The organism is Verrucosispora sp. WMMC514 (genome assembly GCF_027497295.1).
GTDB lineage: Bacteria > Actinomycetota > Actinomycetes > Mycobacteriales > Micromonosporaceae > Micromonospora > Micromonospora palythoicola.
Genome location: NZ_CP114906.1, coordinates 2,578,532 through 2,693,874, shown reverse-complemented (window position 1 = coordinate 2,693,874; position 115,343 = coordinate 2,578,532). Strand labels below are relative to the sequence as shown.

The window sequence follows — 115,343 nt, the reverse complement described above, 5'->3', positions numbered from 1 at the left end:
GCCGGCACGGCAGTCGGCGGAACGCGCACCCGGTCAGGGTGACTGGTCCGGTGAGGGCCCGACCGCACTGATACCGAAGGTCGGCGACGTCGCCGGCTCGGCTGATGGCGGCCGGGGGACGGAGTCGACCAGGGCGACTCGGGCGACGAACGGCCATCCCGGCACCGCGGCCGTGCCGGGCAGCCCGGCGGCCACGGACCGTCCGATCAACCCCACCTCGGGTCAGCAGGCCCGCCCGGCGGCATCCGGCCAGCCGACGGCACCAGGGCAAGCTGCCGCACCCGGCCAACCCTCCGCGTCGGGCCAGCCGTCCGCGCCGGGCCGGTCGGCCGACCCGGCGGCGACCGCTCTCATCCCGGCGGTTACCGGAGCCAGGCCGAGCGCTCCGCCGGTACTGGACTCGACCGCCCTGATGGGTGCCGTACCTCGACCGCCCAGGAGCGAAGAACCATCGGACGGTGCCGACCAGCCCGCCGAGGCACCGAAGCCGCGGCGCGGCGACCGGGTGGTGCAACTGCGCCCCCACCAGACGGGTGAGGGCTACAAGAGCGTCTACTCGGAGCTGACCCGGCCGTCGCTGTGGTCCCGGGTACGCACCGGTCTCCGGTTCAGCGGCGAACTGCTGATCACCTTCGGCCTGGTGGTGCTGCTCTTCGCCGGCTACGAGATCTGGGGCAAGTCGGCGATCGTCGACGCCCACCAGGGCGAGCTGAGCGAGCAGTTGGCCCAGGCGTGGGCACCCGAGCCGGTGACGGACCCGACGGTGTCCGCGTCGGCCAGCCCGTCCGCCAAGCCGAAACCGGCGGTGCAGGGCACCCCGATCGCCGGCCTCTACATTCCGAAGTTCGACAAGGAATGGATCGTGGTCGAGGGGGTCGGTCAGCAGGACATCCGGTACGCGCCGGGGCACTACCCGGACAGCGCCATGCCGGGCCAGGTCGGCAACTTCTCCGTGGCCGGGCACCGGAACCGGGCCACCTTCTGGCGACTGGACGAGTTGCGCGAGGGCGATCCGATCCTGGTCGAGGGCCGCAACGAGTGGTACGTCTACCAGGTGACCGAGAGCCTGGTCGTCAAGCCGACCCAGGTCGAGGTGGTGGCTCCGGTGCCGGGTCGGCCGGGAGAGAAGCCGACCAAACGGATGCTGACCCTGACCACCTGCAACCCGAAGTTCGACAATTACGAGCGGTTGATCATTCACGCCGAGTTGACGCGTACCCAGCCGAAGGCCGAGGGACGCCCGGCGGAGCTGGGGACCTGACGATGTACGCCTGGATCTGGCGCAAGCTGCCCTTCGGGCTGCCCGGCAAGCTCGTCGGCAGCCTACTGCTCGCCACCACCATGGTGGCGTTGCTGTGGTACGTGGTGTTTCCCTGGGCGGAACCGCTGCTGCCCTTCGACGACGTGCAGGTCACCCAGGAGGACTCCGGCGTACCGGGCGCACCGGACGGCGACGTCGGGCCCGGTGACGACGGCGCGGTCGACGACGCCCCACCGGGCGACGAGCACGACCTGCCGTACGACACCGACCGGAACAACACGCCGCCGCCGGACGAGGACGAGTGAGCCCGATGCGCGTCCTGGTGATCGACAACTACGACTCGTTCGTCTTCAACCTCGTGCAGTACCTCGGCCAACTCGGCGTGGAGTGTGAGGTGCGCCGCAACGACGAGATCGAGGTGACCGAGGTCGGCCGGGTCGGCGCGGCCGGTGTCCTGCTCTCCCCGGGTCCGGGCACGCCCGACCGGGCCGGCATCTGCCTCGACGTGATCCGCCAGTACGCCGGCGAGCTGCCGATCTTCGGGGTGTGCCTGGGTCACCAGGCCATCGGCGAGGCGTTCGGGGCGACCGTCACCCGCGCCCCGGAGCTGCTGCACGGCAAGACATCGGAGGTCCGGCACGACGACACCGGCGTACTGGCCGGGCTGCCCGATCCGTTCACGGCGACCCGCTACCACTCGCTCGCCGTGCTGCGGGAGACGCTGCCGGCCGAGCTGGAGGTGACCGGCTGGACGGCCTCCGGGATCGTGATGGCGATGCGGCACCGCACGCTGCCGATCGAGGGCGTCCAGTTCCATCCCGAGTCGGTGCTGACCGAGGGCGGGCACCTGATGCTGGCCAACTGGCTCGCCGCCTGCGGGCACCCGGAAGCGCTGGAACGCGCCCCGGAGCTTGCCGCCGAGGTCGACGCCCGTCGCCGGGCCGCCTTCGCCACCACCTGAGGATCAGGTCTCGCGGTCGGCCCGCCGGTCCTGGTGATCAGGAGCGAACCGCCAGCCAGATCACGCCCACAGCCTCCCGGATCCCGCATTCCGCCAGGGACGCATCGACCGCCGTGGGCGCTCCGGCAGCGTCACGACCGGAGACCGTAACCGGTGTCATCGGGCGGAGCCGCAGGGCGGTCAGCGGGTCAGGGCGTCGGAAATGGCGGGGCCGGCGGGTGAGCTGACGGCCGGTGGCCGGTCGCGGACCGCGTCCCAGGCCGCCTTCCCGCTGGCGAGGTAGTCCCGGGCCGCCTTGCGCACCAGCAGGCCGGTGCCGCAGCCCGAGCAGCGGGCGGTCACCCCGTCGGCGTCGATGCCGACGTGCCGGCACAGCGTCACCGCCCGGGACAGGTGGTAGGACTGGGTGACGATCAGCGCACGCTCGATCCCGTAAACCTGACGGGCCCGCAGGCAGCTGTCGTACGTGTCCAGGCCGTGCGGGTCGGCGACGACGCGCTGCGGGTCCACGCCGAGCCGTTCGGTCAGGTGGGCGGCCATGATCGCCGGTTCGTCGCCGGACTCGCCCGCGCCGTCGCCGGAGACGAGCACCACCCGGGCCTTACCGCTGCCTACCAGCTCGGCGGCGATCTCCAGCCGACCGGCGAGCCGGACGCCCGGTTGCCGGCCGTCCTCCGTCACGGCGGTACCCAGCACGATCACCACGTCGGCGGCCGGTGCCTCGGCGGCAGCGTGGACGTGGCCGCGCGCACCGGCGGTCGTCCAGAGCCAGGGCAGGCTGGCGACCAGCAGCGCGGCCAGCGCCGGCACGGCCAGCAGGAGCAGGCGGCGTCGCCGACGTCTCACCCGGTCGACCGGCGGGGTTGCCCCCGTCACTCCTGACCGAGGCGGAACGGGGCGAAGGACGGCAGGATCCCGCCACCGCCACCGCCACCGTCGTCGTCATCGTCCGGCGGCGGCGTGGTGGGGGCACCGGTGGTCGGCGGGGTCTGGGTCGCCGGGTCCGGATCCTCCTCCGGCTCCGGCACCGACACGACGATCTTCACCGTGCTGCCCTTGGTGCGCTCGGTGTTGCCGTTCGGGCTCTGGTCGACCACCCGCCCGGCCTCATCCGCAGGGCGCTCCGGACCCAGCTCGGTCTCGACGTCGAAGCCGGCGCGTTCCAGGGTCCGTTTCGCCTCCGCCTGAGGCAGGCCGATCACCGACGGCACCGTGGCCACGTTGCCCTTCGAGACGGTCAAGGTGACCTCGGTGTCTTCGGCGACCTTTTCGCCCGACGGCGGGTCGACCTCCAACACCTGGCCCTTGGTGGCCGCGTTGTCGTCCTCCTCGACTTTCACCCTGAGGTTGAGATTCTCAAGCTGCGTCTGCGCGGCCTCCCGCGTGCTGCCGACGAGGCCGCGCGGGATTTCCACCTCGGGCTTGCCGCCGCAGATGCGTACGGTCACCGTGCTGTTCCGTTCCGCCCGCTCGCCGGGGGGCGGGGACTGGGTGGTGACCGTCCCCTCCTTGCAGTCGGAGGTGAACTCCGGCTCGCCCCGTGCCGGCACGAAACCGTCCCGCTCGATCTGGGCGAACGCGTCGGCCTGGCTCAGCCCGGTGACCGTCGGCACCGCGATGTCCTGCGGCTCGTCGTCGCGCTGGTTCAGCAGCAGGGCGGCGACCAGGGCGATCACCGCGAGCACGCCGAGCGCGGCGAACGTGGCAATCAGCCAGGACGACGCCTTGCGCTGACGCGGATCACCCACCCGGGCGGGGATCTGTCGGGTCTGCGTCGCGCCCCCCGTCGGGTAGCCCGGGTGGCCGGCCGCGGCCATCGCCACGGTCTCGTCCTCGCGCATCACCGGGGTCGCCATCACCGGCCGGCCGGCTGCCGCCCGGAGCAGGTCAGCGCGCATCTCCCCGGCGCTCTGGTAGCGGTTGAACGGGTTCTTCGACAGCGCCTTCAGCACGATCGAGTCGACCGCCGGGTTGACGTCCGGGTTGAGGTCGCTCGGGGTCGGCGGAGCCTCCCGCACGTGTTGGTACGCCACGCTGACCGGGCTGTCGCCGACGAACGGCGGATGCCCGCAGAGCAGTTCGAAGAGCACGCAGCCGGCGGCGTACACATCGGAGCGGGCGTCGACCGCCTCGCCGCGCGCCTGTTCCGGGGAGAGGTACTGCGCGGTGCCGATGACCGCGCTGGTCTGCGTCATCGTGGTGGCGCCGCTGGCCAGCGCGCGGGCGATGCCGAAGTCCATCACCTTGACCTGGCCGGTCTGGGTGAGCATCACGTTGCCCGGCTTGATGTCGCGGTGGATGATGCCGTGCCGGTGGCTGAAGTCCAGCGCGGCGCAGATGTCGGCCGAGATCTCCAGCGCCCGCCGGGGCTGCAACCGGCCCTCGGCGCCGAGCACCTCCTTCAGGGTGCGCCCGTTCACGAACTCCATCACGATGAACGGCAGCGTCTCGCCGGTCGGCGCCTGCTCCTCACCGGTGTCGTAGACGGCGACGATGGCCGGGTGGTTGAGCGAGGCGGCGTTCTGCGCCTCCCGCCGGAAACGCATCTGGAAGGTGGCGTCCCGGGCCAGGTCGGCGCGGAGCATCTTGATCGCGACGTCCCGACCGAGCCGCAGGTCACGGCCGCGATGCACCTCGGCCATGCCGCCGTACCCGAGCAGCTCGCCGACCTGGTACCTGCCACCGAGCAGGCGGGCCTGCGCTGTCATCGCGTCTGTCGTCCTTCGCTCGTCGTCGTCACGTCGCCGCCCGGTCGGGGCTGATCCAGTCGACGGTACGCCGTATCGACCAGATCGTCTCGCCCGTCAGGCCGCAGCGCGTCGGACGTCACCGTTGGTACGGAAGCTCCCCCCGGCGTTCCCACGCCGAGGTTGTTCCGCAGTTGGTAGGAAATCACGCCGGAGCAGATGAGGACCAGTGCGCCCAGCATGATGGCCAGGAAGACCATCCCGGATCGTGACCGTCGAGGTACCGGGCGTGACGGTCCGGGCTGCGCAGCGTACCCAGGCGGGACGGTGGCCGCCCCGCGCGGGTAGCCGCCGACGGCCGGTGCCACCGAGGTGGGACGGTGCGGGGCAGCCGGTTGGTGGCTCGGCGGCGGTCGGTGTCCCATGACCGGCGGGTGCGCGGGGGCCGGGGAGTGCGGGGCCGCCACCGGACGCGGTGCCTGCGGCGGCGGAACCTGTGCGCGCCCCGGTGCCGGTGAGGCCGGCGCGGCGGAGATCGGTGCGGCCTGCCCACCGGCCCGGGCCTGCCGGGACAGCGCGGTCTTCAACTGCCGCGCCGCTCCGGCCAGCGTCGCGGCGCTCGGCCAACGGTCCTTCGGGTCCTTCGCCAACGCCCGCTCCACCAGCGCGCGGACCTGGGGCGGAATGTCGGCGGGCAGCGGTCGGGGCGTCTCCCGGACGTGCCGCATCGCGATGTCGAGGGGGTTGTCACCCTCGAAGGGCCGGCGGCCGGCGAGGCACTGGTAGGCGACCACGCCGAGCGCGTAGACGTCGGAGGCGGGGGTGGCGACCTGGCCGGTGGCCTGCTCCGGGGAGATGTACGACGCGGTGCCGAGCACCGAGCCGGCCGCGGTGAGCTGCCCGACCAGATCCGACCGGGCGATGCCGAAGTCGGTGAGCACCAGCGTGCCGTTGGGGCGGACCAGCAGGTTGCCGGGCTTCACGTCCCGGTGCACGATGCCCTTCACGTGCGCGGCGTGCAGCGCGTCCGCGGCCTGGGCGACGAGCGCCATGGTCCGCGCCGGGGTGAGCCGGCCGACCCGACTCAGCGTCGCCGAGAGGGGATCGCCCTCGACGTACTCCATCACCAGGAAGGCGATGTGCTGGTCGTTGCCGAAGTCGTAGACGTCGACCACGCCGGGGTGGTTGATCGTGGCCATGGTGCGGGCCTCGCCACGGAACCGCTCGGCGAAGCCGGGCTCGTCCAGCAACGCCGGGAGCAGGCTCTTGACCGCCACCGTACGACCGAGCACCTGGTCGGTGCCGCGCCAGACGTCACCCATGCCGCCGCTGGCGATCCGCTCGTCGAGGCGGTACCGGTTGCCGAGTTGGACCCCCGGACTGAGCATGTCAGCGCCCCCCGGGCTCGGCGATGGCGGCCCGCATGATCTGACCGGCGATCCGGGCGGCCTCGGCGCTGCCGCCGCTGCCGGCCTCCTCCAGGACGACGCAGACCGCGGAGACCGGCTTGCCGTCGGAGTCGAGGGCGAAGCCGATGAACCAACCGTGGTCGGGGCGGTCCGGCGCCGACTGCGCGGTGCCGGTCTTGCCACCGACGGTGTAGCCGTTGATCCGGGCGTTGCGGCCGGTGCCGTTCTCCACCGCGCTGACCATCATGTCCCGCAGGTCGGCGGCGACCTGGCTGCTCACCGGCCGGCGCAGCTCGCGCGGGTTGGCGGTGTCGTAGACGGTGGTGCGGTCCGGTGCCAGCAGCTGACGCACCAGGTACGGCCGCATCTGGCTGCCGCCGTTGGCCACCGCCGCGGCGATCATGGCACCCTGCAACGGGGTCATCCGCACGTCCCGCTGCCCGATGGAGGACTGCGCCAGCGCCGCCGGGTCGGGACTGCCGTCCGGGTTCTCCATGCTGCCGGTCCGGCTGGCGGCCACGCTCAGGCCGCCCTCGCCGAGCCGGCCGACGGTCAGGTCCTCCTGCTCGAACCCGAACTGTCGGGCCTTCTCCTTGAGCACGTCGGGACCGAGCTGGCCACCGAGCTTGGCGAAGCCGGTGTTGCAGGATTCGGTGACCGCGTTCATCAGGGTCACCTGCGACTCCGGGCAGATCGACGGATCGGCGTTGCGGATCGGCTCGCTTGAGGTGGGCGGGGTGTAGCTCGGCCCGGCCGGGATCTCGGTCTCCTTGGTGATCCCGTTCTCCAGCGCGGCCGCGGCCACGACGATCTTGAAGGTGGAGCCCGGCGGCAGCACCTCGCCGAGCGCCCGGTTCCGCAGCGGCCGTCCCGCCTCCTGTTCGAGCCGGTTGTACGCGGCGGTCGCCTCGTCGGTGTCGTGGCTCGCCAGCGGGTTCGGGTCGAAGCTGGGAATGGAGACCAGTGCCTGCACCGCCCCGGTGACCGGGTCGAGGGCGATCGCCGCGCCCTTGGTCGCGCCCTTGTTGTTGCCGCGCAGCTCGTCGTACGCGGTGTCCTGCGCCCGCTTCGACAGGGTCAGCAGCACGTTGCCGCCGGCGGTGGTGTCGCCGGTGACCATGTCCCGCAGCCGGTTGACGATGAGCTGGTCGCTGGTGCCGGCGAGGAAGTCGTTCTCGGCGCGCTCCAGCCCGGTGGCGGCGCCGTTGACCGGCTCGTACCCGAGCACGTGGGCGTACTTCGCGCCGCCCGGGTAGGTGCGCAGGTACTTCAGCTCGCCGTCGGTCTCCTTGCTGACCGCCAGCGCGGTGCCACCGGCCTCGATGTTGCCGCGCTTGCGGTCGTACTTGGCGACCTGGACCCGACCGTTGTAGTCGCTGGTGCGGTACTCGTCGGCCTTGTACGCCTGGATCCAGTTCAGGTTGGCGAAGAGCAGCCCGAACAGGACGATGACGACGACGCCGACCCGACGCAGCGGTGCGTTCACGGCTTGATCACCTCCGTGGGGGCACCGTGCAGCTGCTCGGGCGGCCCGGAGGGGCGGGTCACCTTGCCGCCAGCACCGTCGACCGGCCGGCGGCCGGCGTCGGAGACGCGCAGCAGCACCGCGATGAGCAGCCAGTTCGCCATCAGCGAGGAGCCGCCGGCGGAGAGAAACGGGGTGGTCTGACCGGTCAGCGGGATGAGCTTGCTGATCCCGCCGACGATCACGAAGACCTGGAGCGCGAGGGTGAAGGCCAGGCCACCGGCGAGCAGCTTGCCGAACGAGTCCCGAACCGCCAGGGCGGCCCGCAGACCCCGCTCGACGATGAGCAGGTAGATCACCAGTAGCGCGGAGAGACCGAAGAGGCCGATCTCCTCACCGATGCCGGCGAAGATGAAGTCGTTCTGCACCTCCGGCAGCAGCAGCGGCTGACCGCCACCCGGCCCGGCACCGAACAACCCGCCGGAGCCGAGCGCGAGCAGCCCCTGCACCAGTTGGTAGCCGTCGTCGTAGGGCTGGGCGAACGGGTCGAGCCAGATCTGCGCCCGTAGGTAGAAGTTCGCGAACGGACCGCCCACCGCCTCGCCGAGCACGTACGCGAGGTAGGCGCCGCCGAAGAAGAGGACCAGGCCGATGAGCAGCCAACTGACCCGCTCGGTGGCGATGTAGACCGTGGCCACGAACATGCCGAAGTAGAGCAGTGAGGTGCCCAGGTCCTTCTCGAAGACGAGGACCAGCAGGCTGATCACCCAGACCACGAGCACCGGGCCGAGGTCGCGCCCGCGCGGGAAGTCGATGCCGAGGAACCGGTGGCTCGCCAGCGACAGCACCTCGCGCTTGCGCACCAGGTAGTAGGCGAAGAAGACGAGCAGGGCGAGCTTGGCGAACTCGCCGGGCTGGATCGAGAAGCTGCCGATGCGTACCCAGAGCTTCGCGCCGTTGATCTCGGAGATGCTGGCCGGCAGCACCGCCGGCAGCATGACCAGCACGATGCCCGCCAGCCCCAGGGTGTACGCGTACCGGGAGATCGACCGATGGTCGCGCATCAGCGCCAGCAGGCCGGCGGCGAGGACCACCGAGATCAGCGTCCAGGCGAGCTGGCGACCGCCGGTCCCGGCGAAGATGGCCAGGTCCGCCCGCTCCTCGGGGGCCGCCTTGGCGAGGTCGAGCCGGCGCAGGAAACCGACGCCCAGCCCGTTGAGCAGGGCCACCGCCGGCAGCAGCGCCGGATCGGCGAAGGGCGCGAGGAACCGGATCACCAGGTGCATGCCGAGGAACACCGCGGTGAGCGTGGCGGCCGGCACCCAGAAGCCCGGAGTGACCGTGTCGAGCACCTTCGCCTCGACCATCGCACCGTACGCGGCCACCAGCGCCATCGCCAGCAGCAGCAGCGACAACTCGGCGTTGCGGCGGGAGCGGGCCATGCGTACGCCGGGTCGCTCGCCCGCGGTGGCGGGCGAGGATGCCGGGGTGGCCGCTGCGGTCACGATCGTCCTCGGGTGGGAGCCGGTGCCTACTCGGGCGACCGGCAGGCCGCCGGGTCGACCGTGGGCGTGAAGGTGTCGACGGGGGGCGCGTCGGGGGTGCTGTCCGGTGCGGCGGCGGAGGCACCGCTCGGGGTGCCCGTCGCCGCGCCGCTCGGTGTCGACGAGACGCCACCCACCTGGCTCGGCGAGCCGGCCGGAGCGCTCGGCGATCCCGTCGGCGCGCTCGGCGTCGGGGACGGCGAACCCACGAGCGAGGGCGTGGGGCTCGGTGTCGGCGGACAGATCGGCTTGAGGTTCACGTTCGTCGGGCTGTCCATCGTCAGCTCCGCCAGCCGCCGTTCCGCGTCCGGCTCGCTCTTGGCCGGGATGCCCTGCTTCACCTGCTCCTGCGCGGCCAGGGTGAGGTCGTCCAGCTGGGCCTCGCTCTCGGAGTGCACGCTGGAGAGGTCCATCCCGGCGATCTGACCCTGGATGCCACGGAACACGGCCACCTGGCCGTCCTCGGTCGCGCCCACGTAGTACTGGCGCTGCGTGTAGCTCCACCCGGCGAACACCCCGCCGCCGACGATCACCAGCAGGGCGGTCGTCATGGCGAGCGCACGCAGCGGACGCCGACGCGCCTCGGGCTCGTCGTCGGCGTTCGCGGCGTCGTCGGGCGTCGGCGGCCGGGGCGCGGAGAGCGCCGAGGCACGGGCCGCCGGGGTGGAGACGTCGGCCGAGGTGGCCATCCCCCGGTCCCGGGCCGCCGCACCGCCGACGATCGGGGCCGCCTCGACGATGTCCCGGTCGGTGGCGTCGGCGATGATCACGGTGATGTTGTCCGGGCCGCCACCGCGCAGGGCGAGCTGGACGAGCCGCTCGACACACTGCTGCGGGTCCGCGTACTCCCGCATGGTCTCGGCGATGGTCTCCGCGCTGACCACGCCGGAGAGCCCGTCGGAGCAGATCAGGTACCGGTCGCCGGGCAGCACCTGCCGGACCGAGTACTCCGGGTCGATGTCACGGCCGTCCAGGGCCCGGGTGAGCAACGAGCGCTGGGGGTGGCTGCTCGCCTCCTCCGGGCTGATCCGGCCCTCGTCGACGAGCATCTGGACGTAGGTGTCGTCCTTGGTTATCTGCGCGAACTCTCCGTCGCGCAGCAGGTAGGCCCGCGAGTCGCCGATGTGGACCATGCCCAGCTTGCTGCCGGAGAACAGGGTCGCGGTGAGCGTGGTGCCCATCCCCTCCAACTGGGGGTTGGCCTCCACCGTCTCGCGGAGTTGTTGGTTGGCGGTGCCCACGGCGGAGCGGAGCGCGTCGACCAGGGCATCGCCTGGGACGTCCTCGTCCAGTGGCGCCATGGCACCGATGACAATGTTGCTGGCGACGTCACCGGCGGCCATACCGCCCATGCCGTCGGCAACGGCGAGTAGCCGCGGCCCGGCGTAGACGGAGTCCTGATTACCGTCTCGGATCAGACCGCGGTCGCTGTGGGCCGCATAGCGCAGGGTCAGAGTCATGGCCGTAATTCGAGAGAGGTGCGGCCGATCCGGATCGGCACGCCGAGGGGGACGGGGGTCGGTCCGGTGACCTTAGCGCGATCCAGGTACGTCCCGTTAGTCGAACCCAGGTCCTCGACGAACCACTGCCCATCACGCGGCACCAGCCGGGCGTGTCGCGCGGACGCGTAGTCGTCGGTGATGACGAGGGTGGAGTCCTCGGCACGACCGATCGTTATCTGCGCCTCACCCAACGTGATCCGCGTGCCGGCCAACTGACCCGCGGTCACCACCAACTGGTGCGCCGCCCGCCCCCGCTTCACCTTCGCCGGCTTCGCCGTCGCCTGACCTGTCGACGCGCCCACCGCCCGGGGCGCGGCCACCAGCCGACCCGAGCGGGCCCCCGCGAAGAGGTCCCGCCGGATGACGCCGACCACCGTGAACACGAAGATCCACAGCAGTACGAGGAATCCGAACCGGGCAACGGTGATAACGAGTTCCGGCAAGGCGGATCAGCCGTCCACGCGGAAGGTCAGAGTGGTCGTACCGAGCTGGATCATGTCACCGGGGTTCAACGCCACGGCGGAGACCCGCTGGCCGTTGACCATGGTGCCGTTCGTCGAGCCGAGATCGGTGAGCACGACCTGCCCGCCGTCGAAGTCCAGCCGGGCGTGTCGGCGGGAGATGCCGACGTCCGGCAGACGCAGGTTGGCCTGGTCGCCTCGACCGATCACGGTCGAACCCATCTGCAGCGGGTAGGTGCGGCCGTCACCGGAGACCAGCCGGATGTTGCGCCCACCACCGTGCCCCGGCGGCGGACCGTAGCCACCACCCTGGTCGTAGGACGGGTAGCCGGGCGGGCCGGCGTCGTATCCGGGCGGACCGGCGTCGTAACCGGGCGCCGAGACCGGGGCGACCTCGCCACCGGTGTAGACCTCCGCGGTGACCCGGAACATTCCGGTGTCCAGTCCTTCACCGCGCTCGATCTCGACGATCACGTCCCCGTAGACCGTCCAGGCCTGCTCACCGATGAACTCCGCCTGCGACTGGGCCAGCTCCTGGGCCAGCGCGGCGGCGTACGGCGCCAGCCGACTGTGGTCGTACGGGGAGAGATCGATCACGTAGCGATTGGGCACCAACGTGCGCCCACCAGCGAGGATGGCCTTGTGTGCCTCGGCCTCCCGCTGCATGGCGTTGAGGATCTCCACGGGGTGGACCACCCCTTTGAAGACCTTGGCGAAAGCCCCTTCGACCAGGCCTTCCAGACGCTTCTCGAAGCGTTGCAGCACGCTCACCGGCTCCTCCTCGGGTCCCGAGGACATGATGGTATCCGTCCAGAGCGCACGCAGCTCACACGCCGCTCGGCCGGCAGGCCACGGCCCGTTCGGACGGCTTCTGATTGTCGTGCTACTCTTTCGTCCGCCACGAACGGTAACCGCTGCGAGCAGCGAAAGCCATTCGCGGCGACAGACCAAGGTCACGTAGCATGGCCGAGGCTCGCCGGTGACCGGCGAGGCCCGGTACAGGCCACGTTCATCGAGGTCGAGCCACGGGGAAGTGGCGGAATGGCAGACGCGCACGGTTCAGGTCCGTGTGTCCGAAAGGACGTGGGGGTTCAACTCCCCCCTTCCCCACCACAGCCGAGGGCTCCGCGGAATGCGGGGCCCTCGCTCCGTATCGGGGCGTGCCGGACGTCACGCTATGCTCCGATGGTTTCTGCCTCCGACGCACCAGGAGTGGCATGTGAGTGTCGCATTCGTGACCGGTTCGGGCGGGCTGATCGGCTCCGAGGCGGTCCGGCACTTCGCCGGCCTCGGTCTCGACGTCGTCGGCATCGACAACGACATGCGGCAGGAGTTCTTCGGCGAGGAGGCGTCCACCGCCTGGAACGTCCGCCGGCTGACCGACGAGCTGGGTGAGGCGTACTCCCACCACAGCATCGACATCCGGGACCGGGCGGCGCTCGGCGCGCTGTTCGGCCGGTACGGCCGGGACGTGGCTGTGGTGATCCACACTGCCGCGCAGCCCTCGCACGACTGGGCGGTGCGCGATCCGTTCACCGACTTCGACGTCAACGCCGCCGGCACCCTCAACGTGTTGCAGAGCGTCCGGGAACACTGCGTCGACGCCCCGGTCATCCACTGCTCCACGAACAAGGTCTACGGCGACCGACCGAACAGCCTGCCCCTGGTGGAGCTGGCGACCCGGTGGGAGATCGAGCCGGGCCACCCGTACGAGCAGGGCATCCGGGAGGACATGTCGATCGACGCCTGCCTGCACTCGATCTTCGGCGCCTCGAAGGTCGCGGCGGACGTGATGGTGCAGGAGTACGGCCGCTACTTCGGCATGAAGACGGCCTGCTTCCGGGGCGGGACGCTGACCGGGCCGGCGCACTCGGCGACCGAGCTGCACGGCTTCCTCGGCTACGTGATGCGGGCGAACATGGAGCGCCGCACCTACAAGATCTTCGGTTACCAGGGCAAGCAGGTCCGGGACGCCATCCACAGCTCGGACGTGGTCTCCGCGTTCGAGGCGTTCTTCCGCAACCCCCGCTCCGCCGCCGTCTACAACCTCGGCGGCGGCCGGCACTCGAACACCTCCAACCGGGAGGCGTTCACGCTGGCCGAGCAGATCACCGGCCAGGAGATGATCACCGAGTACGTCGAGGCCAACCGGATCGGCGACCACAAGTGGTGGATCGGCTCCAACGAGGCGTTCCAGGCGGACTATCCGGACTGGAAGCAGGTGTACGACGTACCAATGATCATGCGAGAGATCTACGAGGCCAACGTGGACAAGTGGGTGCCGGGGGCATGACCAAGAAGAACGTGCTCGGTGTCCTGGTCGACGCCACCGACTACGCCGAGGCCACCGAACGGGTGGTGGCCGCCGCACAGGAACGCCAGCCGTTGGCGCTCACCGCGCTGGCCGTGCACGGCGTGATGACCGGCGTGCTGGACCGGGCGCACAACGCGCGACTCAACTCCTTCGACGTGGTGACCCCGGACGGCCAGCCGGTGCGCTGGGCGTTGAACCTGCTGCACGGCGCCGGCCTCACCGACCGGGTCTACGGGCCGACGCTCACCCTGCACGTGCTCTCCCGCTTCGCCGACGAGGGGCTGCCGGTCTACCTGTACGGCTCGACCGAGGAGACCCTCACCCGGTTGATCCCGGCGCTGGAGCGGATGTTCCCGGCCCTGAAGATCGCCGGGGTGGAGGCGTCCAAGTTCCGCGGTGTGCAGCCGGGCGAGGACGTCGAGATCGCCGATCGGATCAAGGGCAGCGGCGCCCGGCTGGTCCTGGTCGGGCTCGGTTGCCCCCGGCAGGAGATCTTCACGTACGCGATGCGCCCGCTGCTGGACATGCCGATGATGGCGGTCGGCGCGGCCTTCGACTACCACGCCGGGCTGCTGCGCCAACCGCCGCCGTGGATGCAGCGCGCCGGGTTGGAGTGGTTCTGGCGTCTCGGCCTGGAGCCCAAGCGCCTGTGGCGGCGTTACGTGATCCTCAATCCCGCGTACCTGGGTCGTCTGGTCGCGCAGAAGACCGGGCTGTGGAAGGCCCGGCCACCCGCGCCGGCCACCGAACGTCCGACCGAGTTCGCGGTCTGACCCGAATCGACGAACGGGCCCCGGCGCTACGCCGGGGCCCGTTCGCCGTACCGGACGTCAGAGGGTGAGCGTCCAGGTGTTGATGTACCCGGTGTCACCGCCGTAGACGTCGCGGACCTGGAGGCGCCAGGTGCCGTTCGCCGCCTCGCTGGACAGGTTCACCGTGTAGGTGGCGTTCACGTTGTCCGTGCCGTCGAAGATGCTGCTGTTCTTCAGCCGGTAGGACGAGCCGTCCGGAGCGAGCAGGTCGATGACCAGGTCGCCGCGGTAGGTGTGCACGATGTTCACCGCGACGGTCGAGCTCGACGAGGCGTTCCGGTTGCAGCCGGAGATGGTGATCGAGCTGGTCACCGCCGAGCCCGAGTCCGGGATCGACACGTCCGTGCCGTTGGTCCCGGAGCAGCCACCGCCGCTGCCGCCGGTCACCGTGAGCGAGTACGTCGCACTCCTGGTGCCGGAGGCCGCGGTGCCGGTGACGGTCACGGTGTACGTGCCGGCCGGCGTGCTGGCCGAGGTGCTGATGGTCAGCGTGGACGATCCGCCGGAGGTGACGGTGGCCGGGCTGAACGAGGCGGTCGCCCCGGACGGCAGGCCGCTGGCCGCGAGGCTCACCGACTGGGCGGAGCCGTTGGTGGTGGCGGTGGCCACGGTGGCGCTCGCCGAGCTGCCCGCCGTGACCGAGCCGGCGGTCGGCGACACCGAGACCGAGAAGTCGTTGGTCGGCGGCGGGGTGCTGCCGTTGACCACGTAGAGCAGCTGGTTCGGGGTTCCCGTGCCGACGTTCGAGATCACGTTCGGGGTGGAGTTGCTGACCAGGTAGTCCCGGACCTGCTGGGGCGTCCACGACGGGTTGGCCGAGAGCACCAGCGCCGCCACCCCGGCCACGTGCGGCGAGGCCATCGAGGTGCCGCTGATGGTGTTCGTCGCGGTGTTGCTGGTGTGCCAGGCGGAGGTGATGCTCACCCCGGGGGCGAGGATGTCCACACAGGTGCCGTAGTTGGAGAAGCTGGCGGCGGCGTCGTTGCTCTGGGTGGCACCGACGGTGATCGCCGGTGCGGCCCGGGCCGGCGAGTAGTTGCAGGCGTTCTGCCGCTGACCGAGGGCGTTGCCGTTTCCGGCGGCCACCGCGTACGTGACGCCGGAGTTGACGGAGTTGACGACCGCGTTGTCGACCGCGGTGTTCGCCCCGCCGCCGAGGCTCATGTTGGCCACGGCCGGCTTCACCGCGTTGGCGGTGACCCAGTCGATGCCGGCGATCACCCCGGCGTTGGTGCCGCTGCCGGAGCAGTTGAGCACCTTGACCGCCACCAGGCGGGTCGCCTTGGCCACGCCGTACGCCGAGCCGCCGACCGTGCCCGCCACGTGCGTGCCGTGGCCGTTGCAGTCGGTGTTGTTGGAGTCGACCGTGTTGGTGCCCCAGGTCGCCCGACCGCCGAAGTCCGAGTGGGTGGTCCGGATGCCGGTGTCGATGACGTACGAGGTCACGTTCGTGGCCGTGTTCGGGTACGTGTACGAACTGTTGAGCGGCAGGTTCCGCTGGTCGATCCGGTCCAGGCCCCAGGACGGGGGGTTCGTCTGGGTGCCCGCGATGGAGACGACGTGGTTCTGTTCGACGTACGCGACGGCCGGGTCCGCGGCGATCCGCGCCGCGGCCCGTGCGCTGACCCGCAGTTCGGCACCACGGACGGCGGCGCTGTAGGTCCGGGCCGTGGCACCGCCGTGCCGGCGCAGCAGCCGGTCCACCGACGAGCCGACGGACGTCCGGCTGACCTCGCTGTCCTTGAACACCACGATGTAGCTGTCCTTGACGGCGGTCGCGCCACCGGCGCTTCGGACGGTGCCGACCGGCTCGGCCGCCATGGCCGGCGTGGCCGCCGCCACCATGGCCAGTGTGGCCAGACCGACGAGCACGGATCTCTGTGGAAGAGCCATCTTCCTACCTCCCTCGGGTCGGCACCGAACGTCCACCTGCTCGTGACAGGTTGATCGATGAACGCCGATCACGGTGAGGGTAGTTGGATGTGTGCGGACAGTTAAACATGTCGGATCCCTCATAACACTGGCGAGATGGTTCCCCTACGGGGACGGGTACGGGAGGAACGGGGGACGGACCCGGATTCGGCGGGCCGGAAATCGGGCAAGGCTGATGGACATGCAGAGCCATCTCGCCCTCCTGCTTCCGGTCGCCGCCGTCTGGTGGGCCGCCGGCTATCTCGCGGACGGGCTACCCCGCCTGCGCCATGCACGCGAGCTGCGTCAGCAAGCCGGCCGGCTGCTCGCGCTGACGTTGACCGGGCTCGGTCTGACGCTGGCTCTGCCGATCGCCGGGCTGGTCACCGTCGGGCCGACGGTGGCGGATCGAGCCGCCGACGGGCTGACGCTCGCCGCCGTGCCCGCCCTGCTGGTGGCCGGCTGCACGGTGCGCCGGTTGCGCCGGTTGTGGGCGGGAGCCGGCGCACTTGCCGTCGCCGCCGGAACACCGGCCCCGCACGGGCTGCGGGCCGCCGCCGCCCACCCGCTGATCGGCCTGCCGTTGCAGGTGACCGGTCTGGCGCTGCTGCCGGCGATGATCACCGCGAGCGGTGCCGGCCAGTACCTCGGCCCCTCGGCGACCGGGCCGGCGATCACCATCGCGGCGCTGGCCGTCGCGGCCATCGGCGTACGCCACGCGTTGCGGCACAACCGGTTCGCCGAGCGGGCCATGCCCGAACGGGTGGCGTCACCGCGCCCGGCCGCCGGCGCCCTGCACGTATAGCAGTTCCAGGATCGCCCTGGTCGCCTCGAACCAGCGGTCGAGCCACCCGGGTGGCGGCACGCTGCCCTTCGGCGGCAACTCCATCAACAACCCACGCAGCAGCGGATGGTCCACGAGGGAGCCGTCGTCCGCCGTCGACCAGCCGGCGGCCGGGAAGGACGGCTCGGTGAGTGGATTCGGGTCCAGTGACGGCAGGGTGAGCGGCGACGGCGGCTCCGCGATCGCCGGGGTCTCCCGGCCCGCGTGCTCGGTCTCCGCCGACACCACCTCGGTCAGCACGGTGTCCCGCCGGGCCCCGCGATACTTGCCGCCGAACCGTTCCGGCTTTCCCGGCCCGTTGGTGAGGTTCTCCGACCCGATACTCGTCATCCGTCTCGCCTGCCTCGCTCGGTTACCCGCCCTGCCGGGGGGATGTCGACCAGCGCGTACCGAGAAGTACAACGACACGGGCCCGATGTGGCGACGGCAGCCGGCGCCAGCACGCGGTGCTCTGGGCCGCCGTACGCGCCCGTTCGGCTCTGCTGCCCGTCACCAAAGTCGGGTGACGGCAGCGGATCCCCGCCCGGCCGGTGGCCGGGCGGGGATCCGTCGTCACCGTCCCCGGGGCACGTCAGGCCCGGGGGAACGCGCCGTCCCTGGTGCTGGCGACGAAAGCGTGCCAGTCGCCCGGCGCGAAGACCAGGGCCGGTCCGGCCTTGTCCTTCGAGTCACGGACGCCGACCGCCCCGGTCACGTACGCCACCTCGACGCAGTTGTCGCAGTTCGGCCCGCTCTTCGAGCTCTTGAACCACGTCGCCTGCGCCAGGTTCACGGAGAATCCTTGCGTCGCCACTTCCACAACGGCTCCTCTGCCAGTCTCGCGATGTACTCCACGGACTCCTCCGGACGTTCGGCCGCTGCTCGAATGTGATCGAAGATGAAGCTGTACTTCTGTAGTTCGTCGCTCTTCTCCAGGAAGAGCCCACCCGTGGCGTTCTCCGCGTACACGACATCCGGATCACCGGGTTCGGGGAAGCTGAGGATCGTGAAGGTGCCGTCCATGCCGGCGTGCGCTCCCACCTCGAACGGCAGGACCTGAAGCGTCACGTTCGGCAGCTGTGCCACCTGCACCAACCGTTTGAGCTGGTCACGCATGACCGTGTCCCCGCCCACCGGACGGCTCAACACCGCCTCATCGAGCACCACCCACAGATCGACCGGATCATCCTGGGTCAACAACGACTGACGGCCGAGTCGGACACGCACCCGTTGCTGTACCTGTTCCGGACTGAAATCGGGGCGGGCCGCGCGGATCATCGCGCTCGCGTACTCCTCGGTCTCCAGCAGCCCCGGCACCACCTGCTGCTCGTAGGCGCGAATCGAGCTGGCCGCCGCCTCCAGGCCCACGTACGCCCCGACCAGCACCGTGCTGTACGGATGCCACCAGCCCTTCTGCCGCGCCTCACGGGCGATCTGCACCAGCTCGTCGCTCTCGGCGCCCACCACCCCGTAGATCCGGAGCATGTCGCGCACGTCGCGGGGCGTAGCGGTGGTGTGGCCGGTCTCGATCCGCGAGACCTTGGACGCCGAGCACTCCAACTGCTCCGCCACTGACTCGATGGTGATGCCGGCTGCCTCGCGCTGGCGGCGCAGTTCCGCGCCGAGCCGGCGCCGCCGGATGGTCGGGCTGCGCCGCTCGCTCACCGTGTCACCTCTCCGCCTCGACGCGCCGCGCTGACCGCCCGCCCACGGCGCGATCCTCCCGGCGAGCGTTCGCGGCGTGGGGTGGTTCCGGTCCTCGGCCGGCCGCGGCGGGCGAAACCGGCTCTCAGTGTGCCGCCCGGGTGGCGGCCCGTTCAAGCGCCGTTTCGCGCGAGCCGCTCACGTATCGGCAAAAGTCGACGTGCAACTTGCATGAAGCACACTCCTGATGCACTCTGTCCGTATGACCCGGGTTACTGACCGTCTCCGATCCGTCTCCACGCGTGATCAACGTCGTGGGGCGACGGGTCCGGAGTCCTTCCGGTCGACACCCGCCAGCCCGGCCCACGGGATCGGGAGCCGCTCGCCCACGTGCGACGACGACACCTCCTGATCAACCGACCGATCGCGCAGGAGCCCGCCATCAGCGGCTCCACACTGACGGACCGGCCACCCACTCCGGCCCCCGAGACACGACCTCGTCGCCGGAGCCGCACAACCCCCATCATTCCCAGCCGGCCCTTCCCCGCCGGCCGACCCTTCCAGGAGCCCATGTGCTTCCCCGCTCCGGTGACGTACTGCACGTGACACGCGCGGCGAGTGTCCAGTTCCGCAGGCCCATTCTGTTCCGGGTGATCCGGGTACTCGACCGGCCGACCTACGACGGTTGGCTCTGGCTCGAAGGCTACGAGTTGAACGCGGCGGGGGACGCGGTCAACCGTCGATCGATCTTCGTCCAGCGGGCCGGGCTGCGGCAGGTCCAGGCCGCACCACAGCCGCGTCCGCACACCGTACGGTCGGCCCGCCGGCCGGTCGTACGGACGCCGGTTCGGGTGCACTGAGCATCACGAACCTCAGGTGAAAAGGATTCGAGGGGCATGCCGCCGACATAGAATCGGTATGCCCACCCCGGCATGTCCGCACCCCGCGCCTCCCGGACCCCGAACCTGGGATGGCCATGGTCAATATGTCCGCGCGGGAGCCACGCCGGCCCCGCATCGCCTACACCTTCGGGCTCCTGGCGCTTCTCGGTGCCGTCACCACCCTGGTGGTGCTGGGCCGCGATCCAGCCCTGTCGTCCACCCGGCTGGCCGAGCCCGTACCGGCTCCGGAGATCACAGTCGTGGAGAGCGAACCGGTAGAGCCGGACACCGCGACCGACGGTGTCTGGGACGCCTTCGCCTACGACGGCTTCTTCGGCCAGCCAGCCGACCGACCGACCGAGTCCGTCGACTCCCCGCAGCCCGCGGACCCGACCGACGAGGACGCGCCGGCCCGGGCCACGGGTGACCACAGCCGGGAGGAACTCAGCCGCTCGCTGTTCTGGTCCGGGGTCTTCGGGCTGGCGATCTCCCTTGCCGGCTTGGGGCTGGTCGGTACCAGACGCCGCATGTGGTGACCCGCCGATCAACCCGTGGGGCTAGCCGTCGCGGTCGGTTCGGTGGTCGGCTCGCCCGTCGTCGGCGGCGGACTCGGACTGGCCTCGGCGACCACCAGCCGAACCTCGTCGCCGGCCGCCACGAGCTCGCCGGCCTCCGGGTCGGTGGCGATGACCGTCCCCTCCGGCTGGTCCGACGGGCGGTACTCCACCTCGTAGTCGAGGTCGAGCCCGTCCAGCGCCGCCCGTGCCGCGGCCTCCGGCAGACCCACCAGCGGCGGTACCGGCACCTGGGCCGGCGCGGCGCTCGTCGTCGGTGCCGCTGACGGAGACGCGGTGGTCGGCGACGGCGACGCCGTGGTGGGTGGAGCCTGGGTCGTCGGCGAGGGCGACTCCGAGCCCGGCCCCTCGTCGTCGAGCCCCTGGCTGGCCAACCAGAACCCGCCCCCGATCAGGGCGAGCAGGAGCAGCAGCAGGACGCCCCAGAGGATCGGCAGCCACCACGGTCGGCCCGGCTGATCGTCGGCATACCAGTCGCCGCCGGCCGGCTCCCGGTCCACACCCGGCCGCAGCGAGGGCACCTCGGCACGCCCGGACCACGCCGCCGGACCGGAACGCTGGGTCGGCGGCAGCTGCGCGGTGGCGTCGGCCGGAACCGGCGGTTCTCCCGCCGCCCGGTCCATCGGCGCGGTCTCGTCCGGCGTACGCCCGAGCGGCGCGGTCTCGTCCGGGTTGTTGTCGCCGGACGGCGAGATCGGACGGGTCCGGTCGTCCGGTTGCCCGTCGGTCGGCTCCTGGCGCTCGTCGCTCACGGCACGTCCTTTCCGCCGACCGGGCGGGCACCAGGCCCCTCGACGGTCAACCTAGCGGTTCTGCCGGCCACCGGTCGGCATCAGCGTGTCGGGTGCGCGTCACGGCGCCGGCGCGCTCGCGTCCGCACTCGGCGGCGTGCCGCACCGGAGCTGGACCACGTCGTTCCACCTGCCGACCGTGCCGCCCACCGGTTGTTGTGCGGTGACGGTGCCGGAACGCCCGGCCGGATAGCGTGGGGAGAAGCCGTCGTCGACGAGTTCGGCACCGGCCTCGTTGCACTTCTCGCCGATCAGATCCGGCACCTCGTTCGGCGGCGCGGCCCCGGCAACGTTGATCTTTACGGTGACGCCACGCCGCACCGGCGTGCCCGGCGCCGGGTCGGTGCTGCGCACGCTGGAGCCGTCGCCGCTGCCGAAGACGAGTTGCCAGCCCAGGCCCAGGTCGCGCAGCTCCTCCCGGGCCTCCTCGAAGTCCAGGCCGACCAGGTCCGGAACGGTGAGCCCGGTCGGCCGCGACGGGCTGGGGCTGCTGCTCGGTCGGGTCGGGGTGGTCGACGTCGGCGGTTTCCGAGGTGGCGAGGTCCGGACGGCGGGCGTCGGGGTGGCGGTGCCGGTCGCGCCGGAGGACACCGGGTCCGGTCCCACCTGGTCGCCGGCGAGCACCCAGCCCCCGGCGGCACCGATGACCGCGAGCAGTACGGCGGCGAGCCCACCACCGACGACCATTCTCGTCCGGTCCGGGGCGGTGCCGCCGCCCCCCGGCCGCCCATCCGTGGTCCCGTCCGTCATTCCGCCCACCGCCTCATTCCCCCGCGACCGTACCGACCGGGGCCAAGCACTCTCCGTGACCATTGCCGGTCGATGCCGCGCACGACTCGCCGCACCGACCACAGGACGTTACGCTGCCCGGCATGGCCAGACAGGGCTGGGGAGGATTGATCGCCACCGCGGCCGGCGTGGCAGCCGGTGCCGGTGCCGCCCAACTGGGTTTCGGGTACGGCCTGGGCATCCTCAACTGGGCACCCCCTGAGGCGACCGCCGGCACGGCGGCCTGGGTGGCGAGCCTGATCTGGGCCACCTGGATCGCCGCCACGTCGACGATCTTCGGCGCGGTCTGCGCGCAACGGCTGCACGACCGCCGGCGGGCCGCATCACCGTCCGACAGCTCGACGCCGGTCGGAGCGCCCACCTCCGACGCCCCACCGCCGCCGTCCGGCACCGCAGCGCTGTCCGGTTCGGCAGCGGCGGCCGACGGGCCGGCGACGTCCGACCGCCCGGTTCCGCCCTCTGCCGACCGTCCGTCCGCCACCGCCGGGCACACGGGAGGCGGGCTGCGGGGAATCGCGCTGGCCGTGGCCGCCGGCCTGGGTGCGCTGATCACGGTGCTGCTGGTCGCCGTGCCGGCCCGGGTGGCCGTGGTGCCGGACACCCCGTCTCCGCGGGACATGGCCGCCGGGTACGCAGCGGTCGGCGTCCTGATCGGGACACTCGTGGCGATCTGGGCGCTGCGTTGCCGCGCCGCCGCCACGAACGTCATCGCCACCGCCGGTTGGCTCTGGCTGCTCGCGGTCATCGCCGTGGTCGACTCGGTGCTCGCCGGTCGCGGGCTGACCACCGCGCAGCTCGGCATCTGGCAACTGAGCTCGGACAGCGAGCAGTTCTGGGTCCGGGACTACTTCTACTGGCCCGGTGCGGCCCTGTCGCTCGGTTCGGCACTGGTGATCGGTGCGCTGGCGGCCCGCGGCGGAGTCCGGGCGACCGACCGACGGGTCGGTGCCACCGCCTCGGGTGCCGCCGGTCCGCTGCTGGTGGCCATCGCGTACTTCCTCGCCGTGCCGAGGCTCACCGCGATCAGCCCGGAACAGGTGTCCGCCCATCTCACCGCCCCGTACGCGGTGATCGTCGGCATCGGCGGCTCGGTCCTGGTGGCGGCGCTGGCCCAGCGGTCGGCCCGACTGGCGGCCCGACTGGCGGCCCGCCGGTCGAGTGGCCCCGACGCGGCCCCGACGGTGCCCCGACAGCGGGTCGGCGACTCGGACCGGCACACGCCCGGGTCCGAACTGGATGCCGACCGGCCCGCGCCGGACGCCGAGCCGTCCGCGCCGGACGCCGAGTGGTCCGGGGCGGGTGCCCCGCTGTCCTCGGCGGGTGCCCCGCGATCCTCGGCGAGTGCCACGCGGTCCGCCGACCGGCTCGACCAGACGGTGACCGGCGAGGTGCCGGCGGCCCGGAAGGAAACCGCATCGGCGGGAACCACGTCGCGACCGGCAGCGGTCAAGCCAGCGGTGGTCAAGCCGGCAGCACCGAAACCGGCCGCACCGCCCTCGGCGGTGCAGCCGGAAGGGCCGGCGGAGGTGGGTGGGAAATCCGGGTCCTCGCCGTCCGAGGCGTCGTCCGGCAGCGACGAGACACCCGAGGGCGGGAATCGCCGCGGTCGTCCCCGGCAGCGAGGTCGCTAGTCTGGATCTTGGCACGAAACGGCCCACCGAGGGGCGATCCCGCACCAAGATCTGGCGAGACGGCCGGGCCGCTCAGTCGAGCGGCCAGGTGTGCACCGGCTCGTTCGTGTACTGCAACTGCGCGTAGCGCTGGAGCATGTGGTGCAGCGCGGCCCGACGATCCAGGCCCAGGTGCCGCTCGGCGGCCCACACGGTGGCGGTCTGCCAGGCCGCCCCGTTGCGTCCGGTACGACAGCGTTGCTCGATGATGCCGAGTAGCCGGTCCCGCTCGGTGGCCTCGACACCGAAGCCGTCGAGGCCGGCGGCGGCGAGCGGCAACAACGTGTCGAGCACCAGCGTGGCCACCGGCACGTCGCCCAACTGCGGCCAGTGCAGGATCGCGTCCATGCCTCGGCGGGCGGCAGCGTGGAAGTTCTCCTCGGCCGAGCTGAAGGTGAGTTGGCTCCAGATCGGCCGGTCGGCCTCGGCCATGCCCCGGACCAGCCCGAAGTAGAAGGCGGCGTTGGCCAGCATGTCCACCACGGTCGGGCCGGCCGGTAGCACCCGGTTCTCCACCCGCAGATGGGGACGGCCGTTCATGATGTCGTACACGGGCCGGTTCCACCGGTAGACGGTGCCGTTGTGCAGCCGCAGTTCGGCCAGCTCGGGAACGCCGCCGGCGTGCAGGACCTCGACCGGGTCCTCGCTCTCGCAGATCGGCAGCAGCGGCGGAAAGTAGCGGACGTTCTCCTCGAACAGGTCGAAGATCGAGGTGATCCACCGCTCACCGAACCAGACCCGGGGCCGTACGCCCTGGGCCTTCAGCTCGTCCGGCCGGGTGTCGGTGGCCTGCTCGAACAGGGCGATGCGGGTCTCCGCCCAGAGCTGCCGATCGTAGAGAAACGGTGAGTTGGCGCCCACGGCCACCTGGGCGGCGGCGATCGCCTGTGAGGCGTTCCAGTAGTCGGCGAAGCTGTCCGGCGCCACCTGGAGGTGGAACTGGAGGCTGGTGCAGGCCGCCTCCGGCGCGATCGAGTCGTTGTGCGTACGCAGTCGCTCGACGCCGCGGATGTCCAGCTCGATGTCCTCGCCCCGGGCTCCCACGATCTGGTCGTTGAGCACCCGGTACCGCTCGTTCGTGGAGAGGTTGTCGGCCACCAGGTGCCGCTCGTTCAACGTGGGCAGGATGCCGACCAGAACGATCCGGGTGTCCGAGCGTGCCGCGCGCTCGTTGGCCCGGTCGAGGCTGGCGCAGAGGTCGCGTTCGTAGTCCGCGAACCCGTTGCCGGAGATCATTCGGGGGTTCGCGTTCAGTTCCAGGTTGAACTGTCCGAGCTCGGTCTGGAACAACGGGTCGGCGATCGCGGCCAGGATCTCCTCGTTGCGCATGGCCGGTTCGGCCGCCTGGTCGACCAGGTTGAGCTCGATCTCCAGCCCGGTCATCGGGCGGTCGGCGTCGAAGCCGAAGTCGTCGAGCATCAGCGCGAACACGTCCAGGCAGCGACGGACCTTCTGCCGGTACCGGACCCGATCCTCACGGGAGAAGGAGGCTCGATCGACGTCCCTGCCCATGCTTCCTCCCGGCGCGCGACGCCACGGAACGGTGCCGCTCCGCAGCGCACTGTGAACCATACTCGTTGGAGGCGTCGAGCCCGGCCACCCCGAAGATCGGTCCATTGCCGCAGTCCGCCCGGCAGCGGCGATCGATCACGTCGCCCCGACCAGCTCGGTCGCCTCCGCCGGAGTACCTACCCCGCCACGCTGCGGAACCCCCGGCGACCAGCGACGAACAAGTTGTGACAATTCGCACCGATACCCGGGGACGGACCTGACCCGGGACAGCCGACAGGCCCGCGCGGTGCGGGCGCGGGCCTGTCGGGGCGTACGCATCAGGACTGCCGGATGGCCTCGCCCTCGATCTCGATCTTGACCTTCTTGCCGACCAGTACGCCGCCGGACTCCAGGGCCACGTTCCAGGTCAGGCCGAAGTCCTCGCGGTCGATCTCGGTGCTCGCCGAGAAACCGAAGATGTCCTGGCCGAAGGGGCTACGGCCGACACCCTCGAACTCGACCTTGAGGTCGACCGGACGGGTCACGTCCTTGATGGTCAACTCGCCGGTCAGGACGAACTCGTTGCCCTCGTGGGACTTCACGCCGGTGCTGCGGTACTCGAGCGTGGGGAACTTCTCGGCGTCGAGGAACTCGGGGCTGCGCAGGTGCGCGTCCCGGTCCGCCTGGGCGGTGTTGATGCTGGCGGCCTGGATGGTGGCGGAGACCGTGGACTCCAGAGGCTCCTCGGCGATCGTGATGGTGGCGCTCGCGTCCCCGAACTCGCCGCGAACCTTGCTCACCATCATGTGCCGGGCGACGAAGCCGACCCGCTTGTGCGCCGCATCCAGCAGGTAGGTACCGGCCGCCGGGATGGTGAGGCCGTTCCACTCGCGGGTAACCGGCTCGGTGCTGCTGGTCATGAGAGACTGCCCTCCAGAAGATATCGTTTAGTAGCCCAACGGCTGCGTCAGCAACTATAGCCTCGGCAATATTCCTGGTGTCAAGTATTGGTACGATGGACGGGTGGAAGCGAACACGTTCGACGACCCTCGGATCACGGCTGTCGGCCTGCTCTTCGAGGTGCACGCCGGGCTGGCCGCCCGATTCGCCGCCCAGCTGGAGGAACACGGCCTGTCATCGGTCGAGTTCGAGGTGCTGACCAGGCTCACCCGGTCACCCGACAATCAACTGCGGATGACCGACCTTGCCGCCCAGACCTCGTTGTCCACCAGCGGCGTCACCCGGGTGGTGGACCGGATGGAACGCGACGGGCTGATCACCCGTCGTGCCTGCCCCTCCGACCGGCGCAGTTCGTACGCGGTGGTGACGCCCGCCGGCCTGCGCCGGCTCGACGAGAGCCTGCCCGGGCATCTGCAACTCATCGAGGACTGGTTCACCGGGCAACTCGACCCGGCCGCGCTTGACGCACTCCTCGACGGCCTGCGCCGGATCCGCGACGCCGTGCACCCCTGCGCGACCGCCGGGAGTCGATCCGTCGCGCCCGGGGAGACACCTGCCGAGTGCGCCGAGGACGCGGTGGCACCGCCCACGACGGGCGGCCAGCCGCGCCGCTGAGAGACCCCTCGCATCGTCCGCGCCAGCGGTTCCCGGCGTCCTCGACGAGGTGTGGACCCTGGGTGCACAGGGCACCAGCCGAGCGTCACCTCACCGGCAGAAAGACCGGCAGAACCACCGGATCAACCGGCGATAGCCCACCAAACCCGACAGACGGGCCGGCTGGCCCTCGCTAGTCTCGCAGCGGCGGGGGCAGCGGGGGGCACCGGCGCGGGCGATGAGCGAGGGGTGGCAACAGGGGGCTTCCTCGCCCGCGCCGTCCCCGTCCCCGCCACCCGCGGTCCCTTCGTGGCGCTCACCGCCCGTCCACCGGGGGGCCGTTCCGGGTCACCGACAGCACGTAGAGCAGTTCCTCCTCGTGTGCGAGCAGCCGGACACCGCTCTCCCGGCAGGCCACCTCCAGCCGGTCGAGCACGCCCGCGTCGGAGGTGCTCGCCGCCAGCCCCACCAGAGCCTCCACCACCGTGCGTCGGTCCCGTCCGGCCTCGTCCGGCTCCGCTGCGGCGGCGAACCACTCCGCCGCGACCTCCCGATCGCCCCGGTGCAGCGCCAGGTGGCCCTCGATCAGCGCGCCGGTGCCGTCGAGCGGGCGCAACTCGGCGAGCACCTCGGCGGCCTCGACCGCCCGACCGTCCTGAGCGAGCGCCAGACCCAATGTCCCCAGCACCTCGCGCCGACCGCGCGGGGTGCCCAGGTCGCTGAACGCGGCCAACACCCGGCGAGCCTCGTCGACAGCGTCGGCGTACCGGCCCTCCAGGCGGAACACCTCCGCGACCGTGCCCCGGGCCAGCAGCCGCAGCCGCTGCTCCGCGCACTGCCCACCGAGCCGGTCCACCACGGCCAGGCGGCGACGTGCCGTGGCCAGGTCACCGATTCTCATCTCGTGCCACGCCAGCTGATGCTGCGCGACCGCCATCTGGCGGGTCAGGCCATGCTCGGTGGCCAGGGCCAGTACCGCCACCGCCTGCTCCCGCGCCTGGTCCGGCCGTCCGGTCGCGGCCAGCAGGACGCCGAGTACCGTGCGCGCCTCCAACTCACCCGGCACGTCACCGAGTCGACGAAACTCCGCCAGCGCCGCGCGGGCCGTCGGCAGCTCCGTCGCGGCCGCACCGTGCTCCCCGGCGAGCATCGCCACACCCACCGAGGCCCACGCGCGCAGGGCTGGATCGGCGTCGGCGGTGCGCGGGTCGGCCAGCAGCCGCAGCAGCCACTGCCGACCGACCACGTCCCGCCCGCGTAGCCGCCACCACCGGGGCAGGCTCACCGCCAGGCGTAACGCGGTCAAGGGGTCGTCGACCGCCGCGTACGCCAGGGCCGAGCTGATGTCGCCGGTGACCTCGTCGAGGCGGTGCGCGGCGGCACTGGCACCGGCGCCCGTCAACCCCGGCGCGGTCCGCTCCACCAGCCGGGTCACCACCCGCGCGTGGCGACGTCGGATCACCGTCGACTCGCCGGTGCCGGACGCCTGCTCGACGGCGTAGTCCCGGACGGCGTCGACGAGTCGGAACCGGTACGAGCCGCCACCCCGTACGCTCAGCAGACCGAGATCGAGGAAGCGGTTCAACAGCGGCACCGGATCGACGCCGGTGCCGGCGAGCATCTCCTCGGCCAGTTCCACCGACCATCGGTTGCCGAAGGCAGCGAGCTGGCGCAGCACCGCCCGGTCCTCGACGGCGAGCAGGCGGTAGCTGGTGGCCACCGCGTCGCGCAGGGTCTCGGCCACCGCCGTGCGAGCATCGTCGCCCCGGGGCCGTGGCACCCAACCGCTGTGCGTGACGGCCGAGGTGTCCAGATCCAGCACCCGGTCGCCGTACCGGTCGAGCAGTTCGGTGAGGTCGAGCAGCCGCCCGCGCGCCGCCATCAGTTCGATGGCCAGTGGCAGCCCACCCAGCCGTCGCACCAGGGCGGCCAGCGCCGGCAGCTCGGCGTCGTCCGGCGGTTCCCGCCGGACCTGGGCCAGGCGCGAGGTGAACAGGGTCACCGCCGGATAACCGGCGAGCGTGGCCGGATCGGTGTCGCCCGGTGACGGAACCTCCAACGGCGACACGGGGCGCACCCACTCACCCGGCAGCCCGACGGGATGCCGACCGGTGACCACCACCCGCAGCGACGGCACCACGCCGACGAGCCGCCGCAGGGTGCCGGCCACCGGGTCGGGTGCCCGCTCCACGGCGTCCACCAGCAGCAGCGCCCGACGGTCGCCGAGCCGAGCGGCCAGCTCGGCGTCCCGGGCGACACCGAAGACGGTCATCACCGCGGCGTGCACGTCGGCCGCGTCCGACCCGGCACCGATCAGGACGCCGGCGACACCGCCGGGGTGGGCGGGCGCGGCGGCGTGCACCGCCGCCAACGCCAGTGCCGTCTTGCCGACGCCGGCCAACCCCACCAGGCTCACCACCCGGGGACCACGCGGATCGTTCAGCAGCGTGGCCAGTTCGGTGACGTCGTGCTCCCGGCCGATCAGTTCCGGTGGTGGCGGCAGCCCCAGCGGAGTACCGACCTCGGGTTGGGCGGTCGCCGGCCCGGCGCCCCGGGCGGCGGCCAGGAATGCCGCGCGGGTGGGACCGGTCAGTCCGAGCGCCCCGGCGAGCAGTTCGACGGTGGTGCGCTGTGGCCGGGTGGACCGGCCGCGTTCCAGATCACGGACCGTTCGCACCCCGACACCGGCGCGGGCGGCCAGCTCAGCCTGGGTGGTGCCGGCAGCCAGCCGATGCGCCCGCAGCAGCTCCGGAAGACCGGCGTGCGGCGGGCCGGATTGACGATCATGACCGGGAGCCATGGGCACGGACAATACGGGCCAGGCCCGACATCGGACACGGGATCGTCGGCCACCCGACGATGCCGTGCCGAAAGCCGACAACGACCGGGGGGCCACGGACAGCCGTCGATGCTGGCGGTGGGGCCTCCCGGGCCCACCCCGGACGGGACCGGCCACCGACCAGGCTGGCTCACATCCCCAGGTCGCGAGCGATGATCATGCGCTGTACCTCGGAGGTGCCCTCGCCGATCTCCAGGATCTTGGAGTCCCGCCAGAACCGGGCCACCGGGTACTCGTTCATGAAGCCGTACCCGCCGTGGATCTGCGTCGCCTCCCGGGCGTTGTCCACCGCGATCGTGCTCGCGTGCAGCTTGGCGATCGCCGCCTGCCGCTTGAACGGCTCGCCGGCCAGCATCCGGGCGGCGGCGTCGTAGTAGGCGAGCCGGGCGGTGTAGGCCTTCGCCTCCATATCGGCGATCTTGAACTGGATCGCCTGGTAGTTGCCGATCGGCTGACCGAAGGCGTGCCGCTCCTTCGCGTACTTGATCGACTCATCGACGCAACCCTGGGCCAGGCCGACGGCCAGCGCGGCGATGGCGATCCGGCCCTCGTCGAGGATGCGCAGGAACTGGGCGAAGCCGCGACCGCGCTCGCCGAGCAGGTTCTCCGCCGGCACCCGGCAGTCGTCGAAGGTCAGCTCGTGGGTGTCCGAGGCGGTCCAGCCGACCTTGGAGTAGCCGGGCGCGACGGTGAAGCCGGGGGTCCCGCTCGGCACGATGATCGAGGACAGCTCCTTCGTACCGTCCGGCCGGGTGCCGGTGACGGCGGTGACGGTGACCAGGGTGGTGATGTCCGTGCCGGAGTTGGTGATGAACGCCTTCGAGCCGTTGATGACCCATTCGCCGGTCGCCTCGTCCAGCACCGCCCGGGTCTCGGTGCCCCCCGCGTCCGAGCCGAAGCCCGGCTCGGTCAGCCCGAACCCGGCCAGCGCCTCGCCGCTGAGCAACCGGGGCAGCCACCGTGCCTTCTGCTCGTCGGTGCCGAACCGGTAGATCGGCATCGCGCCCAACGAGACCGCCGCCTCCAGGGTGATGGCCACGCTGGAGTCGACCCGGGCCAGTTCCTCCAGGGCCAGGCAGAGGGCGAAGTAGTCGCCGCCCATGCCGCCGTGCTCCTCGGCGAAGGGCAGGCCGAACAGGCCCATCTTGCCCATCTGGCGGATGATCTCGTACGGGAAGGTGTGCTGCTCGTAGTGCTCGGCGATGACCGGCGCGACCAACTCGCGGGCGAAGTCCCGCACGCTGTCCCGCAGCGCCTCGTGCTCCTCGGAGAGCCGGAAGTCCATCGGGTTTCCTCCTGTGTGGACGGCCCGCCGGGCGCTCGTGACGCCGGGACGGGAACGTGCTGGGTACCGGACGACTCAGACCGGGGTGACGCCGTGCCGTCGCCGGGAGAAGTGCCGTTGCTTGCCACGGGCGGCGGCGAACCGGCGCACCAGTTCGGCGCGCAGTTGCCGCGGCTCGACGATCGCGTCGACCACCAGCTCACTGGCGAGCCGTACGACGTCGATGTCCCGCTCGTACTCCTCGCGCCGGGCGGCGACGAACGCGGCCCGCTCGGCCTCGTCCTCGATCGCGGCGATCTTGTTCGCGTACACGGCGTTCACCGCGGCCTCCGCACCCATCACGGCGATCTTGGCGGTGGGCAGGGCGATGGTGGCGTCCGGCTCGAAGCCCGGCCCGGCCATGGCGTAGAGGCCGGCGCCGTACGCCTTGCGCACCACCACGCAGATCTTCGGTACGGTCGCCTCGGAGATCGCGGTGATCATCTTCGCGCCGTGCCGGATGATGCCCTGCTTCTCCACCGCGCTGCCGACCATGAAGCCGGGCACGTCGCTCAGGAACAGCAGCGGCACGTTGAACGCGTCGCAGAGCTGCACGAACCGGGTCGCCTTGTCCGCCGAGTCGACGAAGAGCACCCCGCCCTTGAACATCGAGTTGTTGCCGACCACGCCGACGACCTCGCCGTCCAGCCGGCCGAACCCGATCGTCAACTCCTTGGCCCAGAGGGCCTGGATCTCGAAGAAGGAGTCCTCGTCGAGCAGGCCCTTGACGTACCGCCGCATGTCGAACGCCTGCCGCTCGCTCGCCGGCACCAGCGCGGCGAGGTCGGCCTTCGCCGGTGCCTCGACGGCGGGGGCGGCCGGCGGCTGCTGCGTCCAGTTCGCCGGCAGGTACGACAGGTAGCGCTTCACCACGTCGAGCGCCTCGGCCTCGGTCTTGCAGAGGAAGTGCCCGACACCGGACTCGGCGCAGTGCACCCGCGCCCCGCCCATCGCTTCGAGCGTGGTCTTCTCACCGGTGACCATCTCGACCATCCGGTCCGAGCCGAGGTACATGCTGGCGTTGCCCTCGACCATGGCCACCACGTCGCAGAACGCCGGAATGTACGCCCCACCGGCCGCGCTCGGCCCGAACAGCGCGCAGACCTGGGGGATCGAGCCGGAGGCGCGGACCTGGTTCCAGAAGATCTTCCCGGCGCCACGCCGCCCGGGAAACAGCTCGACCTGGTCGGTGATCCGGGCACCCGCCGAGTCGACCAGGTAGACCATCGGGACGCCGGTGTCGTACGCCCGCTCGATGATCCGGATGATCTTCTCGACGGTACGGGCACCCCAGCTGCCGGCCTTGACGGTGGAGTCGTTGGCCATCAGGCAGACCTGGCGACCGTCGACGGTGGCGGTGCCGGTGACCACGCCGTCCGCCGGCAGCCCCTCGGCCAGCGCGTTGGCGTAGAGCCCGTCCTCGACGAAGGAGCCCTCGTCGACCAGGAGCGCGACCCGCTCCCGCGCGAACAGCTTGCCCTTCGCGGCGTTGGCCGCGTGGTACTTCTCCGCACCACCGCCCCGGACCCGCTTGCGCAGCTGCTCCAGCGCCTCACCGTCAACCGTCACGCGGACTCCCTCACCGTTCCCACCTGAACGATCGTTAGGTTACCCCACCCCACCCACCCCCCGCACCACCCTGGAATCCCCAGTGTTGATCATGAGGTTAGCGGCAGTTTATAGATCAACTTCGCCGCCAACCTCATGATCAACGGGCTCTGGGTGGGGGTGGGGGTGGGTGGATCAGGCGGGCAGCGGGGTGAGGCGGGTGCGGGGGCCGGCGCGGAGGATGGCGGAGGGGAGGGTGCGGGCGGTGAGGGTCTCGGCCAGTTCGGCGACCTCGATCAGGGCGGCCAGGTCGATGCCGGTGTCGATGCCCATGTCGTGCAGCATGTGCACCGCCTCCTCGGTGGCCAGGTTGCCGCTGGCACCGGGCGCGTACGGGCAGCCGCCCAGCCCGCCGACACTGGCGTCGAACTCGGTGACCCCGAGTTCCAGGGCGGTCAGCATGTTCGCCAGCGCCGTGCCTCTGGTGTTGTGGAAGTGCAGCAGCACCGGAACGTCGGCGTTGCGGTCGCGTACGGCGGTGAGCAGGTCACGGACCCGCCGGGGCGTACCCATGCCGGTGGTGTCGCCGAACGCGACGCGGTCGGCGCCGTCGCGGACCACCCGGTCCACGATGGCGGCCACCCGCACCGGGTCGATGTCCCCCTCGTAGGGGCAGCCGAAGCTGGTCGCGACGATCACCTCGGCGCGGGCACCGGCACCGTGCAGCAGGTCGATCAGTTCCGCGATGTCGTCGAGCGACTCGTCGGTGGACCGGTTGACGTTGCGCCGGTTGTGCGTGTCGCTGGCCGAGACGACCACCTCGATCTCGGTGAAGCCGGCGGCCAGGGCACGCTGCGCGCCGCGCGTGTTCGGCACCAGCGCCGAGTAACGCACCCCGTCCACCCGCTGCGCCCGTCGCCACACCTCGTCGGCGTCGGCCATCTGCGGGATCGCCCGGGGGTGCACGAACGACACCGCCTCGATCCGACGCACCCCGGTGCCCGAGAGCGCGTCGAGCAGCCGCACCTTGGCGTCGGTCGGGATCGGCGCCTCGTTCTGCAACCCGTCGCGCGGCCCGACCTCACGAATGGACACGTACTCCGGCATCTCCGCCATCCCGCCACCTCACTGTGACAAGCCCTGTCTCCAAACACCCCCAGCATGTCACGCCCCACCTCACCTCACCCCCACCCCTTTCCCCCGGGCGATCATGAAGTTGTTGCCCACGACACGCCGGGCGAGGCACAACAACTTCATGATCAACCCGACGAGGGGGTGGGGAGGGGGGCGGTCAGCGGAGGCGGGAGACGATTCCGGTGTCGTAGTTGCCGGAGAGGAATTCGGGGTTCTCCAGCAGGTCGGTGAAGAAGGGGAGGTTGTGTTTGGGGCCGGCCAGGTCGAAGGCGGCAACCGCGGCGCGGGCGCGGGCGATGGCCTCGGTCCGGTCCTGGCCGTGCACGATGAGCTTCGCCATCAGGCTGTCGTAGAAGGGGGTGACGGTGTTCCCTTCGGCGTAGCCGGAGTCGACGCGGATGCCCTCGCCGGTCGGCTCCACCCAGATGCTGATCGTGCCGGGGCCGGGCAGGAACCGCTTCGGGTCCTCGGCGTTGATCCGCAACTCGATGGCGTGACCATGCACGGTCAGCGCGTCCGGGTCGAAGGTCGGCGGCAGGCCGGCGGCCACCCGCAGCTGCTCCTCCACCAGGTCGATGCCGTGCACCAGCTCGGTCACCGGGTGCTCCACCTGGAGCCGGGTGTTCATCTCCAGGAAGAAGAACTCCCCGGTCGTCGGATCGAGCAGGCACTCGACCGTGCCGGCGTTGCGGTAGTCGACCGCCTCGCCCGCTCGCACGGCCGCAGCCAGCAGGCGGGTACGTAGTTCCGGGGACACCGCCGGGGAGGGCGACTCCTCCACCAGCTTCTGGTTACGCCGCTGCACCGAGCACTCCCGCTCACCCAACGCCAGCACCCGACCGTCGGCCAGGCCGAGGATCTGCACCTCGACGTGCCGCACCCGGGGGAAGTACCGCTCCAGCAGCACCGAGCCGTCGCCGAACATCCGCTCCGCGAAGGCGCGCACCTTGTCGTACTCGGTCCGCAGCGCGGCCTCGTCGGCGGCCACGCCCATGCCCATGCCCCCGCCACCGGCGGCGGCCTTGACCATCACCGGGTAGCCGATCTCCGCCGCCCCCGCGACCGCCGCCGTCAGGTCGGCCGCCGGCTCGGTGGTCCCGGCGGCCACCGGCACGCCGGCCGCCGCCATCAGGTTCCGCGCATTGATCTTGTCGCCCATCGCGCTTATCGCGTCCGCGCCGGGTCCGACCCAGATCAGCCCGCTGGCCTCGACGGTACGGGCGAAGTCGGCGTTCTCCGACAGGAAGCCGTACCCGGGGTGGATCGCCTGCGCGCCGGTCGACCGGGCGGCGGCGATGATCGCCTCGGTGTTCCGGTAGCTCTGTGCCGGGTTGGCCGGCCCGACGCAGACGGCCTCGTCGGCCTCGGCGACGAACGGCAGATCGGCGTCGGCCTCCGAGTGCACCGCGATCGCACGTACCCCGAGCCGCCGGGCGGTGCGGATGATCCGACGGGCGATCTCACCCCGGTTGGCGACCAGCAGCGACTCGATCATGGCTCCTCCGAGCGTTCCATTGTGTGGGACGCGGGCTAGCCAATCACGTCGCGGCGGACCCGTGAAGGGCCCCCTGCCGACGCCTCGGCTCGACGGTGGGACGAGCCGGACGCTGACCGCGACGGTCAGGCGGGCTCGGTGGGGGCGAGCAGCGCGGCCAGCGTGGCGGCCCGCAGCAGCTCGGCCCGCCGCCGGTGGTCGACCTCGCCGCCGAGGAACGGGGTGGAGTTCATCAGGCCGAACGCGGCGTGTGCCAGCACCCGCGCCTCACCGTCGGGCAGCCCTGGATGCAGGGCGGTCAGCACGGTGACCCACTCTTCGACGTAGAGCCGCTGGAGTCGGCGGATGCGCCGCCGGGGCTCCTCCGGCAGCCGGTCCAGCTCGTGCAGGTGCAGCGCGATGACGGCCGGGTTGGCGAGCGCGAAGTCGACGTGGAAATCGATGAGCGACTCCAGCGCGGCGCGCGGGTCGTCGGGATGGGCGGCGCGGCGCTGCCGCCCGCCGTCGAGCAGTCCCTCACTCACCGGCGTCAGCGCGGCGACGAGCATCGCCTCCTTGCCGGCGAAGTGGTGGTAGAGCGCCGGGCCGGTCACCCCGGCAGCCGCACCGATGTCGTCCATCGACACGCCGTGGTAGCCGCGGGCGGCAAAGAGACCCACGGCGATCTCAAGAATCTCGTCCTTGCGGGATCGGCGTCGTCCCGCCCCCGTGGCCCCGCCGGACGCGCCCCGGGCCTGCTGCTCCACCGTCACCGGGCCAGCCTAGACCCGTCCGTCGACCGCGTGCGGCCGTGGTTACCCGCCGGTCCGACTGCCGGGAACGGTGCCTCAGGTCGGGCGTTGGTCGAGGCCGGAGAGCCGCACCGCGATCCGGTGCCGCACCGGCGGGAGCATCGAGACCAGGCGGAGCAACAGGTCCCGAGCCGGCCGAACCGGCGACGGCACGGTGGCCAGTCGGGTCAGCCGGTCGGCGAAGCTGGCCACCTCGTGGGCGAGCGGGCGACGTCTGGCCGCGTACTCGTCCAGCCGGGTCTCGGCGGCACCGGCGAGCACGTCCGCCAGGGTCTCGCCGAGGTCGACCGCGTCGCTGATGCCGAGGTTCATACCCTGCCCGCCGGCCGGGCTGTGCACGTGTCCGGCATCGCCGGCCAGCAGCACCGGCCCGGAGCGGAACGTCCCGGCGACCCGTCGGTGCAGCCGGAAGCGGGAGGACCAGAGCACCTCGCGCACCTGGTCCGGCCGTTGCCGGGGGCCGCGCTCGTCGAGCAGGCGTTGCAGGTAGGCCGCGTCCGGCTCGGCGGGTGGATCGGTGACGGTGGCGACCAGGCGTACCCGCCCGTCGGGCAGCGGCGCCCAGACCAGCGGCCCGCCCCGGGCGAGGAAGATCGACGCGCCGTCGCGGGGCAGGCCGCTGTCGACGCGTACGTCGGCCAGCACGAACGACTCCTCGGAACCGGCCGGCCCGGTGAAGCTGATGCCGGACAGCTCACGGACGGTGCTGTTGATGCCGTCGGCACCGACCACCCATCGGGCGCGCACGTTCGTGCCGTCGAGGTCGGCCACCACGCCGTCACCGTCGGGGTGCAGACCGGTGAGCCGGTACGGACGCAGCACCGGCACGCCGGCCTCGGCCAGCCGATCGGTGAGCACCTCCTCGGTCACCGACTGGGAGACCATCAGCGCGTACCGGTGGCGGCTGGGTAACCCGCCGAACGGCACGGTGACCAGCACCCGGTCCCGGTCGCGGACACTGAATCGGGCCGACCGCAGCCCCCGGGCCACCAGTGCCCCGCCGGCTCCGATCCGGTCGAGCACCTCCAGGGTGTACGCGTGCACCACGGCGGCCCGCGAGGTCACCGCCGGCTGCTCCCGCTTGTCGACCACGGTCACCTCGACCCCCCGCCGGGCCAGGGTGAGTGCGGCGGTGAGCCCGGTCGGGCCCGCGCCGACGACCAGGACGTCCGTTCGTTGGGGCAGCATGACGACCTCCTCGGCGAATTGCCAACGCCTGTTGGCCAACGCTTGTTGGCAACAGTAGGCCGCCCCGGATTGTGAAGTCAACAGGCGTTGGCATACCGTCGGTCACATGACGGAGGGCGTACCGGAACAGGCTCGGCAACCGCTCGCGGAGCCGGCGGCCGACGGCGGACGCCGCACCTCCGGCCCCGCGACGGCGGGTGGCGGGCGACGTAGCGCGGAGGCGACCCGCGCGGCCATCCTGCGGGCCGCCCGGGACCGCTTCGCCGCCGACGGGTACGACCGGGCGACGATCCGGGCCATCGCCGCGGACGCCCGGATCGACCCGTCGATGGTGATGCGGTACTACGGCAGCAAGGAGAACCTGTTCGCCACGGCGGCCGAGTTCGACCTGCGCCTGCCCGACTTCAGCGGCGTGCCGGTCGATCGCCTCGGCACGGAGCTGGTCGGCTACTTCTTCACCCGCTGGGAGGGCGACGCCACTCTGCCGGCGCTGCTGCGCACGGCGAGCACCAACCCGGGCGCGGCCGAGCGGGTACGCGCCATCTTCACCACCCAGCTCAGCGTGGCGGTCGGCCGGGTGGTCGCCGACCCCGCCGAGGCCCCACGCCGCGCCGGCCTGGTCGCCAGCCAACTGCTCGGCGTCGCCCTGACCCGCTACGTCCTGCGCCTACCCCCGATGGTCGACATCTCCCCCGCCGACCTGATCACCTGGCTATCCCCCACCATCCACCGCTACCTGACCGACCCCGACCCGACCCCGCGCCGACCCCCACTGCGTTGATCATGAGGTTAGCGGCGAAGTCGATCACAAATTCCGCCGCCAACCTCATGGTCAACATGGCGTCACCTCGGGTCGGGGCCCTTGACGACGGGGGCGCGGACGAGGTTGCCCCACTCGGTCCAGGAGCCGTCGTAGTTGCGCACCTTCGGGTAGCCGAGCAGGTGCCGGAGTACGAACCAGGTGTGGCTGGAGCGTTCGCCGATGCGGCAGTAGGCGACGATGTCGTCATCCGGCGCCAGGCCGAGCTGGTCGGCGTAGATGGCCCGTAGCTCGTCGGCCGACTTGAAGGTGCCGTCGTCGTTGGCGGCGGACTTCCACGGCTTGCTCACCGCGCCCGGGATGTGACCGCCGCGCAGCGCGCCCTCCTGCGGGTAGTCCGGCATGTGCAGCATCTCGCCGGTGTACTCGCCCGGCGACCGCACGTCGACGAGCGGCCGGCCGGCGTCGACGTGCGCCGACACCTCATCGCGGAACGCCCGCACCGGCGCGTCGTCGCGCTGCGGCACCGGATAATCCGCCCGGGGCCGGTTCGGCTTGTCGCGGGTCAGCTCCCGCCCCTCGGCGATCCACTTCTGCCGGCCGCCGTCGAGCAGCCGCACGTCCTGGTGACCGAAGAGGGTGAAGACCCAGAGGGCGTACGCCGCCCACCAGTTGAAGTTGTCGCCGTAGAAGACGACCGTGTCGGCACGGCCGATGCCCTTGGCGGCGCAGAGTTCGGCGAACCGTTCGGCGTCCAGGTAGTCCCGGGTCACCTGGTCGTTCAGCTCCAGATGCCAGTCGACCTTGACGGCACCGGGGATGTGACCGCTGTCGTAGAGCAGCACGTCCTCGTCGGACTCGACGACCACGAGACCGTCGTCGCCCAGATGCTCGGCCAGCCAGTCGGTGGTGACCAGTCGCTGCGGGTCCGCGTACGACTGGAGTCGGGGATCGGGATCGTTCGGCACAGACATGGTCCCCAAAGTACGCCGCGCTCCGCTCGGCCATCGGATTTCGGGTGCAGCGAATGTGGTCCGCCAGGCGTGACACTCCTGACTGCCGCCGAACACCGAGGACCGCCATGACCGCAGCGCCACCAGGGGCCGATCCACCGCCGGTGGACTTCAGCGAGTTCTACCAGGCGCACTTCCAGCGGGTGGCGGTGCAGCTCTACGCGTACCTCGGTGACCACGCCGAGGCGCAGGACCTCACCCAGGAGGCGTTCTGCCGGACACTTGAGCGCTGGGAGCGGATCAGCGCCTACGACGATCCGTCGGCGTTCGTCCGCCGAGTGGCCTGGAACCTGGCCACCAGCCGGCTGCGTCGGGTCCGTACCGCCGTCCGTCACCTGGCCCGGCAACGGGAGGAGCACGTACCCGGTCCGGGCCCGGACCGGGTGGTGCTGCTGGAGGCCCTCACCATCCTGCCCACCACCCAACGCCGGGCGATCGTGCTGCACCACCTGGCCCAGCTCACCGTCGCGGAGATCGCCGACCAACTCGGCGTACCGGAGGGGACGGTCAAGTCCTGGCTGTCGCGGGCCCGCACGGCCCTGGCCCGCCACCTCACCGAGCGGCAGGAGGCCGGCCGTGCGTGAGATCAACCTGGACCAGCTGTTCGCCGACTTCGAAGCGACCTCCGCACCGACCTTCCGCCCGCCCGACATCTCGGACCTCCAACGCCGGATGCGCCGCCGCCGGAGTTGGCGGAGCCTGCTGACCGGGCTGGTCGTGCTGCTGCTGACCGGGCCGGGCGTGTACGCCACCGCCGGTCTGGACGCCGACCGCGACCCACCCGACCCGACCCCGTCACCGCCGCCGGACGGTCAGGTGATCGAGCGGAAGGTAGACCCGGTGGGGGTCGCCGGCAGCCTCAGTGAGCTGCGGTTCGTCGACGCGCGGCACGGTTGGGCGCTCTTCGACACCTGCGAAAGGACTGACGATTCGAGCGACTGCCGCCGCGACCTGGCGCGGACCGTCGACGGGGGCGAGACCTGGCAGCGCATCCCGGTGCCGGACGCGGTGAACCGCCCCCGGCAGGAATGGCCGGTCCACCTGCTCGCCGTCGACGAGCGGATTGTCACCATAAGTATCGGCGGCGGTTACCTGGTCTCCACCGACGGCGGTGCTACCTTCACCGAGCACCCGCAGGAAGCTCCACCGGAGGCGACGCTGCTCAGCTGGGCCACCCGCAGCGGGTATCTGCTCCGATGCCCGGGAAGCGACCCCCTGACCCGTGTCGACTGCCCCGAGTTGGCACTCGCTCGGATCGGCGCGGCGACACCACCCACCCAACCCCCGGTGGCTCTGTCCCGCGATGCCAATCTCGGGCTGGTCGAGGACGGCGACGGCCGACTCTGGGTGACCGTTCTGCAGGACGACCGGCTCCGTACGGCGGTAGGCGCCGACGGGGCGGCCAGTTGGCGGCAGTTGCCCGCCGTGTCAGGCGCCGACAAGCTGCTCGTCTCCCCCGACGGCCGCGACGCCTGGCTGCTCGGCCGTCGGAAGGGCAGCAACGACCTCTCCGACCTGAAGCGGATCTGGCGACTGGTCGACGACCGGTGGCGCGAGCAGACCGAGTTGCCGTCCGACACCAACTCGGTGACCGCCGTCAACGACGGCATGCTCGTCGTGACCAAGGTCGGTGGCAACTTGGGTTACTGGACCGGCGAACGCTACATCGACGTACCCGAGGTCCGTGGGCCGCGCTTCGAGGGCGAGGAACTTCCGAGCATCGAGGTGCTTCCCGACGACACCATCGTCATCTACACCAGAAACACCACCACCACCCTGGGCGTCGGCACCGGCCAGTCCCGCGCCTGGATCCGCCTGAACCACTGACCTCCCGGCAACCGTCCGCGTTGATCAAGAAGGTTAGGTCTCGATCAACGCGGCGGAGCGGGGGTTGACGGGGGGAACGGGGTGAGGGTGGGGCGTTTGGCGGTGCGGGTGTCGCCGGAGGAACGGCCGGTGAGGCGGCGTTTGATCCAGGGGGCCAGGTGTCGGCCGGCCCAGCGCAAATCGGCGGTGCGGGCGGACAGCCAGGGGGTGGGCTCCGGGTTCGGGGGAACCAGCAGCCACTCCTCGTCGCAGCCGACGCCGAGGGCGGCCAGCACCTGACCGGCCACGCGGCGGTGCCCGGCGGGGGACAGGTGCAGCCGGTCGGTGCTCCAGAGCAACGGGTTCAGGTACGTGTCGTCGGCGTACAGGTCGACCAGGATGGCGCCGTGCCGCTCGGCGGTCTCACCCACCGCCCGGTTGAGCAGGGCGACCCGGGGCGCGATCAACCGTTGGCCGGGCAGCCGCGCCATCACGTCGGCGAACCGGAACAGCAGCACGTCGGCACCACGGCTGCGCAGCCGGCCGACCACCTCGTCGAAGCGGGTCACCAGGGTGTCCGGGTCGAAGTTGCGCCGCAGCACGTCGTTGCCGCCCGCCGCGAAGCTGATCAGGTCGGGCTTCATCGCCAGCGCCGCCGGCACCTGCTCGGCCACCACGCTCGGGAAGGTCCGCCCCCGGATGGCCAGGTTGGCGTACGAGAAGTGGGGGCCGGCCTCGGCGGCGAGCCGGGTGGCCACCAGATCCGCCCAGCCCCGGAAGCTGCCGTCCGGGTAGGCGTCGTCCAGGCCCTCGGTGAAGCTGTCCCCGACCGCGACGTAACTGCGCCAGCGCACTGCTCACTCCTCCGACGTGCGAGTAGGGAAGGAACTCCTGCCTACCACCGGAAGCTTTGCACCGGTCGTCCGCGTGGCGGTGCCCCGCGCGGGTGAACGTGGCGGACATCATCGAGGTGAGTGGGGTCCACGCGCCGGCTCCATCGCGAGTAGTGTCCCGAACCACACGCTTCGTTCATGCTTCGTTCACCCGAAGGATTCTGCTGTGGCCGTTGGTCGTCGCTGGCTGTCACGCACAGCCGCTGCCGCACTGCTTCTCGTCGGCGGGATCGCCGTCCCCGCCGCTCCCGCCTCGGCGGTCGCCCCGGAGCCGAAGTTCACCTTCGAGCTGACCGGCACGACGATTCCGGTCGGGTTCACCAGCAAGACGCTCCATCTGAAGGTGACCAACCTGACCGACGAGACCCCGAGTGTGATCCAGTACGACGTCCAGCCCGACGACGTGGCTTGGCAGGACAGAGCCTGGTTCCTCTGGGGGGAGGGCGGTGGTTCCGGCGAGTGTGACGGCGACTCTGCGGGTTGGTACTGCCGTGCCGGCGCCGGCACGTCCACGGTTCCGGAGCTGCTGCCGGCGCCCGGCGGCACGGTGGACTACCCCATCTCCATCAGTACCGGATGGGTAAAGGAACCCTTCGAGGGCAAGATCCAGATCGAGGTCTACATGATCTGGGGCGAGGACGGGGAGCGGGTCACCGAGACCAGGGAGTTCACCGTCAGACTCGTCGACGATGCCGAAGCCGACCTGTCGGTGGTGGCGCCGGACGTCAGGCAGTCGGTGCGCGTCGGTGCCGGCGGCCGGCTGGAGTCCACCGGGACGTTGAATCCGGGTGAGACGGGTGCGGTGCGGTACCGGATCGTCAACCACGGCCGTAAGGCGGTGAGCGGCGTCTCCGTCGACCTGCGCCTGCCCGAGGGCGTGACCTTTACCCGACCGCCGCAGGAGTGCGCGGTCGACGACGATGGGCGGTCGGCGGTCTGCACCTACGATTCGCTCGCGCTCGTGCCCATCGGCGAGGACACCGAGCCGAACGACGACGTCCACTCCGCTGTCGAGCTGTACAACCTGGTGACGGTGCCGGCCGACGTCGAGGCGCCGGTCACCCTGGCGGGCGGGACCGTGCAGGTCGAGGGTCTGACCGAGGACGTCAGCGCCCGCTCCGCCCCGCAGCCGGCCGTGCTGCCGGCGAACGCCGTCGCCGTACCGGCGGCCGACGTCGACGCCAGCGACAACCAGGACGGGTACGCCGTCGTGGTCGCCGCGAAGAAGGACGACGACAACGGCGGCGGGGGTGGCCTGCCGGTCACCGGGCCGCAGGCCGGGCTGATCGCCGGAGCCGGTCTCGCCATGGTCGCGGCGGGCATCGTGCTGCTGCTCGCCCGACGCCGCCGCTCGGTCGCGTTCGTCTCCGGGGACGACACCACCGCTTCCTGAGCTGTCCGATCCCAGCCGACGCCGGGCCGGCCGACCTGAGGTCGGCCGGCCCGGTCGTTGACGCCGTCATGACGCGGTGGCTGGTTCGGGTCGGGCATCTGCACCTCCTGGGGCTGAGGGAAGGGCCGCCCCGCCACGGGGGAAGGCGGGGCGGCCCCGGTGCAGCCCCACCCCGTCCCCGATGGATGGGAGCAGGACCGCCGAGTGACAGTGTGGTGATCGGACGACTACTGTCGGAAGGCATCGACGCTGGCCGTGGCGCGACCGACGGCCGGCCGGGAAGCCCATTCGAGCAGCCGATCGATCGTGGAGGCAGTGTGGAATCCGAGCCGACCGCCGAGCTGATCCGGGCCCAGTTGCGTCGGCTGCGGCTGGCCGCCAACCTGACCCAGGAGGATTTCGGCAAGCAGGTGCACTTCTCCGGCTCCCAGATCTCGGCGATCGAGCTGGGGCAGCGCCCGTTCGACCGGCTCTTCCTCAAGCGGGCCGACGAGGTGCTGAACAGCGACGGCCTGCTGCTGGGGCTGCTGCGCATCGCCGAGTTGCACGGCCAGCCACACTTCCTGCGCCCATGGCTGGACGCCGAGCGCGTCGCCACCCAGTTGCGCTGCTACCACCCGACGCTGGTCCCCGGGCTGCTCCAGACCGAGCACTACGCCCGTGCGGTGATCCGGTCCGACGACATGCTCACCGACGACGAGGTGGAGCGGCGAGTGGCGGTACGGATGGACCGGCAGGCAATCCTGACCCGACCGGACCCACCGATCCTGATCGCGGTGATCGAGGAGACGGCCCTGCGCCGGGTCGACGAGAGCTTCCGGGGCATCATGACGCAGCAGATCGGGCACCTGCTCGACTGTGTGAAGCGCGGCGGCGTGCTGATCCACGTCATCTCGGCCGACGTCAGCGTGCACGTCGGCCACGCCGGCCCGCTGACCCTGGCTCGGGGAGCCGACGGCGACTGGGTCGGCTACCTGGAGAACCAGGTCGGCGGCGCGACCATCGACAGGGCCGAGGAACTCGCTACCCTGCACGCTGTGTGGGAGGGAATTCGCAGCGTGGCCCTCCCCAAGGGACAGTCCGAGCTGCTGATGAAGGAAGTGATGGAGTCGTGGTCCACGATCTGACCGGCGCGGCCTGGCGCAAGTCCACCCGCAGCGCCAGCAGCGAGTGTGTCGAGGTGGCCGACAACCTGCCCGGCGTGGTCGGCGTACGCGACAGCAAGGACGCCACCGGCCCGGTGCTCACCTTCGCCCCGGCCGCCTGGCGTCGCTTCGTCGCCCACGCCAAGCTCGGCTGACCGCTGACCCGTCGGTTCAGCGGGCGGCGACCGTCAGCACGGCGTCGGCGAACGCCTGCGGTGCCTCCTGCGGAAAGTTGTGCCCCACCCCGCCGCCGACCGTGCGGTGCTCGTACGGGCCGGTGAACTGCTTGGCGTACGCCTCCGGTTCCGGGTGGGGTGAACCGTTGGCGTCCCCTTCCAGGCTGATCGTCGGCACGGTGATCGGCGGCCGGTCGGCCAGCCGCTTCGCCACGTCCGCGTACTGCGGCTCCCCGTCGGCGAGGCCCAGCCGCCACCGGTAGTTGTGGATGACGACGTCGACGTGGTCCGGGTTGTCGAGCGCCGCCGCGCTGCGGTCGAAGGTGGCGTCGTCGAAGTCCCATCTCGGCGAGGCCGTCTGCCAGATCAGCCTGGCGAAGTCGCGGGTGTTGCGCGCGTAGCCCTCCCGGCCGCGTTCGGTGGCGAAGTAGTACTGGTACCACCAGGCGTACTCGGCCGCCGGGGACAGCGGCACCCGACCCGACGCCTGACCGTCGATCAGGTAGCCGCTCACCGCGACCAGGCCATGGCAGCGTTCCGGCCAGAGCGCGGCCACGATGCCGGCGCTGCGGCCACCCCAGTCGAACCCGGCCAGGGTCGCCCGCTCGACCTCCAGCGCGTCGAGGAACGCCACGGTGTCGACCGCGAGGGCGGCCGGCTCGCCGTTCCGCATCGTGTCGGCGGACCGGAACCGGGTGCTGCCGTAGCCACGCGCGTAGGGCACCAGCACCCGGTGACCGGCGCTGGTCAGCAGGGGAACGACCTCGGCGTAGCTGTGGATGTCGTACGGCCAGCCGTGCAGCAGGAGCACCACCGGACCGTCCGGCGGACCGGCGTCGACATAACCGACGTCGAGCACACCGACCTCGACCTTCCGCACGTCAGTGAACAACGCTCCCACCCCCACCCCGGTCAATCCGCCCACCCCCATACCCGAACCTAGAACGTCGAATTCGTCACCGACCCAACTTCCACAGATCTTGGTGCGGGGATGCCCCGTCGAGGGCGCCGCCGTGCCAAGATCCGCATCAGGGACGCGCGCGGGAGAGGGCCCAGGCGATCACGCCCGTGACGACGCCGACGATGACGCCGGTGAACAGGCTGCTGATCGCGGCGAAGAACCGCACGATGACGGCCTGCGTACCCGGCGCGAGATCGGTCAGGTTGCCGCCGAGGGTCGGCGGGGCGTCGAAGGCCACGTGCCAGAGCAGTTGATGGGTCAGGGCCAGCAGGACGCCGTACAACACGCCGACGGCCAGCAGGGTCAGGAACGGGTTGGGCACCCGCTTCACCAGGGCCACGGTGATCCACACGATCGGCGGTACCACCACCAGCAGCAGGTTGACGAAGGTGCGCTCGTGCACCAGATCCAGGTCGTGCAGCACCACCCGGGGCAGGCCGAGCAGCGCCAACCCGAACAGCGCGGGCAACGGAAGCCCGAGAGCCGGGCGAGGTGACATGGTCATGCCGGCAACGCTAGGAACGATCGGTGGCCGCGCCATCGGCCCGGGATCGCGGTCACGGTACGTCGGTGAGCGATCCCCGGTGTCGCCTTCCGACGACTCCAGCGGCCCCGACCTCGCCGTACGCTGATTTCGTGGCCGGCCAGTCGACGCAGCGGAGGGTACGTCCGTGGGTCACCGACGCGCTCCTCGGCGCGGGCGTGGCCGGCACCGTGTCGGTCGTCATCACCGCGAACGAGGGTGGCCGGCACGGGCCGGACCAGCTCGCGTACCTGTGGGCCGTCGGTCTGGGCGCGCTGATGCTGGTCCGGCGGCGCTACCCGGTGCTGGTGCTGGCCGTCAGCGTGCTCGGTCTGTTCGCCTACTACGCCGCCGGCTACCCGGCCATCGGGCTGGCCGTGCCGGTCGCCGCCGCCCTGTTCTCCGCCGCCGAGCACGGCCGGATCGCCGCCTCGATCGTCGCCGCCGTGCTGGTGGTCGTGGTGTCGGTGGTCTTCCGGCTGGCCGAGGGACAGGACTTCTCCTTCGTCGTCGGCTACGAGCTGGCTGGGCACGTCCTGCTGATGGGTGCGGCGATCGCCCTCGGCGACAGCCTGCGCTCCCGCCGCGCCGCCCAGGCGGACGCCCGCCGGATCGCCGAACTGACCGAGGCCCGGTACCGGCAGGAGGCACAGGCCCGCCTCCGGGACGAGCGGATGGCGATCGCCCGTGACCTGCACGACTCCCTCGGCCACACCACCTCGGTGATCGCCCTGCACGCCGACGTCGCCCGGGAGGCGCTGGGCCGGGACGAGACCGCCGCCCGGTCGGCGCTGGAGCTGATCCGGTCCACCGCCCGCCGCAGCATGGACGACCTGCGGCGGACGGTGACCCTGCTGCGATCACCGGGTGACCCGCCACGCACGGTGGTCTCGCTGGCCAACTTCGACGCGGTGACGTTGGCCGCCTCGGCCGCCGGCTTCGACGTCGACGTGCGGGTGGCCGTCGACGCGCCGCTGCCGGCGCCGGTGGAGGCCGCCGCCTTCCGGATCGCGCAGGAGGCGGTCACCAACGTGGTCCGGCACTCCGCCGGCAGCCGCGTCCAGATCCGTGCCGAGCAGCACGGCGACCAGCTCACCGTCACCGTGACCGACACTGGCTCCGACCCGGCACCCGGCACAGAACCGACGGGCGACGCAGACCCGACGGGCGGCGCAGAGCCGACGGGCGGCGCAGAGCCGGCCGGAGCGCCGATCTACCCCGAAGCCGCGAACGGCCGGTCCGAGCCGCCGACGGTGGCTCGAACCGGGCACGGCATCGCCGGGATGCGGGAACGGGCCGAGAGTCTCGGCGGCACGCTGACCGCCGGGCACCGGCAGACGGGATTCGAGGTACGCGCGGTGCTGCCCCTGCGGGAGCCGACGTGACGAGCGTGCTGGTGGTCGACGACCAGGATCTCGTGCGCGCGGGGATACGCACCCTGCTGGCGGCCGACCCTCAGCTCACCGTGGTTGGGGAGGCCGCCGACGGCCGTTCCGCGCTGCGCCTGGCCCGTCAGTTGCGGCCGGACGTCGTACTCATGGACATCCGGATGCCGGTGATGGACGGCCTGGCCGCCACCGCGGCGATCCGCGCCGACGACGCCCTGGCGGCCACCCGGGTGCTGATCCTCACCACCTTCGACGACGACGAGGACATCGTCGAGGCGGTCGGTCTCGGTGCCGCCGGTTACCTGCTGAAGGACACGCCCTCGGACGACCTGCGACGGGCGGTGCACACGGCCGCCGCCGGTGGGAACCTGCTCTCGCCGACGGTCGCCCGCCGGGTCATGGAACGGCTCGCCGCGACACCGAAGCAACCGCCGCCCGATCCCCGGCTCTCCGTGCTCACCGACCGGGAGCGTGCCGTGCTGGCCCGGGTCGGGCTGGGCGAGACCAACGACGAGATCGGCCGTGCCCTCTTCATCAGCCCGGCGACCGCCCGCACCTACGTCAGCCGCCTGCTCACCAAACTGAACGCCCGCGACCGCACCGCCCTAGCCGTGATAGCCCACCGCGCCGGCCTGACCACCCCCCACCCGTAACCCACCACCCGCCCGCGTCCCCCACCGCGCCCCGCCCTTTCCCCACCGCGCCCCGCCCTTTCCGGGCCCGCCCTTCCACGTTGATCAAGAAGTTCTGGTCATGGATCGGCCGTTTCCCGACCAAAACTTCTTGATCAACGCGCCGAGAGCCTGGGGGCCTGGGGGGCCGGGGCGCGAGGGGGGGGGTGGAAATGGGTCGGTGGGGTGGGGGGTGGGGTTCTAGGGTGCGGGGGTGATGCTGCGTATGTCGACGTCGCTGATTCGGACCCTGCGGGAGGATCCGGCGGACGCGGAGGTGCCGAGCCACCGGTTGCTGCTGCGGGCCGGGTACATCCGCAGGGCGGCACCGGGCGGCTACACCTGGCTGCCGCTGGGCCGGCTCGTGCTGGAGCGGGTCACCGAGATCGTGCGGGCCGAGATGACCGCGATCGGCGACCAGGAGGTGCACTTTCCGGCGCTGCTGCCCGCCGAGCCGTACCGCACCAGCGGGCGGTGGACCGAGTACGGCGACGACATCTTCACCCTGGCCGACCGGCGCGGTGCCGAGCACCTGCTGGCACCGACCCACGAGGAGTTGGCCGCGCTGCTGGTCAAGGACCTGCTCACCTCGTACCGCGATCTGCCGGTGACGCTGTTCCAGATCCAGACCAAGTTCCGCGACGAGGCCCGTCCCCGCGCCGGTCTGCTGCGCGGACGCGAGTTCCTGATGAAGGACGCGTACTCCTTCGACCTGGACGACGAGGGCCTGCGGGCCGCGTACGGCCGGCACCGTGCGGCGTACCAGCGGATCTTCGACCGGCTCGGCCTCGACTACACGGTGGTGCACGCGATGTCGGGCGCGATGGGTGGCTCCGCGTCCGAGGAGTTCCTGGCCGCCACGCCGGTCGGCGAGGACACCTACGTCGGCTGCACCGACTGCCACTACGCGGCGAACACCGAGGCGGTGACCACACCCGCACCGGCGTCCGGCGACCTGCGGGCGCACCCGGCGACCGAGGTGCACGACACGCCGGAGACGCCGACCATCGCCAGCCTGGTCGCGCTGGCCAACGACCGCCGCCTGGCCGGTCGGGACGACTGGTCGGCCGCCGACACCCTGAAGAACGTCGTGCTGACGGTACGCCGACCGGGCGCCGAAGCGCCGGAACTGCTGGTGGTCGGGTTGCCCGGTGATCGGGAGGTCGACCTGAAACGGCTGGCCGCCACGCTGGCACCGGCCACGGTGGACGTCTTCGAGGCCTGGGACGAGCATCCCGAGCTGGTGCGGGGCTATCTCGGGCCGCAGATCCTCGGCAAACTCGGCGTCCGCTACCTGGTCGATCCCCGGGTCGTGCCGGGCACCGCCTGGCTGACCGGGGCGAACGAGCCGGGCCGGCACGCCACGAACGTGGTGTGTGGCCGGGACTTCACCCCCGACGGCACGGTCGAGGCCGCCGAGGTACGTCCCGGTGACCCCTGCCCGGCCTGTGCCACCGGCCGGTTGACCATGCGCCGGGGCATCGAGATCGGCCACATCTTCCAGCTCGGTCGCCGCTACACCGACGCCTTCGCGGTGGACGTGCTCGGTCCACAGGGCAAGCCGGTCCGGCCCACCATGGGCTGCTACGGCATCGGGGTGTCCCGGGCGGTGACGGCGATCGCCGAGCAGCACCACGACGCTCGGGGACTGGTGTGGCCGGCCTCGGTCGCGCCGTGCGACGTGCATCTGGTGGCCGCCGGCAAGGGCCCGCAGCTCGACGCGGCGCTCGACCTCGGCGCCCGGCTCGCCGACGCGGGCCTGCGGGTGCTCGTCGACGACCGGACCGCCGTCTCCGCCGGGGTGAAGTTCACCGACGCCGAGTTGATCGGCATCCCGCGCACCGTCGTGGTCGGACGCCGCCTGGCCGACGGGTACGTCGAGTTGCGCGACCGGGCGACCGGGGAGCGCACCGAGCTACCCGTGGCGGACGTGCTGGAGAAACTGTTGCACGGGTAGGCGGAAAACATGGTGTAGCCGTCAGGTGACGGGGTACCGCATTCCGATCGGCTCGACGTTGCTCTGGAGGGGCTCTCATGACCGGTTACCGGGTCGCTGACGTGATGACCAGGCAGGTGATCTACCTGCCGGCGGAGACCACCCTCGACGAGGCGGCCAGGGTGATGAAGGAGGCCGACATCGGCGACGTCGTCGTCACCGACGGCGCGAACCTGGCCGGCATCCTGACCGACCGCGACATCGTGGTACGCGCGGTGGCGGAGAACGCCAACGCCAGCACCACCACCATCGGTTCGATCGTCACCCGCGAGGTCGTCATGATCGAGCAGTTCTGCACCGCGGGTGAGGCCGCGTCGCTGATGCGTGAGCGCGGCATTCGACGCGTGCTCGTCTGCGACAACGAACGCAAGCTGGTCGGCATCGTCTCCCTCGGCGACCTCGCCATGCAGCTCGACCCCACCTCAGCGCTCAGCGAGATCAGCGAGCAGTCGCCCACGGTCTGAGGACGGCCGCCGGTAGCCTGGCGGGATGCCCGAGATGCCGAGCAAGCTGGCCGAGATCGTCGACGAGTTCGCCGCCGCGCCACGCGACGTGGTGCTGGAGATGCTGCTGGAGTACTCCGACGCCGTGCCGCCGCTGCCCGCCGGGCATCCCGGGCACGAGGGCATGGAGCAGGTCGTGGAGTGCCAGACCCCGTTCTTCCTGCGCGCCGAGGTGACCTCCGAGGGCACCGTCGACACCCTGTTCGACTGCCCGCCGGAGGCACCCACCACCCGGGCGTTCGCCGGCATCCTCGCCGAAGGGCTGGCGGGCGCCACCCCGGAACAGGTCCTCGCCGTGCCGGACGACCTGTACCAGCGGATGGGTCTGGCGCAGGCGATCAGCCCGCTGCGGGTACGCGGCGGCACCGCCATCCTCGCCCGGCTCAAGCGGCAGGTCCGCGAACAGACGGCGTGACCCCGGCGGCAGTCGGGAACAGACCTGCCGGTCAGCGGGTTGTCTCCGGTCATGGAGATCGACATCTACGCCGACGTGGTCTGCCCCTGGTGCTGGATCGGCCGCCGCCGACTGGCGCAGGCGCTCGCGTCGTACGACGGCGCGGTGACCGTCCGGCATCGGCCGTTCCAGCTGGACCCGTCGCCGGTGCCGACGCCGCGTCCGACCCTCGACGTGCTGGCCGAGAAGTTCGGTGGCCCGGAGCAGGCCCGGCAGCTGGTCGCCCGGGTCGCCGAGGTGGGCGCGAGCGTCGGTCTGGAGCTGCGCTTCGACCGGGCGATCGCGGCGAACACCTTCGACGCGCACCGGCTGACCAACTGGGCCGGCCAGCGGGACCGGGACGGTGAGTTGGTCGAGGCTCTGCACCGGGCCCACTTCGTCGACGGCGTGGACGTGGGCTCACGGGAGGCGCTGGCCGGGGTGGCCGCGACCGTCGGGCTGGACGGCGACGAGGCCCGTCGCTTCCTCGAATCCGACGAAGGGGTCGCCGAGCTGCGGGCCGAGTTGGCCGCCGCCCGGCAGCTCGGGGTCACGAGCGTGCCCACCTTCGTGCTCGCCGGCAGGTACGGGGTCACCGGGGCGCAGGAACCGGAAACCCTGCTCGCCGCCCTTGCCGAGGTGGCGCAGCGCGAGGCCGCCGCACCCTGACAGCCATCGACGTCGTTGATGTTTCACGTGCAACGACATCGACTTCGGTCGACGGTCAGGCCGGCCTGGCCAGGTCCTCCACCACGCGCGCGCCGGGCAGCGCGGCCAGCGCCGGGCCCGGCAGCGCGATCTTGCTGTGTCGTACGCCCGAACCGATCACCACGTACGGCGTGGCCACCACCCGCGAGTCGACCAGGATCGGCCACTGCAACGGCAACCCGATCGGCGTGATCCCGCCGTACTCCATACCGGTCAGCTCCACCGCGTCGGCCATCGGGGCGAAGCTCGCCTTGCGGACGTCCAGCGCCCGGCGGGCCACCCCGTTCACGTCCGCCCGGGTGGTGGCGAGCACCAGGCAGGCCGCGTACCGGGTCACCCCCTCGCGCTTACCGGCCACGACGACGCAGTTGGCCGACTCGTCCAGCCCGACGTCGTACGCGGCGCAGAACGCCGCGGTGTCGGCGAGGTCGGCGTCGATCGGCGCGACAAGCACCGTGTCGACGTCCACCGGCGCGTCGGCCGGCCACCGGTCCAGCGCGGCGGCGACCGGCGCGGCCAACAGGTCGGCGCGGGTGCGGGCGGGCTCGGTCTTCAGCGTTCCCATCACGCCTGTGATCGTCGCATCCGCAGCCCGCGACGCGGACCGGGGACCGGAGGTTGGCAACTCAGCCCTCGTTGGTCAGGAAGCCGTGCCGCTCCAACATCGCCCGGTCCCGGGAGGCGGCCATCTCCTCCGCCCGCGCGGCCTGGACGCGGCGCACCTCGATGTCCTCCATCGCGTGCCGCACCGCGAGTCGGATCACGCCGTAGAGGAAGACGAACCCGCAGACGTACAGGAGGCTGGTGATGACGAACGTGAGCATGGCTCGACGGTAGGACGAACGTGAACCCGAGCAGGTGTCATCGCGCCGTTGTTCGCCCGTACGTGTCGGACAGGTAGTCGGCCCAGGTCCGCCGGCCAGCCGGTCGGGCGTCGGTGACCAGGCCACCCCCGCGCAGTTCCCGGCCGAGGCGGCCGGGAAAGCGGATCGGCAGCAGCGGGCGGCGGGAGCCGCGTGCCTGCCGCCAGGCCCGCACCGCCGCGTCGAAGCGTTGCACCTCGGGGCCGCCGTACTCGACGATGCCGCCGCGTGCTCCGGCCCGGAGCAGCTCGACCAGCTTGTCCGCCACCTCGCCGGCGTCGACCGGCTGGGCCAACACCGCCCGGTCACCGACGACCGGGCCGAGCTTGCTGGACAGCCGCAGCAGTTCGTCGATGAACGGGAAGAACTGGGTGGCCCGCAGCACCGTCCACGGCACCGACCCGTCGGCGACGACCTGCTCGGCGGCCAGCTTGTGCCGGTAGTACGAGTAGGGCACCCGGTCCACGCCGACGATCGAGACGTACACCAGGTGCGTCACCCCGGCGTCGGCGGCAGCACTGACCAGGCGGCGGGTGCCGAGCACATCGATCTGGTGGGTTCGCCGGGTCGGCGAGGACGCCAGGTGCAGCACCGCGTCCACCTCGGTCACCGCCGCGGCGATCCCTTCGCCGGTGGCCAGGTCGGCCACCACCCACCGCACCCCCGATCCGGTACGCGGCCGGCGGCTGGTGGCCCGCACCTCGAAGCCCGCGTCGACCAGCCGGGGCAGCACCTCCCGGCCCAGCGTGCCACCCGCACCGGTGACCAGTACGCGCATGTCAACCTCCCTCGTCGCCTGCCCGCTCGACGGAACGAGCCGTACTCGACGTGACCGGCTGTGAGCGGACTCACTTCGCCAGGTCGAGCACCGTGATCACCACGAAGAGCCCGATGACCGCCTCGCTGACCAGCCAGGAGTGGTTGTTCGCCCAGTCCCGGATACGCGGCAGCAGCACCGCCGCCCGACGGCCGAGCAGCAGCAGCGCCAGCAGTGGCAGGGCGAGCAGGGCCAACGTGAGCAGTACGAAGGGCAGCAGGTGCCACCACGGCAGGTCGTGCCGGGCGGCGCTGGCTCCGACGGTCGCCATGGTCAGGTCGTCGGAGGGCATCCCCAGGAACAGCAGCAGGCCCACCTTCGCCGCGTACCCGGGGCTGGCGTGCTGGAGCTGACCCATCCACCGGGGCGGCCCCGCGTGCCGGCGGAGGAACACCACCACCGCCAGCACCGCCAGCAGCACCAGCACGAACCAGTCGATCCACCGCTCGACGGTGCCCCGGCCCGCACCGGTGAAATTGATCTTGAATTGATGGACCGCCAGCCAGGCCAGCGTCGTGCCACCGAGGACGACGAGCGCCGCACCCGCCAGATAGCCCAGCGAGGCGGCCCGTGGCCGGTCGGACGAGGCGAAGAAGACCGCCGCCACCAGTTGCGTGCCGGCGACCATCACCACGGCCAACGGCAGCAGCGTCAGGAAGGTCATCGCCAGCCCATCCTGCCGGCTGCCCCGACCGCGCACCGCCACTTCCGCGATCCACCCGCCACCCGCCCCGGTCAGCAGGCACCGGACCGGTCAGACCGACACCGCTCCCAGCAGGCACCCGGCCCGGTCGGACCGACACCGATCGGCAGGCACCCGGCCGTCAGACCGAGACCGGACGCGGCGTCGGCACGACCCGACCGGCCAGCAGGGCACCGACCAGGGCGAGTCCGGCCGCCACGGCGAGAGTCAGCCCGTAGGCGAAGCGGCCCGGTGCCGCCCCGGCGGCGAGCACCGCACCGGTCAGCGCCAGCACCGTCGCCGACGCGAGCGAGTCGCACAGTTGCAGCGACGAGCTGTTACGCCCCTGCTCGCCGGGCGCCGACAACTCCAGGGTGAGCGCCGACAGCGACGGAAAGAGCAGGCCCATGCCGAGCCCGGCGACCGCCCAGCCGAGAACGCCCACCCACACCGGTACCGCCGGGACGACGCAGCCGCCCACCACCGCGGTGCCGGCCGTGATGCAGGTCAGACCGGCCCTCGGCAGCGTGCCCCGGGACCGGGGCGACCGGATCCGCGCCTGCAACCACGAGCCGAGCGACCAGGACAGCGCCCCGGTGGTGAGCACCAGCCCCGCCGCCGTCGGCGTGAATCCCCGCTCCCGCGACAGCATCAACGGGATCACCACCTCGGCACCGACGAACGCGGCCGAGGCCAGCCCCCGCAGCCCGACCACGGTGGGCAGGCCGCGACCGGCGCGCAGGAACCCGGCCGGCAGCAGTCGCGGAACGCAGCTCAGCATGCCGACCAGGGCGAGCCCGACCAGCGACGCGGCGGCGACGCCACGCTGCTGACCCCCGATGTGCAACAGTGCGGCGCTCACCCCCGCCCCGCAGGCCCAGCCGATCCGCGCCAGCGCCCCGACGGAGCGGCGGACCGGACCGGCCACCCCGATCGACCGCAGCCCCGGATGGATCAACAGCACCGCCGGCACCGCCACCACCGGCACCGCCAGGAACACCCACCGCCAGCCGACGTACTCCACGACCAACCCCGCCACCACCGGACCGACAAGCGACGGGACCACCCAGGCCGCGGCGAACGCGGCGAAGATGCGGCGGTGCAACCGCTCCGGGTACGCCTGCGCGACGATCACGTACAGCGCCACCGACAGCAGGCCCGAACCGAAGCCCTGCACGATCCGACCCACCACCAGCGTCGCCATGTCGGTGGCCGCGCCGGCGAGCAGCAACCCAGCGACGAACCCGGCGAGACCTGCCCACATCGGCGCACTCGGACCCCGCCGGTCACACCAGATTCCGGAGAGCACCATCGCCACCACGCCGGCCGCGAACGGGCCACCGAAGGCGATCCCGTACAACGCGAGACCGTCCAGGGCCCGGGCGACCGTGGGCATGGCGGTGCCGACCGCCAACGCCTCGAACGCCAGCAACGAGACAAGCGCCACGCTGCCCACCGTCATGGCCCGCAGTCGAGGGGCGAACAGCGACTCGGCGGGTAGCGGGGACGGGGCGATCAGCATGGGGCAATCCTCGGACCTCAACCCACCTTCAGGTCAAGGGTGACGCGGCTTACCTCAGGCCGACTCCAGCGCCTCGCCCAGCCCTTTGGCCAGCCCGGACAGGTGCTGGTCGGCCAGCAGGTGCCCGGCCGTGATCACCAGCGCCAACGGCCACTCGATCACCTGGAGCGCGGTCAGCACCCCGATGCCGGCGTAGTAGGTCAGCTTGTCGGGTGGCGGCACCGCTACCTCCCCCAGCAACGGCACATTCACCCGGCGGGTGAACATCTGCAACGACTCCCGGGTGCCACTGAGTTGTCGTGTCAGCGCACTCATCTCGCCTCCCCCTACCGTCGACGCCCACCTCGGATTCCTCCGCCGCAGCCGTCCATGCCCGGCCGAGCAGGAAACTTTTCCCAGCTCCGAGGGGCATAAGGGACGTCCTGCCGGGAAGCCAGGCCGCCGGGCACGAACGGTGGGAGGCGAGATGCGGTTTGGCGCCGTCGGAGTACCTCCGGTGGTGGAAGCCGCCTCCCGCCGCGTGGGTGCCACCGCGACCCGGCTCGCCCGGGCGGCCGGGCTGAGCAGCCGGCGGGTCTGGTCCCGCCCCGGCCGGCACCACATCGAGGTCCACGGCGTCTGCCAGGACGGCGGCGACACCCTCGCCCGCCAGGTCGAGACGGCGTTGGAACGAATGCCGGGAGTCACCTGGGCGCGGGTGAACGCCCCCTCCGGCCGCGTGGTCGTCGCCGTCGACACACCGGGACCGAAGGTACGCGAACTGGTCGCCACCATCTCCCGCGTCGAACGGACCTGCCCACACGAACCGGATCCGGAGATCCCACCGCCGCACCCACCCGAGGAGGGTCCGCGGACCCCGCGGACCCTCGGCGCCCTCGCCTCCGACGCGCTCGGCCTGACCATCTCCGCGGCCACCCGGATCCTGCCCGTCACCCCGGTCCCCGGCGAGGTATCCGGACTGCTCACCGCCATCGACCTGCACCCGAAGCTGCACGCCCTCGCCGGTCTGGGACTACGCCGCGACCCCCGCGCCGACGTCCTCTTCCCCCTCGCCGAGGCGGTGGTGCAGGGCCTCACCGGCGGCTGGACCGGAATAGTGCTCGACGGCGCACAGCGGATCGTGCAGTGGGGTGAAGGGCTGGCCCAGCTACGTGCCTGGGAGAAGGCCGAACCCCGGCTCACCGGCGACCCGGACCGCGCCGTCGCGCGTACCCCCGACTTCGAGCGGCCCTGCCCGAAGCCCGACGGCTCCGTCGAGCGGTACATCAACCGGATGCTCGCCGGCGGCGCCGCCACCTTCGCCGCCGCGACGCCCGTGGTCGGCCCGAAACGAGCCGCCGCCCTGGGCCTGTCCGCGCTGCCCAAGGCACCCGGCAGCGGGCGCGAGGGGTACGCGGCCCAACTCGGCCGGATCCTCGCCCGACGCGGCGTCATCGCGATGGACCGCAGCGTGCTGCGCGAACTCGACCGCATCGACACGCTGGTGCTCGACGCCCGGATCCTCGGCTCCGACCGGGGTGTCCTGGCCGACCTGGCCCCGCTGCCCGGCGTCGACACGTCCCAGGTCGCCGCCCAGGCGTTCACCCTCTTCGAACCGACCGCACCGCACGACGTACACCAGCTCGACGGTTGGCGGCTCGGCCCGCTGGACCGGCTCGACGTGCCCGACCCCGGCGACACCGACGACAGCCGACGGCTCCGCGCACGCGGCGGCACCCTGCTCGGCCTGGCCCGGGCCGACGCCCTCAGGGCCGTGCTGCGCGTCGAACCGGAGCCGGCACCCGGTGTCGAAGCCCTGCCGGCCGTCGCCCGGCAGGCCGGCCTGCGACTCGTCGTGGCCGGCGGCGACCCGCAGCGGTACGCCTCCGCCGACGCGCTGATGCCCGGCGACGACCAGCTCACCGAGTCGGTACGCGCCCTGCAACGAGAGGGCGCCGTGGTGATGCTGGTCTCCGGCGACCGCTCGGCGCTGGCCGCCGCGGACTGCGGCCTGGGCCTCGCCGACCCCGACGATCCCCCGCCCTGGGGGGCACACCTGCTGGTCGGCACCGACCTGCGGATCGTCGCCCTGCTCATCGAAGCGGCCGGCGTGGCCCGGCGGATGACCGCACAGAACCTGCGCATCGGATTGGCCGGCACCGGCCTCGGCGCCCTCGGCGCCTTCACCGCCGACCCGGCCCTGCTGCCCGGCCGTACGCTCGCCTCGGTCAACGGCGCGGCGGCGCTGGCCTTCGCCCACGGTGTGTGGCGGGCCGGTCGGTTGACCGAGGTGACCGCCGCCCCCGCACCCGCGATCACCGCCTGGCATCTGATGCCGGTACCCACCGTCATCGACCAGCTCGGCACCGGCCGCGACGGGTTGACCGAGACCGAGGCCCAGCGGCGACACTCCGCTCGCCCGGGTGAGGCCGCCGGCCCCGGCGGGCTGCTCCGCGCCTTCGTCGACGAACTCGCCAACCCGCTCACCCCGGTGCTCGCCGCCGGAGCGGTGCTCTCCGCCAGCTTCGGCTCCCTCGTCGACGCCGCCCTGGTCGGCGGGGTCGTCGGAGCGTCCGCACTGGTCGGCGCGGTACACCAGCGCAACACGGAGAAGTCGCTGGCCGAGCTGCTGTCCCGCTCGGCGGTGACCGCCCGGGTCCGCCGCGACGGCGTCGAACGGGTGGTACCCGCCGACGACCTCGTCCCCGGCGACGTGATCGTGCTCGAGTCCGGCGACGCCGTACCCGCCGACTGCCGGGTGTTGACCTCCGTCGGATTGGAAGCCGACGAGTCCTCCCTGACCGGCGAGTCGCTGCCGGTCGCCAAGACCGACCAACCGGTGGTCGCCGCCGCCGTGGCCGAGCGCTCCTCGATGGTCTACGAAGGCACCAGCATCGCCGCCGGCCGGGGCGACGCCGTGGTCGTCGCCACCGGCGCGGACACCGAGGCCGGACGCAGCCTTGCCCTGGCCGGGCAGGCACCACCGGTCAGCGGGGTCGAGGCCCGCCTGGGCAAGCTGACCCGAACCGCCATCCCACTGGCCGCCGGGTCGGCGGTCGCGGTGGCCGGCGCCGGGCTGCTGCGGGGCGTACCGCTGGCCCAGACGGCCGCGACCGCCGCGAACCTGGCCGTCGCCTCGGTGCCCGAGGGACTGCCGTTCCTGGTCAGCGCCGCCCAACTGGCCGCCGCCCGGCGGCTCGCCGAGCACGGTGCGCTGGTCCGCAACCCGCGCACCATCGAGGCACTGGGCCGGGTCGACGTGCTCTGCTTCGACAAGACCGGCACCCTCACCGAGGGGCACCTGATGCTGGCCGGGGTGGGTGACGCCGACTCGTACTCCCCGCCGGAACACCTCGACGACCGGCTGCGACGCACCCTGGCGGCGGCATTGCGGGCCACCCCGGCCGCCGACGACCCCGAGGAACTCTCCATGCAGACCGACCGGGCGGTGCTGCGGGGCGCCCGCGCCGCCGGCGTCGGGGAACACGACGGGGCGGCCGGCTGGCGGGCCGTCGGTGGTCTGCCGTTCGAACCGTCGCGCGGCTACCACGCCAGCGTCGGCGAGACCGACAACGGGCTGCTGCTCAGCGTGAAGGGCGCACCGGAGGCCGTGATACCCCGCTGCTCCGCGAACCGCGTCGACGGACGCGACGAGCCGCTCGACGACGCCGGCCGCGCCGAACTGCACCGGCTGCTCGGCGAACGGGCCGGCGCGGGACACCGCATCCTCGCCGTCGCCGAGTGCACCGTCGCCGCCCCCGACGTCACCGACGACGGCGTACGCGGCCTGGTCTTCACCGGGTTCCTGGCCATCGCCGACGGGGTACGCGCCAGCGCCGCGCCGGCCGTCCGCCGGATCCGCCAGGCGGGCGTGCACACCATCATGATCACCGGCGACCATCCGGCAACCGCCGAGGCGATCGCCGCCACCATCAGCGACGGCGACGCCCAACGGGTGGTCACCGCCACCGAACTCGACGAACTCGACGACGTCGCCCTCGCCGAGCGGCTGGCCGGCACCGACGTGGTCGCCCGCTGCACCCCGGCCCACAAGGTCCGCATCATCCAGGCGTTGCAGAAGTGCGGTCGTACCGTCGCGATGACCGGCGACGGCGCCAACGACGCCCCCGCCATCCGGCTGGCCGACGTGGGCATCGCCCTCGGTCAACGCGGCACCCCGGCGGCGCGTGCCGCAGCCGACCTGGTGGTCACCGACGACCGGCTGGAGACCATCATCGCCACCCTCGTCGAAGGCCGGGCGATGTGGTCCTCGGTCCGCCACGCGCTGAGCATCCTCGTCGGCGGCAACCTCGGCGAGATCGCCTTCAGCGTGCTGACCGCCGCCGCCACCGGCCGGGCCGCACTCAACGGACGCCAACTGCTGCTGGTCAACCTGCTCACCGACATGGCACCCGCGCTGGCCATCGCCGTACGGCCACCCGGCGGCGACCACGCCGACGGGTTGCTCCGCGAAGGCCCGGACAGCTCACTCGGCCAGACCATGACCCGGGAGATCGGGTTGCGCGCCGCCGCCACCACCCTCGGTGCGACCACCGGCTGGACACTCGCCCGCTACACCGGCACCCGCCGACGCGCCGGCACCGTCGCCCTGGTCTCCCTGGTCGGCACCCAGCTCGGCCAGACCGTGCTGGCCGGCGGCACCAGCCCGACCGTGCTCGCCTCCACCGCCGCGTCCTTCGGCGTGCTGGCCGCGGTGGTGCAGACCCCCGGGCTGAGCCAGTTCTTCGGCTGCACCCCGCTGGGGCCGGTCGGCTGGACCATCGCCACCGGATCCGCGCTCGGCGCCACCCTCGCCAACGGCGCCCTCACCCGCCTCGTCGCGCGCTTCCCGCAATCCGAAGACGAGCAGGCCGAAGGCGAGCAGGCCGGCAACCGGCGGGACGACGGCGATGGGGTCGACGGCGGGCCAGCGGACGACCGGCCCCACGTCGGCCGGCCGACCGACAGCGGACGGGAAGCCGCTGCGCACCACGGGTGACCGGCGTCAGACCTGTTGCTCGTGGGCGGCGGGATCCCAGGTGGCGGCGGCACGGCGCAGCCGGTCGTTGACGGCCCGCCCCAGACCGATGTCCGGTACCGGCTCCACGACGATCTCGGTCACCTTGGCGGCGTCCAGTCGGTGCAACGCGTCGAAAAGGCGGGCCGCCGCCTCGGTCAGGTCACCGGAGACGGAGAGCACCTCCACCGCCGCCCAGTCGCCCGCCGGCCCGTCCCGGAACGCCAGATACCCACGATCCGCACCCGCCGGCTCCGCGCCGGACACCAGCCGCAACCGCGTACGCGGCGCGTAGTGCGCGGCCAAGGTGCCCGGCGCGACCGGCTGCCCCGAGCTACCCGGCCGCACCGTCACCGGCCCGGTGACCTTCTCCAATTCCTCCACCGGCAACGCACCGAGCCGCAGCACCACCGGACGGTCCCCCCGGGCGTCCACGATCGTCGACTCGATCCCACAGCGGGTCGGCCCGCCATCGAGCACCAGGTCCACGGCCGCACCCAGCCCACGCACCACGTGCTCCGCACGGGTGGGACTGAGCTGACCGAACCGGTTCGCGCTAGGCGCGGCCACCGGCACCCCGGCGGCGGCGATCAGCCGCCGAGCGTGCTCGTGATCCGGTACCCGCACCGCCATGCTGTCCAGCCCGGACGTCACGATCGGCGGAATCTCGGCCGGTCGATCCACGATCAGGGTCAACGGCCCCGGCCAGAACCGGGCGGCCAGCGCCGCCACGGCCGGCGACACCGGACCCACCAGCGGCTCCAGATCCGCCGCGTCGGCCAGATGGGTGATCAGCGGATCGAAACTCGGCCGCTGCTTGGCCTCGAAGATCCGAGCCGCCGCCCGCGCGTCCAACGCGTTCGCCCCGAGCCCGTAGACGGTCTCCGTCGGAAACGCCACCAACCCACCCGTACGCAACACGGCAGCCGCCTCGCCGAGGTCACCGTCGGCAGGCAGGACACGGGGAGATCCGATGCTCACCCCTCCGACGCTAGCCTGCCGCCGACAACCTGCCGTGCGTCACCCCGGGGACGGCGATCGTTCGACCGGCGGACCCTGGCTACCGGCGAGGATCGGCCAGCCCCGAAGGTCAACTAGCTTTGACCGCGTCCACCCCACCAGGACAGGTTCGTCCTCGTCTCGGCAGGGTGTGGCAGCTCAGGCGGCCGGCCAGCAGACCGCAGGATATCGAGGAGAGCGACACCCAGCAGGACGACTGCGGCGGTGATTCCCGCCGCCAATGGCGGGACGGTCAGTAGCGGCACGCCGGTGGCGAGGAGCAGTGCGATTCCCACCCAACGGCGCGGAGAGATGCGGTCGAAGACCGCCCGTTCAAGAGCGGCCCTACCGAGCAGGTAGCAGACAGGACCGCCGATGATCATGACAAGCCAGGCGGGGTAGGTGGGTCCCATCGGGTGCAGCTGAATCAGTTCGTGCCCGACCGCGACGAACACGATTCCGAGGATCACCACCACGTGAGCGGCGCCGATGAAGCGGCCCAGAGCGGCCGGGTCGCTGGCATTGGCGACCGTCTCCTTCAGTACCTGCCCCACACGGTGGAAGTAGATCCGCCACAGCAGCACCGCGAGAACGAATGCCACAACCAGCCCGATGCTCTCGTAGCCGCCCGGTTGGCGCTGCCCGCTGGCGTAGCTGATGCCCGCCGCGAGGATCGTCTCGCCGAGGGCGATCAGGACCAATTGCTGAAAGCGGTCAGCGAGGTGATGGGGCGACAGCGCCCACGCCGATTCCCGCCCACGTCCCAAGCGGGGTAACGGCCAGCCCGACCGCGTCCCGCAATAGTCGACCACCACAGCCAAGGTCCAGAACATCACCCGCGCCGACCCGGAGTTCAGTGCTCCGACGGTCCACAGCAGTGCCACCGGAACGGACCAGAGCAGCGGCCGAAGGAGCATCCGAGCGAGCGGATGCCCACGGACGAAATAGCCGGTAACCAGCACGCGCCCGACGTGGGTGACGGCGAACGCCAGCGCGAAGGCAAGGCCGGCACCTTCGAAGGCGTACGGCACGCTCGCGCCCATGACCAGCAGCGCGAACGCCGTACCCAGGACCACCCACTGTGTCTGCGGAACTCGCGGATTGAACCGCGCGGTGACATAGGCGGTGATCATCCAAGTCCAGATGAGCGGTGCGAACAGCAGCATCATCTGCCCTATCGCGGTCCATCGCCTGGCGATGTCGGAGCCTTCCAGGCACGGTCCCTGAAGGCCGGACGCAGCCCGGGCCACCAACCGGTTGAGCGCGAACACCATCACCAGGTCGAAGAAGAGCTCCACATACGTGGCCTGCTGCGTGCTCTCCGGACCACGCAGCAACTCGGGCCCAGATCCCCGATTCGAACGCCGCCGGCCGCTAGCCACGCTCCCATCGCAGCCTATGCGGAGCGCCTTAGGGGCAGCTTCCAGCATCTGCGTGCGCACCATCCGAACCCGCGCCAACCTGGTCTCGGAAGACGGACAACCCGCGTTGTCTCTGCCCCGCCTGCCGATCAATCTCTGCCGAGGAAGCCGACCGATGGGTCGTGCGGTAGCCGCGCTCCCGCAGACGATGAGCGATGCGAACACCACAACGGTCACAGGGCGGCCGGAGCAGGGGACAGCGTGAACGGCTTGGCTGTACCGATGGCTGTACTCGGACCGAGATCAACCGAGGAAAGTGCTGGTGGAGCCCAGGGGACTCGAACCCCTAACCCCTGCCTTGCAAAGGCAGTGCTCTGCCAGTTGAGCTAGGGCCCCGTCGCGGCGCTGGTGCCGCAGGTCGGAGCGGACGGTGTCAGCGCAGGTCCGGTGAGGTGGTCGCCTCGTGCCAGAGGGCGCGCTCGTCGTTGGCTTCCTTGACCTTCTTGGCCACCACCGCGGCCACGCCGACGACACCGACCAGGATCAACAGCTTCTTGAACATCGGGGCTGCCCCTCACGCTCGACGTGCCGTCGGACCATGTGCGGTGGGGCTAGCTGGAATCGAACCAGCGACCTCAGAGTTATCAGCTCTGCGCTCTAACCGACTGAGCTATAGCCCCGCGTAGCGACGAGCAAGGTTAACCCATCCGCCCAGCGCCCCCCAAATCGGGGCCACGCCTGCCAGCCACCCCACGCCGCCCCCTGAACCTACCCGAGCAGCAGGACCCGGTACACCGGGTTAACGGTGCGCACGACCCCCGGCGGACCCCTCCCGCCGATGCGGCATCCCGCGCGATCCCGGCCGCCGCGCACCCCGCATGCGGCATCTCGCGTCGGACCCCGCCACCGACCCCGTGCGGACCTGGCCGCCGGAGACGTCGGTACGCGGCGTCCGCACCGGCAGAGCCGGCGCCACGGGTACGGAAGCGCCGGCCCGCACCGCCGTCGAGGGCGGTGCGGGCCGGCGTCGACGATCGTGTCAGTCCCGCTCGGCGAGGGTCAGCTCGATGCCGCCGACCAGGTCGGCGCAGACGTTGTAGACGAACGCGCCGAGGGTGGCCAGCGCGGTGAAAAGCACGACGTTCACCAGGCCGATCAACGCCGAACTGAAGATCACACCACGCGCGGTGATCTGGAAGCCCTCCGTGCTCTGCCCACCACCCGCGTTGACCAGGTCACCGAGGCTGTCGTTCACGCTGCTGAACACGCCCATCGCGTCCAACGCCAGGTACAGCACCGAGGTCGCCACGACGATGACGATGAACAGCACCACCGACACCGCGAAGGCGAACTTCATCACCGACCACGGGTCGATCCGCTTGAGGTTCAGCCGGGCCCGGCGCGGCCCGCGCGAGGCGGCCGAGCTGACCGAGGTACGCGCCGCGCGTACCGCCTCACCGACCCGCGCGGCACCCACCGCGGAGCTGACCCCCGGCGGCAGTCCACCACCGTTGGTTGGTCGGCCGAGCCCGAACGGCCGGGTGGCGTCCGGCTTCGGACCGACCCCGGTCACCCGGGGTTGGGTGCCGGTCGTGCCGGTGCTGGCCGCCGGCAGCACCCCGGTGGTGCCCACGGCGGGCTTGCCCGCCGAGGCGGTCGCCGACGGGGTGGGGGAAGGCTTACCGACGGATGTCGTGGTGGCCTCCGTGGCGCTACCCCCCTCGGCCGACTTCGCCTCGGTGGCGTCGCCCTCCGACGCGTCTGTCGGCTTGTCGGGCGGTGGGGCCATACCGGGAGCCCGGGTGAATTTCGGGGCAGGCGCGTCGGCAGGGACGGTGGCCCGGCCCACGGCCGCGCGGCCGGTCGTTGGCGTGCCGCTCTTCGCGGCCTCCTCGTCGACCGGGTTGGCCGAGGTCCCCGCGTTCCCCGACTTCGCCTGTGTCTCCGTCATTCAACTAGTCCTGTTCGTCAGGCTCGTCGGCATTTCGAGCAATCGCCACGATAGTCACGCCGTCCGGAAGGTCCATCAGCTTGACCCCCATTGTGTTCCGGTCACGCGTACGGCGTACAGGCTTCACCGGAGTCCGGATGACGCCACCGTTGCTGGTGATAGCGAACAGCTCATCGTCCGGGTCGATCACGACAGCGCCGACCAGACCACCGCGTCGCTCGGTGATCTTCGCAGTCAGCACACCCTTACCTCCCCGGCCCTGCACCGGGTATTCCTCGATCGGGGTACGTTTCGCGTACCCGCCGTTCGTGGCCACGAGAACGTCCAGACCCTCCCGGACGACCTCCATGGCCAACAGTTCATCTTCCTCGCTGAAGCGCATGCCGATCACGCCGGAGGTGGCCCGACCCATCGGGCGTAGTGCCTCGTCCGTGGCGTTGAACCGGATCGCCTGGGCGTTCTTGGAGACCAGCAGCAGGTCGTCGGCGGGGCCGACGAGCGCAGCACCGACCAGCTCGTCCTCATCGCGCAGGTTGATCGCGATGATGCCGCCGGACCGGTTGGAGTCGAACTCCTCAAGCCGCGTCTTCTTCACCAGGCCGTTCTTCGTCGCCAGGACCAGGTAGGGAGCCACCTGGTAATTCGGGATCTCGATGATCTGTGCGATCTGCTCGTCCGGTTGGAAGGCGAGCAGGTTGGCCACGTGCTGCCCCTTGGCCACCCTACTGGCCTCCGGAAGCTCGTACGCCTTGGCCCGGTACACCCGCCCCTTGTTCGTGAAGAACAGCATCCAGTCGTGCGTCGAGCAGACGAAGAAGTGGCTGACGATGTCGTCCTGCCGCAGCGAGGCACCACTGACCCCCTTGCCACCCCGCCGCTGCGAGCGGTAAAGATCAACCTTGGTTCGCTTGGCGTACCCGGTCCGGGTGATCGTGACGACCACGTCCTCCCGCGCGATGAGGTCCTCCATCGAGACCTCGCCGTCGAACGGAATGATCTTGGTGCGTCGCTCGTCGCCCCACTTGGCGACGATCTCCCCCAGCTCCTCCGAGACGATCCGACGCTGCCGCTCCGGCTTGGCCAGAATGTCCTTGAGGTCGGCGATCTCGACCTCCAGCTTGGCCAACTCGTCGAGGAGCTTCTGCCGCTCCAGCGCGGCGAGCCGGCGCAGCTGCATGTCCAGGATCGCGGTGGCCTGGATCTCGTCGATCTCCAGCAGCCGGATCAGACCCTGCCGGGCGTCCTCCACCGTCGGCGAGCGCCGGATCAGGGCGATCACCTCGTCGAGCGCGTCCAGCGCCTTGGCCAGACCGCGCAGGATGTGCGCCCGCTCCTCCGCCTTACGCAGCCGGAACGCCGTCCGCCGCCGGATCACCTCGATCTGGTGCTCGACGTAGTAGCGGATGAACTTCGCCAGGTTCAGCGTGCGCGGCACCCCGTCGACAAGCGCCAGCATGTTGGCGCCGAAGGTTTCCTGCAGCTGGGTGTGCTTGTAGAGGTTGTTCAGCACCACCTTGGCGACCGCGTCGCGCTTGAGCACCAGGACGATCCGCATGCCGGTACGCCCCGAGGACTCGTCGCGGATGTCGGCGATCCCGCCGAGCTTGCCCTCCTTGATCAGCTCCGCCATCCGCTCGGCCAGGTTGTCCGGGTTCACCTGGTACGGCAGCTCGCTGACCACGAGCGCCGGCCGACCCCGCTTGTCCTCCTCAACCTCGACCACGGCCCGCATCCGGATCGAACCACGACCCGTGCGGTACGCGTCCTGGATCCCCGACTGCCCGACGATCAGACCGTGGGTGGGGAAGTCCGGGCCCTTGACGATCTCCAGCAGGGCTTCGAGGGTGGTGGCCTCGTCGGCCTCCGGGTTCTCCAGGCACCACTGCACCGCCGCGCCGATCTCGCGCAGATTGTGCGGCGGAATCTTGGTGGCCATGCCGACCGCGATGCCCTCGGAACCGTTGACCAGCAGGTTCGGGATCCGCGACGGCAGGATGGTGGGCTCCTTGGCCCGGCCGTCGTAGTTGTCCTGCAGGTCGACGGTGTCCTCGTCGATGTCCCGCAGCATCTCCATCGCCAGCGGGTCGAGCTTGCACTCGGTGTTGTGGCTGACGAACCCGTCGGAGACGAACGAGTGATCGTCGGTGTCGACCCGGATGCTGTAGACCGGCTGCACACCGGCGTCCGCTACCTCGGCCACCTCGGCGTAGTAGAAACGCCCGTCGACAAGCGGCTCGACCACGTCGAGCACCTCGACGTTGGTGATCCGCGCGGCGATCTCGTCGCGGTCCCGCTCCCACCGCTCGACCCGGTCCACGTTGTGCCGGCGCAGCCAGTCCCGCTCGGTCCACCGGCTGGCGCCGTGCTCACGGATGAAGTCGCCGACCAACGGCACGTGGTCGCTGGAGAGGGCGGTGCTGCTCGCCGGCACCGAGGCCAGTTCGGACTCCAGCTTGGCCTGCTTGCGACCCAGGAAGCCGACCTGGGCGGCGAAGATCCGTGCGTCCCGGCGGTTGGTGACGACGACCTTGATCTCGCCGCTGTCGTACCGGCACTGCCGGCTGATCACGCCGAACTCCAGCAGCAACTGCTGCACCTCGCGGGCGAGCCGCTCGCTGCGGGTGGAGTACGAGATCTGGATGGTGTGGCGCGGCAGCAGCGAGGACGAGCCGTCGCCCTCGAAGATCGCCTGGAGGAAGGCCCGCTTGATGGCCGCCGGCCCCTGCCAGACGAACTCCGGCACGAACTTGTCAGCGCTGCGCGCGCCAACCAACTCACCGAGGATCGATCCCGAAAAGTCGGAAATCCAGCCGCGTAGCTTGTGCAGCGTCTTGCCGGTGATGGTCGTTTCGGTTCCGACCCAACGTCGATTACCCACGGCGAGGTCGTAAGCCGCCAGGACGCGGACAAAGAACTCCCGATCGCAGTTGTCGAAGCCGACGCGATCAGCAGATGTCCAGCCCTCACTGACATAAGCACCCGCGAGGACGGCGGCCTCGACGTGTTCCAGCATCGGGTAGCCGATCTCGTCCGGCACGCTGCGCTGAAGCACCACCCGATCACCGGGGGCGATCTCGGCGAGCAGCTTCCAGAGCAGGGTCGGCACGCCGGCCACGTCCACCAGGCAGAGCACCGGGTGGTTGTGGGTGCCGGTCAGCTCGTACCCCTCGCGGGTGCGCAGCCGCAGCGTCGGGTGCTCGCCGGAGTGGAAGAACTTCGAGGCGTGGACCAGGTCGCCGTTGCGGTCGCGGACCTTGAGCTCGATGTCGGTCTCGCTGCTCGACGCGGCGCCCGGCACCACGTCCCCGATCCGCACGCTTCCCATTGCGGTACGAATACGGGAATCTGCCGTAACGCAATACCTCATGGCCGCGGCCGGATCATTTCCGGGCGAGCCGAAGTTGCCGTTGCCGTCGACCAGGGGGTAGCGCAGCGACCAGGGCTGAGCCATCCGGACCAGCGCGTCGTAGATGGGTGAGTCGCCGTGCGGGTGGAACTGGCCCATCACGTCGCCGACGACCCGGGAGCACTTCACGTAGCCCCGGTCCGGCCGGTAGCCGGAGTCGAACATGGCGTACAGGATCTTGCGGTGGACCGGCTTGAGCCCGTCCCGGACGTCCGGCAGCGCCCGCCCGACGATGACGCTCATCGCGTAGTCGAGGTACGAGCGCTGCATCTCCACCTCGAGCCCGACCGGCTCGATCCGGTCGCGCGAGACGACGGCGGCCAGCGGCTCGGGGACCTCGGGCGTGTCAGGTGTGGACTCGGGGGAATCGGTCACTGTTAACCCTTATCAGACTGAGTGTCGCTTTTGCGCTGTGGATAACGGCTGTGGATACCGGCCAAGCTGTGGATAACTCTGTGGACCCGTACCGGGCCGGAACGCTCCGGCCCGGTGCGGCGTCCGTCAGATGTCCAGGAAGCGCACGTCCTTGGCGTTGCGCTGGATGAACGAGCGGCGCGCCTCCACGTCCTCGCCCATCAGCACGCTGAACAGCTCGTCGGCGGTTGCCGCGTCGTCCAGGGTGACCTGGCGCAGCGTACGGGTGGCCGGGTTCATCGTGGTCTCCCACAGCTCCGGGTAGTTCATCTCGCCGAGACCCTTGAACCGCTGGATGTCGTCCGGCTTGGCGCTCGCCTTCTTCTGTTGGCGCAGCGCGATCAGCCCGTCGCGTTCCCGGTCGGAGTACGCGTACTGCGCGTCGTCGCCCTTCCGGTTCCACTTGATCTTGTAGAGCGGCGGGGCGGCCAGGTAGACGTGGCCCAGTTCCACAAGTGGGCGCATGAAGCGGAACAGCAGGGTGAGCAGCAGCGTCTGGATGTGCTGGCCGTCGACGTCGGCGTCGGCCATCAGCACGATCTTGTGGTACCGCAGCTTCTCGATGTCGAAGTCGTCGTGGATGCCGGTGCCGAGCGCGGTGATCAGCGCCTGCACCTCGTTGTTCTTCAGCACCCGGTCGATCCGGGCCTTCTCCACGTTCAGGATCTTGCCGCGGATCGGCAGGATCGCCTGGGTGCGGGGGTCGCGTCCCTGCTTGGCCGAGCCGCCGGCCGAGTCACCCTCGACGATGAACACCTCGGACTCGCGCGGGTCGGTGGACTGGCAGTCGGCCAGCTTGCCCGGCATCGAGCCGGATTCCAGCAGCGACTTGCGTCGGGCCAGCTTGCGGGCCTGTTGGGCGGCGATCCGGGCGCGGGCGGCCTGGGAGGCCTTGGTGATTATGATCTTCGCTTCGGCGGGGTTGCGGTCCAGCCAGTCGACCAGCCGGTCGTTGCAGACCCGCTGGACAAAGCTCTTGACCGGCGTGTTGCCGAGCTTGGTCTTGGTCTGGCCCTCGAACTGCGGGTTGGTCAGCTTGACCGAGATGATCGCGGCGAGGCCCTCACGGATGTCCTCGCCGGAGAGCTTCTCGTCGCCCTTGAGCAGCTTCTTGTCCGCACCGTAGCGGTTGACGACGCTTGTCAACGCGGCCCGGAAGCCCTCCTCGTGGGTGCCGCCCTCGTGGGTGTTGATGTTGTTGGCGAAGGTGTAGACCGACTCGCCGTACGACTCGTTCCACTGCATGGCGATCTCGAGCGACATGCCCTCTTCCTCGGCACCGTACTCGATCACCGTCTTGTGGATCGGGGTCTTCGAGGCGTTGAGGTGCCGGACGAAGTCGGCGATGCCGCCGTCGTACTTGAAGGTGACCTCGCGGAGCTTGCCCTCCTCGCCCTCCGCGACCCGCTCGTCCAGCAGGTGGATGGTGAGGCCACGGGTCAGGAACGCCATCTCCTGGAGCCGGCGGTAGATCGTCTGGAGATCGAAGTCGACGGTCTCGAAGACGTCCGGGTCGGGCCAGAACGAGACCGCCGAGCCGGTGCGGTCGGTCGACTCGCCCTTCTCCAGGGCGGTCGGCTTGGAGTGGTGGTACTGCTGCCGCCACACGAAGCCGTCCTTGTGGATCTCCACCGCCATTCTGGTGGAGAGGGCGTTGACCACGCTGACGCCGACGCCGTGCAGGCCGCCGGAGACCGCGTACGCCTTGCCGTCGAACTTGCCGCCCGCGTGCAGGACGGTCAGGGCCACCTCGACACCCGGCTTCTTGAGCTTGGGGTGCAGGTCGACCGGGAAGCCCCGGCCGTTGTCGGTGACCCGGACGCCGCCGTCGGCGAGCAGCACCACGTCGATGGTGTCGCAGTAGCCGGCCAGCGCCTCGTCCACCGCGTTGTCGACGACCTCCCACACGAGGTGGTGCAGACCGCGTTCGCCGGTGGACCCGATGTACATACCGGGCCGCTTGCGGACCGCCTCCAGCCCTTCGAGAACGGTGATCGACTCGGCGCCGTACTGCTGATTTTCCTGCGCTGCCACCCTCGGCCACTTTCTCGCGCCCGGCGCGCCACGGGGCACGTCGAACGCGGGTTCGGCGGACGGACACGACGGCGGCACGCGGACCGGCACCGGGGACATCCGGGGTACGGGCCGAACGCGCCGGTCGCCGCGGTCGCCCGCGGATCGCGATCGGCTCGACCCGAGTCGGACGGATGATCGCGGGCCCGCACCGGACCCGTGACCCGTCACTCCGCACCGGGTCTTCGTCTCACGCCAATCTTACTGTGCGCGGGCGATAGAACCACTACTCGGCACCCCTTCGCAGCGGCTCAGATCTCCGTAGCGGGCCGAATCGCGCTGTCCGCGACTCCCCCTACACGCCATGGCATGATCAACGGATCTGTCGCGTGACGGCGCTGCCGGGTGCGACGGTGAGCGGTGGGCGGTAATGCGCGGTACGACCCGGGACGGGCGATCCTCGGCCCTCGGGTTGCCGGAGCGGCCTTGATCTTTCACCGTTGGAACCGGACGATCGACCCGATCCACTCGCCCGTGCCTTGAGAGGTGACACCAGATGGGGCTGGACAACGTCGCGGTTCAGTGGCCGCGGACCGGCCGCTTCTACGACCCGGTCGCACCGGCCGAGTTCGTCGACTTCGGCGACATCGTCGAGGTGCCGGGAATCTCGGCGCCGACCGCCGCGCTCGCCGAGCTGATCGCGAAGACAGGCACGGTCCGGGCCACCGCGTACACCGAGGTGGTGGATCTGATCCTCGGACTCGATGGTGTGCTGTACGCCACAGACGCCGCCGCCGAGGACGAGGATCCGGTGATCGACCCGGACGGGTGCGGTTGGATCGCGGGCGGCATCGAACGCTTCGTCGCCGCGCACCGTCCGCACGGTGAGGCGGTCACCTTCGAGTCGGTGGGTACGGTGCTGCGGTCGCTGCTGGCCGACGGTCGCCTGGCCGAGCAGCAGCTGCGGTGGCTGGACAGCCGGTTGGACGCGCTGCGCGACGACAGTGGTGCCGCGCCCCAGTGGACCTTCACCTGCGCGGAGCTGAGCGTGCTCGCCGCCTTCTACCGACGCTGCGCCGACAACGGCTTCGCCATCTACGCCGAGTCGGCGGCACCTCGCCGGGCGGCGCAGTCGTAGCGGTCGCCCGTACCGGGTGGGGCGGCCGTCAGCCGTAGGTGTCGCGGGGGCCCCGGCCGCGTACCCGGCGCGGGCCACGTGACCATGAGGGGGCTGCCGGGCCGTGGATGTGCAGTTTGCGAACCACGTTGTGGCCGACCTCGCGGGCGATCTGCTGCAACAGCGAGCCGGCGAGCAGCCGTAGCTGCGTCGCCCAGGCCGTGGAGCGGGCCTCGACGGTCAGTTCGCCGTTCTCCAGCTTCACCGGCCGGCTGTGTTGGGCGACCTCCGCGCCGACCACCCGTTCCCAGGCACCGAAGACGGTGGCTTCGGCGGCCGGCTGTTGCCAGCCCCGGGCCTTCACCAGCCGGTTGAGCACGGCACCGAGGGGTTGCGGATCGCGGGGGTCCGGGCCGGGGCCGGAGTAGCCGCGCAGCCGGCGCTCACCGTCGCCGGCGCCGGTCGCGCCGCGCCGCCGGGGACGGCCGGCGGCTTCGCGCCGCGCCTTCGCCGCGTCCAGCACCGCGCGGGCCAGTTGCGGTCCGGTGACACCCTCGCCGCCGTCGGTCGCCGGCACGGTGTCGCCGGACGCCGCCGTGGGCGCTGCGGCTGCCGGCTCCGTCGGGCGGCCGGCGGGCTTGTCGGTTCGGCCGCCGTCGCCGGTGCCGCCCTTGCCCGCGGTACGCGCACCGCGTCGTGCGGCCGACCCACGCGGCTGCCCCTGGGGCGCGCTGTCCGGCTGCGGTGGTTCAGTCGGCACGGCGTATCGCCCCCTCCGTCACCTCGTACCGGGCGCCCCGCAGGGCGGCTGGCACGTCGTCGGCGACCGCGCAGGTCACCAGCAGTTGACTGGCGCCGCCGACGAGTTCGGCGAGCCGGTCCCGCCGGCCGGCGTCCAGTTCGGCGAAGACGTCGTCGAGTACCAGGACCGGCTCGATGCCGTCGTCGCGCAGCAGGTCGTAGCCGGCCAGCCGCAGCGCGAGCGCGTACGACCAGGATTCGCCGTGGCTGGCGTAGCCCTTGGCCGGCAGCGGGCCGAGGGTGAGGGTGAGGTCGTCGCGGTGCGGGCCGACCAGGGTGGTGCCACGTTCGATCTCGGCGGGACGGGACTCCGCCAACGCGCTGGTGAGCACCGCTGCGAGGGCGTCCCGGTCGGTGGTGGGTTCGACGAGGTCGACCGAGGGCCGGTAGCTGATTCCCGCCGCGCCCCGGCCGGCGGCCACCGCGTCGTACGCCTTGGTCACGTGGGGCGCGAGGGCGGCGACCAGTTCCAGCCGCCCGGCGAGCAGCTCGGCGCCGTGCCGGGCCAGGTGGGTGTCCCAGACGGCGAGGGTGGACAGGTCGCCGCCCCGCGTTCCGCCGGTCTTGCGGGCGAGGTACGCGGTACGCAGCAGCGCGTTGCGTTGTTTGACCACCCGTTCGTAGTCGGCGCGCACCCCGGCGTAGCGGGGTTGGCGCAGCACCAGCAGGTCGTCGAGGTAGCGGCGGCGTTCCGCCGGGTCGCCCCGGACCAGTTCGAGGTCCTCCGGGGCGAAGAGGACCAGCCGTAGCGCGCCCAGCACGTCGCGGGCCCGACGGGCCGGGGAGCGGCCGAGGCGGGCCCGGTTGGCCTTGCCCGGGACGATCTCCAGCTCCACCAGGAGTTCGCGGCCGTCGTGCACCACCGCGCAGCGGATCACCGCGGCGGCGGCGCCCATCCGCACCAGCGGGGCGTCGGTGGCGACGCGGTGGGAGTCGAGGGTCGCGACGTAGCCGAGCGCCTCGACCAGGTTCGTCTTGCCGACGCCGTTGGCGCCGATCAGGACGTTCGGGCCCGGTTCGAGGTCGACGTCGATCCGCTCGTAGGAGCGGAAGTCGACGAGTTCGAGCCGGCGGACGTACACGGGGCCGCGGTGCCGGTCAGGGCTTGCGTACGGCGTGCCCACCGAACTGCTGCCGCAGCGCGGAGACGGCCTTGAGCGCTGGAGAGTCCTCCTGCCGGGAGGAGAAGCGGGCGAACAGCGAGGCGGTGATGACGTTCAGCGGCACGGCGAGCCGGACCGCCTCGTCCACCGTCCAGCGCCCCTCGCCGGTGTCCTCGGTGTAGTCGCTGAGCTGGGTCAGCTCGGGGTCCTCGTCGAGGGCCCGGTCGAGCAGGTCCAGCAGCCAGGAGCGGACGACGGTGCCCTCGCGCCAGGACTTGATCACACCGGGCACGTTCGTGACCAGCTCGGAGGCGGCCATCAGCTCGTAGCCCTCGGCGTAGGCGTGCATCAGGCCGTACTCGATGCCGTTGTGCACCATCTTGGCGTAGTGACCGGCGCCGACCGGACCGGCGTGCACGAAGCCGTACTCGCCGTCGGGCTTGAGCGCGTCGAAGATCGGCATTAGCCGGTCGACGTGGTCCTGCGCGCCGCCGACCATCAGGCCGTAGCCGTTCTGCCGGCCCCACACCCCGCCGGAGACGCCCACGTCGACGTAGCCGATGCCGCGTTCGTGCAGCCGCTCCGCCCGGGGTGCGTCCTCGCTGAACCGCGAGTTGCCGCCGTCGATGATGAGGTCGCCCTCGTCCAGCACGGCGGCCACCTCGTCGATGGTGGCGTCGGTGACGGCGGCGGGCACCATCACCCACACCGCGCGGGGTGCGTCCAGCTTCTCGGCCAGTTCAGCCATGCTGGCGACATCGCTGCGCTCCAGGTTGTGGTCGAGACCGACCACCTCGTGACCGGCGGTGCGCAGCCGTTCGCGCATGTTGCCGCCCATCCGGCCGAGTCCTACCAGGCCGAGCTGCATCTCTGGTGACCTTTCGTGGGTGCGGTTGACTCTGCCGGTCAGCGGGACACGCGGATCGGCATGATGAGGTACCGGTACCCACCGATGAGCTCGCCATCCTCACCGGCGGGGGAAATCACCGCGGGCTTGAAGGCGTCGACGAAGTGCAGCACGGCGAACTGGGTGCCGAGGTTGGACAACCCGTCGATGAGGTACTGCGGGTTGAACCCGATGGTCAACGGTTCGCCGGTGAAGCTGGCCTCCATGGCCTCGCTGGCCCGGGCCTCCTCGGTGCCGCCGGCCTCCACCACCAGCCCGTCGGCGCTGAAGCTGAGCAGCACGGGGGTGGCGCGTTCGGCGACCAGGGCGACCCGCTTGACCACCTCGATGAGGGTGCTGACCGGCACCTGGGCGGCGGCGTTGTGGCTGGCCGGGAAGAGCGAGCGGACCGGCGGGTAGTTGGCGCCGTCGAGCAGCCGGCTGGTGGTCCGTCGGGTGCCACCGGAGAAACCGATCATGCCTTCGCCGGCGGCGCCCTGGGACAGGGCCAGGACTACCTGGCCGCCGAGGGGGCCGAGGGTCTTGGCGGTGTCGTTGAGCGTCCGGGCGGGGACCAACGCGTTGAGGCTGATCTCCGGGTCGTCGGGGTTCCACTCCATCTCGCGCAGCGCCAGCCGGTACCGGTCGGTGGCGAGCATGGCCAGATTGCCGCCGGACAGTTCGATGCGTACGCCGGTCATCATCGGCAGCGTCTCGTCGCGGCTCGCGGCGACCGCCACCTGTGCCACCGCGGCGGCGAACGCCGCCGCGTCGATGGTGCCGGCGCTGGCGGGCATCTCGGGCAGGGTGGGGTAGTCCTCCACCGGCATGGTGGGCAGGGTGAACCGGGCGCTGCCACAGACCAGTTCGAGATGCGCGCCGACGGCGGCGATGTCGACGGGCTTGGCGGGTAGCGCCTTGGTGATCTCGGCGAGCAGCCGCCCGGAGACCAGCGCGGCGCCGTCGGCGTCGCCCTGCACCTCCACGGTCACCTGGCTACTGACCTCGTAGTCGAAGCCGGAGACCTGCAGGCTGCCCTCGGTGACCCGCAGCAACACCCCGGCCAGCACCGGTACGGACGGCCGGTTGGGCAGGCTCTTGGCGGTCCAGGCCACGGCTTCGGCGAGCGCGTCGCGCTCCACTCGGAACTTCATCAATGCCTCCGCGTCGACGTCGACGTCGTCAACTCTCTCATGCCGGACGCTGCCCACCGACCCGCCTGGCGTGCGGGTACCCCTCGCACCTTAGGGCGCGAGGGTATCGGCTGTGTGCCCGACCCCGTGGATCGTGTCGCTGCCGACGGGTCTGTCCGGCAGCTGTCGACCGATCCACAGGAAGTCCAACGGTGATGATTGGTTTTTGTTCTTTCAGAAGAGATAACTCATCGTCTTCATCGCACCTGTGCAAACTGTGGAGAACCCGAGTATGGGCAGGTCAGGTGCGTTCTCCACAGGTGGGTTCGCTGTGGATGAGCGGGGGTGAAACCCGCCTGGCGATCCACAGGCGGCCCTCGTGCACACGGTTGTCCACCGTCGTCCACCGGTTGTCCACCGGTAATCCACCGACTTTCTCCCCAGACCTGTGGATCGCCGCGCGCGTCTCGTCCGCCGTCATCCCCAGAACCTTCAACAGCTTCCCCACAGGCGGTGGGCCGGTGGTGGACAACGGCGGTCGTTGTCCCCAGGCGTCCACAGCGGTCCACAGCGTTGTCCCCAGGGTTTCTCCACAGGCTGTGGGTAACTGGTTGTTGACGGGGTGTGTTCATCCACCGGCGGTGGACAACAAGCTGTGGACAACGAGTGGCGCGCGGTGTGGACACGACTTCGATCGTGTGGCCTACACCTCGTCGAGGGTCAACCCGGTGAGCGCGAGAAAGGGCCCGACCGTGATCGGCCGGACCCTCACCGTGATCGTGCGGGGGCGTACCCCTCAGGTGTTCTGCTTGATCCGGTTGGTCAGCTCGGCGATCTGGTTGTAGAGCGAGCGCCGTTCGGCCATCTGTTGGCGGATCTTGCGGTCGGCGTGCATCACGGTGGTGTGGTCGCGCCCACCGAAGGCCTGGCCGATCCGGGGCAGCGACAGGTCGGTCAGCTCGCGACACAGGTACATGGCGACCTGGCGGGCGTTCACCAGCACCCGCGACCGGGAGTGCCCGCGCAGGTCCTCCAGGCTGACCCCGAAGTAGTCGGCGGTGGAGACCATGATCTGGTCGGCGGTGATCTCCGGCCCGGCGCCGTCCGGGATGAAGTCCCGGAGCACCTCCTCGGCCAGCGACAGCTCCACGCTCGACCGGGTCAGGCTGGCGAACGCGGTGACCCGGATCAGCGCCCCCTCCAGTTCCCGGATCGAGTTCGACACCCGGGAGGCGATGAACTCCAGCACGTCCGGCGGGGCGAAGAGGCGCTCCTGCGCGGCCTTCTTCTGCAGGATCGCGATCCGTGTCTCCAGGTCCGGTGGCTGGATGTCGGCGAGCAGGCCCCACTCGAACCGGGTCCGTAGCCGGTCCTCCAGCGTCGCCAGCTGCTTGGGCGAGCGATCTGAGGTGATCACGATCTGCTTGTTGGCGTTGTGCAGGGTGTTGAACGTGTGGAAGAACTCCTCCTGGGTCCGCTCGCGGTTCTCCAGGAACTGGATGTCGTCGATCAGCAGGATGTCGACGTCGCGGTAGCGGCGTTGGAAGGCGCTGGTCTTGTCGTCCCGCAGCGAGTTGATGAAGTCGTTCGTGAATTCCTCGGTGGAGACGTACCGGACCGAGCGGGCGTTGCCCAGCGTGGTGGCGTAGTGGCCGATGGCGTGCAGCAGGTGGGTCTTGCCCAGTCCCGAGCTGCCGTAGATGAACAGCGGGTTGTACGCCTTCGCCGGTGACTCGGCCACCGCCACGGAGGCGGCGTGCGCGAAGCGGTTGGACGACCCGATGACGAACGTCTCGAACATGTACTTCGGGTTGAGACGGTTGCCGCCACTGTCCGCGCCGGTCGGCAGCCGCCGATCGTCCCGGCCGACCGGCCGGTGATCCGCACCGCCGCGGCCGGGCCCGCTGTCGGTGGCGCCGTCGGTTGGTATGGCCCGGATCACGTGCTGGTCGCGGGGCGAGACGCCGGAGTCGTCGCCGTAGCGGGGCGCGAAGCCGCGCGGGCCGGTGGTGGCTCGGTCCAGGTGCCCACCCTGATCGACGAAGCCCAACCGCTCCGACGCCCGCCGTCCGGTGCTCTCCGCCGGCGGAACGGGCTCGCCGAACCCGGCGCCGAAGAGGCTCTCCTGCCCGCCGGAGCCCGCGGTACGGGAATCGTCCTCGACGGGCGGTGCGTCCGACGGTGCCGGCCGGTCGAACCGGCCCGGGTGCGGCTGCTCGGGAATCAGTGGGAGCTGCCGTCCGCTGTCGGGACCGGTCGACCGGTCGTTCTCGCCGGGACCGTGGTCCATCGAGTTCGATTCGGGAGTGCTGCGGTAGACGGTGCCGGTGGCACGGCCGTCCTCCGGTACCCGGACGGTGACGGCGACCTGGACCGGTCGGCCCAGCCGGCGGGTCAACGCCTCGGTGATGGCCGGGCGCAGCCGGGACTCGATCACGTCGCGGGTGAAGGCGTCCGGCACGGAGAGCAGGACGGTGTCCTCGACGATCGCGCGCAGGCGGGTCAGCCGCAGGTATGCCCGCTGCTGCGCGGAAATGATCTCGTCAGCGAGTTCGTCGGTCGTCGCCGTCCACACCGCGGCAAGGTCGGTCGTACCGGCCACCGTCGTGCCACCCCCTCGCCTCTGCTCCCGGACGCCGCCGTCTTCCGGTGGCCCGATACCGGCGGGCGAGATGACGCCACCCACCCGATCGCCGCACCCGGTCGTTCTCCACAAGTTATCCACAGCCTGTGTACCGACCGATTGTGGCCGCCCGCCGATCGCGGGTCGGACCTGCCCCCTGCCGTGGCCGGGCACTGAAGCGGGGTTCACCGTGCCGAACGATTCACCACCGTGTCCGGTCTTGCCTGCCGGCGACATCGGCGAAACTCCGACGCTGACCGCAATCGGGCACGGTAACAGCGTTGTCGCCGCGTCTTCAACCGCCAGCGCGGGTCGCCCCTGTCGGCATTCGTGAAAACCGCCGCATCGGTCGTCTTCCGTCGCAGCTCACCGCCGCCGTGACCGGGTTTGACGCTGATTGCCCCCCGGCCTAGGCTGGAGGGGCTGCTCTCACGCCCTCTGCTAGGGTGATGGGTGCTCGCTGCCCGCGGTCGCGCACCGCACAACCGAGGTCACGCACCGCCGGGCAGCACCGATCGGGGCTGCCGCAGCGGCGGCCCGGACCACCACGACCCGGCGATCCACTCGTCCGGGGCGTCCGACAACGGAGAGCCTGACGTGAGCAAGCGCACCTACCAGCCGAACAACCGCCGGCGCGCGAAGACCCACGGCTTCCGGCTGCGCATGCGCACCCGGGCCGGCCGCGCCATCATCTCGACCCGTCGCGCCAAGGGCCGCGCCCGCCTGTCGGCCTGAGGCCGGTCAGGTCCGCTCCGGAGGACGTGACGTCGTGCTGGCGGCCGCCCAACGACTGCGGCGCAGCAGCGACTTCGCCGCAGCGGTTCGTGGTGGTCGGCGAGCCGGTCGGGGTGCCCTGGTCGTCCATCTGACCGTGCCGGGCACAACCGGATCCGACAACGCAGCGCCGAAGCCGGCGCGGGACGGCGCGGAGGCAGACTCCACGCCGGTGTCCCGCGCCGGCTTCGTGGTTTCCAAGGCGGTCGGACCGGCGGTGGTCCGCAACCGGGTGCGCCGCCGGTTGCGGCATCTGACCCGCGAACGCCTCGTCGACCTGCCGGCCGGAAGCACCCTCGTGGTACGCGCCCTGCCGGCTGCGGCCGACGCCACCTACCAGCGACTCGGCGCGGACCTGGAGGCGGCGCTCGACGCCGCCCGGTCCGGCCGGACACGGCGGCCCCGATGAGCGCCGAGCAGCGGCCGTTCGGCCCGGCTACGCCCGGTGCCCGGGTGCTGACCCTGCCCATCATCGCGTACCGTCGGTGGATAAGCCCGGCGTTGCCGGCCCGCTGTCGGTTCTACCCGTCGTGCAGCGCCTACGCCCTGGAGGCCGTGGCCCGGCACGGTGCGCTCCGGGGAGCCGGTCTGACGGTCCGGCGGCTGTCGCGCTGTCACCCATTCCATCCTGGCGGATACGACCCGGTTCCGGAGCCGGGCGGCCGCCGACCTGCCGACGTGACTGGAGCCTGAGAATTGAGTCTCGACTGGATCTACTACGCGATCTCGTGGATCCTGCTGGCCTGGCACTCGGCCTGGGACGCCATCGGCATCCCGGACGGCGCGGTCCTCGGCACCAACTGGGCATGGATCCTCGCCATCATCTTCCTGGTGGTCACGGTCCGGGTCATCCTGTTCCCGGTCTTCGTCAAGCAGATCAAGTCGCAGCGGGCGATGCAGGCGCTCCAGCCGCAGGTCAAGGCGCTACAGGAGAAGCACAAGGGTGACCGGGAGACGCTCCAGAAGGAGATGATGGAGCTCTACCGGAAGGAAAAGGCCAACCCGCTCATGGGCTGCCTTCCGATGTTCCTCCAGATCCCGGTCTTCCTCGGCCTCTTCCACGTGCTGCGTCGCCTGAACCCGGATCCGTCGAAGAACAACAAGGACATCTACGGCTGGACGGTCGACCAGTTCAACAGTGCCTCGGACGCGACCCTGTTCACCGCCCCGATCGCCAGCAAGTTCGGCTCGACGGCGGCGGAGCTGGCGCAGCTCGGTGCCAACGGCACCGTCGTGAAGATCATGGCCGGTGTCCTGGTGCTGGTGATGATGGGTACCACCTACCTCACCAGCCGTCAGATGATTCTCAAGACGGGTTGGGCCGAGGACCCGCAGCAGCGCATGATCCAGCGCCTGATGCTCTACGGCATCCCGCTGTCCCTGCTGGTTTCCGGCGCCATCTTCCCGATCGGCGTGATCATCTACTGGGTCACCAACAACCTGTTCACGCTCGGGCAGCAGCAGTGGGTGCTGCGCAAGTTCCCGCCGCCGGTGACCGCGACCAGCGCAAAGCCGGGCACCTCGGCGCGTAACGGAGCACAGCCGGCGAAGACCAGCGGGCTGTTCGGGCGGAGCAAGCCGGCCGCGGCACCGCCGCCTCCGGCCGCGCCGAAGATCGCCGGCCCGAAGCCGGGTGCCAAGCCGGTCAACCCGAAGAAGGGCCGCCCCGCCAAGCGGCAGGGCTGAATCGTCCGGGCCGCCGCCGGGAGACCGGTGGCGGCCCGTTGCGCGCCGTGCGGCCGCCGGGTGGCCGGCGCCGGTGCGCGAAGCGCCACCCGTGCGGTGGTGGACGGGCGAGACTGCCCCTACAGACGTGCCCGCGGGCACCGGCGACGTCCCGCCGGCCGCGGGAAACCAGCGGACCCGAGGTCCGGCCGAGCGAGTACGGAGATGACACCGTGACCGACACCAGCATCCCCCGCGCCGACCAGCCCCTGGACGACGAGGAGCCGACCGCGGCGGCTCCGGTCGGGGGCGAGCCGGAGGAGACCGACGCCGAAGCGGCACCGAGCAAGGCCGCCGGCGAGAGCGACCTGTTCCGGCAGAGTGAGATCGCGGCCGACTACGTGGAGGGGCTGCTCGACATCCTCGACTACGACGGCGACATCGACGAACTCGTGTCGGGCGGTCGCCCGGTGGTCGAGGTCGTCGGCGGGCGCCTGCAGAACCTCGTCGGCCAGCGCGGCGCCACCCTGGAGGCACTTCAGGAACTGGCCCGGCTCGCGGTGTTCCGGCAGACCGGCGCACCGAGCCGCCTGCTGCTCGACGTGGGCGGGTACCGCGCCAACCGGCGTAAGGAACTGGCGGCGGTCGCCCGCAACGCCGTCGAGAAGGTCAAGGAGCACGGGGAGCCGGTGCGGCTGGAGCCGATGTCGGCCTTCGAGCGCAAGTGCGTTCACGACGTGGTCAACGCGATCGACGGGGTGGAGAGCGAGTCCGAGGGCGTCGAGCCCAGCCGGCGCATCGTCGTCCGTCCCGTGGACTGACGGGTGACTCAACAGCACGCCAGCGGCAGTGCCGCCTTCGGCCCGGGTGGTACGCCGCCCGGGCCGCCGGCTGTCCCGCCCCAGCCCACCACGGCCGTGCTACCGCCCGAGCTGGCCGAGGCAGCTCGCCGGCTCTTCGGCGTACGCCTCGATGTCGCGGCCGGGTACGCCGAGCTGCTCGCGACCGACGGCGTGGTGCGCGGGCTGATCGGTCCTCGCGAGGCACCCCGGATCTGGGATCGTCACCTGCTGAACTGCGCGACGGTGGCCGAGCTTGTTCCGCCGCATGCCAGCGTGCTGGACGTGGGATCGGGTGCCGGGCTGCCCGGTCTGGTGCTCGCCATCGCCCGGCCCGACCTGGCGGTGACCCTCATCGAGCCGCTGGCTCGCCGTACCGCCTTCCTGGAGGAGGCGGTGGAGGCGCTCGGACTGACCGACTCGGTGCGGGTGTTTCGCGGCCGGGCCGAGGAGGCCGTCGGGAGGGCGGACGCCGTGCCGGGCGAGGTGGTCACCGCCCGGGCGGTGGCGCCACTGGACCGGCTGGCGAGTTGGTGCCTTCCGCTGACCAGGGTGGGTGGTCGGCTGCTCGCCCTGAAGGGTGTCTCCGCGGCGGAGGAGATCGCCGAGCACGCGGAGGCGGTGCACCGCCTCGGCGGCGGTCGACCCGTGTTGCACCGATGTGGTGAGGGCGTGGTGGATCCGCCGACCACGGTGGTCGAGATCGTCCGGGAACGGGCCGTCGGTCCGGCGGCCCGTGCCTCGTCGAGAAAGTCTCGCTCGCGTCGACGGTGAGCCGGGCCGGGACCCGACCTCTGGTGCCGGCTGACTTCGGCTCGTCGTTCGTGCGGCTGACCTGCGTCGGCACGCCGGCCACCTCGTGCGGACCGGGATTTTCGAGGCGGCCGTGGCCGGTCCCCGGGCAGCGCGCGAGCGGCGAGTTACCGAACCCGACGTGGACCGGCCGCGCCCGTGCGCCGTAGGCTGACCGCGCGTCGATAGTGTGGAGCGGGCGGCGATGGATCTCCCTCCGGGGCCCGACCGCTCCCGCCGGGCGGTACCTCTGCGGAGAGCACGCGAGTGGCCCGGTTGACGGGTGCGGACCGACCATCCGAAGCGGGCAGGGATGACAGGTGCATGACGACGGCAGGTACGACGATCCGCGAGTGACCGGGTCACCGGATGACCCTGTTTCACGTGAAACCGAATATCCGAACTGGCGGCCCTCCGAGGTGTCGCAGAGCCCACCCGAACCCGGTCGGAATGCGCCGACGTCGGGTGTTCCGTGGTCGGGGGCCGGCGACGGACGCGACGGGGCGGACGCGAGTGGTCGCCCGGTCAACGCGTCCCCTGACGCGCGGGTGATCCCGATTCGTCGGAACGCCTCCGCCTCCGCACGGTTCGAGGCGGCGGCAGCACAACCCCCGCCATCCGCGATGGTGCCGGATCCTCGACCGGCTTCCGACACGCCCGCACCTGCGGACGGTTCCTACGCAACTGCCGCGACCGAGGCCGCGTACGTTTCACGTGAAACCCCGACGCGCGAAGAGGATGACCCACCGTTGGCTATGGAGGCGATGCGCGCCGTGCAGATCCTGAATCCCAGTGGCGAGGTGACCATGCCTCGGCCCGACCGGACCCGGGTCATGTGCGTCGCGAACCAGAAGGGCGGCGTGGGTAAGACCACCACCACGGTCAACCTCGCGGTGGCGCTGGCCCTGCACGGCAACCGGGTGCTCGTGGTCGACCTCGACCCGCAGGGCAACGCCTCGACCGGGCTGAACGTGCCACACCACACCGGCGTGCCCGACGTCTACGACTGCCTGATCAACAGTGTGCCGCTGGAGGATGTGACCCAGGCGGTGGAGGGCATTCCCAACCTCTGGTGTGTGCCGGCCACCATCGATCTCGCCGGTGCCGAGATCGAGCTGGTCTCCGTGGTGGCCCGCGAGTCGCGGTTGGACCGCGCCATCACCGCCTACCCGGGGCACTTCGACTACGTGTTCATCGACTGCCCGCCGTCGCTCGGCCTGTTGACCGTCAACGCGTTGGTGGCCGCGCAGGAGGTGCTCATACCTATCCAGTGTGAGTACTACGCGCTCGAAGGGCTCAACCAGCTCATCAACAACATCAACCTGGTTCGTCAGCACCTCAACCCGCGGCTTGAGGTCTCCACGATCCTGCTCACCATGTACGACCGCCGTACCCGGCTCGCCGACGCGGTCGAGCAGGACGTCCGGAACCACTTCGGGGACAAGGTGCTCCAGGCGGTGATCCCGCGTAACGTGCGGGTCTCCGAGGCGCCCAGCTACGGCCAGTCGGTGATGACCTACGATCCCGGTTCGCGGGGGGCGACGAGCTACTTCGAGGCCGCGCAGGAGATCGCCGAGCGGGGCGTCAAGGAGCCGGTGAGCCGGAATGCGTAGTGCGTACGAGGCGCTGGGAGGCGTGGCATGAAGAACCGTCCACGGGGCGGTCTGGGGCGGGGCCTGGGGGCGCTCATTCCGACCGGGCCGGCGCCGGACGCTGGCGCTGGCACCCTGACCGGGGGAACCGGTGGGTCGACGGCGGTTGCGGCGCCGACCGTGCTGCCGGTGTCGGCCCCGCCGATCGAACCTGAGGCGACGCTGAGCCCGGTGCCCGGCGCCCGCTTCGCCGAGATCCCGGTCGACTCGATCGTGCCCAACCCGAAGCAGCCCCGCCAGGTCTTCGACGAGGAGGCCCTGGAGGAGTTGAAGACCTCCATCCAGGAGGTGGGCTTTCTCCAGCCGATCGTGGTGCGGCAACTCGACGGCGAGAAGTTCGAGCTCGTCATGGGCGAGCGCCGGTGGCGAGCCGCCCAGGCGGTCGGCCGGGAGCACATCCCGGCGATCGTGCGCGACACCCGAGACGACGCGATGCTGCGGGACGCGCTGCTGGAGAACATCCACCGGGCGAACCTCAACCCGCTGGAGGAGGCGGCCGCCTACCAGCAGCTGCTGGAGGAGTTCGGGGCCACCCACGAGGAACTCGCCCGGCGCATCGGTCGCAGTCGGCCGCAGATCTCCAACACCATCCGGCTGATGAACCTGCCGGCCCCGGTACAGCGCCGCGTCGCCGCCGGTGTCCTGTCCGCCGGGCACGCCCGGGCGCTGCTGAGCCTGGAGGATCCGGAGACCCAGGAACAGCTGGCACTTCGGATCGTCGCCGAAGGCCTGTCGGTCCGAGCGACAGAGGAGATCGTCGCGCTCACCCTCAACGACGGGCCGGGCAAGAAGGAGTCGACGAAGCGCCGCCCGAAGCCACACGCGCCGGCGCTCACCGACCTCGCCGACCGTCTCTCCGACCGGTTCGACACCCGGGTGAAGGTGGACATCGGGCGGAGCAAGGGCAAGATCACGATCGAGTTCGCGACCGTCGACGACCTGGAGCGAATCGTCGGCATCATCGGGGTTGAGCGCGAAGAGTCGGAAGACTGATCAACGAATCGACAAGGCCGCCTCGTCACGTACCTGACGAGGCGGCCTTGTCGTACAGGCAGCCGCAGCACGCAGTGCCGGCCCTGCCGCAGTGGGCCGTCAACTGCTCGGTGCCCCGCCGCTCGACGGCCCAGATCGGTCGCGCGGCCGGACGGGACGGCGCGTTCAGTCCGGTGGTTAGCGACCGATCCCGGCCGACGACCCACGGGATTGGTGCCTGTCCAAGGTAGCCGCCGGTCGCCGTGCGGTCCCGCCACCCACGGCTGGAACATACCTGGCGCCGCACCGGATACCGGCCAGCCTGCGTAGGCAGGTCGACGAACCGCGGCGCTCCTCCTCCGGCGGCGGCGTGGCGGTTGCCGCTGGGGCCGGCGCGCCGGCGCCGGGGCCCTGATCCGGTTCCCGGGGGAACGGGAGGGCGCAGCCTCAGTCGCCGGCACTTTCCGACCTACGGCGTGCCGGGCCCTTGGACCGGAGCTACGGCGCGAGCTGTGACCGGCAGCGGGGGTCCGGCATCGGGCCGAGATGCACGCGGCGGTTCTCCGGGATCCGGCTGCCATCGAGCACGGGGTCGCCGGGACCGCTGCTTGGTGCCGGCTCGCTGGCGGACAAGGGCTGTCGTCCTCGCTTGGAGTCGTCGCGGGCGGCCGCCACACCGGGAACGTTGCGAGCGGGTAGGCGTCGAACCGAGGGCGGACGAGCCGCAGGTGATCCGGCGATGGGTCGGGACAGGGCTGAGGCGCATGGGCGCCCGGGCCGGGTGATCGGCGGGAAGCCGGCGGCCAGACGACGGCGACTCACCGGGAAAGGGACGGCCCGGCGGACACCGGCTAGACGGGCGGCGCCCCTGCGGAAGATCCGCCGGAATACGGGGAGACGGGCTGGCGGGGACGAGCGGACAGGCGGGGATCGACCCGACACCGGCGGCCAGGCGAGTGCCCGCACAAGTTGGGCGACGGGCTCACGCTGTCGACGCTCGGTCGGCTCGAACGGTGCGGAGGCCAGTTGGAGTCCATGGCTCAGGAGAGTGCCGGCGGCCAGTTCGGGGCCCATGGCTCAGGAGGATGCCCGGTCGGGCAGGCCGTGACCGTGACACTCCGCTGGGACGCCTCGTTGTTCAGTGGTGCGAGCGTCCAGCCGGGCCGGAGCCGTTTCACGTGAAACCCCACCCGGTTACCGCCCCGAACCCGCCGGGGCGTCGGAATCGGCTGGAGTTGCTACGGGTCCGGCTGAGTGGTGACCGAGGTCCGCCGGTGGCGCACAGGGCGGTGCGGAGGGTGCCGGGAGCCGAGTGGTCATTCAACGGCGGGCGCCCGGTGCAGACACAGGTCCCGGAACCGATCGCTGCGCGGCGGGATGGTCATGAGTGCGCCCGGAAGCGGCACACCCTACCGAACGGGCGCGCCACTGTTTCACGTGAAACAGCGGCGCCGGCGCGGGTGAGTGGCACGGTGTTCGACCGATTTTCGGCACACCCACGGTCGGCCACGCGGGCGGGCGGGACGTCATTGTTATCCACACCGGTTGTCCACAGGCGCGAGCCGTTTCACGTGAAACACAGGCCGAAACCCCTTGTCGAACCGGGACACCGGCAGGCAAGCCGCTACCCGGCCGCCTGTGGATAACTCTGGGGAGAACTGCACGGTGGTGCGGTCCGTTCATTCGAACGCTCCAGAGAGAGTCGAACCCGATTCGGGTAGGGACAGTGGTCCCAGACTCGGTTAGGGTCAGCGTCGTGCACGACACCCCTCCCTCAGTTCCGGACTTCACCCAGTGGCCGTCCTTCCCCTTCGAGGGCGACCTCCGGGTCAAGCCACTCGCCGACCCGGTCTCGGTCGAGCCACCTCGCAAGGGTGAGGCTCACCGAGAATGCACTGCCTGCCAGGCTCCCGACGAGGCCTACATCTGGGTCGGTGAACGATGGCGCGTGCGGGCCATGGATCGACCCACCGGCCTGCCCATGGTTCTCATTCTGGAGTCGCGGTCGCACCTCGACCTCGGCGACCTACCGAACCTGCTCGCCGCCGAGTTGGGCGTGATGACGGTACGGCTCGAACGGGCCATCCGGTCGCTGGACGGGGTGGCTCGCGTGCACGTCAACCGGTGGGGCGACGGGTCCGCCCACCTCCACATGTGGTTTCTCGCCCGGCCGTACGGTCGGCTGCAACTCCGTGGCACCTTCCTCTCGCTCTGGGATTCGATCCTGCCGCCGATCTCCGAGGAGCAGTGGCGGGAGAATCTCGCGCTCGTCGCGGCCTGGCTGGCCGAGTTCGGTGGACGGCCACTGGCCGAACCACCCCGCATCCAGTGGCAGGCACCGTCCAGTCTGGCGGCGCAGTCGGCCGCGCCGCCCGAGACGAAGCCGGCAGAGGGAGGGTCGCTGCTGGACGCCATCGGAGAGACGGCCGAACCACCTGACACTCCGGGCGTCGGTGTCAGCGCGGAGTCGCCAGACGCGCCGATCGCGGTCCCGGCGAGCGACTCGGCCCCTGAGGCGGTCGACGCGGCACCGCAGCGCGAGCCGAGAGCGGACGCGGCCGAGACGGCTCGCCCCGAGCGAACGACGGTTCCCGAGACCACAGTCCCGCTGTCGAGCACCGAAGACGTCGACGACGTCTCGCAGCTCGACACCACCGCAGACACCGAGAGCACCGCCGCCACCGAGAGCACTGCGGGCACGGAGGGCACCTCGGGCACGGAGACCGACTCAGGCGCCGAGAGCGCCGCAGACGCGGAGAGCGCCGCAGAAGCTGGCAGCGTGCGCAGAGAAGGGGCGCCGGAGGCGGAGCACACTCAGGCGGAGACCCGGACGTCGTCCGGTAAGCCGGCCTCGGGGGGCGGGCAGCGATAGGACCGGAGGGACCGGGCCGCACTGAGGCAGGCCCGGCATCCGGATATGACCGAGGTCCGCCAGCCATCCGACGGCTGGAGGACGCCGCCGGATCGGCAACTGCGGCACCCGCGACCGCCCCGATCCGACGACGCCCCCACCGCCTCGACACCGCAGTCGAGTGGCGACGACCCGTCCGTGGCGGGACGCGAGGTCACCCGGTGGGCGTCGTGCTCGGTAGGGAAATCAGCGGGCCGCGGCGCGGGCTACCAGGTTGCCGATCATGCCGCCGAAGTCGAGACCGGCGGCCTGCACCGCGAGCGGCAACAGCGACGTCTCGGTCATGCCCGGCGAGACGTTGACCTCGAGCACGTGTGGCTGACCGGTCGAGTCGACGATCAGGTCGACCCGACTGAGGTCACGCAGGCCGAGGGCGGTGTGGGCGGCCAGGGCGACCTGGGCCACCGACTCGGCGACCGTCGGCTCGAGGCGGGCCGGGGTGTGCCAGGTCGTCCGGCCCGCGGTGTAACGGGCCGCGTAGTCGTACACCCCGTTACGGGGCACGATCTCCACCGCCGGTAGCGCCTGCGGGCCGTCGCCGAGGTCGACGACGGAGACGGCCACGTCCATGCCGGGAACGTACCGCTCGACGAGCGCCGTCGAGTCGTACGCGAAACAACCCACCATGGCAGCCGGCAGCGACGCCGCATCCCGGACCACGGCGGCGCCCAGTCCGGAACCGCCCTGGGCCGGCTTCACCATGAGCGGCAGCCCCAACCGATCGACGATGCGGTCCAGCACGGCCACCGCGCCGAGTTCGCTGAACCGGTCGTGTGGCAGGGCGACCCAGTCGGGAGTGGCGATGCCGGCCTCCCGGAGCACGGCCTTGGCCGACGGCTTGTCCCAGGCGAGGCGGGAAGCCCGGGCGTCACAGCCGACGTACGGCACGCCGCACAGATCCAGCACCCCACGCAGCGAGCCGTCCTCGCCGGTGGCGCCGTGCAGGGCGATCACCACCGCGTCGGGCGGATCAGCGATCAGGGCCGGCAGCAGGGCGACGTCGGCGTCGCGCAGTTCGGCCTGCATCCCGACGGCGCGTAGCGCGTCGAGCACCCGACGGCCCGAGCGCAGCGACACGTCACGCTCGTACGACAGGCCACCGGCGAGCACGAGCACGTGGAGATCGGTGGTCTCGGGGCCCGACACGGCGGGTTCTTCGGCAGCGGTGACACCCATGCCGGGCATCATGCCAAGTCTGGTCCTGGCGCGTCCCAGCCGGTCCTGCCTCGCCGGGCGCCGGCCCCGCCCACCGCACCGAACACCCGACGCATGGCGATGTCCTGCTCCATCACGCTGGCCAACCGGCGCACGCCCTCCCGGATCCGCTCCGGTGGCGGGAACGAGAAGTTCAGCCGCATGTGACCATTGCCGTTGCCGTCGGCGTAGAAACCGGTGCCGGGCACGTACGCGACACGGGCGGCGATGGCCCGGGGCATCATCGCCTTAGAATCCAGCCCGTCGGGCAGCGTGGCCCAGACGAACAGCCCGCCGCCGGGCACGGTCCAGCGGGTGCCGGCCGGCATCAGGTCCTCAAGTGCCGTGAGCATCGCGTCCCGTCGCTCCCGGTAGACCTCCCGGTAGACCTTCAGCTGCTCGCGCCAGGGCATGGTGCCGAGGTACGTGCTGACGGCGGCCTGCGCGTACGCGCTGGGACAAAGGATCTGTGCCTCGCTGGCGATCACCAGCTTGTCACGCACCGCGTGTGGCGCGAGGATCCAGCCGACCCGCAGCCCCGGCGCGAACGTCTTGGAGAAGGTGCTGAGGTAGAAGACCCCGTCCCGCCGCCGCGCCCGCAACGGCGCGGGTGCCTCGCTCTCGAAGCCCAACTGGCCGTACGGGTCGTCCTCGACCACCAGCAGTCCGGCGCGCTCGCAGATGTCGAGAACCTGTTCCCGCCGCTGCTCAGTGAGCGTCACGCCGGTCGGGTTCTGGAAGGTGGGGATGGTGTAGAGGAACTTGACCCGCCGTCCGGCCCGGGCCTGCTCCGCGATGGCGAGCTCCAGTGCGGCCGGAATCAACCCGTCGTCGTCCATCGGCACGTGCACGACCTGCGCCTGGGCGGCCTGGAACACCCCGAGTGCGCCGACGTAGGTCGGCCCCTCGGCGAGCACCACGTCACCCGGGTCCAGGAAGAGACGGGCCACCAGGTCGAGCGCCTGCTGCCCACCGACGGTCACCACCACGTCCTCCGGGGAGGCACCGCAGGCGGCGTCGATGCCGGAGAGGGCCATCACCTCGCAGATCCGCTCCCGCAGCTCCAGGGTGCCCTGACCGATGCCGTACTGCAGCGTGGTGCTGCCGTGCTCGGCACCGAGCCGGCCGAGCATCTCACCGACGGCGTCCAGCGGCAGTGCGGCGATGTACGGCGCGCCACCGGCGAGGGAGACGACCTCCGGTCGACTGGCGACGGCGAACAGGGCCCTGATCTCCGACGCCGTCATGCCCCGCACCCGGCGGGCGTACCGGTCGGTGTAGTCGTCGAGTGTCGTGCCGGTCATCACATCACCTCGGTGGCTGCTCGGACGGCTCCGGTCCCGGATACCCAGGACACCGGCGACCATGGCGTACGGCGCGCCGAATGTCGATCGTAGCCGCCTTGCACACCCCTATGCGCCCCTGATTATTCGTGCGTCCACATCCCGGACCCGGAGCCGGCACCCCTGAGGTGCACGTTCACGCTTACTCTCCCCAGTCGCCGACCGGCGGCGTACGATCGCTCGTCGGGGGCAGGAACACGGCGGTGCCATTCGGGCCGCTGGGGCGGCGGTGCCATTCGGGCCGCTGCGGCGGCGGTGCCGTCCGGGCCGGTCCCACCTCCGAGCCTAGTGTGGGGAAGCGCCAATGTCGCGACGTCTGGTCAGCCTGACCCTGGACACCCTGGAGGATCTGCCCCGGCCCTGCCGCCAGTGTGTGTACTGGGAGCTTGATCCGGTTTCCGCGGACCGCGCCTGCGCCGCTGGCGACCCTGGCCTGGAGAAGGAGGCGTGGGTCTCGCAGACTCTGCTCGAATGGGGTTCCTGCGGCAAGCTGATCTACGTCGACGGGATGCCGGCCGGATTCGTCATGTACGCTCCGCCGGCCTACGTGCCCCGGTCGATGGCCTTTCCGACGTCTCCGGTCTCCGCCGACGCGGCGCTGCTGATGACCGCGAACGTGGTGCCCGCGTTCGTCGGCGGCGGTCTCGGTCGGATGCTGGTGCAGGGGGTGGCCCGCGATCTGACCAAGCGCGGGATCAAGGCGATCGAGGCGTTCGGCGACGCGAAGTTCGGTGACTCCGCCGATCCGGGCGGAGCGTGCGTGGCACCTGCCGACTTCTTCCTCTCGGTGGGCTTCAAGACGGTTCGCCCGCATCCGCGGTTCCCCCGGCTACGGCTCGAGCTGCGGACGGCGTTGAGCTGGAAGTCCGACGTCGAGTACGCGCTGGAGAAGCTGCTCGGCTCGATGAGCCCGGAGACGTTGCTGCGTCCGGTCCGACCGACACCGGCCACCCGCTCCACGACCGGCTGACCGGCCGGCGTCGACGGCACCGGGTACCTGGCCGGATTTCCGCGCCAAGCCCGGACGGCCGCTCAGTCCACCACGGTGCCGGCGGCGACCGCCGCCCGCAGCTCGCTGACGTCGATCGAGCCGGTCGGCACGTCGCGTTCGATCGGCAGGTACATCCGCTGGACCGCGGCCACCATCGACTCGACGAGTTTGTCCCGGAACCGAGGAGCGATCAGCCGTTCCCGGTCGGCCGGCGAGGTGAGGTAGCCGACCTCGACCCGCACCGCCGGCATCCGGGTGATCCGGAGCAGGTCCCACGCCTTCGCGTGGGTACGGCAGTCCCGCAGCCCGGTACGCGCCACGATCTCCCGCTGGACCAGCCCGGCCAGCCGTTCACCGGTCGCCGACGTGACCCCGTTGTCGGTGCCGTAGTGGTACGTGGCGACACCCTCGGCCATCGGATTGGCATGGCCGTCGGTGTGCAACGAGATGAACACGTCGGCGCCGAGCGAGTTGGCCAGCTGCGCCCGGTCGATGTCGGGCAGGCAGGTCTCCGGCGACGGGCCTCGGGTGAGCTGCACCCGTACTCCGGCCGCGGCGAGACGCCCTTCCAGCCGGCTGGCCAGATCGTGCATCAGATCCGCCTCGGTCCAGCGCAGCGGGCCGTCCGTCACCACCACGCCCGGGTCGGTCCCGCCGTGGCCCGGGTCGATGACCACGGTCCGACCGACCAGGGTCGGGCCGGACTGCCGGATGGCGTCGGACTCGCGCAACCACTGCGGCCGGCCGCCGACCACCTTGCGGCCCAGCCGGCGCAGGGCACCCATGGTGTGTGGGCCGCAGGTGCCGTCCGGGACCAGTCCCACCTCACGCTGGAACTGGGCCACCGCCCGGGAGGTGCGGATGCCGTAGATGGCGTCGGCCCGCCCGGTGTCGTACCCCATCTCCAGCAGCCGCTCCTGGAGCGACCGGACATCCTCGCCGGTGAGCGGCACCGGCACCGCGTGGTAGAGGGTGCGGGCACCCAGCCGCCACCGGGCGGCGTCGAGGGCCCGCCAGGTCTCCGCACCGACCCGACCGTCGACACTGAGCCCCCGCGACTGCTGGAACGCGCGGACCGCCCGTTCGGTCGCCGGGTCGAACTCGTCGCTGTGCGGGCCGGTCACCTTCGACAGCAGGTCGAGGCCGGTCAACACCGCACGGATCTCGGTCACCGCGGGTCCCCGGTCACCGGGACGGATCGGACGCACGCACGACCCCCTCTGCACGGTCGGTGGCTGCCGGGCCCCGCCGTGGGCGGGGACCAGGTGCTCACCGGCGTCCGGCGGCCCCGATTCGAGGTTATGCGCTGGGCCATCCGCTCGGGTGGCGGGCGGCGAAAAACGCGTCGACCCCGTGCCGGTGGGCCCGGCACGGGGTCGACGGTGAGGTCGTCGCTGGGGTCAGAGCGCCGATTCGATCAACTTGACCAGTTCGCCCTTGGGCTTGGCGCCGGCGATCGACTGCACCGGCTCACCGTTCTTGAACACGGTGAGGGTCGGCACCGACATCACCCGGTATGTCCGGGCGGTCTCCGGGTTCTCGTCGATGTTGAGCTTGACGATGCTGACCTGGTCGCCCATCTCACCGGCGATCTCCTCCAGCAGCGGCGACACCTTGCGGCACGGCCCGCACCACTCGGCCCAGAAATCCACCAGGACCGGCTTGTCGGACTTCAGTACGTCCGCGGCGAAGCTCGCGTCGGTGACCGACTTCGTTGCTCCCACTGTTGACCCCTCCTCCTGCGTTGTGTCTTCAGCCCTTGGGCAGCGTGGCGATGAAGCGTTCCGCGTCCAGGGCGGCCGCGCAGCCGGTCCCGGCCGCGGTGATCGCCTGCCGGTACGTGTGGTCGACCAGGTCACCGGCGGCGAAGACACCGGGAATGCTGGTCCGGGTGCTGGGGGCCTGCACCTGCACATACCCCTCGTCGTCCAGCTCGACCTGGCCACGGAACAGTTCGCTGCGTGGGTCGTGACCGATCGCCACGAACACGCCGGTGACGTCGAGCACCTTGGCCTCGCCGGTGTGGACGTTGCGTACCCGTACGCCGGAAACCTTGCCGTCCGCGCCGAGCACCTCCTCCACCACGGTGTTCCACTCGACCTTGATCTTGTCGTTGCTCAGTGCCCGCTCCGCCATGATCTTGCTGGCCCGGAACGTGTCCCGGCGGTGCAGGATCGTCACCGAGTCCGCGAAGCGGGTCAGGAAGCTGGCTTCCTCCATGGCCGAGTCGCCGCCACCGACGACCACGATGTGCTGGTTGCGGAAGAAGAAGCCGTCGCAGGTGGCGCAGGAGGAGACGCCGTGGCCGAGGTACTCCTGCTCACCGGGCACGCCGAGCGGACGCCAGGCAGAACCCGTGGCGAGGATCACGGCCCGGGCGCGGTACGCGGTCTCGCCGACCCAGACGGTGCTCACCGCACCGGGGTGACCGGTGTCGGTCAGCTCGACCCGGGTGACGTCGTCGGTCAGGAACTCGGCGCCGAACCGCTCGGCCTGCTTACGCATGTTGTCCATCAGCTCGGGGCCGAGGATGCCGTCGGCGAAACCGGGGAAGTTCTCCACCTCGGTGGTGGTCATCAGCGCGCCGCCGGACTGCACGCCCTCGATCACCAGTGGCTTGAGGTTGGCACGCGCCGCGTAGACCGCCGCCGTGTAACCGGCCGGCCCGGAGCCGATGATGACCAGGTTGCGGACCTCGTCCACTGCCGTCTCCCAATCGTGTTGACTGTCGTCACCGGCGTACCCGCCGATGCCGATCCGAGTGCCGACGCGGCGGCAACTGATGTGCAGAACGTCATCGTACGAAGCGGGAATTCCCGAGCCGGTCACCCGGTGGGTCAGGTCACGTGGACGGTCAAAAGTCCGGCGACCGCAGGATCACCCTACCCGCGTACGGTAACGGGCGTCCGAGCCGGACCCGGGTACCCCGCACTCCGGGCCGCTGACCCACGCCCAGCTCGTGCCGGAGGCATCGGTGAACTGGAGAACCAGCGCCGGCATCCCCTGGAAGCGGGCGTACTCGACGACGTCGAAGACCAGCGGTCCGCCGCCGTGCTCCGCACCGATCTCCGCGAGGCAGGCACTCAGCGCCGTCTGGTCGCCGAGCCGGGTCAGATCGCCCGGGGCGGCCAGGCGATCCTGGTTCTCCGCGCCGAGCTTCGGATCACCGTCGCTGGAGAACTGCCGGACGCTCGGCGCCAGGCTGGCCAGCGCCTCCGGCGTGTAGTCGGTGTCGCTGCGCTGGGGGGAGCCGACGACCCGGTAGGGAACACCGCTCGCTGCGGCGGCACGTTCGGGCGCCGACTTCGTCTCCTGCCGCCCCCCGGAGTCCTGCGGAAGTGCGTGCGGCACCGCGGGACTGACGACCCGGTCGTCCAGGGCGGTGTCGGTGGCGACATCGCCCCCCCGGCCGGGTTGGAACAGTTGAAGCGCGCCCAGACCGACCACGGCGGCGGTGGCGAGGGCAACCGGCCCGGCGACCCGGGCCCAGCGGCGACGTCGCGACCCCGGACGCGACGACGAGGTCCGGTCCTGCCCCGGACGCGGCGGCCCACCCGGCCGCCGGGGACCACCCAGCGGCTGGGTCGGTACGACCGTCACCTTCCCGCCGGTCGGCGTCAGGCCCGGGTCGGTGACGGCGGCAGTCCCGTCCCCGGTGGCTGGTGCCCGCTCCGGGTGCTCGGCAACCGCTGTCGTCGGCGCGGTCCCGGCACCGGGTGGATCGGCAGCGGCGAGGACAGCGCTGATCCGGTCGGTGATCTCCGGCGGAATCTCCAGCGTCGGCTCACCCCAGCCGGCCAACTGAGCCCGGACCCGGTCGACGGCCGGGGCCAGGCGGGCGTGGGCGTCGGCCCACGCCGGGTCCTGCGCCACCCGCCGGGCGATCTCGGCGTGCTCGGGGGTGCCGTCCAGCGCGCCGCCGAGGTAGTCGGCGAGCAGGTCGTGGTCGACCGCGCTGAACTCCCCGGCGCTCACGCTTCCTCCTGCTGGTTGGCGGTCGGTCGGGACCGCCCCGACCCCGATCGGACGCCCGACGGTTCCTTCGGGTTCCCGCCGGTGACGTCCGGCACGTCCGGGCGGGAAGCGCCCGCCGGCCCGGTGCCCGGTCGCAGGTGGCCGAGCGTGACCGCGAGCCGGGCACGGCCCCGGGCGCAGCGACTCTTGACCGTCCCTTCGGCGACACCGAGGATCCGCGCGACCTCGGCGACCGGGTAGCCCTGCACGTCCACCAGCACGAGGGCGGCCCGCTGCTCGATCGGCAACGCGGCCAGAGCGTCCCGGACGACCATCGCGGTGTCGTGGTCGGGTACCGGTGCGGCCGGCTCCACGCCACCGGTGGCCGGACCGTCCTCCGGGCCGTGCACTCCGTCGGGCAGCGGGACCGTCGGGTGGGCCCGCCGACGGCGGATCCGATCGAGGCACGCGTTGACCACGATCCGGTGCAACCAGGTGGTGACCGCCGAGTCACCCCGGAACCGGTCGGCCGCGCGATGGGCGGACAGCAGCGCGTCCTGGAGGGCGTCCGCGGCCTCCTCACGGTCGCCGAGCGTACGCAGGGCGACCGCCCAGAGCCGGTCCCGGTGCCGGCGGAACAGCTCGCCGAAGGCGTCCCGGTCACCGGCGACGTGGGCGCGCAGCAGATCGAGGTCGCTGACCGTGTCGTCCACGGAAGCGGCGCCCGTGTGGTCGCGTCCGGCGTCGCGTACCTCCATCACCCGACCCGGTGGCAGCCGCCGTGCTGAGTTCTCATGAACCCTGGACCGTGATCTCCTGCACCCCGATCTTGAAGCCGCCACCGTTCGGCGGCAGCTCGGTGATCCAGAACAGCAGGTAGCGGTACTTCTTGTCGGCGTCGAAGCCGTCGAAGGTCATCGTGGTGCCGTCGTGTTCCTCGAAGGGCTGCCCGATCTTGTTCTTCAGGTACGCCGTGAGCACCTCGTCGTCGCCCGAACTGGACGACGGGGCGTTGGTCGTGCCGGTGAGCAGTTCCGCCGAGGCACCCCGGTCGGAGAGGTTGACCTGCACCGACTTGACGGTCCGCTCGGTGCCGAGGTCGATCCAGACGCCCATGCCCCGTTTGAGGTTGCCGAAGTTGCTGCGGTTGTAGGTCTCGGTGGACCAGCCGTCGTCCTGATCGCCGTCGTAGACCTTCTCGGCGTCGCGCACCTCGCTCCGGTTGCTGCTGTCCGGGTCGATGATCCGGGCGTCGCTGATCTTGAGGTTCCGGACCGCCGGCGCGGCCGGCTCCTCGCTCACCGGCGCGCTCGATGTCGGTGCCGCGACCGGGTTCGTCTGCGGGTCCCCGTCGCCGTCGCCGAGGGTGCTGATCCCGATCAGCAGCCCGATCAAAGCGACCGCCAGCAGGCCGGCGATGCCCAGGGCGACCTTGCGCCCGCCGGCCGCGGCCAACGGTGACGGCTCCTCACCGGTCTCGCCGGCGAACCGCAGCGGGCCGCTGTTGTCGAGGTAGTCGTCATCGGGCACGTCGAGCCGGGACAGCTCGGCCGTCAGCACGTCCGACGGGGGCGGGGCGATCTCGGCGTCGAGCAGATCCATGGTCAGGTCGTCCAGGTAGGCCGGCACACCGGCCCGGACCTGACGGGGCGCCGCGACGGCCCCGTTGGCATCGCGTACCGCGTCGGGAATGGCCGCCCGACCATGCCCGGCGGTGGCACCGCGCAGCGGCGCCTCGGTGTGCGGCCAGTAGCCGGTCATCGCGAAGTAGAGGATGCCGCCGACGGCCCGGACGTCGCTCTCCTGGCTGTCGTCACCGTCGGTGCGGGCGTCCGCGAGCACCACCCGGCCGTCATCGCTGATCATCACCGTGCCGGGGTGCACGTTTCCGTGCACCATGCCGGTGGCGTGCACGGCCGCCAGGGCGCTGGCGACGGAGTTACCGACGGCGGTCGCCCGGGCGGCGTCCAACGGCCCGCTCGCGACCAGGTCCCGCAGGGACTGACCGTCGACCCACTCGCGTACCACGTAGGCCCGCTCGGCCTCGTCGATGGCGTCGTAAACGCCGACGAGGTTGGGGTGGACGACCCGGCTGGCGGCGACGGCGGCCTGGAGCATCTCGGTGGCGGACTCGCCGCCCGGGTAGCGCATGACGACCGCGACGGGCCGGCGCAGCACGACGTCGACCCCACGCCAGACCAGCCGGCCGGCGCTGTCGTTGTTGATGTGCTCGACCAGTTCGTAACGTTCGGCGAGGATCTCACCGGCCGTCGGAGCACCGAAGGTCATGACCGGCGGAGTGGTCTCGTCCGCGTCCTGACCCTCGCCGACCTGGGTCACCCGTCCTCCCTCGGTGATCGTGTCGATCGATGGACCCGCGCTGCTGGGCATCTGCTTCCCGCTCCGCCTTCGTCTGGTACCGGCCGGCCGGTCGCAGCAGGGTGCCGCGCGCCGGTGTCTGCCGTACCCGTCGAGTGCGACCTTACCCGGGATGGCCCGGTCCCCGACATGTCATCTTCCCGCCGTCCGGTGGCGGCGAGGTCAGCGGTCGGCGGACTCGTCCCGTTAGCACCGTTGTCGGCCCGGTTGCTGGTACATGTACCAGCCAATCTAGAGGTTGACCACAACCAGCTCCGGCCGGGGCGGAACCGGTCGCGTCGGCGAGTTCGGCAGCGCCGGATTCCCCGTCCATCGGGCGGGCATGCTCGGCCGTCCGGTTGGTTATCCACAGGCCGATCCGTCAGTTGAGCGGCGGCGCGCGGAGTTATCCACAGGTACATCCCCAGCCTGGTGATCCTCGGTCACGCTCGGTGCACGCCGGACCGGACGGGTTCAGCGGCCGAGCCGGCGGCGGACCATCCCGACCACCTCGGTGATCTCGGAGATCCGCAACACGGTCGCCAGGCCGAGGTAGGTGCCGCCGATGACCGCGCCGCCCACCACCAGCTGCACCATCGCCGCCGGCCAGGTCGGCGTGTCGCCGCCGGGCAGCAGGGCGACCACCAGCAGGCCGACCAGCGCGGCACCGAGCGCGGCGACGGTCACCCGGCCGAGGGTCCGCAGGATCGCGCCCAGCCCGATCTGACCCACCCGGGGGCGCAGCAGCCAGGCCGAGGCGATGGCGGCGGCCAGGTAGGAGACCGTGTTGCCGACCATCATCCCGGCTCCCGTGAAGCTCGCCGAGAAGACCAGGAAGAGCGCGATCTGCACCCCGACCCGCAGCGCCACGACCGGAATGTTGATCAGCGCCGGCATCCGGGTGTCCGGCAGCGCGTAGAAGGCGAAGGTGAACAGCTGACTGATCGCGAACGGGACCAAGCCGATCGCGGCGACCAGCAGCACGGTCGACGTGGCCACCGCGTTCTCCGCGCTGAAGGCGCCGTAGCGGAAGACCACCACCGAGATCGGGGTGGCCAGCACCGCGTAGCAGACCGCGATCGGGGCGAGCACGGCGCTGACGGTCCGCGTACCCCGGCTCAGGTCGTTGGTGAAGTCGTGGAACCGACCGTCGGCCGCGGCGGAGCTCATCCGGGGCATCAGTGCCGTGATGATCGAGACAGCGATGATGCCGTGCGCCATCATCAGCAGCAGGAAGACGTTGTTGTAGATCAGCAGGCCGGCGTTGTCCTCGCCGGCCGCTCGGGTGAGCAGGTTGACGACCACGAAGAGGCCGAGCTGGTTGACCGCCACGTAGCAGAACATCCAGCCGCCGAGGCGGGCCAGTTCACGCAGCCCGAGTTCCCGGAAGTCGAACCGCAGCTTCCACCGGAAGCCGACCTTGCGCAGCGCGGGCAGCAGACCGGCGGCCTGCACCGCGACGCCGAGCAGCGTCCCCCCACCGATCAGGAGGACCTGGTTCAGCCCCACGTCGGCGGGCTGCCGGGCCTGGGCGCCGAAGACCACGATGTACGTGCCGAAGGTGGCGATGGCGACGAGGTTGTTCAGAATGGGCGCCCACATCGGCGCCGCGAAGTGACCCCGGGTGTTCAGAATGGCCGCGATGAGTGCGCTGATGCCGGTGAAGAAGAGCATCGGCAGCATCAGGTACGACAGCTTGGTGACCAAGCCGGTGTAGTTGTCGTCCTTGCCGCTTGCGTAAAGACTGGTCAGTACCGGTGCCGCGATCACCGCGATGAGCACGGTCGCGGCGAGGGCGACGACCGCCAGGGTCAACAGCCGCTGTGCGTACGCCTGGCCCCGGTCGGAGTCCAGCTTGCTCCGGCGGACCAGCACCGGGATGAGCACGCTGGTCAGGATGCCGCCGAGCAGGAACTCGTACACCTGCTGCGGCAGGAACATGGCGGTGGTGAAGACGTTGCCGATCAGGTTGCCGAGGGCCGCGCCGATCATGAGGTTGCGGAGGAAGCCCGTACCCCGGCTGACCAGGCTGCCGATCGCCATGATCGCGCTGTTCGCGGCGACGCTGCTCTCCGCGACCTGCTCCTGCGGCGGCGCGACCGCCTCGGCCGCCGGCTGGTTCAGCGGCTCCGCGGAGATGAACGTGGCTCCGTCACCGGGCCGGCCGCCGGGCGCGCCGCCCTGCTGGGCGTTCGCGCTGCGGTAGAGCCCGCCGCTCATCTGTGCCTCCAAGGGGTACGCCGGAGCCGGCACCGGCCCGCACGCCACAGACCTTAGTCAACCGTCGACCGTTACCCGCGCCCGGCGGAGGGGATGCCGGCCAGGACCGATAGGCTGCGGATCCGATGTCCGAAGCCGCCGCATCCCACGCCACCGACCGCCGCGATCTCACCGCCGCGCAGCGCAACGCCGTCGCCGAACTGCTCCGGGTCTCCCCGGTGGCCGACGAGTTGGGCCGCCGATTCGCCGCCGCCGGTCACGAACTGCACCTCGTGGGTGGTTCGGTACGCGATGCCCTACTCGGCCGGCTCGGTGAGGATCTCGACTTCTGCACCGACGCGCACCCGGACCAGACGCTCGACATCGTGCGGGGCTGGGCCGAGGCGATCTGGGAGACCGGCCGCGAGTTCGGCACCATCGGCTGCCAGCGTGGTGGCCTGCGACTGGAGATCACCACCTTCCGCGCCGAGTCGTACGACCAGGTCAGCCGCAACCCGGTGGTCGCCTACGGCACGAGCCTGGCAGAAGACCTGCGACGGCGGGACTTCACCGTCAACGCGATGGCGGTGAGCGTCCCGGAGCACCGGTTCACCGACCCGTACGGCGGGCTGGCCGACCTGGCCGCGAAGATCGTGCGTACCCCGGGTACGCCCGCCGAGTCGTTCGGCGACGACCCACTGCGCATGCTGCGGGCCGCCCGTTTCGCCGCGCAGTTGCGCTTCGCGGTGCACCCCGACGTGCGGGCGGCGATGACCCGGATGGCGACCGACCTGGATCGGATCACCGCCGAGCGGATCCGCGACGAGTTCACCAAGCTGCTCTGTGGCGCCGACCCGATCGCCGGCCTGCGGCTGCTCGTCGACACCGGGTTGGCCGAGCGCTTCCTGCCGGAGTTGACCGGGCTCAAGCTGGAGATCGACGAGCACGCCCAACACAAGGACGTCTACGAGCACACCCTCACGGTGGTCAGCAACGCCGTCTCGTACGAGGAGGACGGGCCGGACTTCGTGCTGCGGATGGCCGCGCTGATGCACGACGTGGGCAAGCCGGCGACCAAGGCGATCGGCCCGGACGGGCGGGTCAGCTTCCACCACCACGAGGTGGTCGGCGCCCGGTTGACGAAGGTGCGGATGAAGGCGCTGCGTTACCCCAAGGACGTCACCGCGAAGGTGACCACGCTGGTCGGGCTGCATCTGCGCTTCTACGGGTACGGCCGGGGCGAATGGACGGACTCGGCGGTGCGCCGGTACGTCACCGACGCCGGTGACCTGCTGCCCCGGCTGCACAAGCTGACCCGCTCGGACTGCACCACCCGCAACCGGCGCAAAGCGGCCCAGCTGGCGGCGGACTACGACGCGCTGGAGGAGCGGATCGCCCGGATCGCCGCCGAGGAGGATCTCGCCCGGGTCCGACCCGACCTCGATGGCAACGCGATCATGGAGCTGCTCGGTGTGTCGCCCGGGCCGGTGGTGGGACGGGCCTGGAAGCACCTGAAGGACCTGCGGCTGGAGCGGGGGCCGCTGGATCGTGACACGGCCGAGGCGGAGCTGCTGCGCTGGGCCCGCGACGAGGGCATCGTCGGCTGACCGCAGCCTGATCGGCGACGCTCGTCCACTGCGGATGCGCAAGACCTGACGGTCGATACGACGAGACGCTTACGTTTCGACCGAAAGGTTGACGCGGCTCTCTCCGTACCCATTCATGATGTTGACACGTCCGCCGTCCGCTGCTGCTCGGCAGCCGGAGCCGGACGATCCAATGTTTGTCCGACCGTCCATGGGACGGTCGACGACCGACGGGGGTAACACCTAGTGAAACGCCGTGGCGTACTGCGCCGCTCGGCGGCGGCGGGGCTCGCCCTCGCCACCGCCTCGTCCCTCATCGGCGTCGTCTCCGGCGGTGCCGCGACGGCAGCCCCGGCCGACAACCAACCTCGTCGGGAGCTGATCGGCAAGACGGGCGCCGGCGTCGTGCCGGGCCGCTACATCGTCGTGCTCAAGGACCGGGGGGCCACTTCCAGCTCGGTCCGGGCGACCGCCTCGGCGTTGAGCCGCGCCAACGGCGGCAGTGTCCGGCTGGTGTTCGGCAACGCCCTCAAGGGCTACTCGGCCGCGCTGAACCAGCAGCAGGCGGAGCGGCTGGCCGCCGACCCCGCCGTCGCCTACGTCGAGCCGGTCCGGCGCCTGTCGGCCAACTCGACGCAGACCAGCCCGCCGTCCTGGGGCCTCGACCGCCTGGACCAGGCCTCCGCGAAGCTGACCAAGACCTACACGTACCCGAACACCGGCAGCAAGGTCACCGTCTACATCCTGGACACCGGCATCAACGTCAAGCACCAGGACTTCGGCGGACGAGCCAGCATGGGCTACGACGCCATCGACCCGGAGGCGGCCCCCGGCGCGAACGGGGACTGCAACGGCCACGGCACGCACGTCGCCGGCACCGTCGGAGGCGCGAAGTACGGGGTGGCCAAGGGCGTCAAGCTGGTCGGCGTACGGGTGCTCGACTGCGACGGTTACGGCACCACCGAACAGGTCCTCGCCGGCATCAACTGGGTGACCACGAATGCCAGTAGGCCGGCCGTGGCCAACGTGAGCCTGGGTGACGTCACGGCCATCCCGTCGATCGACGAGGCGGTGAAGCGGTCCATCGACTCCGGCGTCACCTACGCGATCGCCGCCGGCAACGCCTGGATGGACGCCTGCAAGGCGTCGCCGGCCCGGGTACCGGACGCGATCACCGTGGGCGCGACCGACCGGGTCGACATGCGCGCCTGGTTCTCGAACTACGGCAAGTGCGTCGACGTGTTCGCCCCCGGCGTCAGCATCGTCTCGGCGCGGCACGACAGCAACACCGGCGGTGTCGGATTCAGCGGCACCTCGATGGCGGCTCCGCACGTGGCGGGCGCGGCGGCCCTGCTGCTGCACACCAACCCCACCTGGCAGCCGAAGCAGGTACGCGACCGGATCGTCACCACCGGCATCGCCGGGGTGGTCTACGACACCAAGGGTTCGATGGACCGGCTGCTGACCGTGGGTTCGGTGACCCCGGTCCGCAACGGGTACGGCTTGAAGGCGCTGTCGAACGGCAGATACGTCACCGCCGCCAGCACCACGAAGGCGCTGGTAAACAACGGTACGAGCATGGGTACCGCGCAGCGGTTCGACATCGTCAACGCCGGCGATGGCCTGGTCGCGCTGCGTTCGAAGCAGACCGGCCGCTACGTGGTGGCACCGAGCAAGGGCACCCTGCCGCTGATCGCCAGCCACAAGACGATCGTCACCCCGGCCAAGTTCACGGTCGTGAACCACACCGACGGCAAGGTCAGCCTCAAGGCCAAGACCAACGGGAAGTACGTGACGGCGTCGACGACCGGCACCGCGGTGCTCCGGGCGAACCGGACCAGCATCGGCACCAACGAGAAGTTCACGCTTGAGGCACCGGCACCGGTGATCAGCATCAGGTCCAAGGCCAACAGCAGGTACGTGGTGGCTGCCAGCAGCACCACCCCGCTGGTCGCCAGCAGTACGAGCGTCACCACCTCGGCGAAGTTCCAGATCGTCAAGCAGGGCGACGGTTTCTTCGGCCTCAAGGCGCTGTCCAACGGCCGGTACGTGACCGCGGCGAGCAGCGGCACCAAGCCGCTGATCGCCAGCAGCACGACGCTCGGACTCTGGCAGACCTTCGACTTCGTGGACTACAACGGCGACGGAACCGTCTTCTTCCGGGCCAGCGACGGCCAGGCGGTCTCGGCCGGTGCGTCCGGTACGAGCAAACTCATCTCGAACAAGACGATCAGGTGGACGGCCTTCGAACTGGGGCTGGGCAACGGCGAGAAGTTCACCGTCTCCGCCGCCTGACCAGCATCTGACCTCTTCCGGCGCCCGCCGGAGCAACCCGGATTCCGGGACGCTCCGGCGGGCGCCGGTCTTTGCGGCCCGTGTTCAGCGGTGGACAATGGCGAGATGCGTTGGACGGTGCTCGACTCGCCGATCGGGGAGTTCTCCGTGGCCACCGAGGGAGACAGCGTCTGCGGTGCGCACTTCGGCCCGGTGGGCAACGGGGCGACCGAGCCCGCCGACGAGACCTCCCGGCGGGCGGTGGCGGAACTGCGCGCGTACTTCGCCGGGGAGCTGACCGACTTCGGAGTGCCGGTGCGCGTGCCGCGCGGCTCCGACTTCGAGCGGGCGGTGTGGCGGGAGATGACCCTCATCCCGTACGGCGAGACCCTCACCTACGGTCAGGTGGCCCGGCGGGTCGGTGATCCCGGAGCCGCCCGAGCGGTCGGAGTGGCCTGCAACCGCAATCCGATCCCGGTGATCGTGCCGTGTCACCGCATCATCGGCGCGGGCGGAAAGCTGGTCGGCTTCGGTGGTGGCCTGGAGCGCAAGGTCAAACTGCTGGAGCTGGAGGCCCGGGTGGCCCTGCAACGCGCCTGGTCCTGATCAGCTCGGCGCGGGCAGGCAACCGCCGTCGGCGATCCGAGTGCCGATCTCCACCGTGATGTCGCCCTTGCGGACGCTGCCGAAGACACATGCCCGGCCGGTCCACCCCGCGAAGATCAGCCCGCCGCCGGGGCCGAGGTCGAGGCGTCCGGGCGGGCGCACGGTGACGTCGGTGAGGCCGGTGTCGGTCACCACCCGCTCCACGGCCGCCTCGTCGGGTGCGTCCCGGCCGCCGGCGGTCAGCAGATTCAGGCCCTTGAGCACCTCGGCGGCACAGGCACTGGCACCGGCAGCCGTCGCGGGTTCGAGCGTGCCGCGCTGCCGGAAGGCGTCGTTGGCGGCCTGCTGACGGCGGAGCATCTCCTCGCGCGCCCGCTCGTCGGCCAGCGGATGTCCGGTGCCCAGCGGTGTCGGTGCAGTCGACGCGCCGAGCGGGTTCGCGGTTTTCGTCGCCACCTGCGGCGGTGTGGCCGCCGCGGCGGTACAGCTGGCCTCGGCCACCGACGGCAGGGGGTTGGGCGGCACGACATCGCTGCCGGACTCAGCCGCCGGACGGCTGCCCGGGACGGCACAGGCGGACAGGCTGGCGGTCAGCAACGCGCCCGCGAGCGCGGCGGCGATCCGGCGTCCCGACCTGGCGGCGTGCGTGGCGTCGGTGAACGGCACGGCGCTCAGCCTAGCGTTCCACCCTCGACCGCGCGGTCCGTGCGAGTGGCGCGGGTGGCTGGTAGGCATGACGACGGCGAGGGCCGGGTCCGGACGGACCCGGCCCTCGCCGGTGCTGCTGGTGGTCGGCGCGTCAGCGCTCGATCTCGCCGGCGATGAACTCCTCGACGGCGGCGTGCGCGTCGTGGTCGGCGTACTGCACCGGCGGGGACTTCATGAAGTACGACGAGGCCGACAGGATCGGGCCGCCGATCTTCCGGTCCAGGGCGATCTTCGCGGCCCGGACGGCGTCGATGATGACGCCGGCCGAGTTCGGCGAGTCCCACACCTCGAGCTTCAGCTCGGCGTTGAGCGGCGTGTCACCGAACGAGCGGCCCTCCAGGCGGATGTACGCCCACTTGCGGTCGTCCAGCCACGGCACGTGGTCGGACGGGCCGATGTGCACGTCGCTCTTGGCCATCTCGTGCGGCACCTGGGACGTCACCGACTGGGTCTTCGAGATCTTCTTCGAGACCAGCCGGTTGCGCTCCAGCATGTTCATGAAGTCCATGTTGCCGCCGAAGTTGAGCTGGTACGTACGCAGCAGCTCGACGCCCCGGTCCTCGAAGAGCTTCGCCAGGGCGCGGTGCACGATGGTGGCGCCGACCTGGCTCTTGATGTCGTCGCCGACGATCGGCAGGCCCGCGTCGGTGAACTTCTGCGCCCACTCGGGGTCGGAGGCGATGAACACCGGCAGGGCGTTGACGAACGCGCAGCCGGCGTCGATCGCGGCCTGGGCGTAGAACTTGTCGGCCTGCTCCGAGCCGACCGGCAGGTACGAGACGACCACGTCGACCTGCGCGTCGCGCAGCGCCTTGGCCACGTCGACCGGCGTGGCGTCCGACTCCTCGACGATCTCGCGGTAGTACTGGCCGAGCCCGTCGAAGGTCGGGCCGCGCTGCACGGTGACGCCGGTCGGCGGCACGTCGCACAGCTTGATGGTGTTGTTCTCGCTGGCGACGATCGCCTCCGCGAGGTCCATGCCCACCTTCTTGGCGTCGACATCGAACGCCGCGACGAACTGCACGTCAGAGACGTGGTAGTCGCCGAAGGTGACGTGCATGAGACCCGGGACGCGGTCGTTGGGGTCGGCATTCCGGTAGTACTCGACGCCCTGTACCAGGGACGAGGCGCAGTTACCCACACCGACGATGGCGACGCGGACGGAGCCCATCGCGTGTGCCTCCTTCTTCTTTGTCACGGCCGCTCTGTCCTGGTCTCACCAGGCGGAGGCGGGCTGTTGTCTTGTCGTGGGCCGCCGGCCGTCCCGTCGTCCGGGACCGTCGGGGCACGGCCGGAGCGCTCGTTGGCGATGAGCTCCTCCAGCCAGCGGACCTCACGCTCACAGGCCTCCAGGCCGTGGCGCTGCAGCTCCAGGGTGTACGCGTCGAGGCGCTCGGCCGCGCGGCCCAGCATGTCGCGAAGTCCCTCGCGACGTTCCTCGATCGTGCGGCGGCGACCTTCCAGGATTCGAAGTCGGGTCGCCTGGTCGGTTCGGGAAAAGAACGCGAAGTGCACACCGAAGCCGGTGTCGCCGTAGGTTTCCGGCCCGGTCTGTGCGATGAGCTGAGCGAAGCGTTCCTTACCTTCCGCGGTGATTTCGTAGACCACCCGACCTCGTCGGCTGGTCAGCGCGGGAACCTCCTCGGCGGTGGCGGGTGTCTCGTCGGCCTCGGTGATCCATCCCGCCGCCTGCAGCCGGCGCAGGGTCGGATAGAGCGAGCCGTAACTGATGGCGGCGCGGATCGCCCCGAGCTTGGCGCTGAGCTCCTTGCGCAGCTCGTAGCCGTGCATCGGGGCCTCCTGCAACAGGCCGAGGATGGCGAGTTCGAGCACCGGCCACCCTCCCTTTACCCTGTGCGTGAAGCGCTAACCGCCACGATGTATCGGACCGATACATCGCACCGTAGCGTCTCGTTCCAGTCTGGGCAAACCCCCGTTCTGATGTCCTCCGGTCACGGATCGTCACGGTGGTCGCCTCGTCAGATGAGACCGCGTACCCTTTCCCGCATGCGTACGCAGCGCCAGGTCGTCGACTACTCGCTCCGAAAGCGAGCGGCGCTGCGTGAGCTCCTCGCCGGCCGCGTCGGCACCTATGACCTGTGCGACGCGTCGCCCTACCTGAAGAACGCGGCTCGGTTCCACGGCGAGTCCACCGACGAGCGGTGCCCGATCTGCCGTAGCGAGAACCTGACCCTGGTCCATTACATTTACGGGGACGAACTCAAGCAATCGGCCGGCCAAGCCCGTAATGTGGCTGAGCTGACCGTGCTGGCGATGACGCTGCGTGAGTTCCAGGTCTTCGTGGTGGAGGTGTGCCTCGGCTGTGACTGGAACCATCTCGTCGAGCAGTACCTGCTCGGGCGGGACGGTCTGACCGGCGTCGCCGACGGCGACCCGGAGCACGGTGAGGCGAGCGGCATGACCGCGGACGGAACGGGTGTCCGGCGAAGGCGAGAGGCGCAACGGTGATTCGAGCTCGATCGGCCGGCCCCGGTCGCGTGCGACGCGGCTGGGGCGACCGACGGCTTGCAGGTCTGAATGGTCCGATTGATGCGGATCTGACGCCGGGACCACGGCACCCCCGTGCCGTGCTTCCAGGTGTCAAAACTCACGGCAAACCGGTGGCGGTGCGACCGCGCCCCACCGCGACGGCAGGGTGTGAGGAATGAACTCGTACGGCGATCCCAGCTCCTCGCGCGGCCGGGCCTGGACTCCAGGCCAGGACGACCCGGGGCAGGCGGACGACGCGTACCGCCGCCCGGGCGGTGAACCGCGCGGAGTCAACTGGTCGACCGGGCCGGATACCTCCGGCCCGTCGGCCCGTGCCTCGGTCGGCGGCCGTGCCTCGGTCGGCGGCTCGGCGAGCGTTGCGCCGCGGGGCGGTTCCGCCGGCGCGGCCCCGGTCGGCCGGGCCGGTCCTGGCCGCGCCTCCGTGCCGGGCTCGCCAGCCGTCCCCGGCCGTGCGTCGGTGCCGGTCTCGCCGGCTGGTCCCGGTCGGGCCTCGGTGCCGGTCTCGCCCGCACCGGGCCGCGCGGGCCGTGCCTCGGTGCCGGTGTCCCCGGCCGGGCCGGGTCGCGCCTCGGTCGGCGCCGCCGCCGTGGGCGCGGCATCGGCCGGTCGGGCGAGCGTCGGGTCGGCCGCCGTGAATGGCGTCGGTGGTCGGGCCGCGGTGGCCCGGGCGAGCGTCGGCGGCCCTGGCGGACCGGGTGGCCCCGGTGGACCGGGTGGACCGACCGGGCCCGGCCGCGGTGGCCGTGACCCGGGTGCGGCGGCCCGCGCCCGCAAGCGCAAGCGGATGAACATGCTGATCGCCGGCTTCGCGGTGTTCATCATGCTGGCCGGCATCGGCGTGGTCGGGTTCACCTACTACTCGACCAACGTGGTGCTGCCCAAGGAGATCCCGCTGCCGCTGTCCACCACCGTCTACGCCAAGGACGGCAAGACGCTGGTCGCCAGGCTCGGCAACGAGAACCGCACCTTCGTCACCATCGACAGCATCCCCCAGCATGTGCGCGACGCCGTGGCCGCCGCCGAGGACCGCAACTTCTACCGGCACTCGGGCGTCGACTACAAGGGCATCGCCCGGGCCGCCTGGAACAACCTCTCCGGTGGCGACAAGCAGGGTGCCTCGACCATCACCCAGCAGTACGCCCGCAACGCCTACGAGAACCTCCAGGACGACAGCTACGCGCGGAAGGTGAAGGAGGCGATCCTCGCCTCGAAGCTGAACGACAACTACACCAAAGACGAGATCATGGAGAACTACCTCAACGTGATCTACTTCGGTCGTGGTGCGTACGGCATCGAGGCGGCGGCCCAGACGTACTTCAACACCAGTGCGAAGAAGCTGACGGTGGCCCAGGGCGCGGTGCTCGCCGCGCTGATCAAGCAGCCCGTCGCCAGCGCCACGCACAAGGGGTTCGACCCGGAGACAAACGAGGTCGACGCGAAGTCCCGGTGGGAGTACGTCATCAACGGGATGGTCGAGGAGGGCTGGCTGAACGCCCCGGGCAAGCCGGAGCGACCGACCGAGTACCCGAAGGTCCAGAAGCCGAAGGAGAGCAACGGCTTCGGCGTCGCCTCCCCACGCGGCAACGTGATCAACTATGTGCGGCAGGAGATGGAGGAGTGGGGCCTGTGCACCAACTACGGTGCCGAGGGCAAGCCCAGCTGCGTCGACGAACTGCGTGAGGGTGGCTACCGGATCACGACCACCATCGACCCGAAGATGCAGAAGGCGCTGGAGTCCATCGCCCAGGTCGGTCGCAAGGGCACGTTCCTGGCGAACCAGCCGAAGAACCTGATGCCAGCGGTGGTGTCGGTTGATGTGAAGACCGGACGCGTGCTGGCCTACTACGGCGGTAACAGTGGCGCGAACTTCGACTACGCGGGTCTCAACACCGACCAGAACGGCAAGCTCGTCGGTGGCCATCCGCCGGGGTCGTCGTTCAAGGTCTACACACTCGCTGCGGCCATCGACGCCGGCATCTCGGTCAAGTCCCGCTGGGACGCCACCCCGTTCAAGCCGGATGGCTTCGAGAAGCCGATCGTGAACGCCAACCGCGACGTGCGGCAGAGCTGTAACAAGTCCTGCACCCTGCAGCAGACGACCGTGCTGTCGTACAACGTGCCGTTCTTCCACATCGCGGAGCAGATTGGCACGGACAAGGTCATCGACATGGCCCGTCGGGCCGGCATCCGCACCATGTGGGACGACAAGCAGCGGGCGCACGACCTGATCAAGAACAAGCCGGATGAGCTCGCGCCCAAGTACTTCGACCGGGTGGCCGCCTACGGCCAGTACCCGATCACTGTGCTTGACCACGCCAACGGCCTCGCGACCCTGGCCAACAGTGGCAAGTACAACAAGGCGCACTTCGTCCGGATGGTGGAGAAGCAGAACAAGGCAACCGGCAAGTGGGACAAGGTGCGCGGCACGGGAGAGAAGCTCGCGCCCAAGCAGGTGATCAAGCCGGAGGTGGCCGACGAGGTCACCGCGGTGCTCAAGGAGATCCCGGGCAAGAACAACGCCAGCGTGGGTAACCGCGAGGTCGCCGGTAAGACCGGCACCTGGGAGCTCAACAACACCGACAAGAACCAGGACGCCTGGATGGTCGGCTACGACAAGAACGTCGCCACCGCGGTCTGGATCGGTAGCCACGACACGAAGAAGCGGGCCATCGTCGACCGTGGCGGTAGCAACATCGGCGGTGGCACCCTGCCGGCGCAGCTGTGGAAGCAGTTCATGGAAGAGGCGCTGAAGGGTTACGACCCGTCCGACCTGCCGGACGTGACCGGACTTGGCGACGAGGATGCCGGTAACGGTGAGGAGCCGCCGCCTCCGCCGCCCCCGCCGGGTGGCGGTAACCAGCAGGACTGCAACCCTGTCGACCTGCTCTGCCAACTCCGTGGCGGCAACAACGGTGGCAACAACGGCGGCAACAACGGTGGAAACAACCCGATCACCCCACCCGATCGTGATCAGGGGCCGGGCGGGCCGGGCGGTGGGGGCGGCGGCCTGCTACGGCCCGGAACGACGAGTCGGGAGTAGCTCCCGCTGACGCCACGGGTGGCCGGAGACAGTTCTCCGGCCACCCGTGGCGCGGTTGTCACGCTGGAACCGGTCGGCTAGTACCGCGCCGTGCAGTACAGGATTCGACGGTTCCCGGCTTCGTAGTCCCACTCGTTGTCGTACTGGTAGAAGCACGCGCGAGCGGTCAGACCCTTGTCGTTCACCATCATCGACCAGGTGCCCGACGAGTTCCTGTCGTCGACCGTCATCCGCAGCGTGCCGTTGGTGTTGTAGCTCTGCACCAGCACTCCGGAGAGCCAACCGAAGCTGCCGGTCTGCCGGGCCCAGGCGGTCCGGCAGAACGGGCTGTAGCGCAGCTCGACGTAGGTGGCCGTGTACGGCGTCTGGACGTCGATGAAGGAACACCGCATGGTCTTGCCATCGACGGTGGCGTAGTAGGTCTGTGGGTCCTTGCGGTCACAGGCGGACCCGCAGCCCGAGGTGGCGGCTGCCGCCGGTGTCGCAAATCCGATCAGTGCGGCGACCGCCATGACCGCGACCGTCCGGAGGCGTGCGGTCCACCGATGGGAAGCCGATCGCCGGCCGCCGGATGATGCCTTCATGTTTCCCCTCTCAAGGCTTGGCCTGATCGAGCCAGCTCGACCCGTCAGGCAGTTCTCCGGGCAGGCGCGGCGAGGTCGACGATCGTCACGGTGCGGGTGCTGGGCTGGCAGGTCTGCGACCAGCGTGCGATTGGCACGGCAGTCCCCCGATGCGACGATGAGATCCCCGTTTGCGCCCGGCTGATCGCCCGGGCCGTAGTCATTGCCGATCCGAATGACGTCCCTGTGCCGTGGCCACGACGACGGACACCGGCCCGACACCTATCGTGTCGGGTCGATGTGAAGATCGTAGGGCACCGGCCGCGCGTGCGGGGGGCACCAGGTTCGGCACGGGTTCGGCGACGCGTACGCGTTCCGCTGTCGACCCCGCGAAGGCACCGAGGATCAACCGGTCCGTGGGTAGCGGCGGGTTTCGGCTTCTGCCCGCCCAAGGGATACGGCAGGATGCACGGTCATGAGCACGAAGTCGACGCCAGGCATCGATGGATCGGGTGCCCCCGATCACCCGTCCCGCTCCGACGGCTTCGTCCGGGGGCTTTCCGGTCTGATCGGTGGTCCGCTCGGCGACCACGCGGTCGCCCGCGACCGGCCCGTCGGCGCGGAGAACCGGTTCTGGACCGCGGTACGGATCGTCCTGGCGCTGACCTGCCTCACGTTGGCCCTGCACTGGGTGCAGAAGTCACCCTGCCAGGACGGCGCGTGGGTGAACAACGAGCAGTACACCCGCTTCTGCTACACCGACGTGCTCGCGCTCTACTACGCCGAGCGGCTCAACGAGGGGGCGGTGCCCTACCGGGACCACCCGGTCGAGTATCCGGTGCTGACCGGGTACTTCATGGGGGCGCTCGGGCTGCCGGTCCACTCGGCCGGCGACGGCAACCCCGACATGAACCAGGGTCAGTGGTTCTACAACCTCAACGCACTCGTGCTCGGTGCGCTGGCGGTGGTCACCGTGGCGGTGATCCTGGCGCTGCGCCGTCGGCGCCCGTGGGACGCCGCGCTCTTCGCGCTCGCTCCGGCGCTGCTGCTCACCGCCACCGTCAACTGGGATCTGCTCGCCATCGGGCTCGCCGCGTTGGGCCTGCTGGCCTGGGCACGCTCCGGACCGGGCCCGAAGGGTACGCACCTGGTGGCGCTCTCCGGAGTGTTGCTCGGGCTCGGTGGTGCGGCCAAGATGTGGCCGCTGTTCATCCTCGGGCCCATCCTGGTGCTCGCGATACGGGCCAACCGGATCCGGGCCGCGCTGCTGTCCATCGGCACGGCGGCGGTGACGGTGGTGCTGGTGAACCTGCCGGCGGCCATTCCGTACCGGGACAACTGGGACCGATTCTTCGAGCTGAACACCACCCGCCCGATCGACTGGGGCACGTTCTGGTACATCGGTCGCTACCTGGACGGGAAGTTCGGCGACCCGGCCAGCGTCGGACCCTTCCAGTGGCTCGACGCCAACATTCCGACGCTCAACTACCTGTCGTACGCCCTGTTCGGGCTGGCCTGCCTCGGCATCGGCGCACTGGCGCTGCTGGCACCGCGCCGCCCCCGCCTCGCCCAACTCGCCTTCCTGGTGGTCGCCGCCTTCCTGATCTTCAGCAAGGTCTGGTCGCAGCAGTTCGTGCTCTGGCTGCTGCCGCTCGTGGTGCTCGCCCGGCCCCGGTGGGGAGCGTTCCTCGTCTGGCAGGCCGCCGAGGTCTGCTACTTCATCGCCTTCTACGGCCAACTGCTCGGCGCGTCGACCGGCACGCCGGTCTTCCCGGAGGGCGTCTTCGTGTTCGCCGCGAGCCTGCGCCTGGCCGCCGTGGTCGCCCTGGTCGTCCTGGTCGTCCGCGAGATCCTCGACCCGGAGCAGGACGCGGTACGCCGCACCTACGCCGACGACCCGGACGGCGGCCTGCTCGACGGCACCCCCGATGCCTCCTGGCTGGACCGATGGCGAAGCCGCCGATCGACCGTCGAGCCGACCCCGACGCCGGTGGCCACCACCACGTGAGCCGACGCGCGTTCAGAGACGGAAGACGACGACGTCGCCGATCTCCTCACGGGTGATGCCCAGCCCGTCGACGGGTGCGTCGACGCTCACCTCCCACGGGGTGCCGGCGATCTTGTCGCGCAGCACCAGGACGTTGTGCACGCCCAGCGTGCGCAGGTAGTCGACGCTGGTCTGGTCGGGGAAGGTCATGGCGACCCGGCGCGCGTCTTCCAGCTGACGTGGGGTGAAACCACTGCCCCCGTTGACGATGTCCTGGAACCGGGTGGTCGACCACAGCATCACCGGCTGGTCGTGGTTCTGTCCGCTGGGCAGCACGAGCAGTGGGCCGTCGACCGAACGCATCGCCGCCGGCTGCGCCGGCACCACGGGATGCGGTGTGCTGTTGGTGCCCTCGGCGATCACCAACAGCAGCGGCACCAGGGTCGCCAGACGCAGCCAGGGGCTCGGCCAGGAGGGGATCCGCTCGGCGTAGATCTCCCGGACCCGCACGGCGAACGCGCTCACCGCCCCCGCAGCGAGCAGACCGAGCAGCAACGTGGCCCACAGCATCAACCGGCCCGGGGTCCGGATGCCGCTCCAGCCGGGCAGGTGGTCGAAGAGTGGCACGTAGGTGAAGCGACCGCCGAACAGTTCGGTGCCCATCGACAGGGCCATCGCGACCAGCACCCCGGCGAGCAGCAGGAGTCGTTGGCGGACCTTCCAGACGGAGAAGAACAGCCCGCCGAGGGCGAGCGCGTACAGCACGAAGCCGGGCAGCAGCGTCATCTCCGGGTGCCACGGCAGCAGCGACCGGGCACCTTCGTGCAGGCCGCCCCAGAGGCGGGACTCGCCCGGGGCGGTGACGAAACCGGTCGCGGGCGGCGAGAAGACGGCGATGTCGTCGATCGTCCGCTCCGCGTTCGGGTGCAACTGCGCGACGGTGAAGTACGGGATGGCCATCAGGACGCCCACCCCGGCGAAGATCAGCCCGCCGATCAGGTCGGCGACGAACAGCCGCTGGCCGAAGGGGCGCTTGAGCCGCCAGAAGATCCGCTTCGCGTACCAGATGACGACGGCCGCCAGGACGACGCCGGCCAGCACGTACGCGAACGGCAGACCGATCCCGAAGCCGAGACTGAGTTGCCAGGCGGCCACCAGCCAACCGGCGTACACCCAGCCCTCGTGCCGGCGCTCCGGCCGGTAGCCGTGCCGCAGCGACCAGCCGTGCCCCCGAGCCAGCATGGCCAGCGCCAGCGGAATGCCGCCGTTGGAGACCACGTGCAGATGGCCGGCCTGGGCCAGCAGCCACGGCGCGTAGGTGTAGGCGGCACCGGCCACGGCGGAACCCGTCCGGCTCGCGCCGAGCTGCCGGGCCAGCACGTACGCGCCGAAGGTGGCGAGGGCGTGCGCCAGCACGAACATGATGTTGTAGCGAACGAGGGCGGCCTCGGGACCGCTGCCGATCATGCCGGCCGGCGCGTACCCGAGCAGGGTGTCCGAGAAGGCGAAGCTCCACCGTTCGGGGAAGAACGCGTTGGCGTGCCAGAGCTGGGCCGGTTCGGTCAGCAGGATGTGCCCGGACCAGGCCATCTGCCAGGCCTGGAGGCTCGGATCCCAGTAGTCCTGCGGCAGCGTGTGTGCCGGGTAGCGCAGCGTCGGCCAGGTCATCAGCACGGCCAGCGCCAGTGACGCGACGGCGGCCAGCGTCCACTCGTGGATCAGCAGCCGGCCGACCCGCCGGCCCAGCCGCCCGTACCAGGTGGGCACCGGCTCGGGGGCGGGCCCGAAAGCGGCCCACGGGTCCGGCTTGCGCTCGCCCTCCGTGGAGGTGCCGTCGGTCTTGGCGCCACCCTCGGCCGGCTTGCCTGCGGTAGCGGTCTTGCCCGCGGCAATCTCGTCTCGGTCGGCAACCTTGCCTGTAGGGGCCTTCTCTGCGGCGTCCGGCCCGGTGCCGGCGTCTTTGCCCGTGCCCGCGTCCTTGCCCGCGTCTTTGCCCGTGCCGGCGTCCTTGCCCGCGTCCTTGCCCGTGCCGGCGTCCTTGCCCGTGCCCGCGTCGGTAGTCCTAGGAGGGACGGCTGGATCCGCTGGGGCGTCTGCGTTGCTGCCCGGAGCATCGTCGGCGCTGATGCGCTTGCGCGTCGCGCGAGTCGCGTCGGCCGGACCGTTGCCGGTGGGCTTGCCCTGGTCGGCGTCGTTCAAGGCGCTCGCCGGGACACCGTTGGGGTCGCGCCGGCTCTGCGGGTCGGTGGACGCCGGGCTCCCGGTGTCCCGAGCGTCTTGCGAGGTCGGCCTGGGGCCACCGGAGGCGGACTGGTCCGTGGTCATCGTGCTCCGGTCTTCCCGTCGAGCTGTCCACGCAGGAAGGCGATGTCACTACCCTGCCCCTCGACCCCGCCGGGTGTCTCGACGATGACCGGCGCACCCGCCGCGCGGATCACCGCGACCAGGAGATCCGGGTCGATGGTCCCGCTGGACAGGTTGTCGTGGCGATCCCGCCCCGACCC

The 115,343-nt window shown here is 71.1% G+C and carries 99 protein-coding genes and 3 tRNA genes (2 of these 102 running past the window's edge); 41 read left to right on the top strand and 61 right to left on the bottom strand.

The genetic code is table 11. From position 1 onward, the window contains the following. The 3 genes in view from O7597_RS12025 to O7597_RS12015 are tightly spaced (at most 5 nt apart) and all read left to right on the top strand, a layout consistent with a single transcriptional unit that may run on beyond the window. Positions 1–1,261 carry the 3' end of a class E sortase gene (locus tag O7597_RS12025; protein WP_281582743.1) on the top strand. The gene continues 1,556 nt to the left of window position 1, outside the view, so 1,261 of the gene's 2,817 nt are visible here — the last part of the coding sequence; the start codon falls outside the window, past its left edge; it ends in the stop codon at positions 1,259–1,261. Between the two features lie 2 nt (positions 1,262–1,263). After that, positions 1,264–1,566, top strand: coding sequence for a hypothetical protein (locus O7597_RS12020; RefSeq protein WP_210822603.1), 303 nt, complete (start codon positions 1,264–1,266; stop codon positions 1,564–1,566). 5 nt (positions 1,567–1,571) lie between these two features. Beyond that, complete coding sequence (locus O7597_RS12015) at positions 1,572–2,222, top strand: aminodeoxychorismate/anthranilate synthase component II (RefSeq protein ID WP_269740492.1); 651 nt, start codon at positions 1,572–1,574, stop codon at positions 2,220–2,222. Positions 2,223–2,402: 180 nt separating this feature from the next. On the opposite strand, the gene O7597_RS12010 is transcribed toward O7597_RS12015, so the two are convergent. Genes O7597_RS12010 through O7597_RS11975 form a run of 8 tightly spaced genes read right to left on the bottom strand, consistent with a single transcriptional unit; the run spans position 2,403 to position 12,088 of the window. Beyond that, positions 2,403–3,068: an ElyC/SanA/YdcF family protein gene (locus tag O7597_RS12010; protein ID WP_281582742.1), complete on the bottom strand. Its 666-nt coding sequence runs from the start codon at positions 3,066–3,068 to the stop codon at positions 2,403–2,405. A 26-nt stretch (positions 3,069–3,094) separates the two neighbouring features. Continuing rightward, the gene (gene pknB, locus O7597_RS12005; RefSeq protein ID WP_281582741.1) at positions 3,095–4,930 is read right to left on the bottom strand and encodes a Stk1 family PASTA domain-containing Ser/Thr kinase; all 1,836 of its coding nucleotides are present in this window, start codon (positions 4,928–4,930) and stop codon (positions 3,095–3,097) included. Then, positions 4,927–6,297 (bottom strand): serine/threonine-protein kinase, encoded by a 1,371-nt coding sequence (locus O7597_RS12000; RefSeq protein ID WP_281582740.1) that lies wholly within the window; start codon positions 6,295–6,297, stop codon positions 4,927–4,929. The genes pknB and O7597_RS12000 overlap by 4 nt, the downstream gene beginning before the upstream one ends. 1 nt (position 6,298) lies before the next feature. After that, positions 6,299–7,804, bottom strand: a complete 1,506-nt coding sequence (locus tag O7597_RS11995; protein ID WP_281582739.1) for a penicillin-binding protein 2 — start codon at positions 7,802–7,804, stop codon at positions 6,299–6,301. After that, a complete protein-coding gene (locus O7597_RS11990) occupies positions 7,801–9,288 on the bottom strand; it encodes an FtsW/RodA/SpoVE family cell cycle protein (RefSeq protein ID WP_269740497.1) in 1,488 nt (495 codons plus the stop codon). The genes O7597_RS11995 and O7597_RS11990 overlap by 4 nt, the downstream gene beginning before the upstream one ends. A 26-nt stretch (positions 9,289–9,314) precedes the next feature. Next, positions 9,315–10,787 carry a protein phosphatase 2C domain-containing protein gene (locus O7597_RS11985; protein WP_281582738.1) on the bottom strand — a complete coding sequence of 491 codons (1,473 nt, stop codon included), beginning with the start codon at positions 10,785–10,787 and terminating at the stop codon, positions 9,315–9,317. After that, positions 10,784–11,272, bottom strand: a complete 489-nt coding sequence (locus tag O7597_RS11980) for an FHA domain-containing protein (protein ID WP_111242783.1) — start codon at positions 11,270–11,272, stop codon at positions 10,784–10,786. The genes O7597_RS11985 and O7597_RS11980 overlap by 4 nt, the downstream gene beginning before the upstream one ends. A 6-nt stretch (positions 11,273–11,278) precedes the next feature. Continuing rightward, positions 11,279–12,088 carry a DUF3662 and FHA domain-containing protein gene (locus tag O7597_RS11975; RefSeq protein WP_093409193.1) on the bottom strand — a complete coding sequence of 270 codons (810 nt, stop codon included), beginning with the start codon at positions 12,086–12,088 and terminating at the stop codon, positions 11,279–11,281. A 229-nt stretch (positions 12,089–12,317) separates the two neighbouring features. Here O7597_RS11975 and O7597_RS11970 point away from each other — a divergent pair. From O7597_RS11970 to O7597_RS11960, 3 genes are all read left to right on the top strand, one after another. After that, positions 12,318–12,403 (top strand) — tRNA-Leu (locus tag O7597_RS11970). A 64-nt stretch (positions 12,404–12,467) separates the two neighbouring features. Further along, positions 12,468–13,583 (top strand): NAD-dependent epimerase/dehydratase family protein, encoded by a 1,116-nt coding sequence (locus O7597_RS11965; protein ID WP_269740499.1) that lies wholly within the window; start codon positions 12,468–12,470, stop codon positions 13,581–13,583. Continuing rightward, positions 13,580–14,377, top strand: a complete 798-nt coding sequence (locus O7597_RS11960) for a WecB/TagA/CpsF family glycosyltransferase (RefSeq protein ID WP_269740500.1) — start codon at positions 13,580–13,582, stop codon at positions 14,375–14,377. The genes O7597_RS11965 and O7597_RS11960 overlap by 4 nt, the downstream gene beginning before the upstream one ends. A gap of 57 nt (positions 14,378–14,434) precedes the next feature. Here O7597_RS11960 and O7597_RS11955 read toward each other — a convergent pair whose 3' ends face one another. Then, the gene (locus O7597_RS11955; RefSeq protein WP_281582737.1) at positions 14,435–16,309 is read right to left on the bottom strand and encodes a S8 family serine peptidase; all 1,875 of its coding nucleotides are present in this window, start codon (positions 16,307–16,309) and stop codon (positions 14,435–14,437) included. A gap of 220 nt (positions 16,310–16,529) precedes the next feature. Here O7597_RS11955 and O7597_RS11950 point away from each other — a divergent pair, with 220 nt between their 5' ends. Then, positions 16,530–17,132, top strand: a complete 603-nt coding sequence (locus tag O7597_RS11950; protein ID WP_269740502.1) for a hypothetical protein — start codon at positions 16,530–16,532, stop codon at positions 17,130–17,132. Here the strand turns inward: O7597_RS11950 and O7597_RS11945 are convergent. From O7597_RS11945 to O7597_RS11935, 3 genes are all read right to left on the bottom strand, one after another. Then, complete coding sequence (locus tag O7597_RS11945) at positions 17,097–17,501, bottom strand: hypothetical protein (RefSeq protein WP_269740503.1); 405 nt, start codon at positions 17,499–17,501, stop codon at positions 17,097–17,099. The two genes, O7597_RS11950 and O7597_RS11945, sit on opposite strands and share 36 nt — an antisense overlap. 241 nt (positions 17,502–17,742) lie before the next feature. Then, positions 17,743–17,964 (bottom strand): DUF397 domain-containing protein, encoded by a 222-nt coding sequence (locus O7597_RS11940; RefSeq protein WP_093409203.1) that lies wholly within the window; start codon positions 17,962–17,964, stop codon positions 17,743–17,745. Further along, positions 17,940–18,815 carry a helix-turn-helix transcriptional regulator gene (locus O7597_RS11935; protein ID WP_269740504.1) on the bottom strand — a complete coding sequence of 292 codons (876 nt, stop codon included), beginning with the start codon at positions 18,813–18,815 and terminating at the stop codon, positions 17,940–17,942. Before O7597_RS11935 ends, O7597_RS11940 begins: the two co-directional genes overlap by 25 nt. Before the next feature lie 551 nt (positions 18,816–19,366). Between O7597_RS11935 and O7597_RS11930 the strand changes: the two genes are divergently transcribed. Both O7597_RS11930 and O7597_RS11925 read left to right on the top strand, forming a co-directional pair. After that, entirely contained in the window at positions 19,367–19,654 is a 288-nt protein-coding gene (locus O7597_RS11930; RefSeq protein WP_269740505.1) for a hypothetical protein, read from the top strand. A gap of 116 nt (positions 19,655–19,770) precedes the next feature. Further along, the gene (locus O7597_RS11925) at positions 19,771–20,211 is read left to right on the top strand and encodes a hypothetical protein (protein ID WP_332317181.1); all 441 of its coding nucleotides are present in this window, start codon (positions 19,771–19,773) and stop codon (positions 20,209–20,211) included. Between the two features lie 8 nt (positions 20,212–20,219). Here the strand turns inward: O7597_RS11925 and O7597_RS11920 are convergent, their stop codons facing one another. Together O7597_RS11920 and O7597_RS11915 are read right to left on the bottom strand one after the other, a co-directional pair. Next, entirely contained in the window at positions 20,220–21,002 is a 783-nt protein-coding gene (locus tag O7597_RS11920) for a PASTA domain-containing protein (RefSeq protein WP_281582735.1), read from the bottom strand. A 99-nt stretch (positions 21,003–21,101) separates the two neighbouring features. Then, on the bottom strand, positions 21,102–21,791 hold the full coding sequence (locus O7597_RS11915) for a PASTA domain-containing protein (RefSeq protein ID WP_269740508.1): 690 nt from the start codon (positions 21,789–21,791) through the stop codon (positions 21,102–21,104). Between the two features lie 122 nt (positions 21,792–21,913). Between O7597_RS11915 and O7597_RS11910 the strand changes: the two genes are divergently transcribed. After that, positions 21,914–23,461 carry a hypothetical protein gene (locus O7597_RS11910; RefSeq protein WP_281582734.1) on the top strand — a complete coding sequence of 516 codons (1,548 nt, stop codon included), beginning with the start codon at positions 21,914–21,916 and terminating at the stop codon, positions 23,459–23,461. Positions 23,462–23,533: 72 nt separating this feature from the next. Here O7597_RS11910 and O7597_RS11905 read toward each other — a convergent pair whose 3' ends face one another. Together O7597_RS11905 and O7597_RS11900 are read right to left on the bottom strand one after the other, a co-directional pair. After that, positions 23,534–25,012: a glutamate--cysteine ligase gene (locus O7597_RS11905; RefSeq protein ID WP_269740510.1), complete on the bottom strand. Its 1,479-nt coding sequence runs from the start codon at positions 25,010–25,012 to the stop codon at positions 23,534–23,536. A gap of 317 nt (positions 25,013–25,329) precedes the next feature. After that, on the bottom strand, positions 25,330–25,911 hold the full coding sequence (locus tag O7597_RS11900; protein ID WP_281582733.1) for a YceI family protein: 582 nt from the start codon (positions 25,909–25,911) through the stop codon (positions 25,330–25,332). A 103-nt stretch (positions 25,912–26,014) separates the two neighbouring features. Here O7597_RS11900 and O7597_RS11895 point away from each other — a divergent pair, with 103 nt between their 5' ends. Further along, complete coding sequence (locus O7597_RS11895; protein ID WP_281582732.1) at positions 26,015–26,566, top strand: MarR family transcriptional regulator; 552 nt, start codon at positions 26,015–26,017, stop codon at positions 26,564–26,566. A gap of 295 nt (positions 26,567–26,861) precedes the next feature. Here the strand turns inward: O7597_RS11895 and O7597_RS11890 are convergent, their stop codons facing one another. The 7 genes from O7597_RS11890 to O7597_RS11860 form a co-directional block, all read right to left on the bottom strand. Beyond that, positions 26,862–29,345: a helix-turn-helix domain-containing protein gene (locus tag O7597_RS11890; protein WP_281582731.1), complete on the bottom strand. Its 2,484-nt coding sequence runs from the start codon at positions 29,343–29,345 to the stop codon at positions 26,862–26,864. Between the two features lie 169 nt (positions 29,346–29,514). Further along, entirely contained in the window at positions 29,515–30,669 is a 1,155-nt protein-coding gene (locus tag O7597_RS11885; RefSeq protein WP_269740514.1) for an acyl-CoA dehydrogenase family protein, read from the bottom strand. A 75-nt stretch (positions 30,670–30,744) separates the two neighbouring features. Then, positions 30,745–32,277 carry an acyl-CoA carboxylase subunit beta gene (locus O7597_RS11880; protein ID WP_281582730.1) on the bottom strand — a complete coding sequence of 511 codons (1,533 nt, stop codon included), beginning with the start codon at positions 32,275–32,277 and terminating at the stop codon, positions 30,745–30,747. Positions 32,278–32,451: 174 nt separating this feature from the next. Then, positions 32,452–33,372 (bottom strand): hydroxymethylglutaryl-CoA lyase, encoded by a 921-nt coding sequence (locus O7597_RS11875; RefSeq protein ID WP_281582729.1) that lies wholly within the window; start codon positions 33,370–33,372, stop codon positions 32,452–32,454. Positions 33,373–33,547: 175 nt separating this feature from the next. Continuing rightward, on the bottom strand, positions 33,548–34,885 hold the full coding sequence (locus tag O7597_RS11870) for a biotin carboxylase N-terminal domain-containing protein (RefSeq protein WP_281582728.1): 1,338 nt from the start codon (positions 34,883–34,885) through the stop codon (positions 33,548–33,550). Between the two features lie 125 nt (positions 34,886–35,010). After that, entirely contained in the window at positions 35,011–35,637 is a 627-nt protein-coding gene (locus O7597_RS11865; protein WP_269740517.1) for a TetR/AcrR family transcriptional regulator, read from the bottom strand. Positions 35,638–35,712: 75 nt separating this feature from the next. Beyond that, entirely contained in the window at positions 35,713–36,864 is a 1,152-nt protein-coding gene (locus tag O7597_RS11860) for an FAD-dependent oxidoreductase (RefSeq protein ID WP_269740518.1), read from the bottom strand. A 106-nt stretch (positions 36,865–36,970) separates the two neighbouring features. On the opposite strand from O7597_RS11860, the gene O7597_RS11855 reads away from it, so the two are divergent. Continuing rightward, complete coding sequence (locus tag O7597_RS11855) at positions 36,971–37,645, top strand: TetR family transcriptional regulator (protein WP_269740519.1); 675 nt, start codon at positions 36,971–36,973, stop codon at positions 37,643–37,645. A gap of 62 nt (positions 37,646–37,707) precedes the next feature. On the opposite strand, the gene O7597_RS11850 is transcribed toward O7597_RS11855, so the two are convergent. After that, on the bottom strand, positions 37,708–38,598 hold the full coding sequence (locus O7597_RS11850) for a sulfurtransferase (RefSeq protein WP_281582727.1): 891 nt from the start codon (positions 38,596–38,598) through the stop codon (positions 37,708–37,710). A gap of 107 nt (positions 38,599–38,705) precedes the next feature. Between O7597_RS11850 and O7597_RS11845 the strand changes: the two genes are divergently transcribed. Continuing rightward, positions 38,706–39,221 carry a SigE family RNA polymerase sigma factor gene (locus tag O7597_RS11845; protein WP_269740521.1) on the top strand — a complete coding sequence of 172 codons (516 nt, stop codon included), beginning with the start codon at positions 38,706–38,708 and terminating at the stop codon, positions 39,219–39,221. Beyond that, positions 39,214–40,464, top strand: coding sequence for a hypothetical protein (locus tag O7597_RS11840; protein WP_281582726.1), 1,251 nt, complete (start codon positions 39,214–39,216; stop codon positions 40,462–40,464). The genes O7597_RS11845 and O7597_RS11840 overlap by 8 nt, the downstream gene beginning before the upstream one ends. Positions 40,465–40,508: 44 nt before the next feature. Here O7597_RS11840 and O7597_RS11835 read toward each other — a convergent pair whose 3' ends face one another. After that, a complete protein-coding gene (locus tag O7597_RS11835) occupies positions 40,509–41,297 on the bottom strand; it encodes an SGNH/GDSL hydrolase family protein (protein ID WP_281582725.1) in 789 nt (262 codons plus the stop codon). Between the two features lie 205 nt (positions 41,298–41,502). Here O7597_RS11835 and O7597_RS11830 point away from each other — a divergent pair, with 205 nt between their 5' ends. The 3 genes from O7597_RS11830 (at position 41,503) to O7597_RS11820 (ending at position 44,029) form a co-directional block, all read left to right on the top strand. Continuing rightward, a complete protein-coding gene (locus O7597_RS11830; protein WP_269740524.1) occupies positions 41,503–42,729 on the top strand; it encodes a hypothetical protein in 1,227 nt (408 codons plus the stop codon). A gap of 317 nt (positions 42,730–43,046) precedes the next feature. Continuing rightward, entirely contained in the window at positions 43,047–43,856 is an 810-nt protein-coding gene (locus tag O7597_RS11825) for a helix-turn-helix transcriptional regulator (RefSeq protein WP_269740525.1), read from the top strand. After that, positions 43,841–44,029, top strand: coding sequence for a DUF397 domain-containing protein (locus tag O7597_RS11820; protein WP_269740526.1), 189 nt, complete (start codon positions 43,841–43,843; stop codon positions 44,027–44,029). Before O7597_RS11825 ends, O7597_RS11820 begins: the two co-directional genes overlap by 16 nt. Positions 44,030–44,045: 16 nt before the next feature. Here O7597_RS11820 and O7597_RS11815 read toward each other — a convergent pair whose 3' ends face one another. Beyond that, on the bottom strand, positions 44,046–44,942 hold the full coding sequence (locus O7597_RS11815) for an alpha/beta hydrolase (RefSeq protein ID WP_281582724.1): 897 nt from the start codon (positions 44,940–44,942) through the stop codon (positions 44,046–44,048). A 136-nt stretch (positions 44,943–45,078) separates the two neighbouring features. Then, positions 45,079–45,516, bottom strand: a complete 438-nt coding sequence (locus tag O7597_RS11810) for a hypothetical protein (protein WP_281582723.1) — start codon at positions 45,514–45,516, stop codon at positions 45,079–45,081. A 131-nt stretch (positions 45,517–45,647) separates the two neighbouring features. On the opposite strand from O7597_RS11810, the gene O7597_RS11805 reads away from it, so the two are divergent. The 6 genes from O7597_RS11805 to O7597_RS11780 all read left to right on the top strand — a co-directional run bounded on the left by O7597_RS11805 (position 45,648) and on the right by O7597_RS11780 (position 51,194). Then, positions 45,648–46,919 (top strand): histidine kinase, encoded by a 1,272-nt coding sequence (locus tag O7597_RS11805; RefSeq protein WP_281582722.1) that lies wholly within the window; start codon positions 45,648–45,650, stop codon positions 46,917–46,919. After that, on the top strand, positions 46,916–47,575 hold the full coding sequence (locus tag O7597_RS11800; protein ID WP_269740530.1) for a response regulator transcription factor: 660 nt from the start codon (positions 46,916–46,918) through the stop codon (positions 47,573–47,575). The genes O7597_RS11805 and O7597_RS11800 overlap by 4 nt, the downstream gene beginning before the upstream one ends. A 232-nt stretch (positions 47,576–47,807) precedes the next feature. Further along, entirely contained in the window at positions 47,808–49,550 is a 1,743-nt protein-coding gene (locus tag O7597_RS11795) for a proline--tRNA ligase (protein ID WP_281582721.1), read from the top strand. Between the two features lie 77 nt (positions 49,551–49,627). After that, complete coding sequence (locus O7597_RS11790; RefSeq protein ID WP_269740532.1) at positions 49,628–50,053, top strand: CBS domain-containing protein; 426 nt, start codon at positions 49,628–49,630, stop codon at positions 50,051–50,053. A 25-nt stretch (positions 50,054–50,078) separates the two neighbouring features. Continuing rightward, positions 50,079–50,507: a SufE family protein gene (locus O7597_RS11785; RefSeq protein WP_164448749.1), complete on the top strand. Its 429-nt coding sequence runs from the start codon at positions 50,079–50,081 to the stop codon at positions 50,505–50,507. Between the two features lie 51 nt (positions 50,508–50,558). Continuing rightward, positions 50,559–51,194, top strand: a complete 636-nt coding sequence (locus O7597_RS11780) for a DsbA family oxidoreductase (RefSeq protein ID WP_281582720.1) — start codon at positions 50,559–50,561, stop codon at positions 51,192–51,194. A gap of 55 nt (positions 51,195–51,249) precedes the next feature. On the opposite strand, the gene O7597_RS11775 is transcribed toward O7597_RS11780, so the two are convergent. From O7597_RS11775 to O7597_RS11750, 6 genes are all read right to left on the bottom strand, one after another. Next, on the bottom strand, positions 51,250–51,798 hold the full coding sequence (locus O7597_RS11775) for a YbaK/EbsC family protein (RefSeq protein ID WP_269742690.1): 549 nt from the start codon (positions 51,796–51,798) through the stop codon (positions 51,250–51,252). Positions 51,799–51,859: 61 nt separating this feature from the next. Then, entirely contained in the window at positions 51,860–52,057 is a 198-nt protein-coding gene (locus O7597_RS11770; protein WP_093409275.1) for a hypothetical protein, read from the bottom strand. Positions 52,058–52,094: 37 nt separating this feature from the next. After that, positions 52,095–52,874 carry an NAD(P)H-binding protein gene (locus tag O7597_RS11765; RefSeq protein WP_269740535.1) on the bottom strand — a complete coding sequence of 260 codons (780 nt, stop codon included), beginning with the start codon at positions 52,872–52,874 and terminating at the stop codon, positions 52,095–52,097. Between the two features lie 70 nt (positions 52,875–52,944). Next, the gene (locus tag O7597_RS11760; RefSeq protein WP_269740536.1) at positions 52,945–53,577 is read right to left on the bottom strand and encodes a GAP family protein; all 633 of its coding nucleotides are present in this window, start codon (positions 53,575–53,577) and stop codon (positions 52,945–52,947) included. Between the two features lie 160 nt (positions 53,578–53,737). After that, the gene (locus O7597_RS11755; RefSeq protein ID WP_281582719.1) at positions 53,738–55,117 is read right to left on the bottom strand and encodes an MFS transporter; all 1,380 of its coding nucleotides are present in this window, start codon (positions 55,115–55,117) and stop codon (positions 53,738–53,740) included. Between the two features lie 54 nt (positions 55,118–55,171). After that, positions 55,172–55,432 carry a hypothetical protein gene (locus O7597_RS11750; RefSeq protein WP_269740538.1) on the bottom strand — a complete coding sequence of 87 codons (261 nt, stop codon included), beginning with the start codon at positions 55,430–55,432 and terminating at the stop codon, positions 55,172–55,174. 151 nt (positions 55,433–55,583) lie between these two features. Here O7597_RS11750 and O7597_RS11745 point away from each other — a divergent pair, with 151 nt between their 5' ends. Beyond that, positions 55,584–60,095 (top strand): HAD-IC family P-type ATPase, encoded by a 4,512-nt coding sequence (locus tag O7597_RS11745; protein WP_281582718.1) that lies wholly within the window; start codon positions 55,584–55,586, stop codon positions 60,093–60,095. A 6-nt stretch (positions 60,096–60,101) separates the two neighbouring features. On the opposite strand, the gene O7597_RS11740 is transcribed toward O7597_RS11745, so the two are convergent. The 8 genes from O7597_RS11740 to gyrB all read right to left on the bottom strand — a co-directional run bounded on the left by O7597_RS11740 (position 60,102) and on the right by gyrB (position 70,278). Then, the gene (locus O7597_RS11740; protein ID WP_269742691.1) at positions 60,102–61,070 is read right to left on the bottom strand and encodes an L-threonylcarbamoyladenylate synthase; all 969 of its coding nucleotides are present in this window, start codon (positions 61,068–61,070) and stop codon (positions 60,102–60,104) included. Positions 61,071–61,207: 137 nt separating this feature from the next. Then, entirely contained in the window at positions 61,208–62,410 is a 1,203-nt protein-coding gene (locus O7597_RS11735; RefSeq protein WP_269740540.1) for a low temperature requirement protein A, read from the bottom strand. Positions 62,411–62,793: 383 nt separating this feature from the next. Next, positions 62,794–62,869 (bottom strand) — tRNA-Ala (locus tag O7597_RS11730). A 37-nt stretch (positions 62,870–62,906) separates the two neighbouring features. Further along, positions 62,907–63,035 carry a DLW-39 family protein gene (locus O7597_RS11725; RefSeq protein WP_210936323.1) on the bottom strand — a complete coding sequence of 43 codons (129 nt, stop codon included), beginning with the start codon at positions 63,033–63,035 and terminating at the stop codon, positions 62,907–62,909. Positions 63,036–63,079: 44 nt separating this feature from the next. Then, positions 63,080–63,153 (bottom strand) — tRNA-Ile (locus O7597_RS11720). 359 nt (positions 63,154–63,512) lie between these two features. Then, complete coding sequence (locus tag O7597_RS11715; RefSeq protein WP_281582717.1) at positions 63,513–64,424, bottom strand: DUF3566 domain-containing protein; 912 nt, start codon at positions 64,422–64,424, stop codon at positions 63,513–63,515. A gap of 4 nt (positions 64,425–64,428) precedes the next feature. Then, positions 64,429–68,205 carry an intein-containing DNA gyrase subunit A gene (gene gyrA, locus O7597_RS11710; protein ID WP_281582716.1) on the bottom strand — a complete coding sequence of 1,259 codons (3,777 nt, stop codon included), beginning with the start codon at positions 68,203–68,205 and terminating at the stop codon, positions 64,429–64,431. 126 nt (positions 68,206–68,331) lie between these two features. Then, on the bottom strand, positions 68,332–70,278 hold the full coding sequence (gene gyrB / locus O7597_RS11705) for a DNA topoisomerase (ATP-hydrolyzing) subunit B (RefSeq protein ID WP_269740543.1): 1,947 nt from the start codon (positions 70,276–70,278) through the stop codon (positions 68,332–68,334). Between the two features lie 535 nt (positions 70,279–70,813). Here gyrB and O7597_RS11700 point away from each other — a divergent pair. Further along, the gene (locus O7597_RS11700; RefSeq protein WP_269740544.1) at positions 70,814–71,395 is read left to right on the top strand and encodes a hypothetical protein; all 582 of its coding nucleotides are present in this window, start codon (positions 70,814–70,816) and stop codon (positions 71,393–71,395) included. A gap of 28 nt (positions 71,396–71,423) precedes the next feature. Here O7597_RS11700 and O7597_RS11695 read toward each other — a convergent pair whose 3' ends face one another. The 5 genes from O7597_RS11695 to dnaA form a co-directional block, all read right to left on the bottom strand. Next, on the bottom strand, positions 71,424–71,951 hold the full coding sequence (locus tag O7597_RS11695) for a DciA family protein (RefSeq protein WP_269742692.1): 528 nt from the start codon (positions 71,949–71,951) through the stop codon (positions 71,424–71,426). 172 nt (positions 71,952–72,123) lie between these two features. Continuing rightward, positions 72,124–73,257 (bottom strand): DNA replication/repair protein RecF, encoded by a 1,134-nt coding sequence (gene recF, locus O7597_RS11690; protein WP_269740545.1) that lies wholly within the window; start codon positions 73,255–73,257, stop codon positions 72,124–72,126. Between the two features lie 16 nt (positions 73,258–73,273). After that, positions 73,274–74,146, bottom strand: coding sequence for a phosphogluconate dehydrogenase (NAD(+)-dependent, decarboxylating) (gene gnd, locus O7597_RS11685; protein ID WP_269740546.1), 873 nt, complete (start codon positions 74,144–74,146; stop codon positions 73,274–73,276). A 38-nt stretch (positions 74,147–74,184) separates the two neighbouring features. Continuing rightward, positions 74,185–75,318 (bottom strand): DNA polymerase III subunit beta, encoded by a 1,134-nt coding sequence (gene dnaN / locus O7597_RS11680; protein WP_281582715.1) that lies wholly within the window; start codon positions 75,316–75,318, stop codon positions 74,185–74,187. Between the two features lie 775 nt (positions 75,319–76,093). After that, positions 76,094–77,899 (bottom strand): chromosomal replication initiator protein DnaA, encoded by a 1,806-nt coding sequence (gene dnaA / locus O7597_RS11675; protein WP_269740548.1) that lies wholly within the window; start codon positions 77,897–77,899, stop codon positions 76,094–76,096. Between the two features lie 618 nt (positions 77,900–78,517). Here dnaA and rpmH point away from each other — a divergent pair. The 9 genes from rpmH (at position 78,518) to O7597_RS11630 (ending at position 87,486) form a co-directional block, all read left to right on the top strand. Then, complete coding sequence (gene rpmH, locus O7597_RS11670) at positions 78,518–78,655, top strand: 50S ribosomal protein L34 (RefSeq protein WP_013736606.1); 138 nt, start codon at positions 78,518–78,520, stop codon at positions 78,653–78,655. 34 nt (positions 78,656–78,689) lie between these two features. Next, the gene (gene rnpA, locus O7597_RS11665; protein WP_269740549.1) at positions 78,690–79,103 is read left to right on the top strand and encodes a ribonuclease P protein component; all 414 of its coding nucleotides are present in this window, start codon (positions 78,690–78,692) and stop codon (positions 79,101–79,103) included. Continuing rightward, positions 79,100–79,387: a membrane protein insertion efficiency factor YidD gene (gene yidD / locus O7597_RS11660; protein WP_269740550.1), complete on the top strand. Its 288-nt coding sequence runs from the start codon at positions 79,100–79,102 to the stop codon at positions 79,385–79,387. The genes rnpA and yidD overlap by 4 nt, the downstream gene beginning before the upstream one ends. Positions 79,388–79,390: 3 nt before the next feature. Continuing rightward, positions 79,391–80,380, top strand: a complete 990-nt coding sequence (gene yidC / locus O7597_RS11655; protein WP_269740551.1) for a membrane protein insertase YidC — start codon at positions 79,391–79,393, stop codon at positions 80,378–80,380. A gap of 212 nt (positions 80,381–80,592) precedes the next feature. After that, positions 80,593–81,180: a R3H domain-containing nucleic acid-binding protein gene (locus tag O7597_RS11650; RefSeq protein WP_269740552.1), complete on the top strand. Its 588-nt coding sequence runs from the start codon at positions 80,593–80,595 to the stop codon at positions 81,178–81,180. Between the two features lie 96 nt (positions 81,181–81,276). After that, complete coding sequence (rsmG, locus tag O7597_RS11645) at positions 81,277–81,972, top strand: 16S rRNA (guanine(527)-N(7))-methyltransferase RsmG (protein ID WP_281583237.1); 696 nt, start codon at positions 81,277–81,279, stop codon at positions 81,970–81,972. A gap of 338 nt (positions 81,973–82,310) precedes the next feature. Next, on the top strand, positions 82,311–83,603 hold the full coding sequence (locus O7597_RS11640) for a ParA family protein (protein WP_269740553.1): 1,293 nt from the start codon (positions 82,311–82,313) through the stop codon (positions 83,601–83,603). A 27-nt stretch (positions 83,604–83,630) separates the two neighbouring features. Then, entirely contained in the window at positions 83,631–84,635 is a 1,005-nt protein-coding gene (locus tag O7597_RS11635) for a ParB/RepB/Spo0J family partition protein (protein WP_269740554.1), read from the top strand. A 1,735-nt stretch (positions 84,636–86,370) separates the two neighbouring features. After that, a complete protein-coding gene (locus tag O7597_RS11630) occupies positions 86,371–87,486 on the top strand; it encodes a hypothetical protein (protein ID WP_281582714.1) in 1,116 nt (371 codons plus the stop codon). Between the two features lie 225 nt (positions 87,487–87,711). Here O7597_RS11630 and O7597_RS11625 read toward each other — a convergent pair whose 3' ends face one another. Both O7597_RS11625 and O7597_RS11620 read right to left on the bottom strand, forming a co-directional pair. Next, on the bottom strand, positions 87,712–88,701 hold the full coding sequence (locus tag O7597_RS11625; protein WP_269740556.1) for a D-alanine--D-alanine ligase: 990 nt from the start codon (positions 88,699–88,701) through the stop codon (positions 87,712–87,714). 8 nt (positions 88,702–88,709) lie between these two features. Further along, positions 88,710–90,023, bottom strand: coding sequence for a PLP-dependent aminotransferase family protein (locus O7597_RS11620; protein ID WP_269740557.1), 1,314 nt, complete (start codon positions 90,021–90,023; stop codon positions 88,710–88,712). Between the two features lie 343 nt (positions 90,024–90,366). On the opposite strand from O7597_RS11620, the gene O7597_RS11615 reads away from it, so the two are divergent. Next, positions 90,367–91,032, top strand: coding sequence for a GNAT family N-acetyltransferase (locus O7597_RS11615; protein WP_269740558.1), 666 nt, complete (start codon positions 90,367–90,369; stop codon positions 91,030–91,032). 62 nt (positions 91,033–91,094) lie between these two features. Here O7597_RS11615 and O7597_RS11610 read toward each other — a convergent pair whose 3' ends face one another. The 7 genes from O7597_RS11610 to murJ all read right to left on the bottom strand — a co-directional run bounded on the left by O7597_RS11610 (position 91,095) and on the right by murJ (position 99,585). Continuing rightward, positions 91,095–92,261 carry an N-acetylmuramoyl-L-alanine amidase gene (locus O7597_RS11610; RefSeq protein ID WP_269740559.1) on the bottom strand — a complete coding sequence of 389 codons (1,167 nt, stop codon included), beginning with the start codon at positions 92,259–92,261 and terminating at the stop codon, positions 91,095–91,097. A gap of 192 nt (positions 92,262–92,453) precedes the next feature. After that, positions 92,454–92,777: a thioredoxin gene (gene trxA, locus O7597_RS11605; RefSeq protein ID WP_164448776.1), complete on the bottom strand. Its 324-nt coding sequence runs from the start codon at positions 92,775–92,777 to the stop codon at positions 92,454–92,456. Between the two features lie 28 nt (positions 92,778–92,805). After that, complete coding sequence (gene trxB / locus O7597_RS11600) at positions 92,806–93,756, bottom strand: thioredoxin-disulfide reductase (protein WP_164448777.1); 951 nt, start codon at positions 93,754–93,756, stop codon at positions 92,806–92,808. A 174-nt stretch (positions 93,757–93,930) separates the two neighbouring features. Continuing rightward, complete coding sequence (locus tag O7597_RS11595) at positions 93,931–95,028, bottom strand: hypothetical protein (RefSeq protein ID WP_281582713.1); 1,098 nt, start codon at positions 95,026–95,028, stop codon at positions 93,931–93,933. Continuing rightward, a complete protein-coding gene (gene sigM, locus O7597_RS11590) occupies positions 95,025–95,765 on the bottom strand; it encodes an RNA polymerase sigma factor SigM (RefSeq protein ID WP_269740561.1) in 741 nt (246 codons plus the stop codon). Before sigM ends, O7597_RS11595 begins: the two co-directional genes overlap by 4 nt. 34 nt (positions 95,766–95,799) lie before the next feature. Continuing rightward, positions 95,800–97,398 (bottom strand): protein kinase family protein, encoded by a 1,599-nt coding sequence (locus O7597_RS11585; RefSeq protein ID WP_269740562.1) that lies wholly within the window; start codon positions 97,396–97,398, stop codon positions 95,800–95,802. Positions 97,399–97,839: 441 nt separating this feature from the next. Continuing rightward, complete coding sequence (murJ, locus tag O7597_RS11580; RefSeq protein ID WP_269740563.1) at positions 97,840–99,585, bottom strand: murein biosynthesis integral membrane protein MurJ; 1,746 nt, start codon at positions 99,583–99,585, stop codon at positions 97,840–97,842. A 125-nt stretch (positions 99,586–99,710) separates the two neighbouring features. On the opposite strand from murJ, the gene O7597_RS11575 reads away from it, so the two are divergent. From O7597_RS11575 to O7597_RS11565, 3 genes are all read left to right on the top strand, one after another. Then, positions 99,711–101,171, top strand: a complete 1,461-nt coding sequence (locus O7597_RS11575) for a CCA tRNA nucleotidyltransferase (RefSeq protein WP_281582712.1) — start codon at positions 99,711–99,713, stop codon at positions 101,169–101,171. A gap of 225 nt (positions 101,172–101,396) precedes the next feature. Next, entirely contained in the window at positions 101,397–103,445 is a 2,049-nt protein-coding gene (locus tag O7597_RS11570) for a S8 family serine peptidase (RefSeq protein ID WP_269740565.1), read from the top strand. A gap of 105 nt (positions 103,446–103,550) precedes the next feature. After that, on the top strand, positions 103,551–104,030 hold the full coding sequence (locus O7597_RS11565) for a methylated-DNA--[protein]-cysteine S-methyltransferase (RefSeq protein WP_281582711.1): 480 nt from the start codon (positions 103,551–103,553) through the stop codon (positions 104,028–104,030). Here the strand turns inward: O7597_RS11565 and O7597_RS11560 are convergent, their stop codons facing one another. The 3 genes from O7597_RS11560 to O7597_RS11550 form a co-directional block, all read right to left on the bottom strand. After that, entirely contained in the window at positions 104,031–104,696 is a 666-nt protein-coding gene (locus O7597_RS11560; RefSeq protein ID WP_281582710.1) for a hypothetical protein, read from the bottom strand. 133 nt (positions 104,697–104,829) lie between these two features. Next, entirely contained in the window at positions 104,830–105,909 is a 1,080-nt protein-coding gene (locus O7597_RS11555) for an inositol-3-phosphate synthase (protein WP_210822847.1), read from the bottom strand. A 23-nt stretch (positions 105,910–105,932) separates the two neighbouring features. After that, positions 105,933–106,571 (bottom strand): PadR family transcriptional regulator, encoded by a 639-nt coding sequence (locus O7597_RS11550; RefSeq protein WP_269740569.1) that lies wholly within the window; start codon positions 106,569–106,571, stop codon positions 105,933–105,935. Between the two features lie 174 nt (positions 106,572–106,745). On the opposite strand from O7597_RS11550, the gene O7597_RS11545 reads away from it, so the two are divergent. Both O7597_RS11545 and O7597_RS11540 read left to right on the top strand, forming a co-directional pair. Continuing rightward, positions 106,746–107,207, top strand: coding sequence for a DUF5318 domain-containing protein (locus O7597_RS11545; RefSeq protein ID WP_164448785.1), 462 nt, complete (start codon positions 106,746–106,748; stop codon positions 107,205–107,207). Between the two features lie 196 nt (positions 107,208–107,403). Next, the gene (locus tag O7597_RS11540; protein ID WP_281582709.1) at positions 107,404–110,289 is read left to right on the top strand and encodes a transglycosylase domain-containing protein; all 2,886 of its coding nucleotides are present in this window, start codon (positions 107,404–107,406) and stop codon (positions 110,287–110,289) included. A gap of 77 nt (positions 110,290–110,366) precedes the next feature. Here the strand turns inward: O7597_RS11540 and O7597_RS11535 are convergent, their stop codons facing one another. Beyond that, complete coding sequence (locus tag O7597_RS11535; protein ID WP_281582708.1) at positions 110,367–110,801, bottom strand: DUF2690 domain-containing protein; 435 nt, start codon at positions 110,799–110,801, stop codon at positions 110,367–110,369. A 526-nt stretch (positions 110,802–111,327) separates the two neighbouring features. Here O7597_RS11535 and O7597_RS11530 point away from each other — a divergent pair. Continuing rightward, positions 111,328–112,860 (top strand): glycosyltransferase 87 family protein, encoded by a 1,533-nt coding sequence (locus tag O7597_RS11530; protein ID WP_281582707.1) that lies wholly within the window; start codon positions 111,328–111,330, stop codon positions 112,858–112,860. A gap of 12 nt (positions 112,861–112,872) precedes the next feature. Here O7597_RS11530 and O7597_RS11525 read toward each other — a convergent pair whose 3' ends face one another. Together O7597_RS11525 and O7597_RS11520 are read right to left on the bottom strand one after the other, a co-directional pair. Next, positions 112,873–115,164, bottom strand: coding sequence for a hypothetical protein (locus tag O7597_RS11525; RefSeq protein WP_281582706.1), 2,292 nt, complete (start codon positions 115,162–115,164; stop codon positions 112,873–112,875). Continuing rightward, a protein-coding gene (locus tag O7597_RS11520) for a deoxyribonuclease IV (protein ID WP_269740575.1) crosses the window boundary here: on the bottom strand, positions 115,161–115,343 show its 3' portion. The gene runs 609 nt beyond the window's last position; the window shows 183 of its 792 coding nt (coding positions 610–792); its start codon lies off the right edge, out of view; the stop codon is at positions 115,161–115,163. The genes O7597_RS11525 and O7597_RS11520 overlap by 4 nt, the downstream gene beginning before the upstream one ends.

Bases quoted from the DNA above. Each gene is read 5' to 3' on its own strand.
- O7597_RS11715 (WP_281582717.1), bottom strand. From the start codon at position 64,424: ATGACGGAGACACAGGCGAAGTCGGGGAACGCGGGGACCTCGGCCAAC.
- O7597_RS11565 (WP_281582711.1), top strand. From the start codon at position 103,551: ATGCGTTGGACGGTGCTCGACTCGCCGATCGGGGAGTTCTCCGTGGCC.
- O7597_RS11925 (WP_332317181.1), top strand. From the start codon at position 19,771: ATGGTCAATATGTCCGCGCGGGAGCCACGCCGGCCCCGCATCGCCTAC.
- O7597_RS11620 (WP_269740557.1), bottom strand. From the start codon at position 90,023: ATGACCGGCACGACACTCGACGACTACACCGACCGGTACGCCCGCCGG.
- O7597_RS11945 (WP_269740503.1), bottom strand. From the start codon at position 17,501: ATGACGAGTATCGGGTCGGAGAACCTCACCAACGGGCCGGGAAAGCCG.
- O7597_RS11770 (WP_093409275.1), bottom strand. From the start codon at position 52,057: ATGCTCACGTTCGTCATCACCAGCCTCCTGTACGTCTGCGGGTTCGTC.
- O7597_RS11975 (WP_093409193.1), bottom strand. From the start codon at position 12,088: ATGTCCTCGGGACCCGAGGAGGAGCCGGTGAGCGTGCTGCAACGCTTC.
- O7597_RS11955 (WP_281582737.1), bottom strand. From the start codon at position 16,309: ATGGCTCTTCCACAGAGATCCGTGCTCGTCGGTCTGGCCACACTGGCC.
- O7597_RS11890 (WP_281582731.1), bottom strand. From the start codon at position 29,345: ATGGCTCCCGGTCATGATCGTCAATCCGGCCCGCCGCACGCCGGTCTT.
- yidD (WP_269740550.1), top strand. From the start codon at position 79,100: ATGAGCGCCGAGCAGCGGCCGTTCGGCCCGGCTACGCCCGGTGCCCGG.
- O7597_RS11850 (WP_281582727.1), bottom strand. From the start codon at position 38,598: ATGTCTGTGCCGAACGATCCCGATCCCCGACTCCAGTCGTACGCGGAC.
- O7597_RS11915 (WP_269740508.1), bottom strand. From the start codon at position 21,791: ATGACGGACGGGACCACGGATGGGCGGCCGGGGGGCGGCGGCACCGCC.
- O7597_RS11755 (WP_281582719.1), bottom strand. From the start codon at position 55,117: ATGCTGATCGCCCCGTCCCCGCTACCCGCCGAGTCGCTGTTCGCCCCT.
- O7597_RS11810 (WP_281582723.1), bottom strand. From the start codon at position 45,516: ATGACCATGTCACCTCGCCCGGCTCTCGGGCTTCCGTTGCCCGCGCTG.
- O7597_RS12020 (WP_210822603.1), top strand. From the start codon at position 1,264: ATGTACGCCTGGATCTGGCGCAAGCTGCCCTTCGGGCTGCCCGGCAAG.
- O7597_RS11725 (WP_210936323.1), bottom strand. From the start codon at position 63,035: ATGTTCAAGAAGCTGTTGATCCTGGTCGGTGTCGTCGGCGTGGCCGCG.
- O7597_RS11785 (WP_164448749.1), top strand. From the start codon at position 50,079: ATGCCCGAGATGCCGAGCAAGCTGGCCGAGATCGTCGACGAGTTCGCC.
- dnaN (WP_281582715.1), bottom strand. From the start codon at position 75,318: ATGAAGTTCCGAGTGGAGCGCGACGCGCTCGCCGAAGCCGTGGCCTGG.
- O7597_RS11845 (WP_269740521.1), top strand. From the start codon at position 38,706: ATGACCGCAGCGCCACCAGGGGCCGATCCACCGCCGGTGGACTTCAGC.
- O7597_RS11775 (WP_269742690.1), bottom strand. From the start codon at position 51,798: ATGGGAACGCTGAAGACCGAGCCCGCCCGCACCCGCGCCGACCTGTTG.
- pknB (WP_281582741.1), bottom strand. From the start codon at position 4,930: ATGACAGCGCAGGCCCGCCTGCTCGGTGGCAGGTACCAGGTCGGCGAG.
- O7597_RS11545 (WP_164448785.1), top strand. From the start codon at position 106,746: ATGCGTACGCAGCGCCAGGTCGTCGACTACTCGCTCCGAAAGCGAGCG.
- O7597_RS11790 (WP_269740532.1), top strand. From the start codon at position 49,628: ATGACCGGTTACCGGGTCGCTGACGTGATGACCAGGCAGGTGATCTAC.
- O7597_RS11870 (WP_281582728.1), bottom strand. From the start codon at position 34,885: ATGATCGAGTCGCTGCTGGTCGCCAACCGGGGTGAGATCGCCCGTCGG.
- O7597_RS11750 (WP_269740538.1), bottom strand. From the start codon at position 55,432: ATGAGTGCGCTGACACGACAACTCAGTGGCACCCGGGAGTCGTTGCAG.
- O7597_RS11780 (WP_281582720.1), top strand. From the start codon at position 50,559: ATGGAGATCGACATCTACGCCGACGTGGTCTGCCCCTGGTGCTGGATC.
- O7597_RS11875 (WP_281582729.1), bottom strand. From the start codon at position 33,372: ATGGCGGAGATGCCGGAGTACGTGTCCATTCGTGAGGTCGGGCCGCGC.
- O7597_RS11765 (WP_269740535.1), bottom strand. From the start codon at position 52,874: ATGCGCGTACTGGTCACCGGTGCGGGTGGCACGCTGGGCCGGGAGGTG.
- O7597_RS11540 (WP_281582709.1), top strand. From the start codon at position 107,404: ATGAACTCGTACGGCGATCCCAGCTCCTCGCGCGGCCGGGCCTGGACT.
- O7597_RS11885 (WP_269740514.1), bottom strand. From the start codon at position 30,669: ATGGACTTCCGGCTCTCCGAGGAGCACGAGGCGCTGCGGGACAGCGTG.
- O7597_RS11530 (WP_281582707.1), top strand. From the start codon at position 111,328: ATGAGCACGAAGTCGACGCCAGGCATCGATGGATCGGGTGCCCCCGAT.
- O7597_RS11525 (WP_281582706.1), bottom strand. From the start codon at position 115,164: ATGACCACGGACCAGTCCGCCTCCGGTGGCCCCAGGCCGACCTCGCAA.
- O7597_RS11985 (WP_281582738.1), bottom strand. From the start codon at position 10,787: ATGACTCTGACCCTGCGCTATGCGGCCCACAGCGACCGCGGTCTGATC.
- O7597_RS11745 (WP_281582718.1), top strand. From the start codon at position 55,584: ATGCGGTTTGGCGCCGTCGGAGTACCTCCGGTGGTGGAAGCCGCCTCC.
- gnd (WP_269740546.1), bottom strand. From the start codon at position 74,146: ATGCAGCTCGGCCTGGTAGGACTCGGCCGGATGGGCGGCAACATGCGC.
- O7597_RS11855 (WP_269740519.1), top strand. From the start codon at position 36,971: ATGACGGAGGGCGTACCGGAACAGGCTCGGCAACCGCTCGCGGAGCCG.
- O7597_RS11625 (WP_269740556.1), bottom strand. From the start codon at position 88,701: ATGGGTGTCACCGCTGCCGAAGAACCCGCCGTGTCGGGCCCCGAGACC.
- sigM (WP_269740561.1), bottom strand. From the start codon at position 95,765: ATGGAGGTACGCGACGCCGGACGCGACCACACGGGCGCCGCTTCCGTG.
- O7597_RS11860 (WP_269740518.1), bottom strand. From the start codon at position 36,864: ATGCTGCCCCAACGAACGGACGTCCTGGTCGTCGGCGCGGGCCCGACC.
- O7597_RS11900 (WP_281582733.1), bottom strand. From the start codon at position 25,911: ATGACCAGCAGCACCGAGCCGGTTACCCGCGAGTGGAACGGCCTCACC.
- O7597_RS11535 (WP_281582708.1), bottom strand. From the start codon at position 110,801: ATGGCGGTCGCCGCACTGATCGGATTTGCGACACCGGCGGCAGCCGCC.
- O7597_RS11585 (WP_269740562.1), bottom strand. From the start codon at position 97,398: ATGCCCAGCAGCGCGGGTCCATCGATCGACACGATCACCGAGGGAGGA.
- murJ (WP_269740563.1), bottom strand. From the start codon at position 99,585: ATGAGCGGCGGGCTCTACCGCAGCGCGAACGCCCAGCAGGGCGGCGCG.
- O7597_RS11910 (WP_281582734.1), top strand. From the start codon at position 21,914: ATGGCCAGACAGGGCTGGGGAGGATTGATCGCCACCGCGGCCGGCGTG.
- O7597_RS11555 (WP_210822847.1), bottom strand. From the start codon at position 105,909: ATGGGCTCCGTCCGCGTCGCCATCGTCGGTGTGGGTAACTGCGCCTCG.
- O7597_RS11575 (WP_281582712.1), top strand. From the start codon at position 99,711: ATGTCCGAAGCCGCCGCATCCCACGCCACCGACCGCCGCGATCTCACC.
- O7597_RS12015 (WP_269740492.1), top strand. From the start codon at position 1,572: ATGCGCGTCCTGGTGATCGACAACTACGACTCGTTCGTCTTCAACCTC.
- O7597_RS12000 (WP_281582740.1), bottom strand. From the start codon at position 6,297: ATGCTCAGTCCGGGGGTCCAACTCGGCAACCGGTACCGCCTCGACGAG.
- O7597_RS11905 (WP_269740510.1), bottom strand. From the start codon at position 25,012: ATGGGCAGGGACGTCGATCGAGCCTCCTTCTCCCGTGAGGATCGGGTC.
- O7597_RS11635 (WP_269740554.1), top strand. From the start codon at position 83,631: ATGAAGAACCGTCCACGGGGCGGTCTGGGGCGGGGCCTGGGGGCGCTC.
- O7597_RS11965 (WP_269740499.1), top strand. From the start codon at position 12,468: ATGCTCCGATGGTTTCTGCCTCCGACGCACCAGGAGTGGCATGTGAGT.
- O7597_RS11950 (WP_269740502.1), top strand. From the start codon at position 16,530: ATGCAGAGCCATCTCGCCCTCCTGCTTCCGGTCGCCGCCGTCTGGTGG.
- O7597_RS11700 (WP_269740544.1), top strand. From the start codon at position 70,814: ATGGGGCTGGACAACGTCGCGGTTCAGTGGCCGCGGACCGGCCGCTTC.
- O7597_RS11960 (WP_269740500.1), top strand. From the start codon at position 13,580: ATGACCAAGAAGAACGTGCTCGGTGTCCTGGTCGACGCCACCGACTAC.
- O7597_RS11615 (WP_269740558.1), top strand. From the start codon at position 90,367: ATGTCGCGACGTCTGGTCAGCCTGACCCTGGACACCCTGGAGGATCTG.
- O7597_RS11760 (WP_269740536.1), bottom strand. From the start codon at position 53,577: ATGACCTTCCTGACGCTGCTGCCGTTGGCCGTGGTGATGGTCGCCGGC.